This window comes from Mucilaginibacter flavidus, assembly GCF_024055575.1.
Lineage (GTDB): Bacteria > Bacteroidota > Bacteroidia > Sphingobacteriales > Sphingobacteriaceae > Mucilaginibacter > Mucilaginibacter flavidus.
The window spans coordinates 1-115,343 of record NZ_JAMXOE010000005.1 but is presented as its reverse complement, the minus strand read 5'-3'; the positions used below and the strand labels follow the sequence as shown (position 1 = coordinate 115,343).

The 115,343-nt window shown below is 43.8% G+C and carries 104 protein-coding genes and 1 pseudogene (1 of these 105 running past the window's edge); 49 read left to right on the top strand and 56 right to left on the bottom strand.

From position 1 onward, the window contains the following. The 6 genes from NAF19_RS10885 to NAF19_RS10860 all read right to left on the bottom strand — a co-directional run. On the bottom strand, nt 1–305 hold the 5' portion of the coding sequence (locus NAF19_RS10885) for a (2Fe-2S)-binding protein (RefSeq protein WP_252790072.1). 340 nt of this gene lie to the left of the window's left edge; only the first 305 of its 645 coding nucleotides appear in the window; the start codon lies at nt 303–305; its stop codon lies off the left edge, out of view. 389 nt (nt 306–694) lie between these two features. Continuing rightward, nucleotides 695–1,291, bottom strand: coding sequence for a hypothetical protein (locus NAF19_RS10880; protein WP_252790071.1), 597 nt, complete (start codon nt 1,289–1,291; stop codon nt 695–697). Between the two features lie 123 nt (nt 1,292–1,414). Further along, nucleotides 1,415–2,716, bottom strand: coding sequence for a M20/M25/M40 family metallo-hydrolase (locus NAF19_RS10875; RefSeq protein WP_252790070.1), 1,302 nt, complete (start codon nt 2,714–2,716; stop codon nt 1,415–1,417). Between the two features lie 30 nt (nt 2,717–2,746). After that, on the bottom strand, nt 2,747–4,618 hold the full coding sequence (locus NAF19_RS10870) for a M61 family metallopeptidase (RefSeq protein WP_252790069.1): 1,872 nt from the start codon (nt 4,616–4,618) through the stop codon (nt 2,747–2,749). A gap of 214 nt (nt 4,619–4,832) precedes the next feature. Continuing rightward, nucleotides 4,833–7,022, bottom strand: a complete 2,190-nt coding sequence (locus NAF19_RS10865; protein ID WP_252790068.1) for a right-handed parallel beta-helix repeat-containing protein — start codon at nt 7,020–7,022, stop codon at nt 4,833–4,835. A 323-nt stretch (nt 7,023–7,345) separates the two neighbouring features. Beyond that, nucleotides 7,346–8,464 carry a DUF4407 domain-containing protein gene (locus NAF19_RS10860; RefSeq protein WP_252790067.1) on the bottom strand — a complete coding sequence of 373 codons (1,119 nt, stop codon included), beginning with the start codon at nt 8,462–8,464 and terminating at the stop codon, nt 7,346–7,348. Between the two features lie 120 nt (nt 8,465–8,584). Between NAF19_RS10860 and NAF19_RS10855 the strand changes: the two genes are divergently transcribed. The 3 genes from NAF19_RS10855 to NAF19_RS10845 are packed head-to-tail and all read left to right on the top strand — an operon-like array spanning nt 8,585 to nt 10,008. Next, complete coding sequence (locus NAF19_RS10855) at nt 8,585–8,899, top strand: rhodanese-like domain-containing protein (protein ID WP_252790066.1); 315 nt, start codon at nt 8,585–8,587, stop codon at nt 8,897–8,899. A gap of 1 nt (nt 8,900) precedes the next feature. Continuing rightward, nucleotides 8,901–9,092, top strand: coding sequence for a DUF6358 family protein (locus NAF19_RS10850; RefSeq protein ID WP_252790065.1), 192 nt, complete (start codon nt 8,901–8,903; stop codon nt 9,090–9,092). 10 nt (nt 9,093–9,102) lie between these two features. Continuing rightward, nucleotides 9,103–10,008, top strand: coding sequence for a prohibitin family protein (locus NAF19_RS10845; RefSeq protein ID WP_252790064.1), 906 nt, complete (start codon nt 9,103–9,105; stop codon nt 10,006–10,008). Nucleotides 10,009–10,074: 66 nt separating this feature from the next. Here the strand turns inward: NAF19_RS10845 and NAF19_RS10840 are convergent, their stop codons facing one another. After that, on the bottom strand, nt 10,075–10,884 hold the full coding sequence (locus tag NAF19_RS10840; protein ID WP_252790063.1) for an SDR family oxidoreductase: 810 nt from the start codon (nt 10,882–10,884) through the stop codon (nt 10,075–10,077). 280 nt (nt 10,885–11,164) lie between these two features. Here NAF19_RS10840 and NAF19_RS10835 point away from each other — a divergent pair, with 280 nt between their 5' ends. Further along, the gene (locus tag NAF19_RS10835; protein ID WP_252790062.1) at nt 11,165–13,855 is read left to right on the top strand and encodes a PAS domain-containing protein; all 2,691 of its coding nucleotides are present in this window, start codon (nt 11,165–11,167) and stop codon (nt 13,853–13,855) included. A 14-nt stretch (nt 13,856–13,869) separates the two neighbouring features. Here NAF19_RS10835 and NAF19_RS10830 read toward each other — a convergent pair whose 3' ends face one another. Next, nucleotides 13,870–14,970 (bottom strand): mechanosensitive ion channel family protein, encoded by a 1,101-nt coding sequence (locus tag NAF19_RS10830; RefSeq protein ID WP_252790061.1) that lies wholly within the window; start codon nt 14,968–14,970, stop codon nt 13,870–13,872. Between the two features lie 216 nt (nt 14,971–15,186). Between NAF19_RS10830 and NAF19_RS10825 the strand changes: the two genes are divergently transcribed. Both NAF19_RS10825 and NAF19_RS10820 read left to right on the top strand, forming a co-directional pair. Further along, a complete protein-coding gene (locus tag NAF19_RS10825) occupies nt 15,187–16,020 on the top strand; it encodes a hypothetical protein (protein WP_252790060.1) in 834 nt (277 codons plus the stop codon). A 151-nt stretch (nt 16,021–16,171) separates the two neighbouring features. Beyond that, nucleotides 16,172–18,871, top strand: a complete 2,700-nt coding sequence (locus NAF19_RS10820; RefSeq protein ID WP_252790059.1) for a CHAT domain-containing protein — start codon at nt 16,172–16,174, stop codon at nt 18,869–18,871. 22 nt (nt 18,872–18,893) lie between these two features. Here NAF19_RS10820 and NAF19_RS10815 read toward each other — a convergent pair whose 3' ends face one another. The 4 genes from NAF19_RS10815 to NAF19_RS10800 form a co-directional block, all read right to left on the bottom strand. Beyond that, complete coding sequence (locus NAF19_RS10815) at nt 18,894–19,634, bottom strand: hypothetical protein (protein WP_252790058.1); 741 nt, start codon at nt 19,632–19,634, stop codon at nt 18,894–18,896. A gap of 307 nt (nt 19,635–19,941) precedes the next feature. After that, nucleotides 19,942–20,706 carry a PgaA family protein gene (locus NAF19_RS10810; RefSeq protein WP_252790057.1) on the bottom strand — a complete coding sequence of 255 codons (765 nt, stop codon included), beginning with the start codon at nt 20,704–20,706 and terminating at the stop codon, nt 19,942–19,944. Continuing rightward, complete coding sequence (locus NAF19_RS10805) at nt 20,696–21,358, bottom strand: RNA polymerase sigma factor (RefSeq protein ID WP_252790056.1); 663 nt, start codon at nt 21,356–21,358, stop codon at nt 20,696–20,698. The genes NAF19_RS10810 and NAF19_RS10805 overlap by 11 nt, the downstream gene beginning before the upstream one ends. A 600-nt stretch (nt 21,359–21,958) precedes the next feature. Then, on the bottom strand, nt 21,959–25,474 hold the full coding sequence (locus NAF19_RS10800) for a sensor histidine kinase (protein WP_252790055.1): 3,516 nt from the start codon (nt 25,472–25,474) through the stop codon (nt 21,959–21,961). A gap of 430 nt (nt 25,475–25,904) precedes the next feature. Between NAF19_RS10800 and NAF19_RS10795 the strand changes: the two genes are divergently transcribed. After that, the gene (locus NAF19_RS10795; protein ID WP_252790054.1) at nt 25,905–26,129 is read left to right on the top strand and encodes a hypothetical protein; all 225 of its coding nucleotides are present in this window, start codon (nt 25,905–25,907) and stop codon (nt 26,127–26,129) included. Between the two features lie 149 nt (nt 26,130–26,278). On the opposite strand, the gene NAF19_RS10790 is transcribed toward NAF19_RS10795, so the two are convergent. From NAF19_RS10790 to NAF19_RS10780, 3 genes are all read right to left on the bottom strand, one after another. Continuing rightward, the gene (locus tag NAF19_RS10790) at nt 26,279–26,935 is read right to left on the bottom strand and encodes a hypothetical protein (protein ID WP_252790053.1); all 657 of its coding nucleotides are present in this window, start codon (nt 26,933–26,935) and stop codon (nt 26,279–26,281) included. A 970-nt stretch (nt 26,936–27,905) separates the two neighbouring features. Continuing rightward, nucleotides 27,906–28,682 (bottom strand): GLPGLI family protein, encoded by a 777-nt coding sequence (locus tag NAF19_RS10785; RefSeq protein WP_252790052.1) that lies wholly within the window; start codon nt 28,680–28,682, stop codon nt 27,906–27,908. 7 nt (nt 28,683–28,689) lie between these two features. Further along, the gene (locus NAF19_RS10780; RefSeq protein ID WP_252790051.1) at nt 28,690–31,482 is read right to left on the bottom strand and encodes a TonB-dependent receptor; all 2,793 of its coding nucleotides are present in this window, start codon (nt 31,480–31,482) and stop codon (nt 28,690–28,692) included. A gap of 1,000 nt (nt 31,483–32,482) precedes the next feature. On the opposite strand from NAF19_RS10780, the gene ilvD reads away from it, so the two are divergent. The 10 genes from ilvD (at nt 32,483) to leuB (ending at nt 45,280) form a co-directional block, all read left to right on the top strand. Continuing rightward, on the top strand, nt 32,483–34,171 hold the full coding sequence (gene ilvD / locus NAF19_RS10775; protein ID WP_252790050.1) for a dihydroxy-acid dehydratase: 1,689 nt from the start codon (nt 32,483–32,485) through the stop codon (nt 34,169–34,171). Between the two features lie 119 nt (nt 34,172–34,290). Beyond that, nucleotides 34,291–36,027: a biosynthetic-type acetolactate synthase large subunit gene (ilvB, locus tag NAF19_RS10770; RefSeq protein ID WP_252790049.1), complete on the top strand. Its 1,737-nt coding sequence runs from the start codon at nt 34,291–34,293 to the stop codon at nt 36,025–36,027. Nucleotides 36,028–36,121: 94 nt separating this feature from the next. Beyond that, nucleotides 36,122–36,724, top strand: a complete 603-nt coding sequence (ilvN, locus tag NAF19_RS10765) for an acetolactate synthase small subunit (protein WP_252790048.1) — start codon at nt 36,122–36,124, stop codon at nt 36,722–36,724. An 89-nt stretch (nt 36,725–36,813) separates the two neighbouring features. Next, nucleotides 36,814–37,389: an O-methyltransferase gene (locus tag NAF19_RS10760; protein WP_252790047.1), complete on the top strand. Its 576-nt coding sequence runs from the start codon at nt 36,814–36,816 to the stop codon at nt 37,387–37,389. Nucleotides 37,390–37,515: 126 nt separating this feature from the next. Continuing rightward, on the top strand, nt 37,516–38,574 hold the full coding sequence (gene ilvC, locus NAF19_RS10755) for a ketol-acid reductoisomerase (RefSeq protein ID WP_252790046.1): 1,059 nt from the start codon (nt 37,516–37,518) through the stop codon (nt 38,572–38,574). A gap of 143 nt (nt 38,575–38,717) precedes the next feature. Then, nucleotides 38,718–39,887, top strand: coding sequence for a 2-isopropylmalate synthase (locus tag NAF19_RS10750; RefSeq protein ID WP_252790045.1), 1,170 nt, complete (start codon nt 38,718–38,720; stop codon nt 39,885–39,887). Nucleotides 39,888–40,023: 136 nt separating this feature from the next. Next, nucleotides 40,024–41,430 carry a 3-isopropylmalate dehydratase large subunit gene (gene leuC, locus NAF19_RS10745; RefSeq protein WP_252790044.1) on the top strand — a complete coding sequence of 469 codons (1,407 nt, stop codon included), beginning with the start codon at nt 40,024–40,026 and terminating at the stop codon, nt 41,428–41,430. Nucleotides 41,431–41,505: 75 nt separating this feature from the next. Then, entirely contained in the window at nt 41,506–42,102 is a 597-nt protein-coding gene (gene leuD, locus NAF19_RS10740; RefSeq protein ID WP_252790043.1) for a 3-isopropylmalate dehydratase small subunit, read from the top strand. A 128-nt stretch (nt 42,103–42,230) separates the two neighbouring features. Further along, complete coding sequence (locus tag NAF19_RS10735) at nt 42,231–43,748, top strand: hydroxymethylglutaryl-CoA lyase-like TIM-barrel protein (RefSeq protein ID WP_252790042.1); 1,518 nt, start codon at nt 42,231–42,233, stop codon at nt 43,746–43,748. A 473-nt stretch (nt 43,749–44,221) separates the two neighbouring features. Further along, the gene (leuB, locus tag NAF19_RS10730) at nt 44,222–45,280 is read left to right on the top strand and encodes a 3-isopropylmalate dehydrogenase (protein WP_252790041.1); all 1,059 of its coding nucleotides are present in this window, start codon (nt 44,222–44,224) and stop codon (nt 45,278–45,280) included. Between the two features lie 564 nt (nt 45,281–45,844). On the opposite strand, the gene NAF19_RS10725 is transcribed toward leuB, so the two are convergent. Then, nucleotides 45,845–46,819, bottom strand: coding sequence for an AraC family transcriptional regulator (locus tag NAF19_RS10725; protein WP_252790040.1), 975 nt, complete (start codon nt 46,817–46,819; stop codon nt 45,845–45,847). A gap of 111 nt (nt 46,820–46,930) precedes the next feature. Here NAF19_RS10725 and NAF19_RS10720 point away from each other — a divergent pair, with 111 nt between their 5' ends. Together NAF19_RS10720 and NAF19_RS10715 are read left to right on the top strand one after the other, a co-directional pair. After that, complete coding sequence (locus NAF19_RS10720; protein ID WP_305884789.1) at nt 46,931–48,433, top strand: aldehyde dehydrogenase family protein; 1,503 nt, start codon at nt 46,931–46,933, stop codon at nt 48,431–48,433. 137 nt (nt 48,434–48,570) lie between these two features. Continuing rightward, nucleotides 48,571–48,945, top strand: a complete 375-nt coding sequence (locus tag NAF19_RS10715) for a DUF779 domain-containing protein (RefSeq protein ID WP_252790039.1) — start codon at nt 48,571–48,573, stop codon at nt 48,943–48,945. Nucleotides 48,946–48,974: 29 nt separating this feature from the next. Here NAF19_RS10715 and NAF19_RS10710 read toward each other — a convergent pair whose 3' ends face one another. The 3 genes from NAF19_RS10710 to NAF19_RS10700 form a co-directional block, all read right to left on the bottom strand. Further along, entirely contained in the window at nt 48,975–49,514 is a 540-nt protein-coding gene (locus NAF19_RS10710) for a hypothetical protein (protein ID WP_252790038.1), read from the bottom strand. 61 nt (nt 49,515–49,575) lie between these two features. Continuing rightward, nucleotides 49,576–51,186, bottom strand: coding sequence for an FAD-dependent monooxygenase (locus NAF19_RS10705; protein ID WP_252790037.1), 1,611 nt, complete (start codon nt 51,184–51,186; stop codon nt 49,576–49,578). After that, nucleotides 51,187–51,897, bottom strand: a complete 711-nt coding sequence (locus NAF19_RS10700; RefSeq protein ID WP_252790036.1) for an SAM-dependent methyltransferase — start codon at nt 51,895–51,897, stop codon at nt 51,187–51,189. 56 nt (nt 51,898–51,953) lie between these two features. On the opposite strand from NAF19_RS10700, the gene NAF19_RS10695 reads away from it, so the two are divergent. Beyond that, on the top strand, nt 51,954–52,670 hold the full coding sequence (locus NAF19_RS10695; RefSeq protein ID WP_252790035.1) for a hypothetical protein: 717 nt from the start codon (nt 51,954–51,956) through the stop codon (nt 52,668–52,670). A gap of 87 nt (nt 52,671–52,757) precedes the next feature. On the opposite strand, the gene NAF19_RS10690 is transcribed toward NAF19_RS10695, so the two are convergent. Then, complete coding sequence (locus NAF19_RS10690; RefSeq protein ID WP_252790034.1) at nt 52,758–53,555, bottom strand: DJ-1/PfpI family protein; 798 nt, start codon at nt 53,553–53,555, stop codon at nt 52,758–52,760. A 120-nt stretch (nt 53,556–53,675) separates the two neighbouring features. Here NAF19_RS10690 and NAF19_RS10685 point away from each other — a divergent pair, with 120 nt between their 5' ends. After that, entirely contained in the window at nt 53,676–54,674 is a 999-nt protein-coding gene (locus tag NAF19_RS10685; protein WP_252790033.1) for an ABC transporter ATP-binding protein, read from the top strand. A 1-nt stretch (nt 54,675) separates the two neighbouring features. Here the strand turns inward: NAF19_RS10685 and NAF19_RS10680 are convergent, their stop codons facing one another. Both NAF19_RS10680 and NAF19_RS10675 read right to left on the bottom strand, forming a co-directional pair. Continuing rightward, a complete protein-coding gene (locus NAF19_RS10680) occupies nt 54,676–55,395 on the bottom strand; it encodes a LytR/AlgR family response regulator transcription factor (RefSeq protein ID WP_252790032.1) in 720 nt (239 codons plus the stop codon). Continuing rightward, a complete protein-coding gene (locus NAF19_RS10675; protein WP_252790031.1) occupies nt 55,392–56,450 on the bottom strand; it encodes a sensor histidine kinase in 1,059 nt (352 codons plus the stop codon). Before NAF19_RS10675 ends, NAF19_RS10680 begins: the two co-directional genes overlap by 4 nt. Before the next feature lie 159 nt (nt 56,451–56,609). Between NAF19_RS10675 and lepB (NAF19_RS10670) the strand changes: the two genes are divergently transcribed. After that, nucleotides 56,610–57,716 (top strand): signal peptidase I, encoded by a 1,107-nt coding sequence (lepB, locus tag NAF19_RS10670; RefSeq protein ID WP_252790030.1) that lies wholly within the window; start codon nt 56,610–56,612, stop codon nt 57,714–57,716. Between the two features lie 70 nt (nt 57,717–57,786). Here lepB (NAF19_RS10670) and NAF19_RS10665 read toward each other — a convergent pair whose 3' ends face one another. Further along, nucleotides 57,787–58,362: a DUF4142 domain-containing protein gene (locus NAF19_RS10665; protein ID WP_252790029.1), complete on the bottom strand. Its 576-nt coding sequence runs from the start codon at nt 58,360–58,362 to the stop codon at nt 57,787–57,789. A gap of 157 nt (nt 58,363–58,519) precedes the next feature. On the opposite strand from NAF19_RS10665, the gene gcvH reads away from it, so the two are divergent. From gcvH to feoB, 4 genes are all read left to right on the top strand, one after another. Next, on the top strand, nt 58,520–58,900 hold the full coding sequence (gene gcvH / locus NAF19_RS10660; RefSeq protein ID WP_252790028.1) for a glycine cleavage system protein GcvH: 381 nt from the start codon (nt 58,520–58,522) through the stop codon (nt 58,898–58,900). Then, complete coding sequence (locus NAF19_RS10655; RefSeq protein WP_252790027.1) at nt 58,900–59,295, top strand: VanZ family protein; 396 nt, start codon at nt 58,900–58,902, stop codon at nt 59,293–59,295. The genes gcvH and NAF19_RS10655 overlap by 1 nt, the downstream gene beginning before the upstream one ends. Nucleotides 59,296–59,678: 383 nt before the next feature. After that, nucleotides 59,679–59,894 (top strand): FeoA family protein, encoded by a 216-nt coding sequence (locus NAF19_RS10650; protein WP_252790026.1) that lies wholly within the window; start codon nt 59,679–59,681, stop codon nt 59,892–59,894. A gap of 11 nt (nt 59,895–59,905) precedes the next feature. Then, nucleotides 59,906–62,020: a ferrous iron transport protein B gene (gene feoB, locus NAF19_RS10645; protein ID WP_252790025.1), complete on the top strand. Its 2,115-nt coding sequence runs from the start codon at nt 59,906–59,908 to the stop codon at nt 62,018–62,020. Nucleotides 62,021–62,035: 15 nt separating this feature from the next. Here feoB and NAF19_RS10640 read toward each other — a convergent pair whose 3' ends face one another. Further along, complete coding sequence (locus NAF19_RS10640; RefSeq protein WP_252790024.1) at nt 62,036–63,307, bottom strand: outer membrane beta-barrel protein; 1,272 nt, start codon at nt 63,305–63,307, stop codon at nt 62,036–62,038. Between the two features lie 184 nt (nt 63,308–63,491). Then, a complete protein-coding gene (locus tag NAF19_RS10635) occupies nt 63,492–64,016 on the bottom strand; it encodes an NADPH-dependent FMN reductase (RefSeq protein ID WP_252790023.1) in 525 nt (174 codons plus the stop codon). A 379-nt stretch (nt 64,017–64,395) separates the two neighbouring features. On the opposite strand from NAF19_RS10635, the gene NAF19_RS10630 reads away from it, so the two are divergent. From NAF19_RS10630 to NAF19_RS30740, 9 genes and pseudogenes are all read left to right on the top strand, one after another. Further along, nucleotides 64,396–65,199: a ParA family protein gene (locus NAF19_RS10630; protein ID WP_252790022.1), complete on the top strand. Its 804-nt coding sequence runs from the start codon at nt 64,396–64,398 to the stop codon at nt 65,197–65,199. A gap of 8 nt (nt 65,200–65,207) precedes the next feature. Continuing rightward, a complete protein-coding gene (locus tag NAF19_RS10625) occupies nt 65,208–66,128 on the top strand; it encodes a ParB/RepB/Spo0J family partition protein (protein ID WP_252790021.1) in 921 nt (306 codons plus the stop codon). A gap of 39 nt (nt 66,129–66,167) precedes the next feature. Then, the gene (locus NAF19_RS10620; RefSeq protein WP_252790020.1) at nt 66,168–66,854 is read left to right on the top strand and encodes a DUF5683 domain-containing protein; all 687 of its coding nucleotides are present in this window, start codon (nt 66,168–66,170) and stop codon (nt 66,852–66,854) included. 113 nt (nt 66,855–66,967) lie between these two features. Continuing rightward, a complete protein-coding gene (gene dapB / locus NAF19_RS10615; RefSeq protein ID WP_252790019.1) occupies nt 66,968–67,717 on the top strand; it encodes a 4-hydroxy-tetrahydrodipicolinate reductase in 750 nt (249 codons plus the stop codon). A gap of 127 nt (nt 67,718–67,844) precedes the next feature. Next, nucleotides 67,845–68,996, top strand: coding sequence for a signal peptidase I (lepB, locus tag NAF19_RS10610; protein ID WP_252790018.1), 1,152 nt, complete (start codon nt 67,845–67,847; stop codon nt 68,994–68,996). An 8-nt stretch (nt 68,997–69,004) separates the two neighbouring features. Beyond that, nucleotides 69,005–70,495: a signal peptidase I gene (gene lepB / locus NAF19_RS10605; RefSeq protein WP_252790017.1), complete on the top strand. Its 1,491-nt coding sequence runs from the start codon at nt 69,005–69,007 to the stop codon at nt 70,493–70,495. A gap of 15 nt (nt 70,496–70,510) precedes the next feature. Further along, complete coding sequence (gene lepB / locus NAF19_RS10600; protein WP_256484268.1) at nt 70,511–71,944, top strand: signal peptidase I; 1,434 nt, start codon at nt 70,511–70,513, stop codon at nt 71,942–71,944. A gap of 36 nt (nt 71,945–71,980) precedes the next feature. Further along, on the top strand, nt 71,981–72,202 hold the full coding sequence (locus tag NAF19_RS10595; protein ID WP_252790015.1) for a DUF433 domain-containing protein: 222 nt from the start codon (nt 71,981–71,983) through the stop codon (nt 72,200–72,202). Between the two features lie 86 nt (nt 72,203–72,288). Then, nucleotides 72,289–72,537: pseudogene (locus NAF19_RS30740) on the top strand (DUF5615 family PIN-like protein); the annotation flags it as partial. A gap of 36 nt (nt 72,538–72,573) precedes the next feature. Here the strand turns inward: NAF19_RS30740 and NAF19_RS10590 are convergent. The 9 genes from NAF19_RS10590 to NAF19_RS10550 form a co-directional block, all read right to left on the bottom strand. Further along, complete coding sequence (locus tag NAF19_RS10590) at nt 72,574–73,653, bottom strand: Ldh family oxidoreductase (protein WP_252790014.1); 1,080 nt, start codon at nt 73,651–73,653, stop codon at nt 72,574–72,576. Between the two features lie 66 nt (nt 73,654–73,719). Next, nucleotides 73,720–74,259: an RBBP9/YdeN family alpha/beta hydrolase gene (locus NAF19_RS10585; RefSeq protein WP_252790013.1), complete on the bottom strand. Its 540-nt coding sequence runs from the start codon at nt 74,257–74,259 to the stop codon at nt 73,720–73,722. 19 nt (nt 74,260–74,278) lie between these two features. Then, on the bottom strand, nt 74,279–75,880 hold the full coding sequence (bshC, locus tag NAF19_RS10580) for a bacillithiol biosynthesis cysteine-adding enzyme BshC (protein WP_252790012.1): 1,602 nt from the start codon (nt 75,878–75,880) through the stop codon (nt 74,279–74,281). 112 nt (nt 75,881–75,992) lie between these two features. After that, nucleotides 75,993–77,327 (bottom strand): 30S ribosomal protein S12 methylthiotransferase RimO, encoded by a 1,335-nt coding sequence (rimO, locus tag NAF19_RS10575; protein ID WP_252790192.1) that lies wholly within the window; start codon nt 77,325–77,327, stop codon nt 75,993–75,995. A 112-nt stretch (nt 77,328–77,439) separates the two neighbouring features. Next, entirely contained in the window at nt 77,440–78,405 is a 966-nt protein-coding gene (gene ftsY / locus NAF19_RS10570) for a signal recognition particle-docking protein FtsY (RefSeq protein WP_252790011.1), read from the bottom strand. A gap of 147 nt (nt 78,406–78,552) precedes the next feature. Then, nucleotides 78,553–78,714: a DUF4295 domain-containing protein gene (locus NAF19_RS10565; protein WP_252790010.1), complete on the bottom strand. Its 162-nt coding sequence runs from the start codon at nt 78,712–78,714 to the stop codon at nt 78,553–78,555. A 63-nt stretch (nt 78,715–78,777) separates the two neighbouring features. Next, complete coding sequence (gene rpmG, locus NAF19_RS10560) at nt 78,778–78,960, bottom strand: 50S ribosomal protein L33 (RefSeq protein WP_067063463.1); 183 nt, start codon at nt 78,958–78,960, stop codon at nt 78,778–78,780. A 99-nt stretch (nt 78,961–79,059) separates the two neighbouring features. Continuing rightward, entirely contained in the window at nt 79,060–79,293 is a 234-nt protein-coding gene (gene rpmB / locus NAF19_RS10555) for a 50S ribosomal protein L28 (RefSeq protein WP_096355826.1), read from the bottom strand. Between the two features lie 186 nt (nt 79,294–79,479). Continuing rightward, nucleotides 79,480–80,115 carry a hypothetical protein gene (locus tag NAF19_RS10550; RefSeq protein WP_252790009.1) on the bottom strand — a complete coding sequence of 212 codons (636 nt, stop codon included), beginning with the start codon at nt 80,113–80,115 and terminating at the stop codon, nt 79,480–79,482. A 215-nt stretch (nt 80,116–80,330) separates the two neighbouring features. Here NAF19_RS10550 and acs point away from each other — a divergent pair, with 215 nt between their 5' ends. The 3 genes from acs (at nt 80,331) to NAF19_RS10535 (ending at nt 83,827) form a co-directional block, all read left to right on the top strand. Next, entirely contained in the window at nt 80,331–82,244 is a 1,914-nt protein-coding gene (acs, locus tag NAF19_RS10545; protein WP_252790008.1) for an acetate--CoA ligase, read from the top strand. A 150-nt stretch (nt 82,245–82,394) separates the two neighbouring features. Next, nucleotides 82,395–82,580 carry a CsbD family protein gene (locus NAF19_RS10540; RefSeq protein ID WP_252790007.1) on the top strand — a complete coding sequence of 62 codons (186 nt, stop codon included), beginning with the start codon at nt 82,395–82,397 and terminating at the stop codon, nt 82,578–82,580. Nucleotides 82,581–82,672: 92 nt separating this feature from the next. Further along, a complete protein-coding gene (locus NAF19_RS10535; RefSeq protein WP_252790006.1) occupies nt 82,673–83,827 on the top strand; it encodes an acyltransferase family protein in 1,155 nt (384 codons plus the stop codon). Between the two features lie 5 nt (nt 83,828–83,832). Here NAF19_RS10535 and NAF19_RS10530 read toward each other — a convergent pair whose 3' ends face one another. After that, nucleotides 83,833–84,384 (bottom strand): Uma2 family endonuclease, encoded by a 552-nt coding sequence (locus NAF19_RS10530; protein WP_252790005.1) that lies wholly within the window; start codon nt 84,382–84,384, stop codon nt 83,833–83,835. 28 nt (nt 84,385–84,412) lie between these two features. Here NAF19_RS10530 and surE point away from each other — a divergent pair, with 28 nt between their 5' ends. Genes surE through lpxB form a run of 3 tightly spaced genes read left to right on the top strand, consistent with a single transcriptional unit; the run spans nt 84,413 to nt 86,563 of the window. Continuing rightward, nucleotides 84,413–85,186 carry a 5'/3'-nucleotidase SurE gene (surE, locus tag NAF19_RS10525; RefSeq protein WP_252790004.1) on the top strand — a complete coding sequence of 258 codons (774 nt, stop codon included), beginning with the start codon at nt 84,413–84,415 and terminating at the stop codon, nt 85,184–85,186. Between the two features lie 4 nt (nt 85,187–85,190). Then, nucleotides 85,191–85,454: a hypothetical protein gene (locus NAF19_RS10520; protein WP_252790003.1), complete on the top strand. Its 264-nt coding sequence runs from the start codon at nt 85,191–85,193 to the stop codon at nt 85,452–85,454. Continuing rightward, on the top strand, nt 85,451–86,563 hold the full coding sequence (gene lpxB, locus NAF19_RS10515) for a lipid-A-disaccharide synthase (RefSeq protein WP_252790002.1): 1,113 nt from the start codon (nt 85,451–85,453) through the stop codon (nt 86,561–86,563). Before NAF19_RS10520 ends, lpxB begins: the two co-directional genes overlap by 4 nt. 260 nt (nt 86,564–86,823) lie before the next feature. Here lpxB and NAF19_RS10510 read toward each other — a convergent pair whose 3' ends face one another. The 3 genes from NAF19_RS10510 to NAF19_RS10500 all read right to left on the bottom strand — a co-directional run bounded on the left by NAF19_RS10510 (nt 86,824) and on the right by NAF19_RS10500 (nt 89,359). Continuing rightward, complete coding sequence (locus tag NAF19_RS10510) at nt 86,824–87,009, bottom strand: hypothetical protein (protein ID WP_252790001.1); 186 nt, start codon at nt 87,007–87,009, stop codon at nt 86,824–86,826. Between the two features lie 206 nt (nt 87,010–87,215). Further along, nucleotides 87,216–88,421: an MFS transporter gene (locus tag NAF19_RS10505; RefSeq protein WP_252790000.1), complete on the bottom strand. Its 1,206-nt coding sequence runs from the start codon at nt 88,419–88,421 to the stop codon at nt 87,216–87,218. A 650-nt stretch (nt 88,422–89,071) separates the two neighbouring features. After that, entirely contained in the window at nt 89,072–89,359 is a 288-nt protein-coding gene (locus NAF19_RS10500; protein ID WP_252789999.1) for a hypothetical protein, read from the bottom strand. A gap of 160 nt (nt 89,360–89,519) precedes the next feature. On the opposite strand from NAF19_RS10500, the gene NAF19_RS10495 reads away from it, so the two are divergent. Then, entirely contained in the window at nt 89,520–90,815 is a 1,296-nt protein-coding gene (locus tag NAF19_RS10495) for a DUF885 domain-containing protein (RefSeq protein WP_252789998.1), read from the top strand. A gap of 69 nt (nt 90,816–90,884) precedes the next feature. On the opposite strand, the gene polA is transcribed toward NAF19_RS10495, so the two are convergent. The 3 genes from polA to NAF19_RS10480 all read right to left on the bottom strand — a co-directional run bounded on the left by polA (nt 90,885) and on the right by NAF19_RS10480 (nt 94,905). Further along, nucleotides 90,885–93,695 carry a DNA polymerase I gene (gene polA / locus NAF19_RS10490; RefSeq protein ID WP_252789997.1) on the bottom strand — a complete coding sequence of 937 codons (2,811 nt, stop codon included), beginning with the start codon at nt 93,693–93,695 and terminating at the stop codon, nt 90,885–90,887. A gap of 176 nt (nt 93,696–93,871) precedes the next feature. Continuing rightward, on the bottom strand, nt 93,872–94,429 hold the full coding sequence (locus NAF19_RS10485; RefSeq protein ID WP_252789996.1) for a DNA-3-methyladenine glycosylase I: 558 nt from the start codon (nt 94,427–94,429) through the stop codon (nt 93,872–93,874). 128 nt (nt 94,430–94,557) lie between these two features. Next, entirely contained in the window at nt 94,558–94,905 is a 348-nt protein-coding gene (locus tag NAF19_RS10480; RefSeq protein WP_252789995.1) for a carboxymuconolactone decarboxylase family protein, read from the bottom strand. Nucleotides 94,906–95,105: 200 nt separating this feature from the next. Here NAF19_RS10480 and NAF19_RS10475 point away from each other — a divergent pair, with 200 nt between their 5' ends. The 3 genes from NAF19_RS10475 to NAF19_RS10465 all read left to right on the top strand — a co-directional run bounded on the left by NAF19_RS10475 (nt 95,106) and on the right by NAF19_RS10465 (nt 96,278). Beyond that, entirely contained in the window at nt 95,106–95,483 is a 378-nt protein-coding gene (locus NAF19_RS10475) for a VOC family protein (RefSeq protein ID WP_252789994.1), read from the top strand. Next, on the top strand, nt 95,483–95,845 hold the full coding sequence (locus NAF19_RS10470; protein ID WP_252789993.1) for a VOC family protein: 363 nt from the start codon (nt 95,483–95,485) through the stop codon (nt 95,843–95,845). Before NAF19_RS10475 ends, NAF19_RS10470 begins: the two co-directional genes overlap by 1 nt. Nucleotides 95,846–95,909: 64 nt before the next feature. Next, complete coding sequence (locus tag NAF19_RS10465; protein WP_252789992.1) at nt 95,910–96,278, top strand: hypothetical protein; 369 nt, start codon at nt 95,910–95,912, stop codon at nt 96,276–96,278. Nucleotides 96,279–96,388: 110 nt separating this feature from the next. On the opposite strand, the gene NAF19_RS10460 is transcribed toward NAF19_RS10465, so the two are convergent. The 10 genes from NAF19_RS10460 to NAF19_RS10415 form a co-directional block, all read right to left on the bottom strand. Continuing rightward, complete coding sequence (locus NAF19_RS10460; RefSeq protein WP_252789991.1) at nt 96,389–96,721, bottom strand: MGMT family protein; 333 nt, start codon at nt 96,719–96,721, stop codon at nt 96,389–96,391. A 306-nt stretch (nt 96,722–97,027) separates the two neighbouring features. Further along, the gene (locus NAF19_RS10455; protein ID WP_252789990.1) at nt 97,028–97,735 is read right to left on the bottom strand and encodes a peptidoglycan DD-metalloendopeptidase family protein; all 708 of its coding nucleotides are present in this window, start codon (nt 97,733–97,735) and stop codon (nt 97,028–97,030) included. Between the two features lie 5 nt (nt 97,736–97,740). Then, nucleotides 97,741–98,112, bottom strand: coding sequence for a 30S ribosome-binding factor RbfA (rbfA, locus tag NAF19_RS10450; protein ID WP_252789989.1), 372 nt, complete (start codon nt 98,110–98,112; stop codon nt 97,741–97,743). 88 nt (nt 98,113–98,200) lie between these two features. Then, nucleotides 98,201–98,566, bottom strand: a complete 366-nt coding sequence (locus tag NAF19_RS10445) for a hypothetical protein (RefSeq protein WP_252789988.1) — start codon at nt 98,564–98,566, stop codon at nt 98,201–98,203. A gap of 9 nt (nt 98,567–98,575) precedes the next feature. Further along, a complete protein-coding gene (locus tag NAF19_RS10440) occupies nt 98,576–99,802 on the bottom strand; it encodes an FtsX-like permease family protein (protein WP_252789987.1) in 1,227 nt (408 codons plus the stop codon). 80 nt (nt 99,803–99,882) lie between these two features. Then, nucleotides 99,883–100,050: a hypothetical protein gene (locus tag NAF19_RS10435; RefSeq protein ID WP_252789986.1), complete on the bottom strand. Its 168-nt coding sequence runs from the start codon at nt 100,048–100,050 to the stop codon at nt 99,883–99,885. After that, the gene (locus NAF19_RS10430; protein WP_252789985.1) at nt 100,019–100,603 is read right to left on the bottom strand and encodes a hypothetical protein; all 585 of its coding nucleotides are present in this window, start codon (nt 100,601–100,603) and stop codon (nt 100,019–100,021) included. Before NAF19_RS10430 ends, NAF19_RS10435 begins: the two co-directional genes overlap by 32 nt. Before the next feature lie 683 nt (nt 100,604–101,286). After that, a complete protein-coding gene (locus tag NAF19_RS10425) occupies nt 101,287–101,925 on the bottom strand; it encodes an MBL fold metallo-hydrolase (protein WP_252789984.1) in 639 nt (212 codons plus the stop codon). 105 nt (nt 101,926–102,030) lie between these two features. Then, on the bottom strand, nt 102,031–102,951 hold the full coding sequence (locus NAF19_RS10420; RefSeq protein ID WP_252789983.1) for a beta propeller repeat protein: 921 nt from the start codon (nt 102,949–102,951) through the stop codon (nt 102,031–102,033). Between the two features lie 108 nt (nt 102,952–103,059). Continuing rightward, complete coding sequence (locus NAF19_RS10415; protein ID WP_252789982.1) at nt 103,060–103,995, bottom strand: hydrogen peroxide-inducible genes activator; 936 nt, start codon at nt 103,993–103,995, stop codon at nt 103,060–103,062. Nucleotides 103,996–104,197: 202 nt separating this feature from the next. On the opposite strand from NAF19_RS10415, the gene NAF19_RS10410 reads away from it, so the two are divergent. After that, a complete protein-coding gene (locus NAF19_RS10410; RefSeq protein ID WP_252789981.1) occupies nt 104,198–105,697 on the top strand; it encodes a catalase in 1,500 nt (499 codons plus the stop codon). A 159-nt stretch (nt 105,698–105,856) separates the two neighbouring features. Here NAF19_RS10410 and glmS read toward each other — a convergent pair whose 3' ends face one another. The 3 genes from glmS to NAF19_RS10395 all read right to left on the bottom strand — a co-directional run bounded on the left by glmS (nt 105,857) and on the right by NAF19_RS10395 (nt 110,183). After that, nucleotides 105,857–107,692, bottom strand: coding sequence for a glutamine--fructose-6-phosphate transaminase (isomerizing) (glmS, locus tag NAF19_RS10405; protein WP_252789980.1), 1,836 nt, complete (start codon nt 107,690–107,692; stop codon nt 105,857–105,859). A 250-nt stretch (nt 107,693–107,942) separates the two neighbouring features. Beyond that, on the bottom strand, nt 107,943–109,343 hold the full coding sequence (locus NAF19_RS10400; RefSeq protein WP_252789979.1) for a DUF4270 family protein: 1,401 nt from the start codon (nt 109,341–109,343) through the stop codon (nt 107,943–107,945). 15 nt (nt 109,344–109,358) lie between these two features. After that, nucleotides 109,359–110,183 (bottom strand): glycogen/starch synthase, encoded by an 825-nt coding sequence (locus NAF19_RS10395; protein ID WP_252789978.1) that lies wholly within the window; start codon nt 110,181–110,183, stop codon nt 109,359–109,361. A 158-nt stretch (nt 110,184–110,341) separates the two neighbouring features. Between NAF19_RS10395 and panC the strand changes: the two genes are divergently transcribed. After that, complete coding sequence (gene panC / locus NAF19_RS10390) at nt 110,342–111,181, top strand: pantoate--beta-alanine ligase (protein WP_252789977.1); 840 nt, start codon at nt 110,342–110,344, stop codon at nt 111,179–111,181. Nucleotides 111,182–111,220: 39 nt separating this feature from the next. Here panC and NAF19_RS10385 read toward each other — a convergent pair whose 3' ends face one another. Then, nucleotides 111,221–112,156: a 2-hydroxyacid dehydrogenase gene (locus NAF19_RS10385; protein ID WP_252789976.1), complete on the bottom strand. Its 936-nt coding sequence runs from the start codon at nt 112,154–112,156 to the stop codon at nt 111,221–111,223. 163 nt (nt 112,157–112,319) lie between these two features. Here NAF19_RS10385 and NAF19_RS10380 point away from each other — a divergent pair, with 163 nt between their 5' ends. After that, entirely contained in the window at nt 112,320–112,871 is a 552-nt protein-coding gene (locus NAF19_RS10380; protein ID WP_252789975.1) for an EcsC family protein, read from the top strand. Nucleotides 112,872–112,875: 4 nt separating this feature from the next. Here NAF19_RS10380 and rsmA read toward each other — a convergent pair whose 3' ends face one another. Further along, nucleotides 112,876–113,655 carry a 16S rRNA (adenine(1518)-N(6)/adenine(1519)-N(6))-dimethyltransferase RsmA gene (rsmA, locus tag NAF19_RS10375; RefSeq protein WP_252789974.1) on the bottom strand — a complete coding sequence of 260 codons (780 nt, stop codon included), beginning with the start codon at nt 113,653–113,655 and terminating at the stop codon, nt 112,876–112,878. Nucleotides 113,656–113,857: 202 nt separating this feature from the next. Here rsmA and pdxA point away from each other — a divergent pair, with 202 nt between their 5' ends. After that, nucleotides 113,858–114,919 carry a 4-hydroxythreonine-4-phosphate dehydrogenase PdxA gene (gene pdxA, locus NAF19_RS10370; protein ID WP_252789973.1) on the top strand — a complete coding sequence of 354 codons (1,062 nt, stop codon included), beginning with the start codon at nt 113,858–113,860 and terminating at the stop codon, nt 114,917–114,919. The last annotated feature ends 424 nt before the right edge of the window (nt 114,920–115,343 follow it).

The following is a 115,343-nucleotide window of genomic DNA, read 5'->3' as shown; positions in this document are numbered from 1 at the left end:
TGGCCATGGTCGCAGCCTTTTTTGGTGCCAGTAAGGTCGAGCTGTTCGCGAAGGATATCAAGCAAGGTAGCGCGTGGCTCAACCGAAAGGCTATGGGCAACGCCATTCACTTCCAGCTTTATGGGCATCTTTTCAAATGCTTCCGCTATTTTCTCATCTAACCGCATATCCGCAGCCTTGATGGCGGTACCCGGTGTTAAGGCAACGGCAGTTAACAGGGTACTTTGCTTTAAAAAATTACGGCGGGAGTTATCCTTTGCCTCAGTGTCAAAACCGGGCAAAGCATAGTCTTTTTCGTCTTCCATAGATAATAGCTTTATGAAAGGACAAGTTAGGGACTTTTTTGTTTACCCCGGGTAGCAGGAACAAAGAATTTACAAAAAATGCGTTATGTTTTATTTTATATAATGCTTTTATATAGACAGTTAATAAACTAAGATTCTTTGGATTTATAGGATTTTAGGATTGCCTTTTTTGATGGAGAACCAATGTAGCTAATTCGGTTATGGTAGAATTTGGCTGAAGCCGGAATCGGAATTTTATTTATCCGTCGGCTAAAGCCGGACGGCAATGAAAAGATATGTAGAGCGAGAATTCATTGCCGTCACTTTCAAGTGACGGGGAACATGCTAGCGATGAATGGCTTTAGCCAAATTTAGCCGGCACGCACTAATTTGATTGTAGTTCGAAGATATTAGTAACTATCCAGCCTGTTCCCCTTATACATCATAAATAAACCGTAGCATGATGTGGCTACCGCCAATCCACCACCGGTAAATGCAGCCACCGCGGGTTGAGTCAATGTATGGTTTAAGCTAAAAACGATAGCCAAAACAGCTATGATGGTACTCCACGTTGCCAGGTAATAATCAAGGGTACGCTTAAATACTTTGGCCAGCGGGAAAAAATGCAGACCGACAACTAACGCAATTGCAGGTATTGTTAATTCCGGGTGACCAATATTGGTCACAATGTTTACCGCAATAAAGATAAGCAAACCCTCGGCGCCGAAAATAATACCGAACCATTTGCCCATTTTTTTGCCCTCGGCCTTATCTGCTTCTGATTCAATCGCCGGGTGCAGTTTTGCAATACCAAACAGTTTGATTCCTTTTATAATAAAGCTTACGGCCAAAAAAGGAAACACAATTAGGCCCCACGCTTGCACCATGCCATGCAATCCGCTAAAGGCGATGCCCGTCCATATCATGGTAAAGCCCGCCATCATCAGCAAGCCGGTTGCAATGCCTTTTACTGCTACAGCGGGTATTAATTGTGACTGGTCGTTCATGTTTGTTTAGGTTAATATCAGTTTAATATAAGTAGGGACGCCCCGATAGCTCGGGGCGTCTCGCTTGTGCCAATTAATATTTTCGTTTAAGAGACACAAGTATTGTGTCTCTACGTTTGTTCATTATTTTTTTTCCAGTTTAGGTACCCTTTTAGGCGTATCTGCACCGGATACTATGCCACGCGAACTCAAAGCTATTGCCCTGATGGTTGACGTTATATTTGCTACATCCAATGTGCTAAACTCGTCGCCAACGGTGTGGTAAAGCTTATCTATATCAATCTGGTCGGTTGATATAGTGTGTGCCGGTACGCCGACTGCTGCAAGGGAGGCATTGTCGCTACGGTAAAACAGGTTTTGCGCCGGGTAGGGATCCGGGTAAAACTTAAAGGCCGTGCCCTCCAGGTTTTTTTGCAGGATGGTGCCAAAATCCGACCGTTCAAAGCCGGTAATAAAAGCCGAATTTTCGCCGAATTTAGATGCCTTGCCAATCATCTCGATATTAAACATAGCGACCACTTTATCAGGGTCGACGGTTGTTGCAAAATACTGTGAGCCAAACTCACCAATTTCCTCGGCGGTAAATGCAGCAAAAATTAATGTACGTGCATTATTATTTAGCTTTTTGTAATACTTAGCGAGGGTGATCACAGCCGTGGTGCCCGATGCGTCATCGTCGGCACCGTTGGCAATGCTGTCGCCTTTTACGGGTTTAATAATCCCCAAATGGTCGTAATGACCCGAAAATACAACCGACTCATCAGGCTTTGTTTTGCCCGGGATCATTCCTACTATGTTAAATAGGGGCAGTTTTTCTGCTTTACCGGTATAGTTTACATCGAAAGATTTAATATCATCATGGCTGCCCAGCACAAATACCAACTGTTGCGCGTCGTTAGGCTGATTGTTGATACCGCCTTTCAGCGTCCGGTTTCTTAGGTTTTGAAAGATCGAAGTGAATTGCGGGTCAACCAAAATCAGCATTTTTTTGCCGCTTTGGGCATAGCCCATGTATTCGTTCCGAAAGTTTTTGTCGGCGCTCAGTTTAACTATCTGCACATCGCTGTTGTTGGTCCAGCTAAATGACGTCGCACTTGAACTTGTAAAAACACTATCCAGTGGTATCATTTTACCGTTGATATTTGCCAGGGTTTTAAGTGCGGTAACCCGCGTTTGGGTAAAATTTTGGCGGAAGCTTGTGTTACCTGTTAAAGGCACCAGGCCTGCCTGCTTGTACTGTCCTTCTATGTACTGTGCAGCTTTCTCAATCCCGGGGGTAAACGTTGCGCGGCCCTGCATGTCATCGGCCGATAAGGTTTTGATAACTTGTTCAACCTCGTTTTGGTTAATTAATTTATTTACGTCCTGGCCGTAGCTATAGAAGGATACTGCCAGTAGGGCTAATGCTGCCGTTACTTTTTTCATTGATGAGTGGTTAGTTTTAAGTTTAATTTTTTATTTGACCTTTGATGATAGCCAGTTGTTACGGAAAGTTTCCTGTTCTTTTGTTAATTCTTTTCCAGCCTTCTCGTTTGTAACCACTTCAAGGGTTGGGTTTTCTTCTAATATTATGGTTGTTTCGTGCTCGCCCGTGCGGTCTTTGTAATTAACCACCAGCTTATCGCCGATAATTTTTGTCGCCACAATATCGGTAAATGATTTTGCATCGGTTACGTCTTTGCCATCAGCCTTTAAAATGATATCGCCCGCATCAAGCCCTGCTTTGTAAACAGGTGTGCCCTGTACAGTACTCGCCTGTAGTGGCAGACCAACAGTTCCCGCTGTGCGTGCAACACCCGAGCGACCGCGATTTTGTGCTATAGACAACGGTCCCGCCCATGCTTTTCCGGCCTCCATTTTACGCAATACTAAACCTGCTTTGGCTAATAACCCTTCATAGTCGTTTTTATCAAGCCCGTTGATGTATTTGCCAAAAAAATCAGCGGCAAACTTTGGGTTCTTTGTTACCTGTGCCAGGTCGGCCTGTAAATCGGGGATGGTATAGGGTTTCATCACCTTGCCGCGGTTTAACCAAACGGTGCGCATATAATCATCCAGCGTCAGGTTAAAGTCGCTGCGTAAACGTAAATCCAGTGCTAATGCAATGGCCCCGCCGTAAACGTAGTAGCTGGTAAAAACGTTGTTATTGTTATTTGGGTCGATAGAAACACCAGCATCAGCAAAAACTGAATATCGGCTCATTTGCGCCGCAGTATACAATTTTGAAGCTGGTTTATTTAGTACGGCATTGACCAGCCCGGCAATAGTACCCGTGTACTGGTCAATTTTTTGGAATCCTGAACGCACCAGCAACAATTCGCCATAATATTGGGTGAAGCCTTCGGCGAACCAAAGCTCGCTGCTCATGTTGGCATGCTCAAAATTAAATGGTTCCAGCGATTTTGGCCGGATGCGTTTTACATTCCAGCTGTGGAAATACTCGTGCGAAAATGTGCCCAGCAGCGCAACTTCGTTACCCGCAAGCTTATCTGCTGGCTGTACTATACAAGTGGAGTTGCGGTGCTCCATCCCATCGCCTGATACAGTAGGGTGAATATCGTCTAAAAATGTGTACTCGCCATAGTCATAAGCGGGCAACTCGCCAAAAACGGCTTTCTCTTCAAGCACCATCTTCTGCACCATGGTAGCAAAATTGTCAACAACCGCCTGGCTATCATCTGCGTGGATAGTAAGGTTTATCTTCTCGGTTTTGCCATCCGTGTTTTTAACATCCCAGCTGTTTATTTTATAGTCGGACAGTTCTGTTGGGCTGTCCATCATGTATTGCATATCAGGGGCGCTGTATACATTGGCGTTTTCGTGTTTTAGCTGCGTGGCCACTTTCCAGTTGTATTTATCCAAATCGTTAAACTGGAACTGGATGGGGCGTTTCTCCTGGCCGGGTATCCACATAAAAGCCGCTGGCATATTCAGGTGTGCGTGGCTTGGGTCGATGCCGGCGTAGGTGCCATCGGTATGGTTTGCAAAAAGGGTGTAGGTAATCTTTACAGTTTCGGGATGGGAGCCAATCTCGTAAACATCGCCCTCAATTTGTTTTATCGGCAGTTCCTTGCCTTTGCCGTCGGTGGCCTTAACATTGTAAACGTTTTTGCCAAACTCGTGCGTGGCATAACGCCCGGCAGATGAGCGGCTCATCCTCACATTAAACCTGCCATCGGGAGCCTGTGGTACAAACATCACAATCTCTGCCTCATGGTGGGCCGCGTTAGGAAACGATACGGAATAAAATATAGGCCGGACAGGTTGCTGGGCCATAGCTTCGGCTGCCATAAAGCCGGCAGCCAGTATTAAAAACAGTTTTTTCATACAGTCAGTTAAAGCGATGAAATTACTATTTATATGGGAAAAAGTTATGTAATAAAGTTGAGAGAAGTGAGGAAGTCCGAAAGTCGGGAAAGTCAGTAAAGTCCGAAAGACGGAAATCAATATCGTAGGGGCTTATTGCATAAGCCCTCGCCAATATGCAGACAGGAATTGTTCGTTACGGCTTATGCAATAAGCCCTAACAGCGAAAAACGAATCACATCTTCTCCAATCTGAAATTCAACATCCCATAATCGCTGTATTGCGCCTGCTCAACACGGATGGTGTGTTTGCCGCTTAATTTAATAATGGCGTCTTTATGATTATCCTCGTCGTTCTTTAATTTGGCCGGGTCCCAGTTTTTAATAACCAGTTTGCCGTCAACGTATAATTTAACCAATTCTGATGCGCTTATGCCTAACCGGTAACTTGCGGCGGGTACATTAATTTCGGTTGTTGAAACGGTTGCTATTTTTTGCCTGGCGATGTTTTTGCCGAAGTTTTTACCAAATACGTCGGCCAGTAGCTTACCTGTCGATGTCTTTACCGAGTTGCCTACAATCAGCTTTTTAAATTCAGCTTCGTGTTTTAGGGGTTCGTTGCTATCATCAAACGCAAACCACTGCATTTGCCATTGGGTGGACGCGTTAAACTCGCGATAATGGAAAGTATATGGGTAACCCGGTGGATATTTTAATCCGAAAGGAGAGGTTACGGCGCTGCCTATATATGTAAATTCAATGTCGATATCAGTCGTTGCCGAAGTGTCCTTTTTAACGGCGAAATTGTCCGAAAATTTACCTGCCATTTTTGATGGCTGCGACACGCCTTTCATTTTTACTATTTCCCAATCTCCCTGCGGCCCCATCATGTCAAAGTGCATCACGCCGGTGCTGTCTGTTTTTTGCCACCAGGCTATGGGGTAGCTGAAGTTGTATGGGCCCCAGTCGTTCATCATGATGTATTTGCGGCCACGGGGATAACTTTCGGGCAATTGCTTTGGCGACTTTATCTGATCAATATGCCTATCATAATCAATATGTTTTGGCTCCGTGCTACCTGTGTTTTTTTCAAGCGTGATATGGGTAACGGTTGAGTCAAGCTTTTCAGGTATATTACTTTCTGATAATTTATTGTTGACTATTGCTAAGCTATCTGTATGATGAATATTTAAAACCTTTTTGACATTGGTAAATGTGTTATCGCTCACCAGGTAATTCACGCTCCTTGTATCCCGTTTTTGAACATATCCGTAGCTTTTTGCCATTTTAGGGTTCGACCATAATTCAATCGCGACTTTATCATCTTTAAAATGATTTTGAGCGATAGTATCCTTCATTCCATGTTCAATGGCAATGGCCGACATATTACCTGCAAAGCTGTTATCTGCAATAATTGAATTATAACTGAAGCCGCCCCACACTCCATGCCAGCAATCATGAATAATGTTCTTTATTACACGGTTACGGCTAAATGTAAGTTCAACTCCGTTTGTGGGGGCATAGGAGAAATCATTTTCATACAAAACATTATCATTGCAGCCGCCCAAGCCAGTATCCATAGTTGATTGCCCGGCCCAAAGAAAAAAGCCATCACCCGAGTGGGTTACTGTATTTCTGATGATTAAATTGTTGTTGCACTGTTCAAAAACAAGGATACCGGCCGAATCTTGTCCGCGGTAATAAACGCCATCGCTATAGCCGCGTACGTTCCAGTCGATATTATTTTGGTTTATCAAATTCCGGCTGCTGCGGTACATTCCTATGCCCAGGCCAGAGTTGAACGAAAGATTATTCTCTAAAATCACACCATCATTGCAGCTCGTTAGCATTAACCCGCACTGCCCATTGGTGATTTTTGAATATCTAAGATCAAAATGATTGCAATCGCGCAGATAGATCCCCGCGCCGTAACGCAGCCATTCGTCATCTTCGTTGTGATGGTAGCTCTGCCAGTCGGCCAGGTCTTCGCGGTCGCGGGTACTATTAAGGTGTTGGCGGTAATTATAACTGAAGTCGCTGACTTTGATATGCAAATAATTTATCCCTTTCGCCATTAAACCAACCTTATAGCCTTTTACAATCAGGTTTTTTATAGTGATGTTTTTGCCGCTTTTTATAATGATACCGGTTCCTTTAAATTTATCCGGGGTTTCAATATCAGTACTGCCCTCTACAATGGCCCCGTTAAAATCAATAATTATATTATTACCCTCGATAATAATTGGTGCCACCGATAAAGAATCAGCGCCTTCAAAATGATAAAGTTGTTTTTTAATAGTTACGGAATGTTTAATAACAATTCCTTTATAAAGCGCGATGGCTTTGGTTTGTGCGTACGCCTGTTGGATTGTGGAAACGCAAATCAACAAAAAAAGAAAAAAAAGGATATTTTTAAAGGGCTTCATGGCGAAAAAATATCCTGCAATTTAAGGTTATCTATCTAATAAACATATTGAGTAAATATCATCTTACGCCTTTTGACCGCAGGCCTGCGACCTGCGCTGATGAATTGCGGCCGGTTGGGCCTCGGAGATTTTCCTGAATTTAACGTGAGTCCGATATAAGGACTGGCTGCTTAATTTTCGGCCACTTAGTTTTTTCTAAATTTATTCAAAAAATGAAACATCTGATAATCAACATGTTTCATTGCGTTCCATGTGTTCCGCGTATAAAAATGGAACGCTTTGTGTAAGCACAGCCCTAACAATTACAACTCTTACAACCTAAATCAATCGTAACTATGCCGCTCAACATCATAGTCAGACTGTGCCGAAATAATCTTTTTCTCCTTATCAACATCCCGCTCCAAACGGTGGTCATAAACTTCGTCTATCACCCGTATATGTCGTTCTTTGTCCCTTTCGGCATAATACTCGTCCGCCTCATTGATTTTTGAAACAGCCACATCATAAGCTCCGCGCGGCGACATCAGCTTCACAAACACCGGCAAACATTCAAACAAAATAAACAACCAGCTAATGAATGATTCGGCCAAATAAGTGTCTAAATCCCTTGTCCCGTTTTCGTTGTATGATAGTTGGCCCAATGCCCAGTTGCGGTCGCTAAAGCCAGCCACATTCGAAAGGCTGTCCAGCTGATGCTCGTTAAACAGGCGGGTGTCGTTTACCCCTTCATAATCTTTGCGCCGGCTCAGGTAATCTTCCATTTTTCCCTGGTTTTCCATCACCGTTTTCAGGCGATCTTCCTTTTCCTGCAATACGGCTTGTTTGCCTTTGGCATAGGTGCCATAGCCAACGATGCCAGATGTCTGGTCATTTTTCTCACCGAAAACTTCCTGGTTAAGCTGCTGGCGGGATTGGGTGATATCGCTTTCAAGGGAATCCTTTTCCCTTTTCAGTTCGTTGTTTTTACGCATTTCCATGGCATACTTGTCATTGTAGGTTTTGGTAAGCGTATCTATTTTACGGTGCTGGCCTTTAAGGTAAGCCGTTTTTAATTTCTGGCGGATTTCCTTGTCGAATATTTTCAGTTCAAGCGGCCGCGATATTACAATTCCTATCATTATTGCCAATAAAATACGGGGCGATGCCTGCAATATCTGCTGGTTAGTGGTACCTGTTTTATCGATACTGGATACAATGTACCTGTCGAGATTAAAAATAGCAGTACCCCATATCAGGCCAAATAAAATAGCGAAAATCCAGGCGGCCGGGTTGCCGGCGAAAACAAAATACATGGCATATCCGCCTGATAGAGAGGCAAATAATGCGGTAAAAAATATAGTGGCGCCTATGCCTACGTATTTATTATGCTCGAGGGGGTATTTTTTTAATGTGCCTATATGTGCTCCGGAACAAAACCAGAAAAAACGCGTAACTTTCTTCATCAATAGTATTATCTGTTTGCAAACATATATGAAACGCCGTAACACCTTGAATGTTACAAATTGCAGACCTAAATATTTGAAGTATAACAATTACCTTTGGCCATTACAATTATCAAAAACATGAAAGAAATTAGCGTACAGGAACTAAAAGACAAAAAAGATAAAGGCGAAGATTTTCAACTGATTGATGTGCGGGAAGATTTTGAATACGAAATGAGCAACCTCGGCGGATTGTCGATTCCATTGGGCGGCGTTTTAATCGAGAGTGAAAAAATCGCTAAAGATAAACCCGTAGTAGTAATGTGCCGCAGCGGTAAACGCAGTGCAGCTGCCATTATGCAGCTGGAGCAGCAGGGTTTTACTAACCTTTATAACCTGCAGGGCGGCATTTTAGCCTGGGCCGACCAAATTGACCCTACTATCAACGTATACTAACATGGCAGGCAAGTTATTTTTAAATACGCTGTACAACGTGTGCATATTTATATGCTTAATTGCCGGCTATAACTATGGTATATCCGACAAGCACTACATTTATTTATTACCCGCAGCAGCAATTATTGCTATCTTTATAGTGCTTAAGGTTCGGCTTTTAAAAGAAGTAAAAAAGGCTCAAAAAAACCCATAGCTCCTCAATTATGCTTATTGCAATTCTAGGTGTCATTATGCTCGTTGTGGGCATAGTGCTTAAACGCGGCCCTGAACCAGGCAACCGCTTTGCCGGTACTATTAATAAAGTGGCGGTTTTGGTTATTTTAATTGGAATTCTTTTATCGTCGGTTAAAATAATCGATCCCGGCAAAGTTGGCGTACAAACGCTGTTTGGCAAGGTGCAGGATGGCATTTTAGAAAGCGGCCTGCACGTTATTAACCCATTTGTTGATGTTACAACGTTCAGCATCCAGACTGAAAATTATACCATGAGCGCCAAAACCGGCGAAGGCGCTATCCAGGGCGATGATGCCATCCGGGTTTTATCGTCCGACGGTTTGGAAGTTACCATCGACCTTTCTGTTTTGTACAAAGTTATTCCTTCGAAAGCGCCGTACATTTATCAAAATATCGGCGTTAATTACGAGGATAAGATTGTTCGCCCGGTTACCCGAACTTCTATACGTGATAACGCGGTAAATTATGTAGCTGTGGATCTTTACTCAACCAAGCGCGAAGAGTTCCAGTTTAAAATCAACAAATCCATCACCGACAATTTTGCCAAAAACGGCTTATCGATTCAGCAAATATTGGTGCGTAACATTACGCTGCCTGCAACTGTTAGGGCAAGTATCGAGTCAAAAATACAAGCTGAACAGGAAGCCCAGAAAATGCAGTTTGTGCTACAAAAGGAGCGCCAGGAAGCCGACCGTAAACGCGTGGAAGCACAAGGTATAGCTGATTACCAAAAAATATTGGCAACGGGATTAACCGACAAACAACTTCAATATCAATCTATTTTAGCGCAAAGGGATATTGCATTGTCGCCAAATACCAAGATCATTTTTATAGGTGGTAAAGGTGGTAACCCGATAATGTTGAGTGATAAATAGTGAAGCAGGAATTGATTAAAGCAGATTTGACAACTTTTTGAAAGTTGTCAAATCTTACTCCATATTTTACTTTATACCGTAATGGTCGTTCATCAACTTCTCGAACAAACCACCTGGCAATATGCTTTTCAACGTCGGGGCGATGGTCTGACCAAATGCACCTACCAGGTAACGGTGAGCCGGGCTTGATGAATCAACTATCTGGCAAAGCTTTTTGCCGATAACTTCGGGGTTAGCGCCGATGCTCTCATCTTTCTCCATTGCAGCAACGGCAGTATTATATTCCTTTTCCAGCATTTCGTTTTTTATCGGGAAAGGCACTTTTTCGCGGTTTTGGGTAAAGTCGGATTTAAAATCACCGGGGTTAATTAGCGTTACTTTAACGCCTGTATTGCGTAATTCCATCCGCAGGCTTTGCGAGTAACCCTCGATAGCATATTTTGATGCGCTGTACATGCTCTGGTATGGCAAGCCGAATAAGCCGGCTAATGAACTGATGTTTACAATCAAGCCACTTTTTATAGCAATCATATGTGGTAATACCGCACTGCTCACGCGCACTACACCAAAAAAGTTAACTTCAAACTGTTTTTTTGCGCTGTCAACAGGCATGGCGTAGGCCGGACCGGTAACGCCGTTGCCTGCGTTATTTACCAACACGTCAATATGGCCTTCGGCCTTAATGATTTTATCGATGGCGGCGTTTACCGATGCGTCATCGGTAACATCAAGCTCAATGGGTTTAAATGAGACTGATTTCATGCGTTTTAAATCGCGCGATGAACCATAAACTGTATGTCCCTTTGCCTGTAAAGCAGTTGCACAAGCCAAACCTATGCCGGACGAAGCGCCGGTTACCAAAATTACTTTACCCATTTTATTATTACTTGATGTGTTGATTTTTAGTTTAACATCCGGGAAACGCACCGGGAGGCGTAAAAATGCAAATTAATAAGGAAGTAGAAAAATTGTTTTTTAAAATGACTTGCCCGCGTGTATTGGTCAAAATATAACTTTTTAAAATATACCTCCGGAGATATTATCAATCAACTAATTATGTGTATTTTTAGTAACCCTATTTTAACTTAGCTGATGCCGATATGAATAGTTTAAGATTGATTGTTTTACCCCGCTGTTGCCTGAACCTGATAGATGTATGATAAATGAAAAATATCTGAAAGAAATATTTAAATCCTTGCCATCCCCGGTAATGATATTGCTTCCGGATGCCCCTCAATTTTCAATAGTTGATGTAAACGATGCCTATCTGAAATTAAAAGAGTTTACACGCGAAGAGTGCATAGGCAAAGGGTTTTTCGAGGTTTTTTACAGCAACAGGTATTATGAGATACCCGGATGGACGGAGTCGCTTGAAAAAGTAATAGCCCTGAATAAACCTGATAAAATTCCGCTCCGGAAATATGAGATACCCGGTAATGATGGCCGGGATAGGGAGACAAGGTATTGGGAGATAGATCATATCCCTATTGTAAACGACAATAACAAAGTAATATTTATTGTTCGCTCCATTACCGATTTAACTCACGACATTAACGCACGCAAAAAGTCAGAGCAATCCTTAACGGAGTCGCGCAACCAATTTTATTCGCTGCTGCAAACTATTGAAGGGATAGTTTGGGAGGCGGATGCCGAGACGTTGCTATTTACCTTTGTAAGCGACCATGCAAAACAAATCCTTGGTTTTTCGCCTGAGGAATGGCTGGTGCAGCCCCGCTTTTGGGAAAACCATATTCACCCCGGCGACAGTGAAGAAGTGTTAAATTATTACAACATAAAGTCGCGCGCAACAAAAAGCTATTCGTTTGAATACCGGATGATGAAAGCGGATGGCGGCACCGTTTGGATAAAAGACATTGTTTCGGTAATAAAAGAAGGCACTAAACAAAAATGGCTGCGGGGATTGATGCTGGACATAACCGCAAGCAAGCGCCTCAGCAGTCTCGAAAATTTAGAGAAAAACGTTTTGGAGCTGAATTCAAAAAACACAGCACCCATACAGGAGATATTGGCGTACTACCTTAGGGGAATTGAAGCACTGTTCCCGCAGATGCTTTGTTCGATACTGCAAGTAAAAAACAACCGGTTGCATAATTGGGCATCGCCATCGTTGCCGGCACCATATATCGAAGCGATAGAGAATCTTCCTATAAATGAAAATGTAGGCTCATGCGGCACTGCGGCTTACCTGGGAAAAAAAGTAATAGTAAGTGATATTGCAAACGACCCGCGCTGGGTGGACTACCAGGAACTGGCCCTTGCCCATGATTTGCGGGCCTGCTGGTCGTATCCAATTATTAATTCGGAGCGTAAAGTTATGGCAACATTAGGCATGTATTATAACGAGCCCAAAAAGCCGAATGAGGAAGAACTGAAGGTTATTGAACGGGTTACTGCTATCCTGAAAATTATACTGGAGAACAGGGAAAAAGCCGGAATAATAGCCGAAACCAGTTTGTTGATGAAGCAGAGCCAGGAACTGGCGCATTTCGGCAATTGGCACTGGGATGTTCAGAATAACGTGGTAAGCTGGTCAGACAGCCTGTATGCCATTTACGGTTTAAACAAAACCAATTTTAAAGCAACGTTTGAGGGATACCAGGAAATGCTTCATCCTGATGACAGGCAACGGGTATATGATACCATTGCTAGTGTGCTCCAAACCAAAAACGACGTTGAATTTGAAGAACGTATAATACGGCCAAACGGCGAGATGCGCCACTTAAAATCGTGGGGTAAATTAAAGTGCGACGATAACGGCGTGCCGCTTGAAATGATAGGCGCCTGCCTTGACATTACGGAAAGTAAAACTACCCGCGAAGAACTGCAGGCCAGCGAAGAACGCCTAAGAACTCTTGCCGATTCGCAAACCAATTATGTTATCCGTATTGCGCTGGATGGAAAGTACACTTATTTTAATAAAAAGTACATTGAGGATTTTGACTGGATTTTAAAAGATAAAAAACTTACCGATACCGATGCCATTTTGACCGTGCAGCCTTATCACCACCACTTGGTGAGGGACATTATGGATAAATGCATTAAAAACCCAAACAGGGTATACCAGGTAGAAATTGACAAACTACAGCAAGACGGAGGGATAAAACCAACGCTTTGGCACTTTATTGGCCTCACCAATTCAAAAGGAGAAACTGTTGAGGTGCAATGTATCGGGCTGGATATTACCGATCTTAAAAATGCACAAAAAGCCTTGAAAATAAGTAATGAGCGTTTTGAGTATGTAAACAAAGCAACCAATGATGCAATTTTCGACTGGAACATTCTTACCGGCACAGTAAAATGGGGCAATGGCTTTTTCAGGCTTTTTGGCTTCGATAGCAGGGAACACTACACCTACGATAACTGGTTGCAGCAAGTGCACCCCGACGATAAAATTGAAACGCAGAAAAGTTTACAGGACACTTTGCAAGATGCTACGCAAGGCAATTGGAGCGTCGAATATCGCTTTATGAAAGCGGATGGCGAGTATGCGTACGTTGAGGGCACCGGCTATATTATACGGGATGCCAGGGGTAGCGGCATCAGGATGATTGGGGTAATAAGGGATATAACTGAGCGGTTGAATTACATCACCGCCGTTGAAAAACAAAACGAAAAGCTACGGGAGATAGCTTGGATGCAATCGCACGTGGTAAGGGCTCCGCTCACAAAAATTATAGGCCTTGCCGATTTGATAAAGGATTTCCCTCATCACGATGAGGAGGAAAACCAGCTTTTAGAACACCTGTTAACCTGTGCGTATGAGTTGGACGATATTATAAGGGACATATCGAAAAAAACCGAACATATTGATTTGAAGGCGGAGTAATAATAGCAAAGGCGTTAGGTATTTGCAGGAGGTATTGCTGTTTGTCTTAACCCATCGTCATTCATTACCAAGCGGTTAAGCGGCAGGCTTTCGGGGTGATTGTCCTTTATGAATTTAATTAACTGCTCGCGAATATAGCAGCGCAAATCAAAAGCGTTAGACGAGTTGTGAGCGCTTACCAAAACCCTTAGCTCAATACAGTTAACTTTCGCATCGGTTACCTGTATGCCGTGCACGCGCTTGTCCCATAATTCGGTGGTGGCTAACAGGCGTTCAAACTCTACACGCAGGGCATCAACAGGCGTGTTATAATCCAGGTACAAAAAAACAGTCCCCAATATTTCTGACGAAGTGCGGGTCCAGTTTTGGAAGGGTTTTTCGATAAAATAGTTGATGGGTAAAATCAAACGGCGCTGATCCCAAATCTTAAGCACCACGTAAGTAAGGGTGATATCCTCAACCCGGCCCCACTCGCCCTCAACAACCAAAACATCATCAATGCGGATGGGCTGTGTAAAGGCAATCTGGAAACCGGCCAGCAAATTGCCCAGCGACTTTTGTGCTGCAAAGCCGATAATAATGCCGCCGATACCTACGCCGGTAAGCAAGCCGGCGCCAATTTTGCGTACGTTATCAAAACTGAGCAGTATAATGGCGATGGTTATAAATACGATGAGCGTGCCCAGCACCTTGCGGATAAACTGTATCTGGGTGCGAATTTTTCGCTCTTTAAGGTTGTCTTCTTTGTTTAAATCGAAGGTATGATAAATATAGTCCTCAAAAACATTCATTGCGCTCATCAGCACAACAGCGAACGAGACAATAAGTGCCATTTCCACGGTACGGGTTAAAATAAGGTCGTACCGGGGCGATAAAATCATCAGCGGCTCCATCAAATTCAGCATAAAAAGCGGCACAAAGTGGTTCATGGGCCTGCTGAAATTTTTAACGGCACTCAAAAAAAGCGAGTAGTCGGTATGCTTTTTATTGTAATTGAGGATGGCCTTAATGATAAACTTCACCACGAGGCCAATCACCACTGCCGATATCACAATAATTAAATTCCAGGCCCATGGGTTAAACCGGCCCGACCAATCTTCAACAAAATTTTTCATAAATAAAGCCACCTTAGCACACAACACAACGTATCTAAATTTGTTGGCTTGTAAACCTGTTTATGTTAGCCGGCGTAAATTAAGGTATTTTTAAAAAAATTATAATTAAGGTTACATTATATGTTTGTACGGCTACTAAGTATAAAAAGCACGGTTTTTGGGGTGATTTAAATCATTTTGTAATTAAACGATGTTCGGTACCTTGCGGAGTTAAATATGTGGGAGATTAAAATGCGGCAGCGGTTATTGTTTTTATTGTTTTGCCTGTTGATAGGCATTGGGTTTTCCTGCAAAAAGGATAAATCAAATCCGCCTGTAAAGGTGGTTCCGGTTAATAAACCTAAGTTATATGCCGACACAGTATTATTCGTACAGGTATCGGGTATAGTGGCTCACCCCGTTAATACGGCTGCCGGCAGTTATACCAGCACACCCGATGGTTTGCAAATAGATGCTATTACCGGCGATATTGACGTGAACAATAGCGAAACCGGCCTTAAATATAAAGTCACCTTTACCCCGGCCGATGGCAGCGCGGTTAAAAATTCGTTTATAACTATCTCAGGGATAAATTACCTCGATAAAATATACAACCTTGCCGCTGGCGACAGCATTGCCACCCCGGTTTACAATGCCGATAACACGCTTGCCATCCCCGATGCAGGGAACGGAACTGCATTCGACGAAAATGGGGGCTGCGGAAAAGCGGGTATCGTGGTCGACGCCGGTAACGCAAAAATAAACCTCGCAAAATCTGTACGTAACCAGGGCATTGATACCGGGGCAACACAGGAGGTTAAACTGGTATACCACATAAACGACGGCAGTAACAAAGCTCCTAATGGCTTGGATGTGAAGATTTATTTTTACCGCACCGCAGCCGAAATTCCGCAGTATTTAACCGATTTGCTGAACGCCCGCAAAGGCATGGTTTATGGCGATGCACTTGCGCCAATGACATCGCTGGCTCTTTCTGCCTCACCGGTGGCGTTTGCAAAGGCTAAACCTACCCGCACCAGGCCGCCTTGCATAATTGTGGTAAGCAGGTAAAGTTATTTCGCACAGATACGCAGCATGGGTTAAATGTGGCACAACGCTATCCGTTTTTTGAATATATTTATCCATGCGTTTTGGGTATCATTTGATCTGCATTTTTTTCGGCCTGTTATTTTGCCTGCAACCATGCATCGCCCAAAAACAAATGCCTGCTTATAAGCAGCTTTATAACGATGCCGACAAACTCTCCAACACTGCCCACCCATCCGATAAAACAGATGCCGAGGCATTAGGGAACTTTTTTAAAGTCATCGCTATTTTAGAAAAATCGGGAGCCGATAATGCCTTCCTTCTAAAAACCTATGTTACTACCGGCGTTTACCTGCAGGTTTTAAGCAGGGATAAAGAAGCCATTATCACATTTAAAAAAGCGTTAAATCTAAAAAGCAAACTACCAGCATTAAAGGACTCTGTTTTATTTGAACCATTGGTGTATTGCGGGAACAGCAATTACCGTTTTGACAAGCTGGACAGCGCCGAATATTTTTATAGGAAAGCCGAGGTTATTGCCGAAAAATATCCCGCAGTAAACCAGGTTGAACGACTTTATAACACACTCGGTGTAATAGCCTATGCTACCGGCAACTACAACAAAAGCATTACCTACTACGAAAAGGCGGCGTCAACCCTGCAAGGGCATGCCACTCCCGACAAGTTGTTGCTGGTAACTTATAAAAACAACCTTGCCCTGGCCTATAGAAGGTTGAAGCGATACCCAGAAGCGCTGGCTATTTACAAAACATTGCTCCCTTACAATATCGAAAAGGACAAGCTGCTACATAATATAGGCTCGGTTTACCTGGCCATGGGGCAAAGCGGGCTAGCCATCGGCTATTTAAAGCAGGTGCATTACCAAAACGTAAAACTTTATAACGACCTCGGCCGGTCCTCCTACATGCAAAACGATTATGGCCAGGCGCTAAACTACCTAATGCAAGCGGCCGCGTTAAATACAAAAACAAGCGGCAACCATAAAAGAACAGACTATAGCATCACCCTAAAATACACCGGCGATATTTGGCTGCAAAAACAGGAACCCGGCAAAGCGCTAACTTTTTACCAGCAGGCATTTGAAAATTTATTGTTTGATTTTAATACGCCGGATATTTATACCAACCCTGCCGACTTTAACAGCGCATTTAATACTGTTGAGCTAATGGACGCCCTGCTTGCAAAGGCGGCGGCATTTAATATGCTTTACGAAAAAAGTGCCAGCGTCAAAAACCTGGACGCAGCGTTGCAAACCTACACAGCCTTCTACAAGCTGGCCGACCACGTTGCCCGCTTTTACGAAACCGACGAGGCCCGGCTGGTGATAAGCGATAAAAAATACGCCTCGCATCTGCAGCCAATCGATATTTGTTTGCAACTGTATGGCCTCACCAAAGACAGAAAATATATGGAGCAGGCTTTTGTTTTCGACGAGGAAAACAAAGCCAACACACTATCTATTTACCTCGAGGAATCGAAACTAAAAGCTCACAGCGGGGTGCCGGCTGCTTTATTAACCCAGGAAAGCCGCCTCAAGGAAAATATTACCCGCACATCGTTAAAAGCAGCGGGGATGACGGACAGTGTTAGTCTAATCAAACTCAAAACCAGCATTAACGACGATGCCATCCGCCTGATTAAAGTTCAGCAAAAAATTGAGGCACAAACTGGTTTAAGCAGCAATAAGTTTAGCAGGCAAATCATCAGCATACAGGCGTTGCAGCAAGTGATCCCGAAAAATAGTGCCGTGCTTTCCTACCACACAAGCGACAAATCCATCCTTTGTTTTGTGGTAACCGCCAACAGCTTTGATTTTTTTTTGACGCCCATTACCAGGGATTTCCCAGCCTCGATAACAGCCATTTACCAGCAAGCCCAACTGCGCGATGGCGGCAACAACCGGCATTTAAAAACCACTGCGCAATATTTATACAGGCAATTGCTGCAACCCGCGACGGTCTATCTTGATGGCGTTAAACAACTGGTCATCATTCCCGATGACCAGCTGAACTACCTGCCGTTTGAAATATTAACGAACGATAAGGGCGAAAACCTGCTTAATAATTATAGCATCGCCTATAACTATTCGTGCGCAATACTAAAAAACGGCAGCGGTAATATAACGACTACGTCTGGCAGTAGGCTTGGCATGGCACCTTTTGATGTAAAAGCTAATGCTGAATGGGCGCAATTGCCGGCATCGGCACAGGAAATAAAAGCGCTTGGTGGCACAGAGTTATTTGGAACGAAGGCAACCAAGCAGGCTTTTGTAACAGACGCACATAATTATGGATTAGTACACCTGGCTACCCATGCTTATGCCAACGACAGGAAGCCCGATAGTTCTTTCATTGTATTTTACCCCGGCACTCAATCGGCTATTAACTACAAGCTTTACCAGCCCGAAATTTATAATTTAAAACTTGATAAAACGCGATTGGTGGTGCTAAGCGCCTGCGAAAGCGGCGTGGGCGAACTGGTAAAGGGCGAGGGCCTGATGAGCCTGTCGCGGGCCTTCTCTTATGCAGGTTGCGACAATATCATCACCTCGATGTGGAAGGCGGATGACTTGTCGACTGCTTATATCTCGGGCAGGCTGCACAGTTATTTGCAAAATGGATATACTATAACAGAAGCCCTGCGACAGGCACGATTGGATTATTTGGATGATGATGCCATATCGCCGGCAAAAAAAACACCCGGCTACTGGGCTCACCTGCGGCTGATTGGGGGCTTTGAAAAACCTGCACAAAGCTACGCCTGGCTTATATGGTTGCTGGCTATTTTTAGCGCCGGGATTATAATTGCCATAACAATAAAAAACCGGGACCGTATAAGGCGGCCCCGGTCATAACATGAATAGAACACCCTAATCCCTATCCGTCATTCTCATTACCGCCGTGGCCGCCACCATGCTCATGCTCACCCTCAAATTCGTTTTCGCCTGCGCTGGCAACATTGGCTTTAATTTTATTAAATATGGCGCTGTTTGATGTGCTGCTGATAATAATTTTACCAGATGTTTGGGTGGCAGTTCCTAAATCAGCAACGCTTATACCGGCCAGTACCTTATCAAGGTGAAGCTTGATTATCGATTTAAGGTCGGTTGTTTTGTCAACAAATACATTGTTGGCCTCGGCTTTTAATTCGAAACTTTCGTTTACATCAATCTCAACCGGAACCACCGTGCCGTCTGCAGCAGTAAAACTTCCCTGTACAGATAGCGGCAGCGACGAGCCAGATTTTACAAACTCAAGCTTAACTTCGATTTGTTTGTAAGTACCGGTATCAATAACAGTACCGACAAGGGCAGGGTTAAGAGCAAATAAATCAACATTGGTAAGGCCTCGTGCGGAAATTTCGGTTTTTACCCCACCTTTAACGGCTTCAAATTTAAACTGGCTGATGTTGGCGACGCCGGCTGTCCATGTGATTGCTGCAGCCGCTGTGCCCGGTGTGGCACTGGCAAACGATTTATCTGCAGATACGCCAAATGAAATTTTTGCGCCCGAAGTAGTTGAGGGGGCAAGGCCGTCTTTTTTGCAGCTATATAAGCCAACTACGGCAGCTAACGCTAATGTTAGTGTGATGCTGTTTTTGATTTTTGTAATTTTCATGATTTCTATGTTTTTATCTTTAGTAGCCGCGGGTAAAAACATTGTAACCACTGATGTGAAATTTTATTTAATATTTTTTTGATCGAGGATTTTTTGGGTAAATAGCATCTGAGTGAAAGGTTGGCGAACAAGTAACCCGCACAGGAAATGAATGGTCTGTAATTGTTGTTTTTAGACTAATAGATATGTTTCCCCAGGCGGCAGCTGGAAAACTTGTCCATACGATGTGGACTGCGGAGAGGCATAGAGTATACCTGTTAATAGCAAAGACCCATACCGAATTGCTTGGTTAAAGCAGTCAAAATTACTAATTCCCCGATTTGAAAATCAAGATATCAACTTTAACTAAAGTCCAGCGGGTTACTTTGCTGTGGTACAAATGGTCGGTATCGTTATGTATTTTCACCAGCAACGGCTTTGCTTTGGAGGGCTGGCCATTTTGGATGTAAGCGTCTGCCAAATAATATTCAGCATCATCCTTATATGCGGCTCCCTGGTTGGCTAACACAGCAATAAACGCTTTGATTGCCTTTGCCGGCTGGTGATTGCCCAAATAAGCCTGTGCTGCTAAAAACTGTTCTTTCACAGTCGGGGTTGTTGTTTTTTCGAAAGCGGCAATTGTGCCTTTATAATCATTATTGATGTACGCAGTTTCCACCGTCGATTTTGATGTTTCACCGCGTTCGGCACTAATCGTGTAGGGCTGGTAATTATCCTTTGCAAAACCAGCAGGGGTAGTAGTGGTATATTGGTAAGCGCCATACAACAGCCCGCCAATAAACAATGCGGCAGCTATTTTTAATACAGTGCGGAAAAGCGGAACTACCTTGCCCCGGCCCTGTGTTGCAGATTCATTGCGCAACTCGGCCATCATAGTTTGGTGTACGGCGGCGACCTGCTGTTTTAACCCGTAATGCATTACAGCGGTATGGGCCAGTCCGAGGTTATCAAGTTCGGCCTGCAGCGCCGGGTTGACGGCAAGTTCACTTTCGAAATTGCGCAGTTCCTGCCCGGTCATTTCGCCGTCAAGGTACTGTACAATTTTTTCTCCGGGTTGTTCGCTATTGTCCATATGCCAATGCACTTTTAAATCGTTGGGCCAATGCGGGGTCTGCGGCCAGCATTTGTTCCAGGGTTTTTATACACTTATATTTTTTGTTCCGCAGCACTTGTTCATTCTCGTAATTAACCAACAGTAATATTTCTTTCATTGGTAAATCATTATAATAATAGGCAACCAGTATTTTTTTGCAGATGTCGCCAAGCTTATCCATCATCGCCATTACCATCCCTTTCGCTTCGCGCTCAACCAGCAAATGGCTCACGTCCTTTTCATCAGCATCGCTTTCATTATCATACTTCTCTTCGCGGGCGCTTGCCCTGCTTCGCCTCTTTAGTTCATTTAGCCAGGTAAAGCGGTTAAGACTAAACAGGAATGTTTTCACACCCGCTTCGCCCCGGAACTTATCCTTCTTCACTATTTCGATAAAGGCTACAACAACCTCCTGGAAAATGTCTTCAGCATCCTGTTCTGAACCTTGGTTTTGCCTTATGTAATTGCTCAGCAAGCCATAATAGCCCCGGTACAAAAACCGGATAACCTCGTCGTTTGCATGTTTATTTCTAAGCGTTTCGATTAACTCCGCATCGGAGAAATTCACAACGGCTTTCTTCATATGGCTGTTACGGTTATTAGTAAATGCCGAACCGGCAATTGTAACCAATGTAGGTTTTTTTGTTCGAATATCATAAAAACCCGGCCAGGGCGGAGAATGCTCATTAAAACCCGGCGGCTTAATATTTGCAATTTATTTAAAGGCCAGCCCCCCATCGGCCTCCAAAGCGTGCCATTTTCCCACGCGGAACACCCGGAACGCTGTGAAACATGCTCATTATCAGGGATTCCAATTTTAGTCGAAATGAAACTAGTGTTATGTTTCTCGAAAATTGACGGTTAGCCTTTAGTCGAAAGTCTTGAGTCCTAAGTCAGAAAAGACAAGGATTCAACTTAAAACTTCCTGCTAAAGGCCTCCAAAACGTTCCATTTTCCCACGCGGAACACCCGGAACGCTGTGAAACATGCTCATTATCAGGGCTTCCAATTTTTGATAAATTTATATCGATGGACGGAACAGCGCAATAAAATATTTTTTTGTTCCCGCAGGGTCTGTCAGCGACGACCCTGCGCCGCCTTTGTGGGAACCGAAAACCCTCCAAAGCGTTCCATTTTCCCACGCGGAACACCCGGAACGCTGTGAAACATTCTCATTATCAGAAAATTATATTTTTGACAATATGCAAGTAGCTGATAATTTGAATATAAATTATCCAACCAGCAACGTCACCACAAGCGCCGCTCCTTCGCCCGCTGTACTAATTACCCCGATATTCCCCCCATGGCCCTTTACCACTATATCATAACTTAACGACAGGCCCAAGCCGGTACCATCTCCCGTTGGCTTGGTGGTAAAAAAGGGCTGCATTATTTTGTTTTTAATGGCATCGGGTATGCCGTTACCGTTGTCGCGTACAGTTATAGTTACTGCTTCAGTTACCCCTTTAGGGGTTTGGGGGGCCGTAATTATCTCAACTTTTGGCTTGTAACCCGGGCCGGCTGTTAGCTGCTTTTGCTGTACAGCATAAAATGCATTGTTATATAAGTTCAGCAAAACACGGCCAATATCCTGCCCAATGATGTTTACCTCGGGCAGATCGGGTGCAAAATTCGTTACCAGGTCGGCATTAAACGTTTTGTCTTTGGCGCGGAGGCCGTGATAGGCCAGGCGCAAGTATTCGTCTGCAAGCGAATTGACGTTGGTAGGTCTTCGTTCGCCGCTGTTGTTGCGAGAGTGCTGCAACATGTTTTTCACAATCGCATCGGCGCGTTTGCCGTGGTGGCCTATTTTCTCCAGGTTCTGCCTGATGTCGGCCGCTATGCTGATGGCATCTTCCTGGTCGCCGTTTTTCAGGTCGGCTTCCATTTCTTCCAACAACTCTATGCTTACCTCCGAAAAATTATTGACGAAGTTCAGCGGGTTCTGTATCTCGTGCGCTATGCCGGCCGTAAGCTCGCCCAACGAGGCCATTTTCTCCGATTGGATGAGCTGTGTTTGTGTGCTCTGCAACTTGTTTACGGTTTCCACCAGTTGGTCACGTTGCGAAGTAATTTCCTCCTGCTTTGCCTGCAGCTCTTCGTTAGCTTCGCTAAGCTGCCCGGTACGTTTAGCTATCCTTTGCTCCAATATTTTATTTTCGGCTATCAGCCTCCGCGATCTGTAGGCTATAAACCCGGATATTGCCGCTGCAGTAATAATCGCGTAACCCAGCCATGCCCACCAGCGTAGCCACCAGGCTGTTTCAATTATTATAGTGTAGCTGGCCCCGGTATTGTTCCACACGCCATCGCTGTTGGCTGCTTTTACCCGGAAGGTATAGGTGCCGGGCCCCAGGTTATTGTAAGTTACCCAGCGCTGCGTCCGCGCCTCAATCCAGTTGTTATCGATGCCGTCAAGCCTGTAGGCGTATTTATTTTTCGCCGGATTTACAAAATGCAGCGCCACGTAGTTAAAAGTAACCTGGTTATTGTTGTAGGCAAGGGTGGTAGTATCAGCCGCAAATGCATTTATCAGGTGTTCGCTTTTTTCCTTTTTAGGGTTACTGTAAACTACACTTTCAATCTGCACCAGCGGCGGCACGGTGTTGATCTTAATATCGTCGGGGTTGAAGGTAAGCAGGCTGTTGAACATCAAAAAGATAAACCTGCCGCCGGGCTCAGTGGCCAGCTTTACCGGCACTTCCAGCGGGATATTATCAGCAACGGTATAACCCTTCAACCGGCCGGTTTTGTAGTTGAATTTGATAAGCCCCCTTTGGCTGCCTATCCATAAGTTGCCGCTTCTGTCTTCTGCAACAGACCTTATTTGATTCTCCAGTATACCCTGTTCGTCTTTTATTTGTTTTACCAGCTTTTGCAAGCGCCTGTCAAAAAGCCAAAAACCGTTGTCGAGCGTTCCCAGCCAAAAATTTCCGGCCTTATCCTCATACATTTTGTTAACGTCGCTAAACACCCGGCCCTGCAGTGCCGGCGAAACTAGCACCTGCCTTTTAGCCACGTTAACCGGGCCCAGGCCAAATTTTGAATTAGACAGCCATACCGTGCCTGCCCCATCCTGGTAAATCTCCGAAGAATTGATAAACGAAAGGCTGTCAGGCTTTATTTTTTTTCCCGACAGGCTTACATACGCGTACTGTTCAAACTTAGTGGTGATAATATCAAAACGGTTAAAATTCCCTTTGTCGGTTATCATCCATATGTTCGATTGCCGGTCTTTATAAATCGCTCTCGTGCCCGCGTTACCGGGGTTAGCAATAGTTTTAATTTTGCCATTTGGAGAGTACATATTCCATCCCTTTTCGTCTATGTAGCAAAGTGTTCCGTCTGCCAAAACTATAGTATTGCTGGTAGCTGCATCTTTGTTTTTACCAGGTGGCGTAATCTTTGTAAAATGGTTTTTGATGCCATCCCATTCAAAAAGACCGTCCTGACTGGCTATCCAATATCCGCCGCCCGCCTTAGCTGCTATGTCTGTAGCATTTTCGGGGTAGCTGTTTGGCTGGTCCGGATTGTTCTTCATGCCCGAAAAGGCCACGTGCAGCGTCTCAATCCTGTCCACACCGTATTCATCCATGCCCACCCACTTTACCCCTGCCCTGTCTATAAAAACCTTTAAAACATGTTTATGGCCCAGTGCATAGGGGTCGCTTTGGTTGGCCGTGTAGCGGTGGTACAAACCGGTAGCCGGGTCAAGGCTAAGTAGTCCCGCACTGGTAGCAATCCAAAAAACATTATCGCTGTCAACAGTTAAATCTCTTATTCCCTGGTCCTTTACAAGCGCATCATTAGCCGGATAGGGGTAGTCTGTTTTTTGGTGGGATGTTTTGTCGTATAAAAACAGCCCTTTATCAGTCATTAGTACAAGCCGTCCTTTTTTATCCAGGGGTACCGGTAAACTGCCGTTCACTACTGCGCCAGGCAAAGTAGCATAGGGTTTTAAGGCCCCGGTTTGCATATTATACCCGTAAAGGGTAACTGTTGTATCTTTCTTGGTTTTTGCTAAAAACCACGTCACCATGTCGCCCTGCTGCTCACGGAACACCTGCTGCACAACTAACTGTTTAAGGGAGTCTTTTTGGACCAGGTGCCCGGCAAACCTGTTTTCACGATAGTCGTAAGTGTACAACCCGTTTTTTGTACCCAGTATAAAGTCACCTCCAGGCAATCGGTAGAAACATTGAAGCCCTGTTGGTAACAAATGATTTTTGTCCTGTTTCGGATCAAATTTCCTGGTCTTGCCGGTCAAAGGGTCATATCGTTCTGCCGCAAGTATGCCCCCATTTTCAACATAATATATCCACAGGTTAGCATATTTGTCGCTAAAGGTTAGGGGGGCGTATACTCCCTTTGCAGTTTGGTTCTTTCCTGTTCTAACAAGTACCATCGAATCCAGCTTTGCATTATACCGGAAAATGTTTCCGCCATAAGTGCCTGTAACAAGCCGTTTTTTGCCATCCAGGAACATTGCGCTGGGTACGTTGTCGAACGAGTTTTTGTCGCTGGTTGTTTTTAACTGGTATATTTTTGCGCGAAAGCCATCGAAACGGGTCAGTCCATTTTGTGTACTTAACCAAATGTATCCCTTATCATCCTGTAATATGTCCCCTACAGCCTCCGATGGCAGGCCGTTGCGCATATTCAAATGCTCGAAACCGATCTTTTGCGATTGGGCGAATGATATCACCCCGGAAAATAGCAGCACAATTAACAGTGAAAATGTTTTCATTTAAATTGGTTAACATGAAAATATATTATAGATATTATTATTGCCGGATGCGCACAAATAAACTTTTCAGCGATGTATGCCTTATTTATACTGCATTATTAGGGTTCAAATGCGGTATGTATTATATTATAGTTTATTTTATGAAAGATATTAAATAAATTGGGAAATGGCAATATGGGATAAGGCTGATAAATAAAAGCGTGGCGTGCAACTTTTCTTTTTTGCTCCAGGGGCCGCCAACGCGTTCGATTTTTCCGCGCGGAACACTTGGAATGCAGGGAAACATGCTCATTATCAATGCTTTTAATTTTGACGAAATGTAAGTCGGACGCGTGAACTAGCGGGTTGACTTTCGTTTAAATTCAGGAGCGAATCTACGTTTGCATTTACTCATTAAAAAAGTTTTCTTTGTATAAGAAGCTTTACATCGATGACAACATCAACTATCCGGAAAAAATTAATAACGTATCTCGCCGATGCAGATGATAGTAAAGTAAAAGCTATCTACACACTTTTAGAAGACGACATTCGCCGGGATGAAATAAGCTTTACTGATGAGTTAGAGCGGGAACGCGAGTTGCACCTTAGTGGCCAAACAAAATCATACAGCCGGACAGAAGCTATTGAAATTATAAAAGGTCAGCACAGTTTTTAATGCACTTATTAGTTGTTAAGCCCGGGCCATTGAAATGGCGGGGTAATTGTCGCTTTATTACCTGTCTGCGGGCCATAAGACGTGAGCCTCGCGGCAGCGAAGGAAGGGCTTGCGAAATCGGGGAATTTGATGCAAATACCAGGTGGTTATTAATTTTTTATCCGGAGCAATCTTATGCCGGTTAATATTGTCCAAATTGGGAGTGGTAATACGCCTATAAATGTGCCGATATAAATAAATTGATGCAGGACGATATTCGCAGTGGTTTCGGTGGGGATTTTATTCATTTCGGCATCAGATGGTGCTGGTATATGAAGAATTACACTATCCACAAAAATTGCGTACCCAATGGGAAATATACCGACAAGCGCCAATCCAACACCAACGATTATACCAAACCACCGGAACCATTGCGGAATTATTCGCTGCAGGCGCCAGCATGCTATGATAAGCCAAATACCAAAAATACCCTGTGGAAACATATATAAGGTATCAGCCATAATTTTAGGGAAAATCAGCAGCAGAAAAAGTATTGTAAAACAAAGCGCACCAACCCCTGCATTAAGCATCGCACGGGACAGATCTGAAGAACGCGCCTGGATAAGCTTAAACAATGCAATTACAACCGGGATTAAAAATAGAAATTGCAAAATAACGCAGGAATCATGAACCCTGATCGGTAAAGTGCCGTTTTGTCCATCCTGACTGCGAATTAAGAGATACGCAATTAAAAAAACATACGCTATAATGCCGATGGCTCCGCTTGCAATTGCTGCACGTGCTGCATAACGATAAGGTGGATTCATATAAATTAGTAATGGAGTTTATTAATTTGTAATACGAAGTTAATTATTGCAAAAGAACTCTTAAATATACGGACCTTATGGCAAAAAATCTAACGTTTTACTAAGGCCGCTCGTAATTAAATATGTACCCCACCTCTATCGGCCTGTGCGCTGCATACGCGCGAGAAAGGGGGTTATACCCCCGCTGGGGCTGACCCAAAAGCCAGAAGTTTTTTGATCGGTCTTTTTGATGATTGTTCAAATGGCTTGAATGTATTTTGAATTTTAGTACTGTTTTTTATCGGCTGTTGTGAAAAAGGAGGCATAAGGGCCTTTTTAAACGCTTTTTAGTTGCAACTTTCTCAAGTTATGTGCGATTGCAACCCCGCTGTCCGTAGTTTAGAAACTACGGACTACTATGCCTGGAGACTCTGTCTCCAGTAAGTTTTTACCCATATTGGCGAGATGCTATAGCCAAAAGCGCAAAAACGACTGTGACCTAAAGCAAAAGCCCATGGTTACCAATCAGCCAGCTAAAAAGTAACCCTCATCATTACGATAAGTTGATTGTCCTTCGCAGAGATTGCTTCGTTCCTCGCAACGACGGGTTCGAGAGAGGACAGTTTAGGAATCGCTATTTTCAAGGGATTGTTTATTTATGGGTTTCCCGTCAGCAGATAAGCTTCGGGCGAAATCCGACAACGATGCCGGCCTGTGCGCGGGGCAGGGCATAGGAAATTTTTGCATTGCAGGGTCTGCATCAGAAAGGGTCATCCGGCAAAAAGATTCCAGCCCGCAGCGTTTTCGGATTTGTGCGTTGGAGGCCTTGCGCGCCAAGAAGCATTTCTGGTGACTTGACTTTTTGGTTACTTTTGTATCAAGACAAAAGTAACAGCCCCCGCGGCAATTGAGCGGGGTGAACATTAGGTGCAATCTTGAAATAAATTTCCGGAGCTACCCGTACGTCATTAGGCATTCAAAATCCCATCTCCTATAACAACAACGCCTTCTTTTGCGCATTTGCCCACGGCCCCCAGTTTTTCATCAGCTGTTTAAGCGTTTCTGTTAGCTCTTTCCCGGTAACCACCTTGCCTTTTTTGGGCATCACCATGGCTTTTGGCTCGGGGAGCATCTCGGTCACTTTGGTTGCAAACCAGCTAACGTTTTCGTGCGGAAGGGCTACACCGAGTATCATGCCCGGCAGGCCGCTAAATGATTCCGGCCCGCCCGAAACGGGAATCTTTATGGCATAAAAAGCCACCACGTAAATACTGTCGAGCACCAGCGCATTTGCCCGGCGACAGGTGAAGCCCGCAATTTCACGCGTTTCATCGGTGATTTTCCAGCTAATTTTACGGGCGGTGTCTCTCACCATAAAAAGCTCCTCGTAAACCGTTTTCTGGGTGGCGGTGGTTTTGGTATCCAGGTCGGTATAAATAATATTTGGTTGTCCCGACATCGCCATGTCACTAAAAAACATATCGTTGGTTTCAGTAGGTACGATGGGCCGATACAGCGTCTTATTGTCGGTAAAGCTGAGCGTGCTTTTTACCTTTTTAAACTGCGGCTGTGTTTTTTTGTACGACTCCAGTATGGGCGTAAAAAATGCTTCATTCTCGGGCGTTATTTGCTTTTGTATCATGGCGAACATGTTGATGTTCTTTTCAAACTCAATGGTGCCATGTACGGTAAAGTGCTCGTTTTGCGCAAAAAGCATGCTGCTGCACAATACAAGGAAGGCTATAGTTGTGATGATCTTGGTTTTCATGTCTGCTTTATTTTTTTACGGCGGCTCCGCCCATGCTGCTAAAATCCCAGGTTACGGTAAACATAAAATACCGTTTTATGGTAGTATAAGTGGTTTGGTTTATAAAGTTGCCCTGTACGTTACGGTCAAAGCCTTTGTTTTGGTTCAGCAGGTCGTTAACCGATAACGACAGCTTTAAATTATCTTCTTTAAAAAACGTTTTGTTTAAAGATGCATTTACCAGGGTGCGGTTAAAGTCGGTGGCAAATGTTTGTGTTTTTGCCCTGAACTGGTAGTCGGCATCCGAACTCACCTGGAATTTGGCCGGCAGATAAACGGTAAACCCACCGTTGGCATTAAATCCCCTTCCATTGTTGTTTACATCCGGCTGTAACGACGAACCGCTGAAGGTATAGTTTGGCCCAAAGCTAAAGTTGAAGTCGAACTTTTTCTGTATGTATTCATTGGCCCGCAAGCTTACGCCAACAGTGTTTGATTTGGTATGATTAAGGGCGCCGTTCGACAGGTTGTAGCCCTCGTTGCCATTAACATTGCCGCTGAAGCCAAGGTAAAAATCACTGTTCCCCATTTTACGGCTCACGTTGGCATCCAAATAGAAATTCGACGGCGATTTTGTATTAAGGTTTACATATTGAATAGTGCTTTTGCCCACAGCGTCGGTTACCTGGTTGCTAACGATAGGGTTAGTGGTGAAGGAATAATAACCATACATAAAAAACGACATCCCGCTTAAAACTTTGTACGAATTAAAATCGGCAGAGATGTTGTGGTTAAAATATGGCTTAAGCCCCTGGTTACCGATAATGATAAGCAGCGGGTTGGTATTCACCGCTACCGGCTGTATCTGGTCGATAGTAGGCTGGGTAGGGCTGCCGCGGTAGCTAAAGCTAAAATATTTTTGCTGCGATGGCCTGTATTGAAACCTGAATTGCGGGTCCCAGTTTACAAAATGCCGTTTAAACTCGTTGCCGGTAACCTGGTCAACCTGGTTAAAGCTTACATCAGTTACCTTGCTGCCGAAATTAACGGTGATCTTGCCTTTTTTGAAATTATAAAAAGCCCCCACCTGGTTCGATAGCTGTTTCAGCTTAAAGTTGTTGCTCAATGAATCCACAAGCAGGTTGTAATTCCCCGGAGCCGAGGCGTTGTACGATTCCCTGTCTGATGTACCGTTATCAACGCCCAGCCCATAGTTAACAATTAACGAGGATGCCTTCGATAACGGCTCGGTATAGGTAAAGTTTGCGTTTAATATGCTGCTTTTTATTTTATTGGTTTTATATTGATCGATGTGCTGCAGGCTGTCAAGAGCCCCCTGCGCGTTAAAGAAATGAGCATCGGATTTTAAAAAGCCTTTCGAATCGGCATTGCTGTACGCTTCGTTTACCAGCGCCGAAATGGTGCGGCCTTTCTTTTTAAACTTTTTGGTGTAAAGCGCGCTGGCATTAAACAGCTGGGTGTGGGCGTTGTTGCTGGTATTGCTGTAATTATCGTTCAGTGCCGAACCGTCTTCGCGGGTAGTTTTCGTGATACCGTTATTGTCGGTTTTATTGTTTTTTAATGTACCGTCGACCATTATTTTTAAGTTGGATGTGGTATCCAGCTTTACCTGGTAAGTGCCATCCAGCTTTTGCCGGAAAATAAAGTTATCATATGCCTGGTTCGCATCGGTGTTTTGAATACCTGTAGTAAGGCTGTTTTGCTGCAGGCTATTGTTGGTGCCTTTTACCTCTAACGAGCCGGCTTTGTAATTGAGGTTTATAGTTGCTTTATCTTTATCAAATTTGCTGTCATAATGCAGGCCGCCCGTTCGTGCCAGCGGGATACCCTGGCCGTTGTACTGGCCGTTCCAGCCGCCAATTTCATCTTCGCCGCCGCCGGTAAACATCAGGCCGCCATCGTCCATCACTTCCAGGTTCGAGTTGCCGTATTTTTGGCTATCGCGCCACCCCAGTCCGGTTTTACCGGTATTCGAAACTATGGCATACGCCGAGATCTTCTCTTTAGCCTTAAATTTATTAAATAAAGCCTGGCCCGAGTAATAGCCTTCGGTTCCTACGCCACCTTCCACTTTACCAAAATATCCGTTTTTCTTGTCTGCCTTTAACTGTATGTTCAGGGTCTTTGTTTTCTTGCCGTCGTCAATGCCGGTAAATGCGGCCTGGTCGCTTGTTTTATCAAACAGCTGTACCTTGTCAACCATATCGGCCCTAAGGTTTTTTGTTACCAGGGTGGGGTCGTCGCCAAAAAACTCTTCGCCATCAACAAGTACCTTACTAACAGTTTGCCCCTGGGCAGTAATTTTACCATCCTTGTCCACCGTTATGCCCGGGAACTGTTTTAACAGGTCCTCGACCTTCGCGTTCGGCTGCACCTTAAAGGCCTTTGCATCAAATTCGGTAGTGTCGCCCTTCATTTTCATGGCAGAACGGCTGGCTTTGATGATCACGTCCTGCAGCAGTTTTGCCTTAAGCACCATACTAATGTGCCCGAAGTTGTGCGTGGTTTTTGCAGAATCGAGGCTAAACTGTTCGACGTAATCGGCATAGCCGGGGTAGCTTACAAGCAAGATCAGCTTACCCTTTTTGAAGCCGGTGAGTGAAAAAGCGCCGGCGGCATCTGCCCGGGTATAATTAACAAGTGTTGAATCTTTGGCGTTTAAAACACTTATGGAAGTGTTTACCAATTTGGAGTTCGACGACGTGTCAGAAACCGATCCTTTAACGGAATAAGGGTTTTGCGCAAGGGCCGAAAATGTCGATAAAAAACAGGCAGTTAATAGTAAAATTGTGAGTTTCATGTGTCAGGCTTACAGCACTAAAATACAACTAAAGTTTTAGTACTGAAAGAAATTAACATTAATTAACATTAATTATTGTGCCGCCAATGCAATTAAATTGCAATTTACTTATTGTCAGTGGATTAATTATTGCCTGACATTTTGGACTACTATTAGTTTACCGCATATTTTTTGGGTTTCCCGTCAGCAGATAAGCTTCGGGCGAAATCCGGAAACGCTGCCGGCCTGTGCGTCGGGCAGGGCATAGGAAATTTTTGCATACAGGGTCTGCTTAAGAAAGGGGCATCCGGGAAAACGCGAAGCATCTTGAGCGCCAATAAAAAACAATATAAATTGCGAAAAACGATTCCAGCCCGCAGCGTTTTCGGATTTGTGCGTGAAAGGCCTTGTGCGCAAAGAAGCCTTTCTGCTGACTTGATTTTTTTTGGTCCTTTTTTGTATCAACAAAAAAGGACTAGCCCCCGCGGCAATTGAGCGGGGTAAACATTGAGTTAATCCAATAAACTGCATTGCGAAGCCCCCCGGCATGCGTGACGCTTACCCGGGATGCGGCTTTAAGTTCCCATCAACATTAAGGTCCTTTGATTGTCCTGTATAGAGATTGCTTCGTTCCTCGCAAAGACGGGTTTTAAAGAGCCCATCCGCACATCAAAAACGCGAAGCTTCAACGCAGTTAATCCACACATCTGCACATCCTTCACCCCATTTTACGCCGAAAACCGACCCCCATACTATGCATGCATAAAAAACATACCGTATACCGTTTTGAACTTTGGTATAAATTGTAAAATATATTGTATCTTTAATTTGAATTAATACAATTTATTATATTGTAAAACACATGATATCCAAAATTAAATACTAATTGAAATTTTTCCTTTAATCGCTTGCTATTCCTTTGGGCTATATCTACCTTACAAATATCAAATTGTGTTACCAGCACAAACCTTAATTACGATAACATTTTTTATAAAATTTAACCGGCAACGGCGTTTAAAATATGAGTGCGACAGAACTAAACAAGTATAGCAAAACCTTTACCCAGGATCCTACCCAACCGGCAGCACAGGCCATGCTTTACGGCATTGGCTTAACCGACGAGGACATGCAAAAAGCGCAGGTAGGCGTGGCCAGTATGGGTTACGATGGCAATACCTGTAATATGCACCTGAACGATCTTGCCAAAATTGTTAAACAAGGCATCTGGGCCGAAGATTTGGTGGGCCTTATATTCCACACCATTGGCGTAAGCGACGGCATGAGCAACGGCACTGAAGGTATGCGCTACTCGCTGGTAAGCCGCGATGTAATTGCCGACTCGATTGAAGCCGTAACCGGCGCACAATATTACGACGGGCTGATCACCTTGCCGGGCTGCGACAAAAACATGCCGGGCTCCATTATGGCTATGGGCAGGTTAAACCGCCCGTCGATAATGGTATATGGCGGTACCATAAAACCCGGTCATTGGAAAGGTGAGGACCTGAACATTGTTTCTGCGTTTGAGGCTTTGGGTCAAAAAATGGCCGGCACCATCAGTCCTGAGGATTTTATGGGTGTTATAAAAAATGCTTGTCCCAGCGCAGGCGCCTGCGGTGGTATCTATACCGCCAACACTATGGCTGCCGCTATTGAGGCATTGGGCATGAGCCTGCCTTACTCGTCATCCAACCCTGCGTTAAGCGACGAGAAAAAAGCGGAATGCCTGGCAGCAGGCAAAGCCATTAAAATATTACTGGAAAAAGATATCAAGCCAAGCGATATCATGACCCGCGAAGCATTTGAAAATGCCATGGTGGTAATTATGGTATTGGGCGGTAGCACCAACGCCGTTTTGCACATGATAGCAATGGCCAAAAGCGTTGGCGTTAGAGTTACGCAGGACGATTTCCAGGCGGTAAGCAACCGCATACCCGTACTGGCCGACATGAAGCCAAGCGGCAAATACATGATGGAGGACCTGCATAACATCGGCGGTGTGCCTGCGGTAATGAAATATTGCCTGAAACAAGGCTGGCTGCACGGCGATTGCCTAACCGTTACCGGTAAAACCATTGCCGAAAACATGGCCGATGTACCTGAAATTGAATTTGAAACTCAAAAAATAATATGGCCGGTTGAAAAGCCGATAAAGGCTACCGGGCACTTGCAGATACTTTACGGCAATATTGCCGAAGGTGGCAGCGTAGCCAAGATAAGCGGTAAAGAGGGCACCCATTTTGAAGGCCCGGCCCGCGTTTTCGACGGTGAATTTGAATTGATAGCCGGCATACAAAGCGGTCGAGTCAAAAAAGGTGATGTGGTGGTTATCCGCAACGTAGGCCCTAAAGGCGCACCCGGTATGCCCGAAATGCTTAAGCCAACATCAGCCATTTTCGGCGCAGGTTTAGGCAGCTCGGTAGCACTGATTACCGACGGTCGTTTTAGCGGCGGAACACACGGTTTTGTGGTAGGCCACATCACCCCCGAAGCTTTTGATGGCGGTGCCATAGCCTTAATAAAAGACGAGGATAAAATTATTATTGATGCGACTACAAACAAGATCAATGTAATTCTATCAGACGAAGAAATGGCAGCCCGCAAGGCCGCCTGGGTTCAGCCAAAGTTAAAAGTTACCAAAGGCTTGCTATACAGGTACGCCAAAACCGTCACCACAGCCGCCGAAGGTTGTGTTACGGATGAGATGTAGCCCCCAGCCCCTAAAGGGGAGCAGGAGGTGAATAGCAGAGAGTAGAAAAAAATATTAAATAACAATGACTTCCGTAAGGAGGTCTTAAAAACTCCCCCTTTAGGGGGTTGGGGGGCACTATGGAAGTTGCACAGGAAACATTAACCGCACCGGAACAAAAGGCAGCCATTGAGCTAACGGGTTCGCAGGCTTTGCTTGATGCTTTGATTATTGAAGGTGTGGATACTATATTTGGCTATCCGGGTGGCGCAATTATGCCCATCTATGATGCTTTATACGATTATAGCGATAAATTAAACCACATATTGGTGCGCCACGAGCAGGGCGGTATTCATGCCGGCCAGGGCTATGCGCGCACATCGGGCAAGGTGGGCGTGGTGTTTGCTACCAGCGGTCCCGGCGCTACAAACCTGGTTACCGGTTTGGCCGATGCACAGATTGACAGCACACCTTTAGTATGCATTACCGGCCAGGTGTTTGCGCACTTGCTGGGTACCGATGCTTTCCAGGAAACGGATGTGATTAACATTACCACCCCCGTTACCAAGTGGAACTACCAGGTAACTGATGCAAACGAAATCCCCGAAGCTATTGCCAAGGCCTTTTATATTGCCAGGACCGGCAGGCCGGGCCCGGTATTGATCGACATTACAAAAAACGCGCAGATACAAAAATTTGAGTACAAAGGCTATACCCCCTGCGATCATATCCGCAGCTATCGCCCCAAACCAATCGTTAGGCCGCAATACATCAAAGAGGCGGCCGAACTGATCAACAGCGCTAAAAAACCATTTATTATATGGGGACAGGGCGTAATATTAGGCAGCGCCGAGCAGGAGTTTAAGGCATTTGTGGAGAAAAGCGGTATCCCCGCGGCATGGACAATCCTTGGTGCAGGCGCTATACCAACAGGCCACCCGTTAAACGTGGGAATGCTGGGTATGCATGGCAATTATGGCCCGAATGTATTAACCAACGAGTGCGATGTATTAATTGCTATAGGCATGCGTTTTGATGACCGCGTAACCGGTCGCCTTGATAAATATGCCAAACAGGCAAAGGTTGTCCACCTGGATATTGATCCTGCCGAAATCGACAAAAACGTAAAATCGACCGTGCCCGTTTGGGGCGATTGCAAGGAAACCCTGCCAATGCTTACCGCTTTGGTTAACCACAACGACCATACCGAATGGGTGAAACTTTTTAACGAATACACCCAAAAAGAGTACGACGCGGTTATCCATACAGAACTAAACCCAACATCGCCGCAAATGACGATGGGCGAAGTAATTAAGCAACTAAACGTGCTGACCAACGGTGACGCAGTTATAGTAACCGACGTGGGCCAGCACCAGATGGTGGCCTGCCGTTATGCAACGCTGAACAAAACCCGCAGCAATATTACCAGCGGCGGCCTTGGCACCATGGGTTTTGCATTGCCTGCAGCTATCGGCGCCAAGTTTGGGGCACAGGAGCGCGATGTTATTGCCATCATCGGCGATGGAGGCTTCCAGATGACTTTGCAGGAACTGGGCACCATTATGCAAACCGGCGTTGATGTAAAGATCATCATCCTTAACAACAAATTCCTGGGCATGGTGCGCCAGTGGCAGGAACTGTTTAACTCAAAACGCTACTCGTTTGTAGATATCCAGAGCCCCGATTTTGTGGCAGTAGCCGCAGCATACGGCATTGCCGGCAAAATGATCGACGACCGCAAGGATCTGCCATCGGCATTAAAACAAATGATGGAAAACAAAGGCTCGTTCCTGTTGGAAGTAATGGTAACCAAGGAGAACAACGTGTTCCCGATGGTGCCTCAGGGCTGTAGTGTTGCGGAAATAAGGTTGAAATAAAAATCCCCCCGGCCCCCTAAAGGGGGAGCAAAAACGTAGGGACACAAAATTTTGTGTCCCTACGCCGCACAAGGGGAAACAAAACAAAAACAAAATGGAAAACCAAATAAACAGGCAGGAATATAACATCACGGTTTATACTGAAAACCAGATTGGTCTTTTAAACCGGATAGCAATAATATTTACCCGCCGCAAAATAAATATCGACAGCTTGAATACCTCTCCGTCGGAAATTGAGAGCATTCACCGATTTAATATAGTGATCACAGAGTCGGAAGATGTGGTGCGCAAGCTTTGCCGCCAGATTGAAAAACAGGTGGAAGTATTGAAGGTGTACTACCACACCAACGAGGATGTGATCTGGCAGGAACTGGCGCTGTACAAGGTATCGACCGATGTAATTGCCGAAAAGGTAAGCGTTGAACGTTTGCTGCGCGAAAACGGCGCCCGCGTGGTAACCCTGCGCAAAGATTACACCGTGTTTGAAACCACAGGCCACCGCGAAGAAACAGACAACCTGATCAGCATTTTGCAGCCTTACGGCCTGATTGAGTTTGTACGCAGCGCCCGCGTAGCCATTATCAAAGACAGCGAAGGCTTCAACGCCAAAATCCGCGAGTTTGAGCGGCTGGAACCAGGTGAAGAAGTGATAGAGAACGAATATTTAAATAAAGGGGAAAAAGTGTTTACGATGTAAAGGCGAAGCCCCCCAGCCCCCTAAAGGGGGAGCGAAGGTGGAATAAATAATTAACTAAAATAAAAAAGCCCCTTTAGGGGTTTGGGGCTATGGAAGAGATCAGACAAAAATACCCATCGGCTTACAACGCTATAAAAGTTGCTACGGAAGCAAGTGGTTTTACCATGCCATCAGAAGTATTGACTTGCTCATTGCTTAAAACACTGGCGGCATCAAAACCGGGTGGCAAGTTTTTGGAATTGGGTACAGGTACAGGATTGTCAACAACATGGATCCTGGACGGAATGGACAGCAAATCAACATTGATATCTATCGATAACGATGAAACGTTGCTCAGCATCGCCAAAGAAAACCTTGGGGTTGACAAAAGGCTGCAACTGATCTGCACCGATGGTGGCGACTGGATAAAACAAAATGCAGGGCAAAAGTTCAGCTTTGTTTTTGCCGATACCTGGCCGGGCAAATATTTATTGCTGGACGAAGTGCTTTACATGGTTGAAACGGGCGGCTTTTACATTATTGACGATATGCTGCCCCAGGCAAACTGGCCTACCGGCCACGCCGAAAAAGCAACAGACTTAATAACTTATTTAGATAGCCGCGAGGATATCATCCTAACAAAAATGGGCTGGGCAACAGGGATAGTGATCATTACAAAAAAATAAACGACGTAGAGACGCAATACTTTGCGTCTCGGAACGAGGAATAAAAAATTATAAACTAAAATATAAAACAACCAAGGCATCGGTGCAATCAATCAAAAAATCGGTGTAATCATTAAATCAAATACGATGGCAAAATTAAATTTCGGCGGTACTGAAGAAAACGTAGTTACCCGCGAAGAGTTCCCTTTATCAAAGGCACAGGAAGTATTAAAAGACGAAGTTGTAGCGGTAATAGGCTATGGCGTTCAAGGTCCTGGCCAGGCGCTTAACCAAAAAGACAATGGCATAAACGTTATTGTTGGTCAGCGTAAAGGCACAAAAACATGGGATAAAGCTGTAAGCGATGGCTTTGTACCCGGCGAAACACTTTTTGAAATTGAAGAAGCCCTTGAAAAAGGTACAATTATTTGTTACCTGTTGAGCGATGCTGCCCAGATTGCAGTATGGCCGACCGTTAAAAAACACTTAACTCCCGGTAAAGCCCTGTATTTTTCACACGGTTTTGGCATCACTTTTAAAGAGCAAACCGGCATCGTTCCCCCTGCTGATGTGGACGTATTTTTGGTTGCCCCTAAAGGCTCGGGTACCTCATTGCGCCGCATGTTTTTACAGGGCCGCGGCTTAAACTCAAGCTACGCCATTTTCCAGGATGCAACCGGTAAAGCAAAAGACCGCGTAATTGCATTGGGTATTGCTGTAGGCAGCGGTTACCTTTTTGAAACCGACTTTAAGAAAGAAGTATTTAGCGACTTAACCGGCGAACGCGGTACCCTAATGGGTTGTGTGCAGGGCATTTTCGCAGCACAATACGAAGTGTTACGCAAAAACGGTCACTCACCATCTGAAGCGTTTAACGAAACTGTTGAAGAATTGACCCAATCGTTAATGCCACTGGTTGCTGAAAACGGTATGGACTGGATGTACGCCAACTGCTCGACCACTGCACAGCGTGGCGCGTTGGATTGGTGGAAGAAATTCCGTGACGCTACCCAGCCGGTATTTGAAGAATTATACAAAAGCGTGGCAACAGGTGTTGAGTCGCAAAAATCAATCGACAGCAACAGCAAACCTGACTACCGCGAGAAACTGGATGCCGAACTGAAAGAACTGCGCGAAAGCGAAATGTGGCAGGCTGGCAAAACTGTACGCAGCTTACGCCCTGAAAACCAGGTTGTAGAAGCGTAAGCCCCCTAACCCCCTGAAGGGGGAATAGAAAAAATAAAACATAGCGATGGGTTTAAAACCCATCGCTATTGAAATAGATAAGCATTAACCGATGACAGTAAAGGGTTTTTCAATCCGGAGCTGCCATCTCAAATTAAGATACTATGTTACACGATCCAAACCGCGTTTATGTTTTTGATACCACGCTTCGCGATGGCGAGCAGGTACCGGGCTGCCAGTTGACGACCCCCGAAAAAATAGAGATAGCCAGGGAACTGGAGGCATTGGGTGTTGATATAATTGAAGCCGGCTTCCCTGTATCGAGCCCGGGGGATTTCCAGAGCGTGGTAGAAATATCAAAAGCTGTGAACAATCCTACGGTTTGTGCCCTTACGCGCGCAAATAAAGGCGATATTGATGTGGCGGTTGAGTCGCTTAAATATGCTAAGCATCCGCGTATCCATACCGGTATAGGCTCGTCAGACATGCATATAAAAACCAAGTTTAACAGCACCCGCGAAGAAATATTGGTTCGCGCTGTTGACGCCGTTAAATATGCGAAGCGTTTTGTTGAGGACATAGAGTTTTACGCTGAAGATGCGGGTCGTGCAGATATACATTATTTAGCGCAAATGGTTGAGGCGGTCATCGCGGCAGGCGCAACCGTGGTCAATATTCCTGACACTAACGGTTATTGCCTGCCTAACCAATACGGTGATAAAATACGTTTCCTTAAAGAAAACGTGCAAAATATCGACAAGGCAATTATTTCGGTGCATTGCCATAACGATTTAGGACTGGCCACTGCAAACTCCATAGCAGGTCTTCAAAATGGCGCCCGCCAGATAGAAGGCACCATAAACGGAATCGGCGAACGCGCCGGCAACACCTCGATTGAAGAGGTGGTGATGATACTGAAAACCCACGAGTCCATTAATCTGCACACCAACATAAATACCCGTAATTTTTACGAGATTAGCCAACTGGTACGCACGCAAATGCGCATGCCGGTACAGGCAAATAAGGCCATTGTCGGCAGCAATGCGTTTGCCCACAGCAGCGGCATACACCAGGATGGCTTTTTAAAGAATCGCGAAAACTACGAAATTATAAGGCCGGAGGATGTAGGTTTCCCAAGCGCAACCATTGTGCTTACCGCACGCAGCGGCAGGCATGCCCTTAAGTTCCATTTGGAGCGCCTGGGTCAGCAATTGGATAAGTCAGGACTGGACGAAGCATACAAGAATTTTTTAACGCTTGCCGATGGCAAGCTGGATATAACCGACGAAGACCTTTTAACGCTGGCTAACAACGTAGGCGTTTTACAGAAATAAAAGCCTCACCTAAATCCTCTCCAAAGGAGAGGACTTAAACTTCACGGCTTTTAGAACCCTCTCCTTTGGAGAGGGCAGGGTGAGGCGAGAACATAACATTGGGATAAGAAAAAGAGATTAAATTATTAAACATAAAATGAGCAAGACATTATTTGACAAGGTTTGGGACACACACGTAGTGCGCCAGATACAGGATGGGCCTGATGTGCTTTTTATCGACCGTCATTTGATTCACGAAGTTACCAGCCCGGTAGCCTTTTTGGGCCTAAAAAGCAGGGGCATAAGGGTTTTATACCCCGAGCGCACCTTTGCTACTGCCGACCATAACACACCAACCATTAATCAGCACCTCCCGGTTGCCGACCCGCTTTCGGCCAATCAGCTTGATGCGTTGGAGTCAAATTCAAACGAATATGGCATCAGTTACTGGGGCCTTGGTCATCAAAAAAATGGTATCGTTCACGTAGTTGGTCCGGAGTATGGCATTACCCAGCCCGGCGCAACTATTGTTTGCGGCGATTCGCATACTTCAACCCACGGCGCTTTTGGTGCCATTGCGTTTGGTATCGGTACGTCGGAAGTTGAAATGGTGCTGGCTACTCAGTGCATTATGCAGCCTAAGCCTAAAAAAATGCGCATTAATATTAATGGCAAATTAGGGTTTGGTGTTACGCCGAAAGACGTGGCACTTTATATAATTTCGAAGCTTAGCACCTCGGGTGCTACCGGCTATTTTGTTGAATATGCAGGTGATGTTTTCGAAAATATGACGATGGAAGGCCGCATGACGGTTTGTAACCTGAGTATCGAGATGGGTGCGCGCGGTGGCATGATTGCCCCCGACGAAACCACTATCGAGTACGTTAAAGGCCGAGAGTTTACTCCAAAGGGAGAAGCCTGGGACAGGGCATTAGCCTACTATAAAACTTTGAAAACCGATGCCGATGCTATTTTTGATAAGGAACTAACCTTTAGTGCATCAGATATTGAGCCGATGATAACCTACGGTACCAACCCGGGCATGGGTATGGGCATATCACACGATATACCTGATGCTGCACAAGTTGAAGGCGGCGTAGCAACGTACGAAAAATCGTTAAACTACATGGGCTTTCACGAAGGCGACTCCATGATTGGTAAACCGGTTGATTTTGTATTCGTAGGCAGCTGTACCAATGGCCGTATTGAAGATTTCAGGGCGTTTACCTCGCTGGTAAAAGGCAAACACAAAGCCGAAAACGTTACTGCATGGCTGGTTCCCGGCTCGCACATTGTTGAAGCGCAGATTAAAGAAGAAGGCTTGCTGGATATTTTAACCGAAGCTGGTTTTACTTTACGTCAGCCCGGCTGCTCTGCATGTTTGGCCATGAACGATGATAAAGTTCCTGCCGGTAAATATGCAGTAAGCACCTCGAACAGAAACTTTGAAGGACGCCAGGGCCCGGGTGCGCGCACCATGCTGGCCAGTCCGCTGGTTGCCGCTGCTGCCGCCGTTACAGGCGTAGTTACCGACCCAAGGACGTTAATTGAAGAACTGGTTTAATTTGTAAAAAGCGAGTAGAGGGTGAATGACGAAGCGTCAATGACCTGATGACTCAATGACTAATGACTAAATACAATGGCTTACGATAAATTCAATATAATAACAAGCACTGCGGTTCCACTTCCGATAGAGAATGTGGATACCGACCAACTGATACCGGCCCGCTTTTTAAAAGCTACGGAACGCGTTGGCTTCGGCGACAACCTTTTCCGCGATTGGCGCTACAATGCCGACAATACCCCCAAAGCGGACTTTGTACTAAACAACCCTGTTTACAGTGGCAAAATTTTGGTTGGCGGTAAAAACTTTGGCTCCGGCTCGTCAAGAGAGCATGCTGCCTGGGCGGTTTATGACTATGGGTTCCGTTGCGTGGTATCCAGCTTCTTTGCGGATATCTTTAGGAATAACTGTCTTAATGTTGGCGTATTGCCCGTACAGGTTAGCGCTGAATTTGCCGAGAAGATTTTCACGGCTGTTATTGGCGATCCCAAAACAGAAATTGAGGTTAATTTGCCCGCTCAAAGCATTACGATCCTTTCAACAGGAGACACTGAAAAATTCGACATCAGTCCCTACAAAAAGGATAACATGATTAACGGGTTTGATGATATTGATTACCTGCAAAGCATCAAAGGCGAGATTGAGGAATTTGCAGCCAACCTACCGCTTTAAAAAATAGAATCAAGAACCAAGAGTCAAGAATCAAGAATCGAAAGTCAGCAACCGAAAACGGGGCGATAAACCCAAACGTTTTTTGTTGACTCTTGATTCCTGACTCTTTACGCTACACAATCCATATAATGGAACGAAGGAAAATAGAGATAATGGATACCACCCTCCGCGATGGGGAACAAACATCGGGGGTGTCGTTTTCTATCTCAGAAAAGTTAACTATTACCCAGCTGTTGTTGGAAGAATTAAACGTCGACAGGGTTGAAATAGCTTCTGCACGCGTATCCGAAGGCGAGTTCCAGGCAGTTAAGAGCATCTTAACCTGGGCCGAAGAAAACGGTTACACCGACCGTATTGAAGTGCTGTCATTTGTTGATGATGGTGTCTCTATCGACTGGATGGTAAAATCGGGCGTGAAGGTTCAAAACCTGCTAACCAAAGGCTCGCTGAACCATCTAACCCATCAGCTTAAAAAAACGCCCGAACAGCATTTTGCCGAAATAAAAAATGTGATCGATCTTGCCCACAGCAATGGTATTGAAACCAACGTTTACCTGGAAGACTGGAGCAACGGCATGCGAAATTCGCCTGAATATGTTTACCAGTACCTTGAGTTTATTACCAAACAACCTGTAAAAAGGATTTTATTGCCCGATACCCTGGGTGTATTAACACCTGTAGAAACCGCAAAGTTTTTAAAGGAACTGATTGCCAAATACCCAAACACCCATTTCGATTTTCATGCACATAATGACTATGATTTGGGTACCGCCAATGTTCTGGAAGCGGTAAAGGCCGGCGTAAGCGGTCTGCACTTAACCGTAAACGGCATGGGCGAACGGGCGGGTAATGCGGCCATGGCCAGCGCAGTAGCCGTAATAAATGATTTTGTGCCAGAGGTAAAAATCGGCATCAAAGAATCAGCTATTTACACGGTAAGCAAGCTTGTTGAAACGTTTTCGGGCGTAAGGATACCATCTAATAAACCAATTGTTGGCGACAACGTGTTTACCCAAACCGCAGGTATCCATGCCGACGGCGACAACAAAAACAACCTGTATTTTAACGACCTGTTGCCCGAACGTTTTGGCCGCAAACGCGAATATGCTTTGGGCAAAACATCCGGTAAAGCCAATATCGAAAAAAACCTGCAGGAACTGGGCCTGAAGCTTAATGATGCCGATCTTAAGAAAGTTACCCAGCGTGTTATTGAGTTGGGCGACAAAAAAGAAACGGTAACTAAAGAGGACCTGCCCTATATTATTTCGGACGTGCTCGACAGCAACCTTTACGAAGAAAAAGTTGTTGTAGAATCGTACGTGTTGGTGCATTCGATGGGATTGCGCCCATCCGCTACCATAGCGGTTAAAATAGACGGCGAAAAGTTTGAAGAAAATGCACAGGGCGATGGCCAGTTTGATGCCTTTATGAATGCGCTCACCAAGGTGTACGTTAAAAAACAACGCCGCCTGCCAAAGCTGATTGACTATGCCGTGCGTATAGCTCCCGGCAGCAGTTCAGATGCGCTTTGCGAAACCATTATTACCTGGAAGGATGACAAGAAAAAGTTTGTTACCAGGGGCCTTGATTCCGACCAAACTGTTTGCGCAATTAAGGCTACGCAGAAGATGTTGAATATAATTTGAGAGATTAGAGGCTGGTGATTTGAGATTGGTTTTACAAATTAATCAAAGTGGCAGCACGTTATAAACAACTAATTATATATTAGATTATTACGCAGATTACTATGGGTGTCCGTCAGCAGATAAGCTTCGGGCGAAAGACAAAAAAGCGGCCGGCCTGTGTGCTGGGTAGGGCATAGGAACTTTTTGCATATAGGGTAGTGAAGCGACAGGGTAGCGCGGCAAAAAGATTCCAGCCCGCAGCATTTTTGGATTTGTGCGTAAAAGGCCTTGTGCGCTAAGGAGCATTTCTGCTGACTTGATTTTTTGGTTACTTTTGTATCAAGACAAAAGTAACAGCCCCCGCGGCAATTGAGCGGGGTGACATTAAGTTCTAAGAAGAAATTTTGCTTCGAAGCCACCCATAAATCACCTCGTATTTTATAGGGATTGACCCGGTGACGACTCAGATTGACAAAATAACAATAATAATATAAATGAAACTAAACATCGCACTCCTTGCCGGAGATGGAATAGGCCCCGAGGTTATTGCCCAGGCTGTAAAAGTATCTGACGCCGTTGCAAAAAAATTCGGTCACGAAATAAACTGGACACCCGCTTTAACCGGCGCTGCCGCAATTGATGCCGTTGGCGAACCTTACCCTGACTCAACCCACGAAGTTTGTATGGCTGCTGATGCCGTGTTGTTTGGCGCTATCGGTCACCCACGTTTTGATAACGACCCGAAAGCCACTGTACGCCCCGAGCAGGGACTACTAAAGATGCGTAAAAAACTGGGACTGTTTGCAAATGTGCGCCCTACGTTTACATTCCCGTCGTTAATTGATAGCTCGCCTTTAAAACGCGAACGCATTGAAGGGACTGATATGATCATCCTGCGCGAACTTACCGGCGGTATTTATTTTGGCGAACGCGGACGCTTGGATAATGGCAATACTGCTTTTGATACCTGTACTTACACCCGCGCCGAAATTCAGCGCCTGGCAAAACTTGGTTTCGAAATGGCAATGACCCGCAGTAAACGCCTCTGCTGTGTTGACAAAGCCAACGTACTTGAAACCTCACGCCTGTGGCGCGAAACCGTGCAGGACATGGAAAAAGATTATCCCGAAGTAAAAGTAACCTACGAATTTGTTGATGCTGTTGCCATGCGTTTGGTACAATGGCCAAACACGTACGACGTAATGATAACTGAAAACCTTTTCGGCGATATACTAACTGATGAAGCTTCTGTAATATCAGGCTCTATGGGCTTAATGCCATCAGCGTCGATAGGCGTACACACCTCGCTGTTTGAGCCTATACACGGTTCATACCCGCAGGCTGCAGGTAAGGACATTGCAAACCCGTTGGCAACCGTGCTTTCCGCAGCTATGATGTTTGAAGATGCATTTAAGTTAAAAGAAGAAGCTGAAGCAATACGTGCTGTTGTAAACAAATCATTAGCCGAAGGAATTGTTACCGAAGATTTAGTCGGTAAAAACAAAGCTTACAAAACCACAGAGGTTGGCGATTGGCTGGCTGCTAACGTTTAATAAGCAAAGAAGAACTAAAAACCTTTGTCATTCTGAGCAGAGTGAAGAATCTTTTACATTTGATAGGGATGCGTCATACCATCGCGCATAGAAGATTCTTCGCTCGCGCTTATAATGACGTATTTATAAGCGTCTGATTATCATTCTCATTTTTAGGTTTGGGTATCTTGTGCTTTGGGTTTCCCGTCAGCAGATAAACTTCGGACGAAAGCCGAAAAAACTGCCGGCCTGTGCGTCGGGCAGGGCATAGGGAATTTTTGCATACAGGGTCTACACTGGATGGGGTAGTCCGGCAAAAAGATTCCAGCCCGCAGTTTTTTCGGCTTTGTGCGTAAAAGGCCTGCAGCGCAAAGAAGCATTTCTGCTGACTTGATTTTTTGGTTACTTTTGTATCAAGACAAAAGTAACAGCCTCCGCGGCAATTGAGCGGGGTGAGCTATAGGTTCTAAGAAGAAATATGACTTCGAAGCTATCCATTACGTCATCACAATGTTTTTTACGGAAATCCAAATGGACACTCAGAACGACAAAAAGGAATTTTGGTGTCTTGAGTGAGTAATCGCTTCAGGCATTTCTTATTCCCGACTTATACAAACTCGGCGTTATCCCTTCAATCTTCTTAAACGCCCTGCTAAAGTAATTCAGGTTATTAAAACCAGCTTTAAAGCATGCTTCGGATATGCTGTTATATGGATTATTCATCAACTGCTTGGCAAACTGTATCCTTTCCTTAATAATATAATCAACCGGCGATATCCCCAGCTCATGCTTAAACGCCCGGAAAAAGCTGGGCTTGCTCATAAATGCCATCTGGCTAAGCGCATCGATATTCAGTTTTTCAGTAAGATGAATCCGGATATACTCAACGACATAAGCAAACCTGCTGCTTTGCGACAACTCGTGCATGTTGGTGTTTACCTCGTGCAGGTTTTGCATCTGCATAATGCGTATCAGCAGTTCCTTTAGGGTAAGATTGGCTAACACATCTTTAGTCAAAGCATCCCCGGTGCTGATGCGGATTAGCTTATTGATGAGTTGGGCTAGCTCGTAATTATTAAAAAAATGGAACTGGTTATAGTTCAGTTTCCACGTGCGGTTGTCTTCGCGGGGATAATTTTCGTTTAAAAAATCCAACGTGCTCATTATTTCCTGCTGGTTTATGGCCAGCGCCGTGCATTGCGAGGGCTGGTTGGCCGTTGCCTCCGGGAAATCAATCTTCATCGTGATGTTTGGCGGCACTATCACCGTTTCGCCGGGCAGGTAATCAAATCCCGGCTGATCAAACAAATGCATTACCTTTTTGCCGCGCAGCATGCTGGTAATTACCAGGTCGCTAAAAGTGAGCGGCACCAGCTCGCTGCGCTGGTAGGTTTCAAAAATATTAAGCTCGCACTGGTTCAAAGTATAGGCCTTCCTGTTTTCAACAAGCGTACTTATTTCCTTGCGGTTTGAAAGCGCCAGGGGCAATACCAGGCTTTTATTGGTCATAATAATTGGTTGCGGGCTACCCGAGTACAAATTAGGTATACTATTGTTCATTTACAATAACTTATAAAAATTGATACCATTGTGCTACCATTTGATACCATCGTGCAAATGCCCCGTTTGTGGTAAACCTAAATTAGTGCCACCAATTAAAACTTAAAAAACATGAGCATTCCTGCAAAACCAGCTTTTAAAGAAAAGTACGGCAATTTTATTGGCGGCAAATTTGTGCCGCCGGTTAAAGGCGAATACTTTGAAAACATTTCGCCTATTGATGGTAAGGCGTTTACACTCGCGGCCCGTTCGAGCAAGGAAGATATTGAACTTGCTTTGGATGCCGCCCACGCCGCATTTGCAACCTGGGGTAAATCGTCAGCGGCATACCGGGCATCGCTGCTTAATAAAATTGCTGATGTTATTGAAGCTAATCTCGAATACCTGGCAATTGTTGAGTGTATTGACAATGGCAAGGCCATCCGCGAAACAAGGGCTGCCGATTTACCTTTGGTGATAGACCACTTCCGCTACTTTGCCGGGGTAATCCGTGCCGAAGAAGGCGGTATATCCGAGCATGACGAATACACCGTAAGCATTTGCCTGCACGAGCCTATTGGCGTGGTTGGCCAGATTATCCCGTGGAACTTCCCCTTACTGATGGCTACCTGGAAAATTGCTCCCGCCCTTGCCGCCGGCAACTGCTGCGTGGTAAAACCCGCCGAGCAAACGCCAACATCAATAATGGTGCTGATGGAGCTGATACAGGATATATTGCCTCCGGGCGTATTAAATATTGTTACTGGTTTCGGCCCTGAGGCAGGAAAGCCGCTGGCATCGTCGCCGCGCATTGCCAAGGTCTCGTTTACGGGCGAAACAACAACCGGTCGTTTAATTATGCAGTACGCCTCAGAAAACCTGATACCCGTAACCATGGAACTTGGCGGCAAATCGCCAAATATTTTCCTTGAATCGGTAGGTGCCGCCGATGATGAATTTTTCGACAAGGCCATTGAGGGTGCCGTTTTGTTTGCCTTAAACCAGGGCGAAGTTTGCACCTGCCCGTCGCGTATTCTGGTGCACGAAAACATTTACGATAAGTTTATGTCGCGGGTAATTGAGCGTACAAACGCCATAAAAATGGGCAATCCGCTTGACGGCGATACCATGATGGGCGCCCAGGCATCGAACGATCAGTACGAAAAAATACAATCGTACCTTAAAATTGGCCGCGAAGAAGGGGCGGAAGTATTGTGTGGCGGCGAGGTAAAAAAATTGGACGGCGAACTTGGCGGCGGCTATTATATTCAGCCAACCCTGTTTAAGGGTCATAACAAAATGCGCATTTTCCAGGAAGAAATTTTTGGTCCTGTTGCCTGCGTTACCACCTTTAAAACTACCGAAGAAGCCATTGCCATTGCCAACGATACCTTATACGGACTTGGAGCCGGCGTGTGGACCCGGGACGCACACGAAATTTACCAGGTACCGCGTGCCATACAAGCCGGTAGGGTTTGGGTAAACAACTATCATGCTTATCCTGCCCACGCACCATTTGGCGGTTACAAAAAATCAGGCTTTGGCCGCGAAAACCACAAAATGATGCTGGGCCACTATCGCCAAACAAAAAACATGCTGATATCATACAATAAAAACAAGCTGGGCTTTTTTTAGCATCTTATTGTTTTAATAAGGGGATGTCACCCTGAGCCTGTCGAAGGGCGACGCGCGCAGAGGCTTTTGCCCGCATGTCGTGGTTCGACAGGCTCACCATGACATCTCCCTTTTTGTATCTTGCACAAAACCACCCCATGACAAAAAGAGTATTAGTTGATGCCGAAGCTTCCAATCTTATAAAAGAACTTAAAGCCCGCTTCGGCGACCTGATGTTTCACCAGAGCGGCGGCTGTTGCGATGGCTCATCGCCTATGTGTTTCGAAAAAGGCGAGTTTAAGCTTGGTGGCAGCGATGTTAAGCTTGGCACTATTGACGGGTGCGAATTTTGGATGAGCAAAGATCAGTTTGAATACTGGCAGCATACTCAGCTAACCATCGGCATCACCAAAGGCCGTGGTTCCAGCTTTTCAATCGAAATACCTACCGGTTATCGTTTTATGATCCACTCCCGCCTGTTTACTGATGAGGAAATGAAGGATTTGGAGCCGGTGGAGTTTATAGAGGATTAAATGCTCCCGGTTAGAAATAAAGGAATGCTTTATTCTTGTTTTTTTATTCCCGGAAACATCTTTTGAATATCGTCATCCAATTCCGTTTTATATGGAACATAATTAACAGGCCTCTGCATGTAGTTAACTTCGAAATTAGGAGGTTGCGCAAACGCTGCATCTTTTTTAACTGTGATCGTCGTTCTGGCATCGTTTTGCGAAGTCCACAAAGCGGTGTTTTTCTTCCTTATCAAACCCGAATTAGGGTTATCTAAATTATTAACTATAAACAATAACGATTTATAATTTGAATACCTATACAAATAATGAATGCAGTTGCCCTCGGGCGAAAAGAAAAACGTTGCCTGAAAAAGCCCGCTTTTCTCTACTTCGGGCGTTGGAAACCCGAATATCAGCACATCTCCGTGGGTATTAGTAGCTATATCGTGTGTATACCTTTTAAGTATGAGTTTACCATTTTGCCCTGTCACATATTTAATTATATAACTTTCTTGAGTATTTAACAGTTCCTGGCATTTAGTTTCGGAGCTCAGAACCAAAATAAACGAAAGAATAATGATGATTTTCATTGCCCTAAAATATGTTTTTTTGCCTTCTGATTCAAATTAGCATCCCGTTTTGCCATCGTTACTATGAACCGTCAACTATGAACCCGACAACGTTCTTTAAATAGTTCTCCATCAGCACCATATCGATCTTATCGTTCATAAAGCCGATGTACATATCAGGCCGCACGATTATTGATTTACCCACTTTGATATTTACCTCAAATGCATCAAATATATGGTGGTTTTTTGTCGATTGCGGCAGGTAGAAAAAGTTAAGCATACCGGGATATTTTACGGTTATCCATTTGGCGATGGCAAACAGGTCGCCTTCTGCCAATTTGCCTAATACAATAAGCGTAAAGCCTGGTTTAGTACACCATTCGTGCAGGTCGGTTTCCAGTTGTTTCTTTTCGTCGAATACTTTTAAGTACGGCAGCCTGTCGCCGGCCTTTATTTGGGTTGATTGGGCCACATGCAGGTTGATACTGCTATCGCGATAGCTGATGGCAATTTGCGATACCTGTTTAAAAAATGTTGCCCGTAGTTTTTCATTACCCCAAGCCAGCTTAAGTAATGGGGGTATTATCCAGCGTTTAAAAACCCGGTTAATCCAGTTGCGCGATATTATGATGTTGAACACCTTATCGGTGGTGCTTAGTAACCTTTTGGCTACCGGCATCCGTTCAGCGGCATAACTGTCTAATATTTTCTCATCAAATCGCCCGTTAACAACTCCGGCCAATTTCCAGGCCAGGTTATAGGCATCCTGCAAGCCGGTGTTCATACCCTGTCCGCCAACCGGCGAATGGATATGCGCTGCATCGCCCACCAAAAAACAGCGCTGCACCCTGAAGCTATCGGCCATACGGTGGTGCAGGTGGTAGCTGGTAAACCAGTAAGTTTTTTTTATTTCTATTGGTTTACCAGTGTTTTTTTCGAGTCCGGGCAGGATGTCTTCTATTGTTAAATCTTCTTTTTTCACCATCTCATCCGGCAGGTTGCCCAACACACGAAAACGCCTGGCCTCCGGCATCGGGAAAAAAGCCGAGAATCCATTTTTAGCCAGGAACAGGTTCACCTTATCGTTATCAAAATGATTACCTCCCAGCTCCACATCAGCCAGGTAAAAATTATGGCTGTAAGTGTCTCCTGCAAACGGGATGTTCAATTGTTTGCGCACCGTACTATGTGCACCATCAGATCCAACTACCCAGTCACAATTAATGAAAGTAATGTCTTCGCCATTGTGCAATTCTACTTCAACCTGCCTATTAGTCTGTTTTAACGATTTAAGGGTAGTCGCCCAATAAACCGGGCAACAGTTAAGGGTTAAATAATCAAGCAGCAGACGCTCGTTTTTGCTTTGCGGGTAAAGCAGGATGTAAGGGAAGCGCGTTTGTCCTTCGCCTACATTTTCCATAGCCAGACTGGCTACTTGCTTACCATCCTCGTTAAAAATTACACCTCTAGCCTGTTTGCCGTTTTCAATCACACGGTCAATAGCACCCATCTGCCGGTAAATCTCCAGCGAGCGTGCTTGTACCGCAAGCGCTTTCGACTCGTCGGTGGGGCCTTGTTTAATATCTATAATTATAGGGATGATGCCATATCTTAGTAACTGTGCAGCCATCATCAGGCCGGATGGGCCGGCGCCAACTATCAGTACTTTGGTATGTGTTGCTGTAATGAGCAATTATCTGTGGTATATTAAAAATATAGCGGGCCTTTTATGCAATTCGGGTACTTTCTTTTGCCAGTCGGCGATGGTTTTTGTTTGGATAAATTCTGTTGCCGCGGTTATATCGCAGGCTATACATAAACGCGTTTTGGGGTGCGCGGTTTTCAAAATCTCCTCCAGCATAGGGTTGTTGCGGAATGGTGTTTCGATAAACAACTGCGTTTGATCGTTTTTTTCAGAAAGCATTTCCAGCTCCTTTATCTTTTTACTGCGTGCTGCCTTGTCAATAGGTAAATAACCATGAAACGTAAAACTCTGCCCGCTAAAGCCTGAAGCCATTAGCGCCATCAAAATAGAGCTTGGGCCAACCAGCGGCACAACTTTTATACCCATGCGGTGCGCTTTTTCAACCAGTTCGGCGCCAGGGTCGGCAACGCCGGGGCAGCCCGCCTCGCTCATCAGGCCAACATCGCTACCCGCTTGCAGTCCTTTAAAAAATTCCGCAGTGCCATCTGCACGGTTGTGTTTGCCGTAGTCGTGTATTAGCAATTCGCTTTGCGGTGTTTTTAACCCGGCCTCTTTTAAAAACCTGCGGGCCGTTTTTTCATTCTCCACAATGTATTCTTTGATATTGTTTATGGTATCAACCAAATATGGGGTGAATGACTTTGCAGCGGCATCGTCGGCAAGGGGTACGGGTATTAAATAAAGTGTTCCTAAAGGCATATTGCAAAATTGCTGTTTTTTACTTAATTTAAGCTACCTAAAGCGCAGTGAAAAATATGAAATCATTAGGCATTAACTGGTTTATTGAAGGTTCAATCGATTTTGAGTATAAAAAGTATATCCTGCTCGATTATTTGCAGGAAATAAATCGCTATTTCGACAAGAGTAAGCTGTACCCCAATCTTACCGATTTAATATTTCATTACAATAACCTGGTGTATTTTAAGAAGAACAAAAGCATGTTACAGCAGGCCTTTCCGCAGCGTTTAACCCAGGCCGACATTGCCGCTGTCAAACTCACGTATCAAAAAATTGTAGACGACGACAGTTCGATGCGCGAAATTGAACAGATAATAGCCTACGCCCTGCAAAAAATGGATCCGGCCATACAAACCGGCAAAGAGATCTACGATTTTGTAGAAAGCCAGCTAAATATCGACCCGGTGGGGATTGTTCCGCTGTTACCGTTCAATGGTTATTTTTCGCTCCGAAACGGCCGCGAACGCACCAACTTTATTTACGAGTATAACATAACCATATTTGAAAACAAGGACGATAAGTACCGAGGCATCAACATTAATTTTATTGACACCTACGAGGAAAGTATTTTTAATACACCAGAGGCCTTAAAACTCAAGCTTATCCGCCGCAACCAATACATGCCCAATCCGGCAGTTTATTATGTGCAAAGCGATATCACCTTCCCGCTTGAGCAAACCCTGCTGCCGGTGGCAAAAAGGAGTTTGGTGAAATATATTTCGAAGGCTGCCTGAACACGATTTGCATGATTTTTGAGATTGCAGGATTTTAAACCCCCTTTCACAGAATCTTATAATCCAACCAATCCAATAAATCTTAGTTTATTTTGCAACTATCAGCCCATTCTCCGGCACCCATTTATCATATTCAATGGTTTTTGCAACGCCTTCGGCATAAGCCCTGCCGCGTAGTTTTTCAACCAGGTGCAGTGCGCCGTCAATACCGGCCGAAATGCCCGCAGTGGTAATTACATTGCCATTATCTACAAATCGCGTATTAGCCAATACTTTGGTTTTTGGGAATGCTTTAGCAAGATTATCAATTTGCAAATGATAGGTGGTAGCGGTCAAATTATCAAGCAAGCCGGCTTTGCCCAGTATAAAAGCGCCGGTACAAACCGAGAAATATGATTTTACCTTTTGCTTTTTAATCCAGGTCATAACTGAATCGTCGGCGGTTGTCGGACTGGTATTGCCGCCAAAAACAGCTAAAATATCTGCGGGTGGGGCGTCGTTGATGGTGTAGTCGGGTATTACAAATAAAATGGTTTGCGAGTGTAGCGGCTTGTAGTTTTTTGATACGGTGAACACATTAAACCCCGCAGCAATAAATACTTCCATCGGGCCGGCAAAGTCCAATACCTCGACGCCATCCTGCAGATAAAATGCAATGGTTGGCTTATCGGCAGCCAGTCGCTTTTTGAAATCGCTTAGTTTTATTTTTACCAATTCCATACCACAATGCGGGCATTTTCCCGGCTTGTCAAATTGTAGTTTGTCGCAATCGCCATTACAAGGGCCGCAAACATAAATCATAGAATCAGCCGACGCAGCAGGTTGGGCTTTTAACAGGCTGATGCTAAATATTGAAAAAAGCAGGATAAAGTATATCTTTTTCATGTGATGTTGATAGTTAAGTACTTATCAGATTGAAAATGGGGGTGGTTGTTACAAAGCCAGTTCAAAACCTTACAACATTTCAACTTTACAACCTTACAACTTCTCGTATCTTTACCGCCGATGGCAAATACACCCTTTTTGCAAGCGGTTTCGGTAAGCAAGGTATACCCCGGTGCACAAAACTCGGGAATTAATAAAACAGATTTAACCATAAATCAAGGGCTTATAACCGCCATTATCGGCGAAAGCGGTAGCGGCAAAAGCACATTATTAAAACTATTGTACGGATTATTGTCGCCGGATAACGGCACGGTAAAATTTAAAGGTGAGCGCATTTGGGGCCCCGAAGAAAAGCTGATACCCGGCCACGATGCCATGAAAATGGTCACCCAGCAATCCGACGACCTGAACCTTTTTGCCAAAGTGCGCGATAACGTAGCCATTATGCTGCCCAGCACCGACCTTAAAGCCAAACAGCAAAAAACTGACCAAATGCTTACCCAGCTAAAAATGACCCGCATTGCCGACAAACGGGTAGCAGACCTTAGCGGGGGAGAAAGGCAGCGGGTAGCCATAGCCCGGGCACTGATAACCAGTCCGGATGTGCTTTTGCTTGATGAGCCATTTAACCAGGTTGATACCTCGTTCCGCGAGGGCTTGCAGCAGGATATCAGGCGCATTGTTAAAGAAACCGGCCTTACCGTAATCATTGTATCGCACGACCCGGCCGAAGTGCTTTCGATGGCTGATGAATTGATCGTGCTGAAAGACGGTAACATCCTTGAGTTAGGAAATCCTAAAGAAATGTACCAGGCCCCGAAAAACCTGTATACTGCCCGGCTACTAACAAACTGTACGGTATTAACCGCTGCCGAAGCGAAAATTTGCGGACTGAAAACAAAATCCGACCACGTAGTGATCTACCCTGAATGGATTGAAACCATTAAGACCTGGACAAATAACGACTGGGAAGTAACTCAGGTACTATTTAAGGGCTGTTATGAGGATTTAATACTTGAGTACAACGGCGTAACCATTCGCGTACTTAACGACCAGTTCGGCAAATACGCAGAAGGCAACAAGGTTAATTTGAAGCTGAACAAGTGGCTGGAGTATTAATTTACCCCTTATCTATCAACTTATAAAACCCTTCCCTGTAGCTATCCCCAACCGGGATAATAGTATCGCCAATAAATATCCGGCTGCGTTCAACCGAACTGATATGCCTTAGCGATACAATATAGGACTTATGCACCCGAACAAATTCTGCACCCGGTAGTTGTTCTTCAATTTTCTTTAAAGGCTGCAAACTCATTACACGGCCGCCGGTGGTATTCAGCGACACGTAATTTTGCAGCGCCTCGACGTATAAAATATCGGCCAGGTTTATTTTTTGGATGCGGTGTTCCGTTTTTACAAACAAGTACTCCGGTGGCGGTTGATGGTGGGCAAACGGGCTTTCGTTGCCTGGCGTTGGTTTGTGTAAGGATAAATTTAATGCCTTTTCGGCTGCCCGGTAAAATCGCTCAAAGGCAATAGGTTTTAGCAGGTAATCAACCACATCGTGCTCGTAACCATCGAGTGCGTAGTCTGCATAGGCGGTGGTCAGCACTATTTTGCACTGTTTGCCGGCTATTTTAATAAACTGCATCCCGTTAAGTTCCGGCATCTGTATATCTAAAAAAACAAGGTCGATGTTTTGCTCCCGTACAATATTTAACCCTTCAATAGGGTTGGTTATGGTGGCAACAAGCTCTAAAAACGGAACTTTGCCGGTGTAATCGGCCAGCACATCAATGGCCAAAGGCTTGTCGTCAACTACCAGGCATCTTAGTTTCATATTACCTGCAGGGTTAAATTAACGGTATAAAATCCGGCATCTTCAGTAATTAGCAGACTGTGTTTTCCGGGGTAAATTAATGCAAGCCGCCGGCGCACATTGTTTAAGCCGATGCCCGGTGTTTTATCTTTTTGATGGTCATTCTTTTTATTGCGCACGTAAAAGTCAATTTTGTCATTGGTGGCCAAAAGGCTAATGTCAACAGGGTTTTGTACATCAGTCAATACACCATGTTTAAAAGCGTTTTCAACAAAAGCAACTAAAAGCAGGGTGGCTATTTCCTGGGAGCCGATGTAGCCTTCAATGTTAAAATTAATACGGGCCGTCCCCTTGGTACTGATGCGCTGCAGTTCAATTACATTTTCAAGGTATTTAACCTCGCTTTGCAGCGGCATGGTATCCTGCCCGCCTTCGCGCAGCATATAACGCAATATGTCCGACAGTTTTAGCAAAGCAGCCGGTGCCTGGTCCGACTGCTGGTAAATGAGCGAGTAAATATCATTAATGCTGTTAAACAAAAAGTGGGGGTTTAACTGCGACCGCAAAAAGGTTAGTTCAGCAGCGGCTTTTTCCTTTTCAAGTTCCTGCTGCCGGTGCCGGTTTTTGTACCAGTCGGTTATAAAAAAATACATCAGCCCGTATATAAAGTAACTGGGGAAATAAAAAAGCAGGATATTGGTTATGTACCTGCCGGCAGGCCAGGCGTTGCCGTTGTAATTATCAAAACCAAGTACCGGCAAAAAGAAATAATATTCCAGCGCGTACCTGTAAACGATGATAAATAGCGCTGTTAGCAGGGTGAACATAGCTGCTTTGCCATAGCTTTTTTTAACGGTTATTTGCAGGGCCACCAATAAACAGGCGGCGTAAAAACAAGCTAAGGTTATAATTATATACCCTGTTTCCACAATCAGGTATTTAGTAAACAGGGAGAAGCTAAGGGGAGCGCTTTTATGCCCGGTAAGTATCGCTCTCGAAATGGAGCTCGAAACGTTATTTGCCAGGTATAAAACCCAGAAAACCACATGCAATAAAACTACATACTTCCGTTTCATTGCCTAAATATATAACAGGTTTGCATGTATCGCCCATTTAAATACACCAAACGCCAATTTTTAATGACGAAATCGCCTGTCTATAAATTGTTTTTAAACTGTTGAACTTGTAACAAACCGGAAGCCCATGCGTCAAACCATTTACAAAAACCTTTTGCTATGAAATGGAAGCTGCCTTTTACTAAAAAAGCCACCGGCATTAAGCCCAAAAAAACAAAAACACGCGAGTGGGTTGATGCGATACTATTTGCATTAATTGCTTCTACAATTATCCGCGGTTTGTTGTTTTCGGCCTATGCAATTCCGTCCGACTCGATGAAAGGTACCCTGCTTACCGGCGATTACCTTTTTGTAAGTAAAATAAGCTACGGCCCAAGGATGCCGTTTACGCCGGTTTCAGTTCCGTTTTTAGAATCGACAATTACAAAGGATAGTATTAAAACCTATTGGGATGGTATTAAACTTCCTTACCTCCGCCTACCGGGTTTAACTGAAATAAAAAAAGGCGACGTCGTGGTTTTTAATAAACCAGAAGAAGCGGATCCAAGTTATAAAAGACCGGTCGACGCACGTACCAACCTTATAAAACGTTGCCAGGCTACACCGGGCGATATACTGACCATTGTAAACGGGCAGGTTTATATTAATGGAAAGGCTGCGCCAAACGCCGAAAAATCGCAAACATCGTACGAGGTCGTTACCAACGGTACCGATATTAACCCCCAGGGACTTAAAGATTTGAATATAGAAGTATTGGGACAAAACGCCAGCACTTATGCGATGACGGTTCCCAAATCGAGCCTTGCGACGTTGAAGGGGTTTAGCAATATAAAAAGCGTAACCCCCGTTGTACAGACACCCGGCGACTATGATGCCACCGTTTTTCCTCATAACGAAAAATTTAAATGGAACCAGGACAACTTCGGCCCCCTGGTGATGCCAAAACGCGGCTGGACAGTTCCGCTAAACGACTCGACCATGGTCTTATACCGCAGGGCAATTGAGCTTTATGAAAATAATAAGGTAGATGTGAAAGGGAACGATGTCTTAATAAACGGCAAAGTGGCCAAATCCTACACTTTCAAAATGAACTACTACTGGATGATGGGCGATAACCGTCATAACTCGCTCGACTCACGCTTTTGGGGCTATGTGCCGGAAGACCACGTGGTAGGAAAAGCCATGATAACCTGGATGAGCATTGATTCGGCCGGTACGTTTTTCGACAAAATAAGGTGGAACCGGATCTTCAGGACTATTAATTAAGCTGCGATTCCCTCGTTATCTTTATTCCCGGCCCACTTTATTCTTGGCTCTTGATTCTTGCTTCTTAACCCTATTCCATGCTGTCTTTTATCGCGTTGATTGCGTCAAGGTGCTCCTGTAAAACAGGCAATGTTTTCACTGCAAACGACTTTACATCGGGATCGAGGCATTTTTTGGCAGCTGTTTCAAATAATTTGATATCGGCTTTGTGGTCGTCAATCATGCTATTAATGTAGGCTTTATCAAACGCTTTCCCCGATTTTCCGGCGAGTTTACTGATAGCCTTTTGCTCACGGGCGCCGGGTGCTTTTGGAATGGATATATTTTTGGTGACAGCAAGGGCCTTTATAAAGTCGTTAATTTTTGAGTGGTCTGTTACCATCATTGCGCCGAAGTTTTTAACCTGCTTGCTTACTCCCTTTTGCTGCGCCAATTTGCCAAGTTCCACTTCGGTCATGCTGCCGCTGGCTGCTTTAACAGTAAATTCGGCATCAACCCGCTCAACAGCTATGCTTAAACTTTTGGTTGTGTCTTTTACTTTATTAAGGCTATCGGCTTTTGACACGCTGTCGTGCTTGTTGTTTTTACACGCGTTAACGGATAGGGCAATGATTATGACCGAAACCCACAGGCTTAGCTTTTTCATAAATTTTGGTGTTGTTAAGGATATTATAAACAATGCAGGCTTCGTTTAGTTTCTGTTAAAAATACAGGGTGATATGTCGGTAATTTATTTAATAAATTGTTCGCTATTGCGATAGCTTAAAGTTTTATTATTTTTGACCCATTAAATCAAAAAAATCATGGAATTTCCGGCAGGATTAAAGTACACCAAAGACCACGAGTGGATAAGAGTTGAAGGCGATGTTGCATACATAGGCATTACCGAATTTGCACAGCGCGAACTTGGTGACATAGTTTATATCGATATTAATTCGTTAGGTAAGGAAGTTGCCAAAGATGAAGTTTTTGGCACTGTTGAGGCGGTTAAAACCGTATCTGACCTTTTTATGCCGGTTGCCGGTACAATTAATGAGGTTAACCCAGCGCTGGATAAACAGCCCGAACTGGTAAACTCCGATCCGTACGGCGAAGGCTGGATGGTTAAAATCACTGTTTCAGACGCTGCTTCGGTTGATGCCTTATTATCTGCCGATAGCTACCAATCGCTTGTTGGGGCTTAATGAAAGTTACTTTAAAATATTACTGGCCCGCAATTTTGTGGGCCTTGTTTATTTTAATACTTTGCAGTATTAAGCTGGGCGAAGTTTCCGCATCGCCTTTGTTTTTCCCGGGCTTTGATAAACTGGTGCATTGCGGGTTGTTTTTTGTGATGATGGTTTTTATTACAGCTAATTATACCAGGAGCAATAGCCCCCCCGTTTTATCGGTTAAGACAATAGCGATACTAACTGTTATTACTGTTATTTACGGTGGAACGATTGAAATACTGCAAAAATATATCTTTACCTGGCGAAGCGGCGAGTGGAACGATTTTTTCGCCGATATTATAGGGGTTTTAATGGCGGCATTTAGTATCTTTATAATGCTTAAAGCAACAAGCTATGAAAAAAAATAAACTCATCTTTTTAGCGCTCTTTGGGTTACTGGCTCTTTCCTCATGCGGTATATTCCATAAGGGTTGCGGTTGCCCCACCTTCGGGAAAGTAAACCATACGGTTCCTCCAAAGACAGCAAGGGTTTAATTGGCTAATTGTCAGCCTCTAAAACGAAATTTCACTCCCCAACTACTCCCTGCTCGTTTTAGGGGTCCTTTTACCGCAAAAGCTGAAGCACCCACCAAAACAACCCCTGGTGTAATTATTATTAAGTAAAAACGGGTACTGAAAACTATTTCAGGCACATTTTCGTAAAACTAACAGCATGATGTAAATTTTGCCATTCCTTATTTGGATTTAATTTAAATAAGCTTTACATTTGACCTAAGTTTTAAATAAAGATATGACGCTTTCAGAACTTGTACCCGGTGAAATTGGAATTGTAAAAGAGTTTACTGACCTTGAAATGTCGGTTAAATTAATGGAAATGGGTTGCTTGCCCGGCGAGTCAGTTACCGTATCGCGCGTTGCGCCCCTTGGCGACCCAATTGCTATCAACGTGTCGGGTTATCAGCTCAGCCTCCGCAAATTTGAAGCGTCGACTATTATTTTGCAGTAGCACTTTAACCATTGAAGGCCGATATAAGAGTTGCGCTAGTAGGAAACCCCAACACCGGTAAGTCAACTCTTTTTAATACACTAACCGGTTTAAATCAAAAAATTGGAAATTTTCCAGGGGTTACGGTTGATAAAAAAACCGGCGTTTGCACCCTGCCTGATGGCCGCACCGCCGAAATAATTGATCTTCCGGGCACTTATAGTCTTTATCCGAAAAGCCAGGACGAATCTATTGTATTTTCTGTATTGGCCGATAAGGCAAATACCCACACACCCGATTTGGTTGTTGTAATTATTGATGCAACTAACCTCAAACGTAATTTACTGCTCTACAGCCAGGTGGCCGACCTTAAAATACCGGTTATCGTTGCGTTAAATATGATAGACCTGTCGAAAAAGGCAGGGATAACTATCGATATTGATTTATTTGCAAAGAAGCTCGGTGTGCCTGTGATCCCCATTTCGGCGCGCAAGGTGGAAGGCATCGACAAACTAAAAGCAGCAATCGGCTTTGCCAATAAAATTGCATTGCAGGAACCGTCGATTGATGTAGAAGCTATTGCGCCGCAGTTAATAGCTCAAATAAGCGAAGAGTTAAAACTTGATAATCCGTACTTCGCCCTGCAACTTGCCCATCAGCACGAAACCGTAAAGTTTTTAACGCCACAGCAAAGCGACCGGATTGAGGAGCTTGAAAAGGAATTTTCGTTCCACTCGCAAAAAGCGCAGGGTGCAGAAACCATTGCCCGTTACAGCTTTATTAATGACCTGTTGTACGACACGGTTAAAATACCGGAAACCGCAAAGGACGAAACCGTAAGTAATAAAATTGACAAGGTGCTTACCCACCGGGTATTCGGCTTGTTTATTTTCCTGGGGATATTATTATTTATGTTCCAGTCTATTTTTTCATGGTCGGCCTACCCGATGGAAAAAATTGGCGACCTGTTTGCCTGGGCCCAAAACTCCCTGCACCAGGTTTTACCGGCCGGCCCTTTAACAGGATTGGTTGTCGATGGTGTGCTGGGCGGCTTGAGCGGGGTAATGGTATTTATCCCCCAAATAGCTATCCTATTTGCTTTTATATCCATACTTGAAGATACGGGGTACATGTCACGCGTTACGTTTATGATGGATAAGCTGATGCGTAAGGTTGGCCTAAACGGCAAATCGGTAGTGCCGCTTATTGGTGGCTTTGCCTGTGCCGTGCCCTCAATCATGAGCACCCGTACAATCGAGAACTGGAAGGACAGGATGATAACTATTATGGTTACCCCGTTGGTTACCTGTTCGGCACGGTTGCCTATTTATGTACTGCTTATTGGGTTAGTAGTACCTAACCGCAATTTTTGGTGGGTATTTAATCTGCAGGGATTAGCATTAACTGGCATGTATATATTCAGCCTCATATCCGCAGTAGTGGTAGCGTTTGCCTTTAAGCTGATATTAAAAGGGCGGGAACGCGGCTATTTTATTATGGAACTGCCGGTGTACCGCATGCCCCGCTGGAACAATGTTGCCTACAGCATGTATGACCGATCGAAAGCTTTCGTATTGCAAGCCGGTAAAGTAATTATCGCTGTGTCTGTCATTCTTTGGGTGCTGGCATCTTACGGTCCGGGCGACCGCTTTGCAAAAATCGAACAAAAGTATAAACAGCCACAATACGCTCAAAAACTAAAACCTGATGATCTTACCCGGGCTATTAACTCCGAAAAGCTGGAAAACTCTTATGCCGGGGCATTGGGACATTTTATAGAACCAGCTATCAGGCCATTGGGGTTTGATTGGAAAATTGGTATAGCACTTATAACCTCATTTGCCGCCCGCGAGGTATTTGTAGGCACCATGGCCACCATTTACAGCGTTGACGGCAATGCTGAAAAAATAGAATCGGTACAAAAAAAGATGGGCTCAGCTAAAAATCCGGAGACAGGCAAACCGGTGTTTTCTCTGGCGGTGGCTTTCTCGTTAATGATGTTTTACGCGTTTGCCATGCAGTGTGCCAGCACCGTGGCCGTAGTTTACCGCGAAACTAAAAATTGGCGCTGGCCGGCTATACAATTTGCTTATATGACAGTTCTGGCTTATGCAGCGAGTTTGCTGGCGTATAATCTGCTCAAATAGGGAACCACGAATCCCCTACTTAAATTTATAATTAAATCCCATCTGCACCGAACTTGTGTTTAACCGAAATACATAATCGTCAGACACTGGCCCGGCGAGTAAGTAGTCTGCATAAATCTCAATTTTCTTGTTTATTGATACCCCTGCTTTAAGCATCACTGGCAAACTGAAGCTATTTTGACTGAACGGGTTAGCTGATGTTGGCACTTGGCTGCCATCTTTATTGTTTTTATACTCCCGGCTAAAATAAGTGTACTTTGATATTTCAATACCGCCACCCGCAAATATCTTAACATTGTCGCCATTATAGAAGTTGTATATAATCTGTGGCGAGATCGCGATAGCTAAGTTGGTGTAGCCATAAGTGATGTTCACATATGGCGAAAACTTATTGTCGTAGGTTGAAGTATATTTTATCAGCGCGGCCGACAACTCAAAACGGAACGAAAGCCGTTCGCTGTTGGGGCTTGCAAAAACGTTTATGCCAAATTTAACCGCAGGTAAAATAGAAGTATACGGTCTGCCGCCAGCTTCCTTATAAGTGCCGCCTTCCGAGGGAGTAGTAGTGGCAATGGTTAAGCCAACTCCCCCATAAAAATAATCATTGCCCTTGTCGTCGTATTTGGCCTTAAACTCTTGCTGCGTAATGTTATTTATTTTGCTTACAATAACCATCAGCGCCGGTTTTTGATAATCGGCCTTTTGTAGTGTAGAAGCCAGGTCATCATTTAAAGCACCATATTTTATGGCCAGGGTATTTAACTGCTTCAGGTAAGTTTCATCAGTAAAGGTTTTTCCGTTGCCGTTGGCATCGTTAGCTTCATAAATACGGTATACCAATTCCTTTGGCGCAAAACCGGGGCCGTCACCTATAAAATAACGAGCCTTCAAATCATCAGTATAGCTATAAAGCGCCACATTTTTACCTTTTTGTAATATCCTCAAAAATACATCGGTTATTTTAATGCTTGTGTCCTTTCCGGTGGTTAAATGGTCGGTGTTTACAACGTCTATGCTTACTGGCCCTTTATACTTTTGATAGGCATCTATGTTATTTATAGTAAAAAAAGCGATATCGGCCGGGGTGTATTTTGTGCTTTTTGCATCGTTTAACGCCGGTTTAAATGATATTGTTTTCGGGTTACTACTCCATTCGCGGTAATCAATAAATCCGCGCAATGTATCTCCTTTCAGATTAACAACAAATCCGGGTTTATAATTACTTTGTGCCAACGAAAAAAATGGCAAAAGAAATGCTAGCGAAAAAAACTTGTAGAAAATCTTCATGTGATTTGGTTTAAATTAAATTTTAAGGGTGAATTTTTGAAAGGTTAAGATAGTTGCATAAATAAGCAAACAAGGTATAAAATTTCCCTTAATAATTAATGCGTTTATATATTAACACGCCACCGGGCGAAACCACTGAATAAAAATCGGTGCAATCATTTCTCCAATCGGTGAAATCTTAAAACTAAAATAAAATAAACTTATCCATCTGCTCTTCGGTAAACTGCACGGTGTCTTTCTGGAACAGGTTATTATCCGCGTCGAATTCCTTATTTATACTGCCGATATGAATTTTAAGCTGCATAACCTGAAGGTGCATATAATGGCAAACGCCTGTAAAATGGTCGATGCCACGGATGTTGCCATATTTGCCCGACGACAAACCTACCAGGGCCGCTTTTTTATCATAAAAGCTTTCGGGAAAGTTACAGGCATCCATAAATACTTTTAAAACCCCTGGGAAACTGCCATTATACTCAGGTATGATGAATAAAAATTTATCCGTTTGGCTAACTATGTCCTGTATGGGTTTAAAGGCCTCGCTTCGTTTATTATAAAGATCGCTTTCGATGATATTTTCGGGTAGTTGTGTTAATGACAGAATGCCGGCGTCCACCCCTTTTTCGCGCAATCGCTTTTGATAATATTGCGATAGCTTGTAGGTTGAACTATTGGACCTGTTAGTGGATGATATGATAGTAGTAGTCATTGATTTAATTAGCGAGTTAGTGAATTAGCGATTTGGCAAACTCACGGAAGAACAAAGTAATAAAATAATTAGTGAATTAGCGAGTTAGTGAATTAGCGATTGGGAAATTGACAATGTAGTGATTGGGGTTTGCCCCTGCATATCCCGCGCACGAAGCGTATTTGCGCCGCCGCTAAAGTTAAGGCGGCACGCGGTCGGACTCCTGGACTTTTCCGGCTTTCCGGGCTCAAACTGTTTGTAAATAGGCAAAACCTGTGGATTTCGGAATTATATAAATACGTATCTTTAGCCCGCATTAAAACTTATGGGACAGGTATATTAACCGTTCCTGTATTTCGTTGTTACTAAAAACCCATTTATAAATTTTTTAACGTATAAAATGAGTAAAATTATTGCTTTGGCCAATCAAAAAGGTGGCGTTGGTAAAACCACATCATCTATAAACCTGGCCGCAAGTTTGGCCGTGTTGGAGTTTAGAACATTATTGGTTGATGCCGATCCGCAAGCTAACTCAACGTCGGGTATTGGGTTTGACCCCCGTAACATAAAAAACAGTATTTACGAGTGTATAATCAACCAGGTTGACCCGCGTGAGGCTATACAAAAAACCGAAACACCCAATCTCGACCTGTTGCCGGCTCACATCGACCTGGTAGGTGCCGAGATCGAGATGATAAATCTTACCGACCGCGAGTATAAAATGAAAGCGGTACTTAACAGTGTTCGCGACGACTATGATTTCATCATCATCGACTGCTCGCCTTCGCTGGGTTTAATAACCATAAACGCGCTAACTGCCGCCGACTCGGTAATTATTCCGGTACAGTGCGAATATTTCGCGTTGGAGGGTTTGGGCAAGCTGTTAAACACCATTAAGATTGTACAATCGAGGTTAAACCCTACACTCGAAATTGAAGGCATATTGTTAACCATGTACGACGTAAGGCTTCGCCTTTCGAACCAGGTAGTTGAAGAAGTGCGGAGCCATTTTGAGGATATGGTGTTTGATACCATTATACAGCGTAATACCCGTTTAAGTGAGGCCCCGAGCTTTGGTATATCAGTAATTATGCACGATGCTACCAGCAAGGGCGCAATAAACTACCTTAACCTGGCCCGCGAAATTTTACGCAAAAACGGCCTGGTTAAAGAAGAGGCCGACACTAATACAGCAATAGTTTAATTATAAAGATGACCGGAGAAAAAAGAAACGCTTTAGGCAGAGGGTTAAGTGCATTGCTGAAAGATTCGGAAAGCGTTAACCACAATCAAAACAACAATACCGATAAAAACAATGCTTCATCAAGCGCCGAGGTAAACAACCTGGGTTCGATAAACGAAATTAAGCTGTCTGAAATTGAGGTAAATCCTTTTCAGCCCCGTACCGATTTCGACCAGGATGCTTTGCATGAACTGGCAGATTCAATTAAGCTGCAGGGCCTGATACAGCCAATCACCGTGCGTCGTTTAAACGCCCACAGCTACCAGCTGATATCGGGTGAGCGGCGTTTCCGCGCTTCAAAAATTGCCGGTTTAACACAAATACCCGCATACGTACGCGCTGCTAACGACCAGCAAATGCTGGAGATGGCACTTATCGAAAACATTCAGCGTGAAAACCTGAACGCCATAGAGGTAGCCATAAGTTTACAGCGAATGATTGAGGAATGTAACCTTAAACAGGATGAACTGGGTGAGCGTGTGAGTAAAAATCGTTCGACGGTATCTAACTATTTGCGGTTGTTGAAACTGCCGCCGGTTGTACAAGCATCCATCCGCGAAGGCGAAATCACCATGGGCCATGCTAAAGCACTGATTACTATCGACGACCCTACCAAACAAATATTTATTCATCAGCATATTATTAAGGAAGGTTTATCCGTTCGTAAAACTGAAGAACTGGTTCGCGATATGCAAACGGCGCCAATAAAAAAAGAAGGCAAACAGCCCGAGCCTATATCGTTCCAGATTCAAAAAATACAGGATGATCTGGCTTCGAAATTCAGCTCAAGGGTTAAGCTGAAAATAGGTGGCCAGGGGCGCGGTACTATCGAGATTCCTTTTTTATCCGAAAGCGACCTTACCCGCATCCTGGAGATTATGGATTGGTAAACAGCATCCCCGAAATACCCGGGGATTTTTAACTAACAGATGTATAAATACTTGCTTGTAATTTGCCTGCTTGCCGGGTTTGCGCTTACTGCCAGGGCCCAAAATCCCGACACAACATCGTCAACCATTTTGAAAAATAAAATGGATACGCTAAAAGCATCGCGGGCCGATACCGACTTTATGCAATCACGCAAGCCCAAAGTGCGTAAAGAAAAAGTTTATCATCCCGATACTACACACAGCCCGCACCGGGCGGTTATGCGTTCGCTTATTGTTCCGGGCTGGGGGCAGGTTTATAACCATAAGATTTGGAAGGTGCCGCTTGTTTATGGCGGATTGATTGGGTTTGGATGGGCTTACGTTTATAATGCAAAAAATTACCGGTTGTTCCTGGCGCTCTCAAAATATCGAAATCATTTAATAACGCCGGGGCCCAAGGATCCTTACTATTTCGAGTTTAACCAGTATTCGCAATTCGGCGACCAGGCAATTTATAACGCGAAGGACGGTTTTCGCCGCGACCGCGATTTGTGCATATTAGGTTTTGTGGCTTTTTGGGGTATAAATACTATTGATGCCTACATCGACGCCAAATTTATACACAGCTACACCCTTGATAACAACTTTACGATGCGCATAGCCCCCAACTTTATCAATCAACCGGTGTACGCTCAGAATTCACCAATTTCATATATCCCGGGGATAAAAATTACCTTTACGCTTTGAGAAAACACGAATTGCACGAATTAAGATGAATTTTCACCAATCTGCTTCTACATTCGATTTTAAATTCGTGAAATTCGCCTTAATTCGTGAAATTAGTGCCTTTTAATACAGATATGAAGATTGTACTATTAGGATACGGCAAAATGGGCAAAATAATTGAAAAGATAGCCCACGACCGCAAACACGAAATTATATTAAAAATTGACCAGGACAACCAGCACGAGCTTACCGCCGAAAACCTGCAACTGGCTGATGTTGCTATTGAGTTTAGTACCCCGCATACCGTATTAGCTAATATCGAAGAGTGTTTAAATGCCGGCGTACCGGTTGTGGTAGGCACTACAGGCTGGTACAGCAACCTGCCCGCTTTAAAAGAAAAGTTTGAAAACAGTAATACGGCTATGGTTTATGCTTCAAACTTTAGTGTTGGCGTAAATATTTTCTTCCACGTAAACAAGGTGCTGGCCAAATTGATGAATAACTACCCGTATTACGATATACAGGTTGAAGAAATTCACCATACCCAAAAGCTCGATTCTCCAAGTGGTACGGCCATAACCATAGCCGAGGGGATAATTGAAAATCTTGATGCCAAAAAAGAATGGGTTAATGCATTAAGCGCCGATGGCGCTGAAGATGGCGATGATAATGTTAAAAGCGATCAACTGCTCATCGAATCGTTCCGTATTGACAGCGTGCCGGGTACACATACTGTTATTTACGATTCGGAGGTCGATTCTATCGAATTTAAACATACCGCCCATAACCGTAACGGCTTTGCATTGGGTGCGGTACTGGCCGCCGAATGGGTACAGGGTAAACAAGGTTTTTATTCGGTACAGGATATGTTTGACTTTAAATGAGAGACAAGAGTCAAGAAATCACGAATCAAGATAAAAAAATAGAAGCGTAATTTCTGCTTACTATCTTGATTCTTGATTTCTTGACTCTTGATTCTATATTTCTAAAATAAATCACCAATATTGTAAGATGAACTGGAAATTCTGGAGTAAAAAAAATAAAACTACCCCTAAAAAAAAGAAAAGCGCTTTGCGCGAGTGGACCGACGCCATTGTATTTGCGGTAATAGCAGCAACTTTAATACGGACATTTTTTATCGAAGCCTACGTAATACCTACTCCATCAATGGAGCGGAGTTTGCTTGTTGGCGACTTTTTATTTGTTAGCAAAGTAAACTATGGCGCGCGTACACCTATAACACCGATAGCATTCCCGTTTGCGCATCATACCATGCCCTTAATAGGCACAAAGGCTTATTGGGACGGTATAAAATTACCTTACTACCGGCTGCCCGGTTTAAGCAATGTAAAGCGCGGTGACGTAGTAGTTTTTAACTACCCCATGGATGCCGACTCGCCGTTATATCGGCCGGTCGACAAACGCGAAAACTTTATAAAGCGTTGCCAGGGCATCCCCGGCGATACCTTAAGTGTGGTTGATGCTCAGGTATGGGTTAATGGTAAAGCGGCTCCGACTCCGCCAGGCTCGCAAATGGAATACTCGTACACTACGACAGGTGTGGAACTTAACCCACAAATTTTAAGTGATTTAAATGTAACCCAATATCCCCAGCGTGATTACCCTGCCATGACAAAAGCGTCGGCGGACGTATTAAAGGGATATTCGAATGTAAAAGACTTTAGGCCGGTAATTTCACATGAGGGCCCGGGCATAAATAACGAGCCAGTTTATCCAACCAATCTTGGTCACGCGGTTGGCCCTCCGAATTTAATGCTTAACGGCAAACAGCCAAACTATCACTGGAGTGTTGATAATTACGGCCCTATAATCATACCCAAAAAAGGCTGGACGGTAAAACTGGATAGTATCAGTTATCCAAAGTACGAGCGTTGCATCAGCATTTATGAAAACAATAAGCTGGAAGTTAAGGGCAGCGATATTTATATCAATGGCAAAAAAACAGACAGCTATACCTTTAGGCTTAACTATTACTGGATGATGGGCGATAACCGCCACGATTCGGACGATTCGCGCTTTTGGGGTTTTGTGCCCGAGGACCATATTGTTGGTAAAGCCCTGTTCATATGGATGAGCTGGGATGAAAACGCATCGTTCTTCAGTAAAATACGCTGGAGCAGGTTATTTAACGGGATACACTAATAGCCGGTATGGGAATAGCATTTTATATAGGGGTTTGCATAATTGCTGCCCCTTTTTTGTTGTTAACCCTGCCCGGTTACTGGAAATTATTTAAAAAAGCCGGCTGGCAAGGCTGGGAGGCACTAATTCCCTTTTACGCCACCTATGTAATGCTTAAAATAAGCGGTCGTCCCGCATGGTGGCTCATCTGGATGTTTGTGCCAACAATAAACTTAATAGTTGGACTGGGCATTTACATTGATTTTATCAAGTCTTATGGAAAGTTTACCATTCGCGAGCAAGTCGCTGCCTCTTTATTGCCTTTTTTTTATTTGCCCAAATTGGGATTTGATAACACTGAATATCTTGGTCAGTCGGCAACCCCCGAATTTATGCAGCAATTTGGTAAGGCGGCTAGGCGACCAATGATTATTGCCTGGGGTATTCCGTTTACAAGCGCTGTTTGCATTGCGGTTATCATACGAATGTTTTTTATTGAATCATACGTTATGCCAACGTCTTCGATGGAAAGGACTTTGCTCACGGGTGATTATTTTTTTGTTAATAAGCTAAGTTACGGTGCACGGATGCCTATGCGGCCAATATCGGTTCCATTTACAAAAAGCACTATTTCGGCCACCAATATCAAAACTTATTGGGATGGGCTAAAGCTCCCTTACTTCCGTTTGCCGGGTTTTGGCAATGTAAAGAGGGGAGATGTAGTAGTATTTAACTATCCAATGGATGCCGATTCGCCGCTATACCGGCCGGTTGATAAACGCGAAAACTTTATCAAGCGTTGCCAGGGCATTCCGGGCGATACCTTAAGTGTAGTTGATGCCCAGGTGTATGTTAACGGTAAGGCCGCGCCAACTCCGCCGGGCTCGGAAATGGAGTACACCTTTACTACAAATGGGGGCGAGCTTAATCCGCAGGTTTTGAGCGATTTGAACGTAACGCAATACCCGGGGCGCGATTACCAAACTATGACCAAGGCATCGGCTGATGCGCTAAAAGGGTATTCGAATGTAAAAGATTTTAAGCCGGTAATATCTAAAAAAGGTATTACTGACCCGCAAAGCCCAGTTTACCCAACAAATCCGGGTCACCCGGTTGGCCCGTCTAACTTAATGCTTAATGGCAAACAGCCCGACTATCAATGGAGCGTAGATAACTACGGCCCGATAATTATACCTAAAAAAGGATGGACGGTAAAACTTGACAGTTTAACGTACCCTATTTACGAGCGTTGCATTAACACTTATGAAAACAACAAGCTTGAAGTTAAAGGCAGCGGTATTTATATCAACGGCAAAAAAACCGATAGCTATACTTTTAAATTAAACTACTACTGGATGATGGGCGATAACCGTCACGACTCCGACGATTCTCGTTTTTGGGGTTTTGTGCCCGAGGATCATATTGTCGGCAAGGCCGTATTAATTTGGATGAGTGAGGATAACGAAGACTCGTTATTTGGCAAAATACGATGGGGCAGGTTATTTAAAGGAATAAATTAAGTGGATTCAAGTCTCATGTCCCCCTATATTGTGTTAGCCGCTTTAATTATCCTTTGTCTGGCAGGTTTGTGGCTGCTGTTTAAAAAAGCAGGCTGTCGTGGATGGGAAGCTTTAATTCCCGTTTATTCTGCATACATAATGTTAAAAATTAGCGGCAGGCCTGTTTGGTGGTTGCTCTGGTTTTTCGTTCCTGTCATCAATGCAATTGCCGCCGTTGTTATTTATACCGATTTTGTTAAATCGTATGGCAAATTTACCATACGACAGCAGGCAGCGGCCATCCTGCTGCCATTTGTATTTCTCCCAAAATGGGGGTTCGAAAAACGTACGCAATATTTGGGTCCATCTGCATCTTCGGAATTTGCACAGGCCAGGCATCAGCAACTAAAGAAATCACCGGCGCGCGAATGGACCGAAGTTATCCTGTTTGCCTTGCTGGCCACCACGCTTATCCGCACGTTTTTTATCGAGGCCTACTTGATCCCCAGCCCGTCAATGGAGAGCTCACTGCTAACCGGCGATTATTTACTGGTGAGCAAGGTAAATTATGGTGCCAGGTTCCCGATAACCCCCATTTCGTTCCCATTTGCACACAATAACCTGCCGCTTATTTACACCAAGTCTTATTGGGATGGCATACAGTTACCATATTATCGTTTTCCCGGCTTAAGCGAGATTAAAAGAGGTGATGTGATAGTTTTTAATTACCCGATGGACGCGGACTCACCTTACTATCGGCCGGTTGATAAACGCGAAAACTTTATCAAGCGCTGCGTGGCAGTAGCCGGCGACACAGTGAGGGTAATAAACGCCCAGCTTTATGTTAACGGCAAAAAATCGCCGGAGCCGGCTGATGGTCAGCAAGCCTACATTGTTCACACCAAGGGTAATCCTATCGATTCGCTGTTTATCCGCAGTTTGCATATTGATGTAAAACTTAAATACAGCAGGACAGACTACGAAATGCTGATGACACGCGAGGCAGCAAAGCAATTACAAAAGCATCCCGGAATTAATAATGTGATTGAATATTACCAGTCGGTATCAGGATATAACCCCAGTATTTTCCCGCACGACGGGCATTTTAACTGGACGCTGGATAACCTTGGCCCCATAATTATCCCTAAAAAAGGATGGACAGTTAAACTTGACGAATTAACCATCCCTATGTATAAACGGGCCATCGGGATTTACGAAGCTAACAAGGTTAAAATAGCAGGCAACACAATTTTTATCAATGGAAAAAAAGCTACAGAATATACCTTTAAACAGGATTATTACTGGATGATGGGCGATAACCGCCACAACTCCGAAGACTCCCGTTTCTGGGGCTTTGTACCCGAAGATCATATTGTAGGCAAGGCTCTCTTTATTTGGATGAGTACCGATGAAAACGAAAGCTTTTTACACCAAACAAGGTGGGCGCGGATATTTAAGGGGATTCGTTGATTTTAGAGTTTAAGAGAATATTGCTAACTTTAACGTATGAATTACGCCGAATATATTGAAATTAACCCCGGAAAAAGGTTTGGTAAGCCAATTATTATCGGTACAAGAATCTCTGTTTATGATGTTTTGAGTTGGCTTTCGGAGGGAATGTCTACAGCCGATATTATTGCCGATTTTCCTGAACTAACAGAGGAGGCTATAAAGGCTTGCCTTTCGTACGCTGCAGATAAGGAACATAAATTAAGAGTTGTTTCGTGAAAATTTTGCTCGACCAAAATATTTCTTTCAGAGTTGTTCCCCTGTTGATTAACACATTTAAGAAAGTCGATTAGGTAAGAGCGTTAGGTTTAGAAGACGCCTCTGATAGCGAAATATGGAGTTACGCATTAGAAAACAAATATACAATTGTAACTTTCGATAGCGATTTTATTGACCTTGCAACACTAAAGGGGGCGCCGCCTAAAATAATTTGGTTACGTTTCGGAAATTCCTCTAATTTAAAAATAGCCAACAAGTTAATATATAACGCCGAATCAATATTGAATTTTATCGACCCAGCACAGGCAGATATTGCATTTCTAGAGATAACCTAAATAATTCAATACAAAATTCCGTTAAAAGTTCCCCCTTTAGGGGGCTAGGGGGCCTATCCCGAACTTCTCCGCCAACCCATTCAAGTCATCCACCACCGCATCAACCAGCGGTATACCATTCACTTTCCTGTGTGCTTTTGCTTCCAGTTCTGGCTCACCGGGAATAATGACTTTTTGGTCGGGGTCAACCGTTTTTGCCGATTTAAAGCGGTTTATCCAGTTATCCATATGTGATTTAAATTCGTCAATTGGACGAAAGCCGTCAACCCGCATAGCGCCAACAAAATGCCCAATGCCCAGGCCCACCGGGTCGGCGGGCGGCTGCAGGAAGGAAACAAATGGCGGCACCCAGGGGCCATAGTTAGCGCCGGATAGTACAGCCGAAAGGATATCGACAGTTGCACTTAAACCAAACCCTTTATGGCTGCCATGGTCTTTATCACCGCCTAAGGGTAAAAGCGATCCGCCTGATTTTAACGCGTGCGGGTCGGTGGTGTAATTGCCTTCGGCGTCCTGTATCCATCCATCCGGAACAGGCTTGCCTGCACGTTGTGCTATCTCAAGCTTGCCATTCGCCGCTGCCGAAGTAGCCATATCAACCACTACTGGCGGGTATTTGCCTGCCGGAAAAGCGTAACACATCGGATTTGTACCTAATAGCCGCTCGCTTGAATGAGTTGGCGCCACCAGCGGACTGGCATTGGTCATGGCAAAGCCGATCATGTTTCTTTCAACGGCCATTAAAGCGTGATAACCTGCTATACCAAAATGGTTGCTGTTGCGCACCGAAATCCAACCTGAACCGTATTGCTCCGCTTTTTCAATAGCCAATTGCATCGCAAAGGGAGCAACTATTAAACCCAGACCTGCATCGCCGTCAACGGTGGCCGTGGTGGGCGTTTGGTGCACTATCGTGATGTTGGGGCTGGTATTAATGCGTTTGCTCTCCCAAAGCCTTACGTAGCCAATCAGTCGGGCCACGCCGTGTGAATCAATGCCGCGTAAATCGGCCTGCAATAAAACATCGGCAGCCAGCTTGGCATGTTCGGCACTGCAGCCCATGGCGAGAAATATGTTTTCGGTGAAAGCGCGAAGGGCTGATTGGGAGATAAGCATGCGGCAAATATAAACAGTCTGTAAGATTTACGAAGTTTTATAAACTTCGTAAATCTGATACCCATTTTATAGTGAGTCCAATCGCTTCAATAATTCCAATCCATCATTCCACTCCCCGTACCCCGATGATACATTGATATGCCCTGCATCGCCAACATTAACCAGCTCACTGCCCCAGCTATCGGCAAAAAGTTTGGCGCGTTCGTAGGTTACAAAAAAGTCATTGGTGCTGGCGGCAACTATAGTTTTAAATGGCAGGTTAAATAACGGGACGGGTCTAAAGCCGGTTGTTCCCTGCGGGTAACTATCAGCCTCGGTATCGCTCGGCCCAACTAACAAAGCGGCTTTGATTTTAACATCAAATTTTAAGGCCCAGTATGCTATAGTTGAGCAAGCCAGGCTATGGCCAACCAAAATAACATTGGCTGGATTATGCTTTTTAACTTCGTTATTGATGTTTTCAATCCAGTCGGTGCAAAACGGGGCATCCCATTCTTTTTGCTCAACGCGCTTAAAATTAAATTTGTGCTCCCAAAGCGACTGCCAGTGCTGCGGACCTGAATTACCAAGACCGGGAATGATGAGGATGGTTGATTGAAAGGTCATTTGTGAAATATAAAATGGTTTATTTCTCCGTCAGCACCGTAAACTTAAAGTCAAGCGGCTCAAAAACGCGAACAAGTTTATCAATAAAACCCTGTCCCCATTTTACATAAAACAAACCGAAATTTTCGGTGCGTTCCTGCAGGCTGTCTTTCGGAAAAATGTCAGTTTTAATATGTTCCACCTGTTCCAGCCGGGTGTGATAATTGCGTTTTTCTGCTTTTATTAATTTCTTCTCTAAGTTGTCAATAGCATGTTTTAACCTTGCCTGCACGGCTTCTGTTGACGGGGCCAGTGTGTTGTCTATTTTGTACGCACGCAGCTTTAGTTTTTCAAAAACTGCGGTCAGCTCGCGCCACTCATCAGCCAGGGATAAAGTATGTTCGCTGTGCTTTTTTATCCAGTCGTTTTTTATCGCATCACTGCTTTTAAACAGGTCGGCTGGCTGCAAATCCATTTTGGCGATTTTTGATGCGGTTTCCTTTCCGATAACCAAACCCGAATTACGCAGTATAAGAATAGGGAAATCAACCTTATAATGGTCAAAGTTGGATTTAAGCTCCAGCCAGTAAACTACTTCCGCGCCGCCGCCAATGTAAGCAATGTTTGGTAAAATGCACTCCTGGTATAGTGGGCGCATAACCACGTTGGGGCTAAACCGTTCGGGGTATTGGGCAATCTCGGCTTTCAGTTCAGCCTCTGTAAAGCTAATTTCGGTATTCAATACTTTATAAGCGCCGTCCTCGAAAGTTATACGCTCACGCAGACCATCAAGCAGGTAAAAAAAGTTTATCTCGCGCGGGTTAACCTGTATGTGTACACCTAAATCATGCAGTTGTTTATTGGTAGCCTCAATATTCTTAAAGCTGTTTTGTTCGATGATGTCCTGCTCAATTATTGGTGCAAATGATTGTTTAAAGCGATGGTCATCTGCATCAATAATTACCAAGCCGTATTGGCCGAACAGGGCGTTTACCAGGTATCGGGTCGCATCGGCCAGTTTGTCGAATTTGGTGTATGCGGTTTCAACAATTTCAGCAAGTTCATCGGCGTGATGGTCGATACCAAGTGCACCCTTATACTGGTTGATTGCCTGCCGCATAGTATCCGGATTGATGCGACCGGTTGCACCTGAGGCTTCGTACCACCAATGCACTTTTTTGCCGCCAATGTTGGTGTAATTTATCTCCGCAAAATCATGGTCCTCGCTCGCCATCCAGTAAACAGGCACAAAATCTTTATCCGGGAAATGCTTTTTTAGCTGTTGTGCCAATTTAATGGCAGTTACAATTTTATAGATAAAATAGAGCGGGCCGGCAAATATGTTAAGCTGATGGCCAGTAGTAACAGTATAAGTATTGTTATTCGCGAGCCCCCTAACCCCCTGAAGGGGGAACTCTATGCTGCCGCTAAACTCGCTTAATTTGGCGTATTGATCTAGTAATACTTCAACCAAAATTTTCCGGTCAGCAACAACTTTTTTGCTTTTTAGGAGTTCGGCAAAGCCGTTAAAATCGGGGCGGCAACCATAAAAAGGGCGAAGCGCCGGGGCATCTTCAAGGTAATCGATAACGGTGGGGGAGAAGGCCCCTGTGTCTTTATAGTTTATACAGGCTGAGTCCATTGAATTTCGGATGTCGGATTTTCGATGTCGGATTTAACAGCGGCATCAAACAAAACCAAGCCGAATTTAGATTTTAAATTTCTAAAATCAAGAAGGCTAGCCTAAAACCTGTTTATTTTACAATATGTCCATAAAGGTCGAAGTCCTCGGCGGTATCAATTTGCACGTTTACAAAGCTGCCAATGGTGGCATAATCAACGGCTGCATTTATTAAAACCTCGTTATCCACCTCGGGCGAATCATATTCAGTACGACCGACAAAATATCCGCCGTCTTTCTTATCCACCAGTACTTTGTATGTATTACCTATCTTTTCCTGGTTTTTATCAAAGCTGATTCCCTGCTGAATTTCCATTATCGCATCAGCGCGTTGTTGTTTTACTTCATCAGGTACGTCATCCACCAACGAAAAGGCGTGAGTTTTTTCTTCATGCGAGTAAGTAAAACAACCTAACCGGTCGAACTTGGTTTCTTCAACCCATTGCTGCATTTCTTCAAAATCCTGCTCAGTTTCGCCGGGGTAACCGGTTATCAGCGTGGTACGCATGGCAATGCCGGGCATCTTATCACGGATTTCGTTAACCACATCAATGGTTTTTTGCTTGGTAATACCACGGCGCATTGATTTCAGCATATTATCACTGATGTGCTGCAATGGCATATCCATGTATTTGCAAATATTGTCGCGCTCGTTCATCACATCCAGGATCTCCATCGGGAACCCTGAAGGGTAGGCGTATTGCAGGCGTATCCATTCGATGCCGTTAACATCCGACAGGCGGCGAAGCAGATCGTCCAGGTTACGTTTGCCGTAAAGGTCTAGTCCGTAGTAGGTTAAATCCTGGGCAATCAATATCAGTTCTTTGGTGCCGTTTTTGGCAAGGGCCTGAGCATCTTTAACTAACTGATCAATCGGCTGGCTCAAATGTTTGCCGCGCATCAAGGGGATGGCACAAAACGAGCAGGGGCGGTTACAGCCCTCGGCTATTTTAAAGTAAGCGAAATGTTTTGGGGTAGTTAACAGGCGCTCGCCAATCAGTTCGTGTTTATAATTTGCGCCTACCGAACTTAACAGATTTTGCAAATCATTAGTCCCAAACCACGAATCGACATTCGTAATTTCGGCTTCCAACTCGGGTTTGTAGCGTTCAGAAAGGCAGCCGGTAACAATTACTTTCCCAACCTTGCCCTGTTCTTTAAGCTCGCTGTATTGCAGTATAGTATCTATCGATTCCTGCTTGGCATTATCGATAAAGCCGCAGGTGTTAATTACAATAATATCATTGCTGTTAACCTTTTCGGCTTCGTGCACCACATCGAATTGATTGCCTTTCAACTGGCCCATCAATATTTCTGAATCGTATATGTTTTTTGAGCAGCCAAGGGTAACCACGTTTACACGGGGTTTGCTTATAATTTCCGGCTTACTTATCGACTTTGTCCTCATTGCTTTCTCTACCATACGTCATTGCGAGGAACGAAGCAACCTCTAAACTATGCAGAGCGGCTCTGCACATCGGGGATTGCTTCGTTCCTCGCAATGACGGTATTATTTAATTTTATTGTTTAAACAGGCTGTTCACAAACCCTTGCCTGTCAAACAGCTGCAAATCATTCATGGCTTCACCCACGCCTATATATTTTACTGGTATCTTAAATTGATCCGAAATTCCTATTACCACACCACCTTTTGCAGTACCATCAAGCTTGGTTAAAGCCAGGGCATTTACATCGGTTGCTTCGGTAAATTGCTTGCATTGCTCAATGGCATTTTGCCCTGTCGATGCATCCAGCACCAGCAAAATCTCGTGCGGGGCGCCAGGCACCACCTTTTGCATTACATTTTTAATCTTGGTAAGCTCATTCATCAGGCCTACTTTATTGTGCAAACGGCCCGCAGTATCAATAATAGCTACGTCATCACCATTGGCCACTGCTGAGCGCAGGGTATCGTAAGCTACTGATGCAGGGTCGGACCCCATAGCCTGGGCCACAACTTTTACGCCAACACGTTCGCCCCAAAGCTGTATCTGGCTAACCGCAGCTGCACGGAATGTGTCTGCTGCACCTAATACTACTTTGTTACCGGCCAGTTTTAATTTATGGGCCAACTTACCAATGGTTGTGGTTTTGCCAACGCCGTTTACGCCAACCACCATTATTACATAGGGTTTTTGGGTGCCATATTCAAAACTGGTAAAATCGTTGCTGTTGTTTTCGGCGAGAAGTTTTTGTATTTCGTCCTTTAGCAGGCTGTTAAGCTCAGAAGTACTTACATATTTGTCGCGGGCAACGCGGGCTTGTATACGCTCGATGATCTTCAGGGTGGTTTTAACGCCAACGTCTGATGTAACCAGCACTTCCTCAAGGTCATCCAGCACATCATCATTAACAGATGACTTACCCGCAACTACCTTGGTTATTTTTGAAAAAAAGTTATCCTTGGTTTTTTCCAACCCGGTATCCAGCGCCTCTTGCTCCTGTGGCGTGCTTTCCTTTTTCTTGAAAAAATCGAATAATCCCATGTTTTTGAGTCTTAAGTCGATAGTCTAAAGTCCTAAGCCGCATATCCGATTTTCTGACTCCGGACTTAAGACTTCAGACTCAAGACTAACAAAAAAAGCCTTCCCGTGTAAACAAGATGGCTTTAATATCGTGGTCAAAAATTATCCTTATAATTTTCCGGCTATCGCATCCTTAACGAAATCGTTAGCTACGATTTGTGTTTTGAATGAGTAAGCACCTGTACGCGGCGACTTAGCCATTGTTATAACTTTTGAATATTCTTTGCCTTTACCTGCTACTTTCAGTGTTGCAACTACTTTCTTTGCCATGTTTTTTTAATTTTGAATTAGTGAGTTGGTGAATTAGTGATTTAACGTCGACTAATCAACAAATTACTTAATTTCTTTGTGAACAGTTACTTTCCTTAAAACCGGGTTGAATTTTTTCATTTCCAGTCTTTCTGTTGTGTTTTTCTTGTTCTTGGTAGTAATGTAACGAGACATACCAGGCATGCCGCTTGTTTTATGCTCGGTGCATTCTAAAATTACCTGAACCCTATTGCCTTTCTTAGCCATTTTCTTCTATTTATTGATTTAGCGAATGAGTAAATTAGTGATTTTGGACTTGCAGCTAAACTTAATCAACCACTCACCTAATCAACCAACAACCATCTACTAAATGTATCCTTTTTTTACAAATTTATTGATACACGCAGTGATACCATTTTTGCTGATAGTTTTAACAGCCGAAGTAGATACCTTTAAGGTAATCCATTTATCCTCTTCAGGAATATAAAACTTCTTAAGTTTTAAGTTTGGATGGAACCTGCGTTTTGTTTTAACGTTTGAGTTTGAAACGTTATTACCAACTAAAGATGCCTTTCCTGTTAAATCACAAATTCTTGACATGACGAAATCTTTTTAATTCTCCCTTTTTGTAAAGAGTTTGCAAATATCAGGATTTTAAGTGAAATAGGCAATACTGATTTAAATTATTTTTTCAAATTATTTTAAGGGGATAGTTTTGAACATTGCGAAAGTTATTAAGGCGCGAGTTTTACTCTATAAGTCGCCTGTTGAACCTGCCGTCATCTCTCAATAATATTCAATCTGCCGAACTATTGTTACATCTTCTGGTTTCCCGTTTGGTGATTTTCTGTGTCCTATACGTCTCGTCCAGTTGCCAATTTTATCAACGCCAGAATAATCAAAGTCCGTATGAAAGAGTAGGTTTCCGCTTTGCGCCCATATATCAAGTGAAATTAGCCTGTCGTTGCCGTCATATTTGTAAGTTCGTTTTTGTGTTAATATATTGCTCTTATCAAAACTGATGTATTCCACCATATTATTTTTATCATCATATTTATAGGTGCTCCTGAAATTCAAACTCCCGTTTTTAAAGTGGCTGCTATATTCAGCTAAAATCCCATTTTCATTAAATTTAGTGCTTAGTACCTGGTCACGCTCGCTACCAATGATTTCCATTTTTTTGCCATGTGCATCACTACTATTAATATACCTCTCTTTAAAGAGTGTTCCGCGCATTGTTTTTCGGTGATTTTCTGTAGTATTTCCATTTTCGTCGTACCACGTAGTGTCTGTTACCTCAACAATCGTTGTTCCGGGGATATAGTTTAATGCTATAACCTGTTTCACTTTTCCGTATAATACATCGTCATAAAACAGTGTCCTGATTTTTTGACAGTAACCGGTGTGTGCAAGAAGCAACATAACACTAATTGATAAATAAGTTACCTTTTTCATATGGTTCCGCTGATTATGTTAAAAGTATAAATTAAAAGGATACTATTTCCTGTTTGTAGATGAAATGCCAATAAGATCGAAAAAGGGCCTAAATAAAACTTCCTAAAATAATTTAAAAAGCCTTTATTTATTACCTCTTTTCTCGAAAAATGAGTAATTTTCACCCACCAAATTAGTAGACAATGAGAACTCCCTTACAGGTTACGTCTTTCGACGATTATAAGCAAGTTTATAAGCAAAGCGTTGAGCACCCCGAAGAATTTTGGGCCGGTATTGCCGAAAATTTTCAGTGGCGCAAAAAGTGGGATAAAGTGCTGGAGTGGAACTTTAAAGAGCCAAAAATTAAATGGTTCCAGGGTGCTAAGCTTAATATTACTGAAAACTGTCTCGACCGCCACCTGGAAACCCTTGGCGACAAACCTGCCCTGATATGGGAACCAAACGATCCGCATGAAGACCACCGCGTACTCACCTATAAACAACTGCACGATAAAGTTTGCCAGTTTGCCAACGTCCTAAAAAACAATGGCGCTAAAAAAGGCGACCGCATTTGTATCTACATGCCTATGATACCCGAGCTGGCCATAGCAGTGTTAGGCTGCGCACGTATTGGCGCCATCCATTCTGTGGTTTTTGGGGGCTTCTCGGCACAATCAATTGCCGACCGGATAAATGATGCCGAATGCAGTATTGTGATAACAGCCGATGGCAGCTTCAGGGGCAATAAAGAAATACAGCTGAAAGGCGTGATTGATGATGCGCTGGTTCAGTGCAAATCGATAAAGAAAGTAATTGTGGTGACACGTAGTCGTACGCCGGTATCGATGATAAAAGGCCGCGATGTTTGGTGGGAAGATGAAATTAAGAAAGTTGAGACTCAAGGTACCGTTGCCTGTCCGGCCGAAGAAATGGATGCCGAAGATATGCTGTTTATATTATATACCTCCGGCTCAACCGGCAAACCCAAGGGCGTGGTACATACCTGCGGCGGTTATATGGTATATGCAGGCTATACTTTCAGCAACGTGTTTCAATACCAGCCCGGCGAAGTGTATTTCTGTACGGCCGATGTAGGCTGGATAACCGGGCACTCCTATATTTTATACGGACCGTTATCACAGGGAGCCACAACTTTGATGTTCGAAGGGATACCAACCTTTCCGGATGCCGGTCGTTTCTGGGATATTGTAGATAAACACAAGGTAAATATATTGTACACAGCTCCTACGGCTATTCGCTCGCTAATGAGTTTCGGGCTTGATTTTGTAAAAAATAAAGACCTTGGCTCACTCAAAAAATTAGGCTCGGTAGGCGAACCGATTAACGAGGAGGCCTGGCACTGGTATGATGACAACATCGGCAAAAACAAATGCCCGATAGTTGATACCTGGTGGCAAACCGAAAACGGAGGTATCATGATATCGCCCATTGCAGGCGTAACCCCAACCAAGCCGGGCTATGCCACACTGCCACTGCCGGGCATTCAACCTGTTTTGGTGGATGAAAACGGAAATGTGATTGAAGGCAACGACGTAAGCGGCAACCTTTGTATCAAGTTCCCATGGCCGGGCATGCTGCGCACCACCTACGGCGACCATGAGCGCTGCCGTACCACCTATTTTGCCACCTATGAAAATATGTATTTTACCGGCGACGGCTGTCTGCGCGACGAGGACGGCTATTACCGTATAACAGGTCGCGTGGACGATGTGCTGAATGTATCCGGTCACCGCATTGGCACCGCCGAGGTGGAGAATGCCATTAATATGCACAGCAGCGTGGTTGAATCAGCCGTGGTAGGTTATCCGCACGACATTAAAGGACAAGGGGTGTACGCCTTCGTGATAAGCCCCGGTAACCACGGGGATGATGAACTGGCCCGTAAAGATATCATGATGACCGTACAGCGTATTATAGGTGCAATAGCCAAACCGGATAAAATCCAGTTTGTAACAGGCCTGCCCAAAACACGCTCCGGCAAAATTATGCGCCGTATTTTAAGAAAGATAGCTGAGGGCGATACCAGTAACCTGGGAGATACCTCGACGCTGCTTGACCCGGGTGTGGTGGAGGATATAAAGAAGGGGGCTTTGTAGGAAGAGAGTCAAGACGGCAAGAGTCAGGAATCAAGATAAAAAAACCGATAATGTTCCCTCTTGGCTCCTGACTCTTGATTTCTTGTCTCTTTCCCCTCAAACCTTATGGTGTTTTGGATGTTACTTAAATACATCTAAAATAAAAACATCATGAGCGATTTAAAAATAAGAGGCACCTGGAACGAGCTGAAGGGTAAAATAAAACAAGCCTACGGCGACCTTACCGACGACGATTTGGTGCGCGAAGAAGGCAAGGACGATGAACTGTTGGGTAAAATGCAAAAAAAGACCGGCAAAGGCCGCGATGAGCTGGTAAAATGGCTTAACGAATTATAGAAATACTAAGGGGCGAAAGGCCCCTTTTTTATTGTATTGGGTGCAGCTATCTAAATAATTTTGCGTCTGTTTGTATAGTTAATTAATGAACTATGCCTGTCAAAAGCCCGTCAGTAGCGCTTGTACCCGAGCAGCCTAAAAAAATTCAATACATCGATACGCTGAAAGTTCTGCTTACTATTTTAGTAGTGCTGCACCATTGCTTTATCACGTATGGCGCTCCCGGTGGGTGGTACTATAGCGAAAATGCTAAGAATGCGATTGCCATTGTGCCCATGACCATTTTTGTGAGCGTCAACCAGGCGTTTTTTATGGGCTTTTTCTTCTTCCTGTCGGCTTATTTTATAAAACCGTCGTATGACAGGAAGGGTGCAGCTAAGTTTATAACCGACCGGTTGTTGAGACTGGGTGTACCATTGGTTTTCTATTCGTTCATACTTTCCCCGCTGTTAAGTTACCTTGTTTATTACTTTGGATACGGGCAGCATGTTACTTACCTGGAATACCTCGGCGGTTTCCATCCGTGGATTGATTTTGGTGTGCTTTGGTTTGTCGCTGCATTGTTGTTGTTTACTTTGGTCTATGTGGCTGTACGAGCCTGCACTAAGAATTGGGTGCCAAAGCCGCTCGCAGCGCCTTCAGCAGGTGCAATTATGTTATTTGCGGCGGCAGTTGGCATAGCCAGCTTTTTTGTGCGCACCCGGCTACCGGTGGGCTGGGTGTTAAAGCCTTTAGGGTTTCAGCCCGCACACTTCTCGCAATACATTACGCTTTTTATTTTAGGGCTGGTGGGGTATAAAAATAACTGGCTAAATACACTCACATTTAAAACAGGGAAAAAACTTTTTTTCTTCTTTCTTTTTTTATTAATGTTTTTCCCGGTGTTTTATATCATCCAGACAAAATTCCATATGCCCGGCGAATGGTATTCTGGCGGATTTCACTTCCAGGCAATTTTATATGCTGTATGGGAGCAGCTTATCGGCTTTTCAATTATTACTGCGCTGTTGGTTTTTGGCAGAGAATTGTGGAACAGGTCATCACCTTTATTGGCAAAATTGTCCCGGTATACTTTCGCTGTTTATATTTTTCATCCGCTGGTAGTAATTTCAGCTTCACTTGCGGTGCATAACTGGAATATTGACCCTGTGCTGAAACTTTTGGTGGTTGCACCGGTTGCTGTTGTTGGCAGCTTTTTACTGGCCGGGCTGGTGGTATTGATGCCGGGGGTGAAGAAGGTGATATAGTGTAATTATCGGAATATCTTATTCAAATCAAAAGTAAACCCGGCCAATACCAGGGAATCAAGATGCTCCGGTTTTTTTGCTTTTTTATGTAAATAATATTTTCCGTCCATTAAAGCATATAATTCTATTGTTTGAACAATAGGGTCGATAATTACATATTCTCTTACGCCATATTTTTCGTAAACATCTTTTTTTTGTCGAAGGTCGTAGTAGGCATTGGATGGCGAAAGTATTTCTATGGTCAAATCGGGCGCACCTTCAATTTTGTTTTTAACGATATCTGCCTCACGCTCTGGCGTAATATATAGAAAGTCCGGCTGAAGTACATTTCCTTCATCAAAAACCACATCAACTGTACCGGCAGTGTAGCCTCCTATATTTTTAAGTTCTAAAAAATTAAGTATTAATTGCGACAGGCGCGCAACAATCGCTTGGTGAACAGGGTTCGCAGCTGGTGACATAACTAAATCATAATTAATTAATTGAAAAGGCGCACCTTCCTCCAGCAGCATATAATCAGCAACGGTGTATTTCTTTTTCTTTTCAACGGCAAGCATAAATCAAATATAACTAATTTTGTGCCAAATGACAAAAGCCAAACCCACTATACTTGTAGTAAACGACGATGGCATAACTGCCCCTGGTATTAAAGCCTTACTGGAAACCATGGCCGAAATTGGTCGTGTGGTAGTAGTTGCGCCGGATAGTCCGCAATCAGGCATGGGACATGCCATAACCATAGGTAAACCTTTACGACTTGATCCGGTTGATATTTACGAAGGTATTGAGATGTACCGCTGCTCAGGCACCCCGGTTGACTGCGTTAAGCTGGCAGTAAACAAGATATTTAAAGGTAAAAAGCCCGATTTATGTGTTTCGGGTATAAATCATGGGTTAAACAACTCCATTAATATATTATACTCCGGCACCATGTCGGCAGCGGTTGAAGGGGCTATTGAAAGCATCCCGTCAATAGGTTTCTCGCTTGATGATTATACCATGGATGCCGATTTTAGCCATTGCTTAAAATTTGTTAAGGAAATTGCACTGCAGGTTTTACAAAATGGTTTGCCTACCGCTACTTTACTTAATGTAAACTTCCCCGCAGGGCCACATATTAAAGGGATAAAAATTTGCCGACAGGCTAGCGCAAAATGGGCCGAAGAATTCGATGAGCGTACCGACCCGCACAAGCGCCCTTATTACTGGCTAACGGGCGTGTTTCAAACCAGCGACAATGGCGAAGATACCGACGTTTGGGCGCTCGAGCATAATTATGCATCGGTAGTGCCTGTGCAGTTTGATATGACAGCTCACCATGCCATCCCGGTTTTAAATAGCTGGGAATTTAACGTATAAGTAAATGCAATACAAAAATACCATGCTCATGGGCGTTCTGCTCGCCCTTCCGTTTCCGGCCATTGCGTGGTTGGTAGCATCTTTATTAAAAAACAATGTTGATCTCATCAACAAACCGGCGCTGCCATATGTTATAGCTATTGCTTTGAATTTATTGATGTTGCGTTTTACCGTTAAAAAGGATTTGGACAAAACTACAAGGGGGGTAATGCTGGCCACATTTGCTATTATGTTGGTATTGTTTATGTTTAAAGTACGCGCACGATGAAATATTACCTGGTAGCCGGCGAGGCATCGGGCGATTTGCATGGCGCAAGCCTGATGAAGGCCCTGAAAGAGTACGATAGCCAGGCTGGGTTCCGCTATTTTGGCGGCGACCTGATGCGGGCTGAAGGCGGTACACTGGTAAAACATTATGCCGACATGGCTTTTATGGGTTTCATTGAGGTGGTACTTAACCTGAATGCTATTTTACAAAACCTTAAAGCCTGTAAGCATGATATTACGACATGGCAGCCGGACGTATTGATATTGATTGACTTCCCCGGCTTTAACCTGAAAATTGCTGAGTTTGCCAAAGCGAACAACATTCTGGTTTGCTATTATATCTCACCTAAGGTGTGGGCCTGGAACCAAAAACGGGTTTTAAAAATAAAACGGATTGTCGATCACCTGTTTTGCATCTTGCCTTTTGAGGTTGATTTTTATAAGGGTTGGGGAATGGAGGTTGATTATGTAGGCAACCCGCTGCTTGATGCTGTGGCGGCATTTAAGCCGGATGAAAGCTTCGCGGGTAACCATCGTCTTCCTGCAAAAAAAATAATTGCATTGCTACCCGGCAGCCGCCGGCAGGAAATTAGTAGGCTATTGCCGGAAATGATTGCCGTTATCGAAAAGTTTCCAAATCATCAGTTTGTTATAGCTGGCGCCCCTTCGTTTACTGTCGATTATTATACACAATTTATTCGCAGCGAAAATATACCGGTTGTTTTTAATGCCACCTATGATTTACTCAACAACGCCGAAGCTGCTATTGTAGCATCGGGCACTGCCAATTTGGAGACTGCATTATTTAACGTTCCGCAGGTGGTGGTGTATAAAGGGCACCCTATATCTATAGGTATAGCCCGCATGGTGGTTAAAATAAAGTTTATATCGCTGGTTAATTTAATAATGAACCGCGAAGTAGTTAATGAATTGATACAGGCCGATTGCTCGGCCGAGAAAATTAGCGCGGAACTTGATGCGATAGTAAACAATACAGCATATCGCAAAAAAATGCTTGCAGACTATGACGAGCTTGACGTAAAAATGGGCAAACCCGGAGCCTCAGCTAAAACCGCAGAATTTATCATAAAATACGCCACAAAAAAATAGAGCCCTGCATATTGCAAAGCTCTATCGTCTTCATAGGTGATGTTGTTTACTGTTTTTCGGTAGATAGAATAGATATATGATGGTCAGGCCACAAACAAAGTGTTTTGCGTCATAGCCTGTTTCTTGCGCATTAAAAATGGGTTGCGGCCATAAATTCTTTTAAATCGTTAGCCAGCAAATTCTTAAGTTCATTATCAAACTTTGCCAGTATTTTGGTTGGGGCGGGTTTATTGTAAGTTTTCATGGTTAATGTCTTTAGTCTATTTGTTAGTTTTCCCGGTCTTATCGTCTTCACTTTCGGTTAAATTATCTTTTCGGCGTTTAGCTTCTTTATATTGCCGCAACAGTTGTTCCTTATCCCGCTCGTCCGAAGTGTTTGCCGGCTCAACAGGGTTCTCCCATTCTTTCTCTCCGCTTTCGCGATGTTTCCTGATATCGAGTGCCATCCTGTATTGCATTTGATATGTACTGTTCCAAATCAGTGCCAGAAAAATTAATGTAGCCGAAGTTATACATCAACATACAAACATGTTTTTTACAACTCGCTGAAAATCAACGTAAAATAAACAAACCGGTGTCGGAGTGAATTACATCGACCAAACCTTTCAGTGTTAAAATTTTAGTACAGTTGTTGTAAACAGTAGTCAAAAAATTAAGCGGTTGCGGGTTTTCCGGAAGTTCTGGTGTGGTTTGCAAAATGGATGATGAGCGTAATGATGGATAATGTTGCACCGGTAATACATACCCCTGTCCACTGGTAGTTTTTCCAGAGCTGTGTGGCAAACGAGGTGCCGATGGAACCACCAATAAAATAAGTAACCATGTAAATGGTATTGATGCGGTTGCGCGCTTCGGGCTTTAAGGCAAATATTATGGATTGATTTGAAATGTGGGTTGCCTGCACACCCATATCTAAAATAATTACGCCTATAACTAATCCAACAATACTATAGGCTGAGAAGTAAAAGATGATAAACGAGACCAGTATCAGCAATAAAGTAAAGCCCGATAATTTATACGCATCCATTTTATCACTCAACCTGCCCATTAAGCCGGCAGCCAATGCACCGAAAGCGCCAACAAGGCCAAATTCGCCTGCTACGCCGCTGCCCATGTTAAAGTTTTGTTTTAGCAGGAACACGATGGTTGTCCAGAAGGCACTGAAGCAGGCAAAACACAGTGCTCCACGCAAAGCAGCAAGACGCAATTTCGGTTCGTTCTTCACCAAATCTATAAGCGAAATCATCAGCTTTTTGTAGGTGCCTTTATATTCAGGCTCAACTTCTGGCAAAAACAGACCGATCATTAGCCACATCAGCAGCATTATCCCGGCGGCTATGTAGTACACAGCCCGCCATCCAAAATAGTCGCCAATGTATCCGCTAAACGTGCGCGACAATAATATACCTATTAACAGTCCGCTCATTATAACGCCAATTTTTTTACCGCGTTCGCTGGGCTTTGCAAGGTGCGCCGCCATAGGCACCAATAGCTGCGGAATCATGGATGCGGCCCCCAGGAAAAAGCTTGCCGCTACAAGTATATTAATTGACGGAGATAGCGCAGTTATTATAAGGGATAAAACAATAAAGGCGAAAACCACCATCATCAGGCGCTTGCGTTTTACCATATCGGCCAATGGTGCCAAAAAGAACATGCCGGTTGCATAACCAATTTGAGTAAGCATAGAAACCTGCCCGACTTTAGCCCTGGTAGTATGAAAAGTATTGGCCATGTCATCGAGTAATGGCTGGTTGTAGTACAGGTTTGCCACAATAAGGCCAGTGGCCACAGTCATTATCCATAAAGTTAGCGGTGTAAGTTCCGGGTGGTTTTTTGGATTGTGGCTGTTTTGCATTGCTTTATTTATCAATTATGCGCAAAAATGGCGAAGCATTTTTATTTTGATGTTTGGTTTGTGCAATATTTTATGACGGGGATGAACAATTATACACGTTTAACTCACCAAACGTATATGTAAATTGAAAGAATGACAGCTTTCTTGCTTGCTTGAGTGAATTTTTCACTTACGAACAGAGAAATAATCTTAAAAATCGAAAAAATATAAATTTCGCTTCCGTTTTTTGGTGATTAATTCGATATTTTGTTGAATTATGCTGTGTTTAATTCAACAAATATCTTGGTTTATGAATTAACATTAAGGTAATATTGCTTAAAATGCGCTATTTCGCGAGTTATATAGTGGAATTTTGTCCATTTTTTAGATAAAAAACGCCAGCGATCTGAAATTGATTAGATAAATTTGAAAAAAAACGAAAAATTATTATATTATTAATAAAATGTTTGTATTTTTGTAATGTGAATAAGGCGTAATTGATTTAACACGAAAAAATTACAATTTAATTACGATAATATAAAAAGATAGTGTTACTTTTACACCATCAAAATATTAAAAAAGTCTTCTCATAATTTAGGTTTATAATTGGTTAGAACGCGCCCCTGCCCATCAGGGGCGCTTCTTGTTTCGAACAATTTTATTTGCCGATTTTATAAGCCAAAACTATGTGCAACACGCAAACTAACAGTGCCGTAATTGTTTTTTTCACCGGCAAATGTCTTTGAGCTCGAGAAATTTTCATAGCGCAACCCAAAATCCCACGACTTAACCGTGTAACCCACACCCGGAGACCATATAAGTTTGGTGCTTTTAGGGATGCCAAACTCGCCATTTTTAAATGCGCCAAAATCGCTCAGTTCAAACCCTGCACCAGCTTCGCCGCTAAAATAGAAGTGCTGGCCCAAAAAGTACTTAAATCCAGCTTTTACCGGAATCATACCCATGGATGCGTATGTGCTTCGCGCTAAAAATTCGTAATAGCCGTAAAATTGACTTTAAATATCCCACTTAACGGGTGATGATAACGCGTAATTTTAAAAGTAAGTTTGCGATACATTAATGTAAATTGGGTCCGCATTAATTAAAACCAAGGTACTTATGAAAATTAAATCAGCTTATTTAGTTGTGTGCTTGCTTTGTCTGTCAGGATTTAAAAATCAGCCGGACTTTAACCAGTTTGCTGCCAAATTTGTAAAAGGCTACACTGCACTTAAAATTCCGCAACTGGAGCTCAGCTACGTTAATATGCTGAAACAAATCAAACCGGCCGACGAAATCAAAAAGCAAACAGATTTTTTTGAAGCGATAAAATCAGAACAGAAAAATATCAGCACAGCAGGCCTGACCGCCAGCCAAATGCAGGATTATGAATTGATTGCCTACGAAACCGATTTGAACCTTGAGCGACTGGCATTAGAAAAACAATGGACTGCCAATAAGCCCAAAGAAATTTCAGCTGCGGGTTTGCATTCTATACCTAATGGCAAGGCTTGGTACACATATTTTTTAAAAAACTGGCTAAGCGCAAACGTTACGCCGGACAATATTTACAAGTTTGGCCTTAGTGAGGTTGAAAGGGTAAAAGGACATATTGAAGCCATTCAAAAACAAAGCGGACTAAGCGAAGCTGCCTTTTACAAACACCTTAATGACAAAGAGTTTTTTATTGCCAACCCAAAGGAAGTACAAAAGCAGTTTGAGCACACTAAAGATATTGTTTACAACCACCTGGGCAATGTATTTAGTCCGCATAAAATACCGGCATTAAAAATTGAGCAGGGCGCCAACGCCGTAATGGCACAAACGCCGGGCTATTATGACAACAATGTGTTTTACTACAACCTGTTTGGCAAACCGTATAATAAACGCCAGTTCGACTGGCTCTTTTTGCATGAAGCGGTGCCGGGGCATCATTATAAGTCGTCAATTAATTCCGACGTTAAGCAATCAGGCGTGCACCAGCTTTTTTACTTTTTAGGCCTCGAAGAAGGCTGGGGGGCGTATGTGGAAGAACTGGGCAAAGATGTAGGCGTTTATAAAACACCGTACGATGAGCTCGGTAAATGGGAGTGGGATATTGTACGTTCGGTACGTGTACCTATGGATATCGGCCTTAACTATTACGGGTGGACAGACGAACAGGCGCTTGCCTTTTGGAAAAAGAACATTAAAAACCAGGACGACATAGCCCTGCGCGAAATTGCCCGTGTAAAACGCTGGCCGGCACAATGTATTACTTATAAATACGGCGCCGGCCAGATAATGCAATGGAAACAAACCTTACAAAAGCGGGAGGGCACAAAATTCAATATCAAAAGCTTTCACGACAGGATACTAAACCTTGGTTCACTCCCGGTATTTATGGTTGGCGAAAATGTTTTAAGAGCGAATTGATCTGATCGATCATTAATCTATTGCCGAAAAAAATTCACTAATTCACCAACTCACCCATTCACCAATTAATTAGTGTGCCTCTAACCAGTTTACACCCGTTCCAATCTCTACCATAATCGGTACAGTGGTTTTTATGGCGTTTTTCATGTTCTCCATAATAATGGGTTTCACTATTTCCACCTCGTGGTGGGGTACGTCAAACACCAACTCGTCATGTACCTGCATGGTCATGCGGGCATCCAGTTTTCGCAGGCAAAACTCGCCGTGGATGTTGATCATCGCTATTTTAATCATATCCGCTGCTGAACCTTGAATGGGAGCGTTAATGGCATTTCGTTCGGCAAAACCACGTACGGTTTGGTTAGCGCTGTTAATGTCGCGCAGATAGCGGCGGCGGCCCATCAGCGTACACACATACCCATGCTCACGGGCAAAGTTCATGGTATCGCTCATGTAGTTTTTTATGCCCGGGTATTGCGCAAAGTAGTTTTCAATAATCTCGGCTGCTTCTTTACGTGGTATGCCCAGGCTTTGCGATAATCCAAATGCCGACTGCCCGTAAATAATCCCAAAGTTTACCGCCTTTGCGTTCCGTCGCTGTTCGCTGCTTACTTCGTCAAGCCCGATGCCATACACTTTGGCAGCAGTTGCGGTGTGAATATCCAGGTTGTTTACAAACGCATCCATCATATTGGCATCTTTGCTTATTTCGGCAATAATGCGCAGCTCTATTTGCGAATAATCCGCAGATACGATGGTATGCCCGCTATCCCGTGGGATAAATGCCTTCCGCACCTCGCGGCCGCGTTCGGTTTTTATGGGGATGTTTTGCAGGTTAGGGTTGGTTGAGCTTAAACGCCCGGTTGCTGCTACCGCCTGGTTGTATGACGTGTGCACCCGGCCGGTTTTGGGGTTAACCATGGTTGGCAAGGCATCCACATAGGTCGATTTTAGTTTTTGCAGCTGGCGGTAATCTAAAATATCGCGTACGATATCGCTTTTTGCAGCCAGCGACAGCAGCACATCCTCCCCGGTTTGGTATTGGCCGGTTTTGGTCTTTTTGGCCTTCGGGTCAAGCATCAGTTTTTCAAAAAGCACCTCTCCCAGTTGTTTTGGCGATGCTATGTTGAAACGTACGCCAGCCTTTTCATAAACTATTTTCTCTAGTTTGGCTATGTCTGTTTCTAGTTCTTTCGAGAACTCACGGAGGGTGTCATGGTCTATTTTTACACCTTCGTATTCAATATCAGCCAATACGTAAATCAGCGGGTGTTCAATCTCGTGTATTAGTTTTTCGGCCTCGGCTTCTTTTAGTTTGGGCTCAAAAACGGTGCGCAGCTGCAGGGTGATATCCGCATCTTCAGCTGCATATTCCTTTATCTTTTCAATCTCCACATCGCGCATGCTGCCCTGGTTTTTGCCCTTGGCGCCAATCAGTTCGGTTATGGAAACCGGTTTGTAACTTAAATAATTTTCGCTCAGGATATCCATGTTATGGCGGGTATCCGGGTCGATAATGTAATGCGCCATCATGGTATCAAACAGGTCGCCTTTTACCTCAACATCATACCATTTCAGCATCAATATGTCGAACTTCAGGTTCTGCCCTGTTTTGCCGATTGATGTATCTTCCAGTACAGGCTTAAATTCGGCGACAATCTTCCTGATCCCTTCATCATCAACTGGTACGGGCACATACCATGCCTCGCTTGCTTTTACGGCAAACGAAAGGCCCACCAATTCGCAATTATTGGCGTCTGTACCCGTAGTTTCAGTATCAAAACAGAAATCTTTTTGCTGTTTCAGCAGGTTGATTAACTCTGCACGCTTTTCGAAAGTATCAGCTAAATGGTATTCGTGTGGTACGGTGTTGATGTTTTTGATATCAACCGGAACAGGTGGCTCGTAAATATCCTGCACATCGACCGACATGGTGGTGCGGCCTTCGGCAACTGCATTCCCAAATAGGTCGGTTTGGATGGATACTGCCTTTGTTTCGGTAATACTGAAATCGTCGCCAAAAACACGCCTGCCCAGCGTGCGGAACTCCAGTTCAGCAAACAATGGCTCCAGTAAATCTTTGCTTGGGGCGCACATTTCCAATCCCGCCTCATCCAGTTCAACAGGCACATTCAGGTTTATGGTAGCCAGCTTTTTCGACATCAGGCCCTGGGCAGCAAAGTTTTCAACGTTTTCGCGCTGCTTGCCTTTTAATTCGTGGCTATGGGCGATGATTTCCTCCATTGAGCCATATTGTTTTATAAGCAGCTTAGCCGTTTTTTCGCCAATGCCCGGGATACCGGGGATATTGTCAACTGCATCGCCCCAAAGCCCCAAAATATCTATCACCTGCTCTACGCGTTCAATTTCCCATTTCTCCAGCACTTCCTTTACGCCTAATATCTCCATATCGTTACCCATGCGGGCGGGCTTGTAAATAAATATGTTCGGCGATACCAGTTGCGCGAAATCCTTATCAGGAGTCATACAGTAAACCTGGTAACCTTTTGCTTCGGCTTTTTTGGCAAGGGTGCCTATAATATCATCGGCCTCGAAACCATCAGAAGTTATAAGCGGGATATTGAAGCCCAGTACCACTTTAAATATGTAGGGGAGGGCCTTGCTCAAATCTTCGGGCATGGCTTCACGGTGGCCTTTATAGTCTGCGAAGTCGGTATGGCGTTCGGTTGGGGCATCGGTATCAAATACCACCGCCATGTGGGTGGGTTTCTCTTTTCGTAAAACCTCGAGCAGTGTATTGGTAAAGCCCATAACCGCCGATGTATTAAACCCGTTTGATGTAAACCGCGGAGTTTTACTCAAGGCAAAATGCGCCCGGTAAATAAGCGCCATGCCATCCAAAAGAAATAGTTTTTTCATTGTATTTAAATGATTTCACCGATTGTTTTGATTACACAGATTTGCTACGCTTTAGCTAACCCGTTAACCATTTGAGTGAATTCAAAAATACAATTATGTTGTCGAGTAATTCAACAGTAATGCGGTTTTTTAAAATCAATGGTAATCAGTGTAATCAAAACAATCGGTGTAATCCTCTATTTAAAACTACATTGCGGCACATGATCATTAACCATTCCTGTAGCCTGCATGTGGGCGTAGCAAATGGTGGTGCCGAAAAATTTGAAGCCGCGCTTTTTCATGTCCTTGCTAATGGCATCGGATATGGGTGTACTGGCCGGAGTAAGCCCCGAATGATTATTGATTGACTTTCCATCGGGCATAAAGCTGTACAGATATTTATCGAACGAGCCAAATTTCTTTTGCACCTCAATAAACAGTTTCGCATTATTAATGGCCGCGAGTATTTTTAAACGGTTGCGGATAATGCCCGCGTCGTTCATCAAGCGTTCCACATCGGCATCGGTAAATTCGGCGACCTTCGTTACATCAAAATTTGCGAAGGCTTTTCTATAACCTTCCCGGCGGCGCAGTATGGTTATCCAGCTTAAGCCGGCCTGGGCCGATTCGAGAATAAGGAACTCAAATAAAGTATGGTCGTCGTGGACTTCCTTACCCCATTCTTCGTCGTGATATTTTATGTAGAGCTCGTCTGTTCCGGCCCAGCGGCAGCGGTGTATTTCTTTAGTTTCCATATCGTTATTTACGGTAATAATTTATAAAAATTGTCATTGCGAGCGAGGAACGAGCGCGGCAACCGCGAACTTTGCAGATCGGACTTGCATAGTTCGCGATTGCTTCGTTCCTAGCAATGACAACAATGTTAGTTCGCTTCGTTCAACTCATCCCAATATTCCACCGCTCTTCTATAATGCGGAATCACAATTGAGCCACCTACCAAATTAGCAATCATAAATACCTCATTCATTTCATCATGATTTACGCCTGCTTCGTGGCATTTGCCCAGGTGGTATTTAATACAATCATCACAGCGCAGCACCATCGATGCTACCAGGCCCAGCATTTCTTTCGTTTTTACATTAAGCGCACCGTCGGCATAAGTAGTGGTATCCAGCGCGAAAAAACGTTTGATATTAGTGTTCGACGACTCCATTATCCGGTCGTTCATTTTGGTGCGGTAGCTTTCAAAGTCGTCAATCAGCTTTCCCATAGGTGTTTATTTAGTGAATTAGCAAATTAGTGAATTAGTGAGTGGGTGAATTAGTGATTTATTTGGATTCGGATCTCATCGTTCAATTTCAGCGCCTAATTAATCCGGAATTTTAAGCGCAAGTTACAATATAGATTAAATTCATTTTTGTAATTTTCCTCTTTCAATTGTAAAGAAATAATCCATCTAAAATCAAACTTATGGAAAGCATTTCCCCCAACATTTTCACCCACAACATGCGCGAAACCGTTGCGTTTTATGACGCCTTAGGCTTTCAAATAGTAATGAACATGCCCGAAACCGGCGACAGATTCGACTGGGTGATGATGGTTAATGGCAGCGTTACTATGATGTTCCAGTCGTTCAGCAGCTTGGGCGAAGAACTGCCCGAGATAAGCCGGCAAAATGGCGCCTCACAATTGCTTTACATTAAAATAAAAAAGATACGGGAGTACTTTGAGAAGATAAAATACCAGGTAACTGTATTAAAGGGGTTGGAGATCACTTTTTACGGCGCCACCGAGTTTTCGATACTGGATAATAACAACTATGTGCTCACCTTTGCCGAAGACGAATAATGATTGAATTTACCCGCACTGACCACGTTAATATTTGTGTACCACCCGAAAAACTTGAAGAAGCAAGGCTCTTTTACCGGGATGTAATCGGCCTGCCCGAAAAATATCGCCCCGACGTTTTTGGCGCACCCGGTTACTGGTTCCAGGTGGCTGATATCGAGTTACATATTGGTATCGAACCACCGAAACCGCAATCGATACGACATATTGCATTCGAGGTGAAAAATCTTGATGCGGCGGCGAAACATTTGGAAAAACACAACGTACAAGTATTGCAGGAGGCGGTAATTCCGGGCCGCAACAGGTTTTCGTTCCACGATCCTTTTGGCAACCGGGTGGAATTGCTGCAATACATTGATTAATAGTGTTGTATATTAAATATAAAATTGTAGATTAGTTACCCGCAAACAAATAAAACGTACAGTTATGAAATTCATGTCGCCCAAAGTTCACGGAATAATAGATATACTGGTTTGTGTATTTTTACTGGCATCGCCAATAATTTTTGGCTTTACAGGCACCCTGGCAACTTTTACTTATGCATTGGGCGCGGCACACCTGGCGCTTACTTTATTAACCGACTCAACCATGGGACTGGTAAAAATTATCCCTGTAAGCATTCATGAACTGATCGAATTTGTTGTTGCCGTAGCCGTAATTATTTTGGCCTACACATTGTTCGATGGTAATGCCAACGGCAAGTTGTTTTACGTAATATTTGGCAATTGCCTGCTGCTGACCTGGCTGGTTACCGATTACCGCGGCGACAGTGTGCATAGCATGGCAAAATTATAATCGGATTTTTTTTGTAGAGACGCAATACTTGTGTCTCTGATAAATAAATAGTTTTTCTTTTCACAATGCGGGTTCCGAGACACAAGTATTGTGTCTCTACAGGTTTGACGCTATAGCGCCAACTCTATTGATGGGTCCCAGAAAACATTTTTAAAGTCCTGCACCTGGTCGTCAACAACTTTTACGCCCTCATTTTCAAGTAAAGTTTCCATCAAATTGCCGCCGAAATGAAATTTGGCTGTCAGCAAGCCCTGCCTGTTTACCACCCTGTGTGCCGGCACAGGCGGCTGTACCCTGCCTGCTGCCTGCATAGCGTATCCAACCATGCGCGACGAGCCCTTGGTGCCCAAATAAGCAGCAATGGCACCGTATGACGTTACCCGGCCTTTGGGTATCAGTCTGGCTACTTCGTAAACGCTATCGTAAAAATTCGGTTCAGCCATAATTGGTTAGATGCTTAACGCAAATATAAATAGTTCCCGGCAATTCGCCGGGTTCGAAGCGCAGGTCAGAACAGCGCTTTAATGATTCAATACCTACTCATTTTCCGATCAGATCACATCCCACAATTTGAGTAAAGCCGGATGTTGCTCTTGTTTTTGATCCGTCGGCTAAAGCCAGACGGCAATGAATGAAATATGATTGTTTGATCATTGCCGTTCCTTTTAAGGAACGGACCTCGAAAGGTGTGATGATGGCTTTACCCAAAAGTGTAAGAGCGATAATTTAGATTACAATTAGCCCGGTTGTTAGAGGGAGTTAACAGCCTTCGGAAACTTCAAGATCAATTGCGGATCAGGAATGTTTTTTTGGTAGATAACCTTTTCAGAAAAGCGGCAAACCCCGGGATAGTCGCCCTTTTTGCCTTCCATATCAAGCATAAGCTGAAAATGTAAGTGCGGCGGCCAATGGCCATTTTCATTCATCATGCCAAAGCTGCCTATCCTTTCATTTTTGCTGATAGGTTTGCCAATATACAATCCATCCAAACTTTCGGTATTTAAATGACCGTATAGGCTATAAAGCTTTAAGCCATCGAGCTGATGTTCCAGGATGATAGTTGGCCCGTAATCGCCAAAGTTATTGTTGTTTTGAAAGCTGTGGACAATTCCATCCAAAGGTGAATAAACCGCTGTACCAGCCTGTGCCCAAATATCAACACCCAAATGCAGGCGGCGTGGTTCGTCATCTGTATCAAAGTGTGCGCTGCGGGCATAAATAGTGCGGTGCTCCATGTAGCCGCCTACGCCATACCGGCACTTGTTATCACTAAGTTGTTGGTTTACCCAGGCGCTAAATTTAACGGTGTCCGAAAATGTAGCTTCGTCCAGTTCGGTGTTCGATGCCGTAAAATTGAAATGATAGAGCCTGTCTGACACAGCATCAAAATCCACCACTTTGCCGGTGGAATCTAAATGCGAACCAATATAAGCAGCTAACCGTTGGGTAGCGTCCATCTAAATTATTCGGTTTCGGGTTGCCGGTCTTCTTTGCTTATCTTATCAAAAATCTTATCCATGCGCTCCACGTATTCGCCGGTATCATCCACAAAAAACTCAAGTTGTGGTATTATGCGTACCTGGTCTTTTATACGTGCGCCCAGCTTGTACCTTATTTCGGATGCATGCGATTTGATGGTATGCAGCGCCAGCTGTGCGTTGTCATTCTTAAAAAAGCTTAAAAATACCCTTGCAATAGCCAAATCAGGCGTTACCCTTACCTTGGTTATGGTGATAAGCGTGTTTGGTAAATAGCTCATGCCCTCGCGCTGAAATATGGCGGCAAGGTCCTCTTGTATTACTCCTGCAAATTTTTGCTGACGTTTTGATTCCATGTTATTTTGTTGAGCAGAAAGCCCTAAGCAATCGTTATTTTATTTTTTCCCGCGTTTAACTAGTCTCTATTCTCCAATCGCTAATTAACTACTTACACATATCATCCGGGATTTCCTTCGTTATCTTTATTAGTTTTTTTACAACCACAGTGCTGTCGTATTCCAGGCTCAGGCCCTCTTTGTTGGAGTGTATCTTTGCACCCTCTACTTCAACATAAACCGGCTCATAAGGTTTTTCAAATTTTAGCTGCGAGTACTTTAGCTCCATTTGCTTGGTGCTGTCGGTAACCCAAAACTCACGGCCGCTGTCGCAATCTTTAAACGAATTAACGCCCGGGCCAAAGCTGTATAAGCCTTTAAAAACCACATGTGGAGTTTTATCGGCACCGCCGTTGCATGAGCATATCGCAATTATCACCAGCCCCGCCAAAATTTTAATCCGCTTTAAATGCATTCCCTAAATTTACAAGTCCTGTTTAATATCATTAAGTCCTTTAATGCTTAAGCGCGCGCTTATGCCTGCAGCAATAACCGCAATGATGCCCACCGTTAAAAAAACAAGGATAAAATCGCCGGCCATTAGGGTAACCGGGTAAGCATCTATCATTGATTTTGTGGAGCCCATTTTTACCAAACCAAAACGCTGCTGCAATATACAAAATACAAGTCCGAAAAAAATACCTGCCAAACAGCCAATTATCGATATCATCATCCCCTCGAAAAAGAAGATGCCCTGTATAAGCTGCTTATTTGCGCCAAGGCTGGTTAAAATGGCTATGTCTTTACGTTTATCCATAACCAGCATGGTTAACGAACCTATGATATTAAATATTGCAATAATTAATACAAATACCAATATCATAAAAATAAACCAGCGCTCATAGTTCAGCGTTTTGTACAATTCGGTATCCTGTTGGGCGCGGTTCCTGATGGTAAAGTCCTTGCCGATTTTATCCTGTATGGCCTCCTGCACGTCGGCAATCTTAGTCCCTTTGTTAAAATTCAGCTCAAGCGAGGTCACGTTTACCGGTTGGTTCAGCAAATCGCGGGCAAAATCAATAGGGGTTATTACCAGGTCGTCAAACTGCTGGCCCAGCGTAAAAACGCCGGATGCGTTGATGGGCCGCACAGTAAACGCATCTAACGGGTTGGCACCAATACCTGCGCTGCGGTTTGGCGAGAATATTTCCATCGGGGTAAACTGGTCGCGTACGCTAATGCCCAGGCTATTTTGCACCATTGAACCTATCACTGCGTAGTTAGTCCCATCTTTTTTAAGCGTAAACGAGCCTGTTTGCACAATGCTGTCCAGTTTGCCTTTTTTCATAAACTGTGCGCTCACGCCTTTTAGGGTGCCGATAAATGGGCGGCCATCATACTTTACCAATACCTTTTCCTGTAATACCTCGATATAGGAGAAAACCTTCTTGTCGTTTTTTAGCGAGTTAAAATACGCAGTATTAGGATTGAATGATTTACCAAGTTTGGGCTCAATCTTCAATTCAGGCGTAAAGTTGTTGTAAAACGATAGGATAACTGTTTCGAAACCATTAAACACCGACAGGATAATAATCAGGGCGGCACTGCCAATAAATACCCCAATCATTGATATGCCCGAAATGATATTGATGGCGTGCATTTTTTTGCGCGAGAATAAATACCTTTTGGCTATGTAGATGGACGTGTTCAATAATGGTGAATTAGTGATTTATTGAATTAATGATTGAGGTAGCACAATCACGCCCTAAAGGTATCGCTTTTTGGCAATATTTATGCAACGGTTGGCTGGCGGGTAAAGTTTGTATCGCCTGTATCGGTGTACTGGTCACTTTGGTGATACAGTGATACATTAGTTGTATTTAATAGCTTATGCCCCATGTTGTTACTGCAGCATTTCAGCATGAATTTATTTTCTATTCCACTCAATATTTCTTTCATCAACATATTTAACAATACCAAATCTAACATCAAATGTGAAATTTTTAATTGCTTTTCCTTGTTCTTCATCCATACCAACATATGTCGCCTTACTGCTGTCGAAATAGTACTCATTCTTATTTTCTTGTCGTATATTATTAAGTTCTTTTCCGTTAAATATGGTTCCGAGGAATGTTATCTCCAACGTTTTAGTTCCATCCGAAGTTTTCGATATATTAAGAATATCCTGCGAATAACGAGTTTTCCTATCGCTCATTAAGGCAAACTGATGATAACTTCCTTTGGTTAGCGTATAAGTGACAGTTAAGTAATTTGTATTATAATATCCTCGCTCAAGGCTTCTAACTGTGTCACTGGAGGCAACTTTTTTCAAAAAGACCACAGTATCAATTTCCCCTTTATTTGATATGAAAACAACCGTATCAGTTTTATTATAGGGGATGAACCATTTTAACTCATCGTTTGTAAAACCTTTAACTTTTATACAACTGCTTATTAAAAAGGATGTAATGAATGTAATTATTGAAAAGCGTAAAATATTCTTTTTTGCCATTTTATTTAATTAACACCATTTATTAGCTGGCTTAAATCTATGAATAAATTGTTTAGAATTAATTCCGAATACACGCTTCCTAAAAGGAATTGTGTTCTACGATAAATGTGTCAATTGTAAAGTTTTACTGTTTTAAGCTGATAGATTTTGTATCACTTGTATCGGTGTAGTAGTCCCTGTGGTGATACAGTAATACACAGGTATTAATATTTTATATTTCAATATATTCTATTTAAAGTTGTTTTGAGAATACTATACCGCTATCAAAGCCAATTAACTTTATAGATATAAATACTTAATCAATTTGCTACTGTTCTGTATCACTATATTACTCAATACACCGATACAGGCGATACAATAACTTAATTTCAGACATACTTTACACGTGTTCTGTATCACTGCCTTACTCAATACACCGATACAAGCGATACAACAATTCTCATTTTTATATTATTGCAAATGGTAAGGGTTGTCTATGTGTTGTCTGTATTGCTTTACTGACTAATACAACGATCCAATAACTTATTTCAGATTGTTTTGCAAGTGTTCTGTATCACCACCTTGCTCAATACACCGATACAAGCGATACAGGAGTTCTCATTTTTATATTATCGAAAAGATAGGAGTTAGCCTTGTATCGTCCGTATTACTCTACTGACCAATACAGCGATACAGTCTATTGCTTAATTCAAAAAAGGGTTGGTCATCTTTTCATATTCTATGGTAGTTTCCGGGCCATGACCAGGATAAACGGTGCAGTCGCCCGGTAAACGGAATAATTTCTGTTCGATATTATCAATCAGCTGGCTAAAGTTGCCACCGGGTAAATCGCTGCGGCCTATGCTGCCCCTGAATAGCACATCGCCGCCTATCAGCAGGTTACCAACCTCGTCATAAAAACATAAATGCGCAGGTGAATGACCCGGGGCAAATATTAAATGCAGCGTAGTGTTGCCAAAGCTTATGCTACCTGTTTCGGGCAAAAACTCGTCCGGCACAGGTGAAAGTTCATATCGTATGCCCATTGTCGGCGCATAGGCTGATACAGCTTCCAGCAGAGGCAATTCACCCTCATGAAATTTTGGTTTTAAGCCATATTGGTCGAAGATAAATTTATTGCCCAGCACATGGTCTATGTGACAATGGGTGTTCAACAGCAAAACAGGCTTCAGGTTATTTTTGCGGATAAAATTTACCACAGCGTTTTGCTCGGATGCAGTTTCCATACCGGGGTCTATAATAGCACACTCGCCGGTTTCATCAAACAAAATATAGGTATTTTCCTGGTAGGGGTTATTTACAAAAGATTGAACATTAGCCATAGGGCAAAGGTAAGGGATTTCAAATGTGCGAATGTGCGGATGTGCGGATTTTTTTGAATGGGGAGGCGGCGAACGTTTGAGAGTTTGTTAGCTGGATTGGGCAGTCTATTTAAAAATATGAATTAGTTTGTCATTTTTTAACAGGTACGCCCCGGTAGTGGCTGTCAAAAATACATGGTTAAATTGCGTTTTTGAAATGTTTAAATCTACTCCCGGAATAACATACTCCTTTACGACGCGCTCATTCTTAATGATAGCAAAATAAGATGAATCAGCATAATTTACCGCCGGACCTGCTACATAAATTATATCCTTTATTTTTTCAATACTATAAATGGCGCCCGCTTTTTTGAAATCTATCAAAGTATCAGTTTTCCCGCTTTTTCGTTTAACGTATAGCTTATTATCATCGCTTAGATGTTTGTCTATAAAGTAATTTTCCACCGAGTCGTCAGCCATTCCATCATCTTTTGGTAATTGTTTAATATACTTCCAATGATGCCGCGGGTCGTTTCCTAAAAGTGAATATACTTTGTTGTCCCAATAATTTGTTACTGTTAGCTGCTGATTTGGTTTTGAATATATGTGATACGGAAAAAATAGCAGAGGACTAAAAATATAACCTTCCCACGTTTTTCCAAAATCCACCGACTTATACATTCTGCAATAACTTGGTTCGTGAATACCCTTCCAACGTTCCATCGCCCACCACGTCCCTTTATCATCAACAGAAATTTCATTAATTCCCCCCATTTCTTTTCCCAACCACGACCATGTCTTACCTTGATTCTCACTAAATTCGAAACCGACCGAACGTCTAAGTAATACAATCGTGTTCTTTGAAGGCTCAAAAGCGGCATAAATTTCATGGTCCTTTTCAGCTTGTTTTAGCCATTGTTCGTACGAGAATTTAACCGGGGGCTTGCGGTTTACAGTGTCGCTATTTGAATTTTTACCGGACGGCTTATTCCTTTGACAGGCGCAAACCGTAAATAATAGGAATAATGACAATAAACAAACTTTCATATTGTATTATTAAATGGGCGCTGTCCGATACTTATCTATTTGAAATGCTTTAAATTGATACTCCAACTTTACTGACTTTACGGTCTTTCCCGACTTTCGGACTCCCACTCATATCTCCATCACCTCTTTCTTCTTTTTGCTCTTCATGCGTTTCGGTAAAAATTCCAATATCTCGTTTTTTAGTGCCTCTATCATACGGCGCTTCAAAAAATTACGCTGTATAACTATGCTCACTTCTCGGGCTGGTTCGGGGGCTTTAAAGTAGCGTACCTTGTCCAGTTGCTTATCGGTAAGGTCGGCCAGGGCCAGTTCAGGTAAAATGGTGGCGCCATTGTTTTGGTCGACCATGCGCTTTAGCGTTTCAACACTGCCGGTGTTGTATTCAAAATGTTTAAAGCCCTGGGTAGCCTTACGGCGCTGGCAAATGTTTAAAACCTGCTCGCGCATGCAATGGCCCTCGTTCAGTATCCAAATCTCCTCCATATCAATATCGTCGGGCACAATGTTTTTCTTTTTCGATAGCTTGCTGTTTTTCGATACATAAGCCACAAAATTTTCATAAAAAACAGGCACTTCCGTAAGCGTGCTCTCGTGCAACGGGGTTGATAGTATGCCGCAATCAATTACGCCCAGCTTTAACTGCGCTATTATCTGCTCGGTGGTTTGCTCCCAGACTATCAGTTTTACCTGGGGGTATTTTTCTATAAAGCCGTGCAGTATTTTAGGCAGGATGTAAGGCGCAATGGTAGGTATAATGCCAACCTTTAGCTCACCCGATAGTTCCTTTTGCCGGTCGGTGATAATTTCCTTTATCTTTTCGCTTTCCGACAGCATAATACGGGCCTGTGTTATAATTTCGATGCCGATCTCGGTAGGCGTTACCGGTTGCTTGCTCCGGTCGAATATCTTAACGCCAAGTGTGTCTTCCAGTTTTTGTACCTGCATGCTAAGCGTAGGCTGGGTAACAAAGCATTTATCTGCAGCTGCAACAAAACTCCGGTAAGTATCAACAGCTACTATGTATTCAAGTTGGGTTATGGTCATGAATTTGCTTGTTTGTGAGGAGAACCAAGAGTCAAGAACCAGGAATCAAGAGGAAAATTCCTTGAATATTCCTTCTGTCTTGGCTTTTGTCTCTTGATTCTTGGCTCTAAACTATAGATTTTCTCTATTCAAATATAGTAATTATTGATTTTTTCTATTGAATTATTATGATGAAGTTTGATTGTTATAAAACTAAACTACTATGGAAACTAACAAGAAGAAACTCACCACGGCATCCGGCATACCCTACTACGAGAACGAGAATTCGCAGACTGTTGGCCCAAGAGGCCCTATATTATTACAGGACTTTATCCTGCACGAAAAAATGGCGCACTTTAACCGCGAGCGTATTCCTGAACGGGTAGTGCATGCAAAAGGTTCGGGTGCGTACGGTACTTTTACAGTGACTCACGATATTTCAAAATACACCCGCGCCAAACTTTTTAACTTCATTGGCAAGGAAACAAAGACTTTCCTGCGTTTCAGCACCGTTGGAGGTGAGAAGGGTTCGGCCGATACTGAACGGGACCCACGTGGCTTTGCCTTGAAATTTTATACCGAAGAAGGCAACTGGGATTTGGTTGGCAACAATACCCCTGTATTCTTTGTAAAGGACCCTAAAAAGTTCGGCGATTTTATCCATACCCAAAAACGCGACCCATATACCAATTGTAAAAGCGCAACCATGATGTGGGATTTTTGGTCGTTGAACCCGGAGAGCCTGCACCAGGTAACTATTTTGATGAGCGATAGGGGTACGCCCTATGGTTACCGCCACATGGATGGCTTTGGTAGTCACACCTTCTCCATGATAAACGCCAACAACCAAAGGCATTGGGTGAAATTCCACTTTAAAACTAAACAGGGAATCAAAAACTTTACCGATGCGGAAGCGGGAGAAATGCGCGGCAAAAACCCAGACTTTGCCCAGCACGACCTGTTGACTAATATAGATGCCGGCAATTTTCCGCAGTGGGATATGAAGATACAGGTTATGACCGAAGAGCAGGCCAAAACCTACCAATGGAACCCTTTCGACCTTACCAAGGTGTGGCCGCATGGCGATTTTCCACTAATTGATGTCGGCGTACTTGAGCTGAACAAAAACCCGGATAATTACTTTGCACATGTGGAGCAATCTGCATTTGCACCGGCTCATGTGGTTGATGGCATTGGCTACTCACCCGATAAAATGCTGCAGGGCCGCCTGCTTTCCTATCCTGATGCCCACAGGCATCGTTTGGGTGGTAATTATGAACAGATACCCGTAAACCGTTGTCCGTTTGCCGTGAACAACTACGAACGCGACGGCCAGATGCGTGTTGATGGCAACCAAGGCTCGGCGCCAAACTATTTCCCTAACAGCTTTGACGACATTGTTGCTGATGAAGCGTACAAAGAGCCATCATGGGACTTAGGCACAGGCGTAGCCGATTGGTACGACCGCAACGGCGAAGGCGAAAACGACCACTATACGCAACCGGGCAATCTATACCGCCTGATGGACGATGCTGCCAAACACGATTTAATACACAACATAGTTAACTCCATGGGAGGCATTGGCGGGCCTAAAAAGGATTTGATAGTAAACCGCCAGCTTTGCCACTGGTTCAGGGCTGATATTGGCCTCGGAATGGCCATAGCCAAAGGCCTGCAGCTTGACATGGACGCTGCAATGAGTTCGATGGCAGCGCACATGTAATCAGTTGGCAGCAGGCAGGGAGCAGTAATTGCGTACTTTACAAATAAAAAGGTTGGCAATTTGCAGTATTTAATACTTGCACATTACCAACCTTTATTTTTTAATCCTAAGCTAGCGACCTCTTTTGCCTGCCAACTGCTCACTGCCTACTTTAAAGTCTTATTCTACCGTTACCGATTTTGCCAGATTCCTTGGCTGGTCGACGTTGCAGCCGCGCATTACAGCTATGTGGTAGGCCAGTAATTGTAGCGGTATTGTTGCCAACAGCGGTACAAATGCTTCGCCGGTTTGCGGTATCTCAATCACGTAATCGGCCATGCTCTTTACTTCGGTATCACCTTCGGTTACAATGGCAATAACGTGGCCTTTGCGGGCTTTTACTTCCTGTATATTGCTCACCACCTTGCCGTAAGATGAATCTTTAGTGGCGATAAACACCACCGGCATATCGTTGTCAATTAAGGCAATCGGTCCATGTTTCATTTCTGCAGCAGGGTAGCCTTCGGCGTGTATGTAAGATATTTCCTTTAGCTTAAGGGCACCTTCAAGCGCTACCGGGAACGAACTGCCACGGCCTAAAAACAGGCAGTTGGTAGAGTCTTTAAACTCCCAGGCAATGTCCTTTATATGGTCGTTTAGTTTTAAGCATTGCTCAACCAGTTCAGGTATCTCATCCAGTTCAGTAAGGTATTCAACCAACTTGCTTTCTTTAATAGCACCGCGCTGCTGGGCAATGTAAAAAGCCATCAGCGTTAAAACGGTTACCTGCGCAGTGAATGCTTTGGTTGATGCTACACCAATTTCAGGTCCGGCATGCGTATAAACACCTGCATGTGTAGTTCGCGGAATAGACGCCCCAACCACGTTGCAGATACCAAAGATGGTTGCACCTTTTTCTTTTGCCAGTTCGATAGCCGCCATGGTGTCGGCTGTTTCACCAGATTGCGAAATAGCTATTACCAAATCCTTTTCGGTAATAATCGGGTTACGGTACCTGAATTCCGAAGCGTACTCAACCTCAACCGGTACACGGGCATATTCTTCAATCAAATACTCACCCACCAAACCGGCATGCCATGATGTGCCGCATGCTACGATGATAATACGGTCGATATTTTTTAGCTTTTCGGTATATTCCTTTAGCCCGCCCAGCTTAACCAGGCCTTTTTCAGGATAGATACGGCCGCGCATACAATCGCGTATTGAACGGGGCTGCTCGTATATCTCTTTGAGCATAAAGTGATCAAAGCCGCCTTTCTCAAGCGCGTCCAGTTTTAAGTCAAGCTCCTGTATGTAAGGTGTTTGAACAGTATTGTCAATATTCTTTATAAGCAGGTCCTCACGGCGCAGGTAGGCAATTTCGTTGTCGTTAAGGTAAATTACGTTTTTAGTGTATTCAACAATAGGTGTAGCATCTGATGCTACAAAATACTCGCCTTTGCCAACGCCAATTACCAGCGGACTGCCTTTGCGGGCTGCTATCAGCAGGTCCGGGTCGTCTTCGCTCATTATTACAATTGCATAGGCGCCGACAACCCTGTTTAAGGCAACCCTTACAGATTCCTGCAAGTCTAAGCCTGTTACGTCCTGTATTTCTTCAATTAAGTGTATCAGTACCTCGGTATCCGTATCGCTGGTGAACACATGGCCTTTGCTCAGCAATGTTTCCTTAATGTTACCATAGTTTTCGATGATGCCATTGTGGATGATGGTGAGCTTGCGATTCCCCGACGCATGTGGGTGCGAGTTCCGGTCGCTTGGTACGCCGTGCGTAGCCCAACGGGTATGGCCCATGCCAATTGTGCCGCCAAGGTCAACATCTTTTACAAAATCTTCCAGGTCGCTAACTTTGCCGGCCTTTTTATATACTTTTAATTCTTTATCAAATAGAGATACCCCGGCACTGTCATATCCGCGGTATTCAAGCCTGTGAAGCCCTTTTATAACAATAGGGTAAGCATCCCTGAAGCCTATGTAACCTACAATTCCACACATAAATAGATAGTTCTTTTAATAATGTTTTCCGCGCAAAAATAACAACATTGATGATTATTTGTTGGATTATAACGGATATGGTTAATATTAAATTATTTTAAAAAGTGCCGGCACTTTCCGAATATCACTTAGTGAAGATTCGGATCGGAAAAATATTTAAGGCATTTGAAGAAAAAGGGGAGATAAACAAGCTTGTTTATCTCCCCTTTTTGTAATGCTTAATTTATCGCCAATACATGGTCATAAGCGCTTACCGCTTTATCTTGGTGTAGATAATGTTAAGCTTTATTTTGTAAGGCGATGTTTTGTCTGAACCAACAGCAACACTCCTAGCCGCAATTGAAGGGGTAGCTGTATAATCAACACTGCTTTTGTTAAGTGTATCAACCGGGGCTATAAAAGTGCCATAGTCGGATGTTTTTTTCAGTAACAGATCTTGTAAATATGCAGTAATTATAAAATGATACTGGTTTGTTTTAGAGTTGTAGAAGCCGCCGAAGGCACCTACACCTTGTCCGCGGGGGTCGCTTGTGCCTGGGGCAGCGTCCTCCAATAAAACACGCTGGTGTGCAATATCCAATCTGTACATGGTGATTTTTGGCAGCGGCCGGAATTGGGTATAGGATCCCGGTGCCGGACTAATAACCAATTCGGCGCGGTTTAACACAATATCTTCACCGTTTTTCAACAGGTCGTTCCGTAAGTTGGCCAATAAATTAGGAAAGCTAATTTTCGTACGCAAGCCGGCAAGTCCCTGCAGGTAAAATACATTGCCGGAGGTGGTTGTGTTAGCAAGCTCGGCATTAATAGTTGTTGAATAGGTATGGGTAATTGACGCGGCAAACTGGCTTATCGGCAACTTTATTATTGTCGTGTCAATAACCCCGTTATTGGTTATTTTGCAATAAACGTTAACCGAGTCGGTATTTGATAGCATAAGCGTACCGCCTGCACCTGTTGACAAAGTTTTATCAATGGTTAAATATAAGCCCTTAACAGAATTTTGGAAAACACTGTTTGAAGCAAGCGTTGCACTGCTGGCATTAAAAAAATTGGTGATTATGAAATTATTATCAATAGGCACCCTGATCTGCGATTTTACTTTTATCAGCGAGTCGGGTTTTCCTTTTATAATGTTGTTAATCTTAATCGAGTCGTGCGGGCGGGCCTTAAATGTAATTGAACCCAACAAGGCGGGGTTAACTTTCCATACTTTGTTGCCGTAATATCCGGTGTTCGTGCTGTATGCCTCTTGTAACTGGTAAAGATTCAACTTATAGCTTGAAGCTACCGAGTCGCCATAAAAACCGTCAGAATAGCGTAGTACTAATCTTGTTGAATCGATAGATATTGTGCCTGAAGGAAGTGCGTATGCTGTGGCCCCTGGCAGGCTAAGGCTAGCGGCCAGGTTTGATTCCGTGGTGCCGAAAATTGGATCCTGGAAATAACCAAGGGGTAACTTGGTAAGCCCCGATGTTACTACCGAATCTTCCTTAACTGTATTAACAACTATTGTTGAAGTATCAATCAAGGTGCCATTAACCTGGGTTTGTGAATTAACACCCAAGCCAATAGTATCCTGGTTTTTACAACTATTCAAAATAAAAAGACTTATCAACAACGTCAATAAGTCTAAGCGGAAAAATTTCATATATGATCTCAAAGCTTATACAACATGTGCCAGTTCCTCGTTGGCAATTTCGTCGTAAAAATTGTAATAATTTTCGAAATCTGCGGTCGATTCGAATTCTAAAACCGATTTATTGCTGTTTTTAACATTATTTAACACATCCTCATCGATATTCTCATCACCCAGCACAATCCCGTCACTGTATTGTATAGCCCCGGCATATAATGCCGAATTGCTTCCTGGTTTGTAAACCTCGGTATGTTTTTCGCTCATATCGCCCATAACGGCTTTTTGCGAAAAATCAGCATCCAGTTCCCCGGCAAAGTCGTTTTTGTAAATAGAGTAAACAACCTTCGAGTTTTTAAACGTCGGGTCGTCTTTGTAAGTAGTTTTTAAATAAGCAGGCACTAATGCGCTCATCCAGCCATGGCAATGGATAACATCCGGCGCCCAGCCTAGTTTTTTTACAGTTTCCAAAGCGCCCTTGCAGAAAAATATCATGCGCTCATCGTTGTCAGCATAAAATTTACCGTCTTTATCGGCAAATACATGTTTACGCTGAAAGTACTCTTCATTATCCAGGAAATAAACCTGCATACGTGCAGCAGGGATAGACGCAACTTTAATGATCAACGGATTGTCATTATCATTAATGATAATGTTCATTCCGGATAAGCGAATCACCTCGTGTAACCTGTTCCTGCGCTCATTAATATTCCCGAAACGCGGCATAAGGATACGGATTTCGTAACCTTTTTCCTGCATAGCCTGCGGAAGCTGGCGTGTAATTTCAGCAATTTTTGAGATTTCAAGAAAAGGAGACATTTCGTGAGTTATAAACAGAAGCTTAGATTTACCCATCACTATATCAGTTATTAAATTTATTAAAGAAGTCAGTCAAAAATTTGAGTCTGCAAATATAAGCATTATTATATGAACTGGCAACCAATTATGCAAGTAACTTTTGGTAAATATTAATCAATTGCACAACTTTACCGCGTTTTTTAAATTCTGTTGTATTGAAAATATTTACTACCAAAGCAGCTGTAAGCCAGTATTTATCACCAATAAAGGCGTCAGGCAAAACTGTTGGCTTTGTGCCAACGATGGGGGCGCTGCACCAGGGGCACTTGTCGTTAATCGAGCTGGCGCAACAACATAACGATGTTATTATTTGCAGCGTATTTGTAAATCCAAGCCAGTTTAACGATCCAAAAGACCTGGAAAAATACCCACGTACCATTGAAGCCGATATTAAGCTACTAGAACAGGTTAATTGCGACATTTTGTTCAATCCGGGTGTAAATGAGATGTATGATGACAATGAACAATGGCATTTAAACATAGGCGAAACTGAGCATTTACTTGAAGGCGAGTTTCGCCCGGGGCATTACCAGGGCGTCACTCAAGTAGTATACAAGCTTTTTAATATTGTTAAACCGGATGCGGCTTACTTCGGGCAAAAAGACTACCAGCAGTTTTTGATCATCAGCAAAATGGTTGATATGCTGAACATGCCGGTTAAGATGGTAATGTGTCCTATAAAACGCGAGACTGACGGCCTCGCAATGAGTTCTAGAAATATTCATCTTTCTGTAGATGACAGGCTTCATGCACTAGTGCTGTCAAAAACCCTGGATTTTATTAAAGATAAATTTGACAGTCATGACATTTCTGCTTTAAAGGAGGAAGCAGCCCAATTGATAAACGCCGAACCGGGTGTTGAACTGGATTATTTTGAAATTGCCGATGGCGAAACACTGCATACAGCAACCCCGGATTCTGAAAAGATTGTCGCCCTTGTAGCCGCAAAGGTTGGAAAGACGAGATTGATAGATAACGTGATGTTGAAGTCCTGAGTCTTAAGTCTATAGTCTGAAGTCAAAAAGACTAACGACTTAAGACTTTGGACTATAGACTTGCAGCTTCCCGCCCATCACCTCGCTGATTTTACGGTACGATTCAAACGTCCAGCCGGCAACGTGGGGGGTAAGTATCACTTTACCGCTTTGCTTCAGCTCATCAAACCATTCCTGTTCGGCAAGCGCCGGGAATTTTTCTACCTCCAGCACATCAAGACCAGCGCCTAAAATTTTACCCTGTTTTATGGCATTCAGTACCGGCCTTATTTGGGCGGTTTTGCCACGTGACGTGTTGATAAAGAAAATAGGCTTTTTAAAATGGAACAAATATTCTTCATTTATCAATCCCTCCGTTTCCGCGGTTAGCGGAACATGCAAGCTAAGCACATCGCTATGCTTCACAATTTCTTCCATGCTTACTTCGCGGGCGTATTTATCGCTGAACCCGGTTTTATATTTATCGTAAGCAATAACATTCACGTCAAAACCCGATAGCTTCTTCGCAAAGCTTTTGCCCATAAAGCCATAGCCAATTATGCCTACGGTCCGTCCTTTTAACTCGTAGCCACGGTTAGCTTCGCGCAGCCAACTGCCTGAACGTATTTGTTCGTCGGCAACGTTAAAGTTGTTCATGAGGGCTAGTAGCAGGCCTACGGCATGTTCTCCAACTGCATCCATGTTTCCTTCCGGAGCATTTATTAATTGTATGTTTTTTTCTGCAGCATATGGCTCGTCTATATTATCCATGCCGGCACCGGCCCGGCAAACAAAGCGCAGGTTTTTGGCGATATCGATCACTTTTCTGTCTACTCTAAATTTGGAACGTATTACCAGTCCTGCGTAAGCGCCAATTATTTCCAGCGCTTCAGCAGCGGTAATTTTAGGTTGATAATTGCATTCATAGCCTTTTGCTTCGGCCATTTCAATAAATACCGGGTGGATATCGTCAACAATAAGGATATTATTTTTCAAGAGCGTTTTGAATTATTTAAGGATGTAAAATTAGAAAATGCCAGGTAATTAACACTGACGCAACCATTTATTAATAAAATATGACATTTTGCTCCTTTTTTAAAACTGGCACGCTTATCGCCTGTTGATATTGTGCTGGGTTAAATCCCGTAAAATAGAACCAATGAGATTTAAAAAATTAGGGGCCGATATGAAAATTCAGGCCGGCAGGCTTTCAGAAAAAGGCTTCAGACAGATATTCGACCGCATCAACCAGCTCAATATAAAAGCCGGGGTTGATAAAATGGGCCTTGATAAGTTTATTGAGCAATGCGCCTATATGGCCGCTGGGTCAGGCGTTATTTCGGGCACCGGTGGCATGTTAACCATGGTTGTTGGTGTTCCGCTTGACTTTGTTAACCTGATAACCCAGCAATTTCGTGTTACCATGGCAATTATGTATAATGTTAGGGGCAACTACCAGGTAGGCTTCGATGAATTTATGCAATTCATAGCTACATCGTTAAAAGTTGAGGCCGGCGTTACCCTTACCAAAACAATGATGGAAGGCATTGCCGAAAAATTGCTGATGATATTAGGCACCCGCACTGCCGAAAGACTAGTGCCAATTGTAGGCGCTGTAATTGGCGGCACAGCAAACTATTTGTTTATTAAACGGATGGCGCATTCGGTAAAAAAATTACATGGTGAGCCGGTTGTGATCATTATAGAATAACTGTTTACCTGTTAGCGGTTATCTGGTTAGTTAGCTTCACAAAATCATCTACACTCAATCGTTCGGCCCGTAAATCAAGCATTGCTTCAGCGGTCATTTTCTCTTTATTTATTAGTGATGACAATGCATTGCGCAAGGTTTTACGGCGCTGGTTAAATCCGGCCTTTACTACCTGCCAAAACAATTTTTCGTCGCAGCCTAGCTGTTCTGTCTTATTACGGGTCAACCTGATAACCGCCGACAATACTTTTGGAGGTGGGTTAAATACCCCGGCTTTTACGGTAAACAAATATTCCAGTTTGTAGTAGGCCTGCAAAAACACGCTCAGGATGCCATATTCCTTGCTGCCGGGTTTGGAGTTGCAGCGCTCTGCAACTTCTTTTTGAAACATACCTACCACTTCCACAACCTGCTGCCGGTTATCAAGCACCTTAAAAAGTATTTGCGACGATATATTGTACGGAAAATTGCCAATAATACCGAGTGGCCCGTTAAAGTACGCTGCGAAATCCATCTCCAAAAAATCGGCGTTGATTAGCCGCTTGCCTAAAGCCGGATATTTTTTTTGAAGGTATTCATATGATTCAGTGTCAATATCAATTAACGAAACCTCCAGTTCGGGTTTCTGTAGCAAAAAATCGGATAATATACCCATCCCGGGGCCCACCTCAAGTACCTGGCTGTAACAATTTGCGGGGCGAAGGCTGTCTACTATTTTTGCAGCGATATTTTTATCAGTAAGAAAATGCTGACCTAAATGCTTTTTTGCTCTTACCAATGTCATTATTAATCAAATATTTGAGCAAATTAAGGCATATTTGTGCTTTAATAGGTTAAAATCTTTTTATTTGTGGTGGCGAAAGCTGAAAGCGCAACATAAAAAGCCGAAAGCCGCCAAATAAACCAGGTACCATAATCGCCGTAAAATCAATCAGATCACCTTAGTCGGTGAAATCGAATTTAAATCGGTGTAATCATAAAATAGCATGAGCGAAAAAATAAAAATTGGGATCAGCATAGGCGACGTAAACGGGATAGGTCTCGAAATTATTATCAAAGCATTGGCCGACAGCCGTATCTATGATTATTGCATTCCCATAGTATATGGGCATACCAAGGTAGCATCGTTTTACCGTCGCACCACGCAGGTGGAAGACCTCAACTTTTTTGTGATTAACCAGGCGCAGGACGCCAGGCGCGATCATAAAAAGCCACATATGATTAACTGCTGGGAAGAAGACGTTAAGATTGATCCTGGCGTCACCAATAGCGAAGTTGGTAAATATGGCTTCCTGTCGTTAGAGCGTGCCACCAGCGACTTAATTCACGGCCATATCGATGCGTTGGTTACCGCCCCTATAAACAAGGATACCATACAAAGCGAGCAATTTAATTTCCCCGGCCATACCGAATATTTGCAGGAAAAGGACGGCGCTGCCGAGTCGTTAATGTTTTTGGTGAGCGACACCCTTCGCGTTGGCGTAGTGACAGGCCATATTCCCCTGGCAAAAGTTGCTGAAAGTATTACTATTGCCAAAATAGTATCCAAGCTTAAGCTAATGGACGCCAGCCTCCGTAACGATTTTTGGATACGCAAGCCCAGGATTGCCGTATTGGGCCTAAATCCCCATGCAAGCGATAATGGCCTTATTGGTACTGAGGAACAAAATGTGATTACTCCGGCAATAGAAGAAGCCCGTAACAATAATATATTGGCCTTCGGTCCGTACGCTGCCGATGGCTTTTTTGCAAACGGAACTTATTTACAGTTTGATGCTGTGCTGGCCATGTACCACGACCAGGGCCTTATACCATTTAAACAAATCGCATTTGAATCGGGCGTTAACTTTACGGCCGGATTGAACTTTGTACGCACCTCGCCCGACCATGGTACAGCTTATGACATCGCCGGTAAAAACCAGGCGTCAGAAATTTCTTTCCGCGAAGCAATGTTTACGGCAATGCACATTGTTAAACATCGCCGTGAGACCCTTGAGCTTCAGGAAAATCCGCTGGTGTTCACTAAGCTGAGCAGGGATAGGGATTAGAGATTATAGATTACCCAGGATTTAAAGAGATCAGAGATTAAACGGGATTGTTTCCCTTGGTCTGAGATCTCTTTTTTATTGCCCTATTGCACGGGGCGCTTCCAATCCTATGGTGGTTGGATGTAGAAGAAGGGAGCGATTGGGTTTTCCTAAGGGCTGCTGATTAAACTTCGATGACCTATGATGCACTGGGCTATTTGCCAAAAACGTCACAGGGCGCAAGTTCATTACCGTTAACGACTAAAAATAAAAAAGCCCTGCCCGGTTTTTAAACTGGGCAAGGCTTCTATTCAAATTCGTCTTTCAGACTTTTCTAGTACTTCAGTACAATAAAGCCGGTTTTGTGTTTAGTTTCATTTCCGTCTTTATATTCCAAAGAGTAGAAATAAGTACCGGGCTGTTGTAATTTACCGTTGGTGCTGGA

Bases quoted from the DNA above. Each gene is read 5' to 3' on its own strand.
- NAF19_RS10540 (WP_252790007.1), top strand. From the start codon at position 82,395: ATGAGCGATTTAAAAATAAGAGGCACCTGGAACGAGCTGAAGGGTAAA.
- NAF19_RS10465 (WP_252789992.1), top strand. From the start codon at position 95,910: ATGAAATTCATGTCGCCCAAAGTTCACGGAATAATAGATATACTGGTT.
- rimO (WP_252790192.1), bottom strand. From the start codon at position 77,327: ATGAGGACAAAGTCGATAAGTAAGCCGGAAATTATAAGCAAACCCCGT.
- NAF19_RS10715 (WP_252790039.1), top strand. From the start codon at position 48,571: ATGACAAAAAGAGTATTAGTTGATGCCGAAGCTTCCAATCTTATAAAA.
- lepB (WP_256484268.1), top strand. From the start codon at position 70,511: ATGTCCCCCTATATTGTGTTAGCCGCTTTAATTATCCTTTGTCTGGCA.
- NAF19_RS10820 (WP_252790059.1), top strand. From the start codon at position 16,172: ATGCCTGCTTATAAGCAGCTTTATAACGATGCCGACAAACTCTCCAAC.
- NAF19_RS10840 (WP_252790063.1), bottom strand. From the start codon at position 10,884: ATGGGTAAAGTAATTTTGGTAACCGGCGCTTCGTCCGGCATAGGTTTG.
- NAF19_RS10825 (WP_252790060.1), top strand. From the start codon at position 15,187: ATGTGGGAGATTAAAATGCGGCAGCGGTTATTGTTTTTATTGTTTTGC.
- NAF19_RS10595 (WP_252790015.1), top strand. From the start codon at position 71,981: ATGAATTACGCCGAATATATTGAAATTAACCCCGGAAAAAGGTTTGGT.
- NAF19_RS10725 (WP_252790040.1), bottom strand. From the start codon at position 46,819: ATGAACAATAGTATACCTAATTTGTACTCGGGTAGCCCGCAACCAATT.
- ftsY (WP_252790011.1), bottom strand. From the start codon at position 78,405: ATGGGATTATTCGATTTTTTCAAGAAAAAGGAAAGCACGCCACAGGAG.
- NAF19_RS10630 (WP_252790022.1), top strand. From the start codon at position 64,396: ATGAGTAAAATTATTGCTTTGGCCAATCAAAAAGGTGGCGTTGGTAAA.
- NAF19_RS10710 (WP_252790038.1), bottom strand. From the start codon at position 49,514: ATGAAAATCATCATTATTCTTTCGTTTATTTTGGTTCTGAGCTCCGAA.
- NAF19_RS10485 (WP_252789996.1), bottom strand. From the start codon at position 94,429: ATGGAAACTAAAGAAATACACCGCTGCCGCTGGGCCGGAACAGACGAG.
- lepB (WP_252790030.1), top strand. From the start codon at position 56,610: ATGAAATGGAAGCTGCCTTTTACTAAAAAAGCCACCGGCATTAAGCCC.
- NAF19_RS10865 (WP_252790068.1), bottom strand. From the start codon at position 7,022: ATGAAGCCCTTTAAAAATATCCTTTTTTTTCTTTTTTTGTTGATTTGC.
- NAF19_RS10420 (WP_252789983.1), bottom strand. From the start codon at position 102,951: ATGAAAGTTTGTTTATTGTCATTATTCCTATTATTTACGGTTTGCGCC.
- NAF19_RS10875 (WP_252790070.1), bottom strand. From the start codon at position 2,716: ATGAAAAAAGTAACGGCAGCATTAGCCCTACTGGCAGTATCCTTCTAT.
- bshC (WP_252790012.1), bottom strand. From the start codon at position 75,880: ATGGACTCAGCCTGTATAAACTATAAAGACACAGGGGCCTTCTCCCCC.
- NAF19_RS10635 (WP_252790023.1), bottom strand. From the start codon at position 64,016: ATGACTACTACTATCATATCATCCACTAACAGGTCCAATAGTTCAACC.
- NAF19_RS10410 (WP_252789981.1), top strand. From the start codon at position 104,198: ATGGAAACTAACAAGAAGAAACTCACCACGGCATCCGGCATACCCTAC.
- NAF19_RS10870 (WP_252790069.1), bottom strand. From the start codon at position 4,618: ATGAAAAAACTGTTTTTAATACTGGCTGCCGGCTTTATGGCAGCCGAA.
- ilvD (WP_252790050.1), top strand. From the start codon at position 32,483: ATGAGTGCGACAGAACTAAACAAGTATAGCAAAACCTTTACCCAGGAT.
- NAF19_RS10495 (WP_252789998.1), top strand. From the start codon at position 89,520: ATGAAAATTAAATCAGCTTATTTAGTTGTGTGCTTGCTTTGTCTGTCA.
- NAF19_RS10760 (WP_252790047.1), top strand. From the start codon at position 36,814: ATGGAAGAGATCAGACAAAAATACCCATCGGCTTACAACGCTATAAAA.
- NAF19_RS10535 (WP_252790006.1), top strand. From the start codon at position 82,673: ATGCCTGTCAAAAGCCCGTCAGTAGCGCTTGTACCCGAGCAGCCTAAA.
- NAF19_RS10565 (WP_252790010.1), bottom strand. From the start codon at position 78,714: ATGGCAAAGAAAGTAGTTGCAACACTGAAAGTAGCAGGTAAAGGCAAA.
- NAF19_RS10675 (WP_252790031.1), bottom strand. From the start codon at position 56,450: ATGAAACGGAAGTATGTAGTTTTATTGCATGTGGTTTTCTGGGTTTTA.
- NAF19_RS10785 (WP_252790052.1), bottom strand. From the start codon at position 28,682: ATGAAAACCAAGATCATCACAACTATAGCCTTCCTTGTATTGTGCAGC.
- NAF19_RS10625 (WP_252790021.1), top strand. From the start codon at position 65,208: ATGACCGGAGAAAAAAGAAACGCTTTAGGCAGAGGGTTAAGTGCATTG.
- NAF19_RS10530 (WP_252790005.1), bottom strand. From the start codon at position 84,384: ATGCTTGCCGTTGAAAAGAAAAAGAAATACACCGTTGCTGATTATATG.
- NAF19_RS10475 (WP_252789994.1), top strand. From the start codon at position 95,106: ATGGAAAGCATTTCCCCCAACATTTTCACCCACAACATGCGCGAAACC.
- NAF19_RS10430 (WP_252789985.1), bottom strand. From the start codon at position 100,603: ATGGCAAAAAAGAATATTTTACGCTTTTCAATAATTACATTCATTACA.
- NAF19_RS10380 (WP_252789975.1), top strand. From the start codon at position 112,320: ATGAGATTTAAAAAATTAGGGGCCGATATGAAAATTCAGGCCGGCAGG.
- NAF19_RS10855 (WP_252790066.1), top strand. From the start codon at position 8,585: ATGAAAGAAATTAGCGTACAGGAACTAAAAGACAAAAAAGATAAAGGC.
- NAF19_RS10640 (WP_252790024.1), bottom strand. From the start codon at position 63,307: ATGAAGATTTTCTACAAGTTTTTTTCGCTAGCATTTCTTTTGCCATTT.
- NAF19_RS10845 (WP_252790064.1), top strand. From the start codon at position 9,103: ATGCTTATTGCAATTCTAGGTGTCATTATGCTCGTTGTGGGCATAGTG.
- NAF19_RS10590 (WP_252790014.1), bottom strand. From the start codon at position 73,653: ATGCTTATCTCCCAATCAGCCCTTCGCGCTTTCACCGAAAACATATTT.
- NAF19_RS10455 (WP_252789990.1), bottom strand. From the start codon at position 97,735: ATGGACGCTACCCAACGGTTAGCTGCTTATATTGGTTCGCATTTAGAT.
- NAF19_RS10435 (WP_252789986.1), bottom strand. From the start codon at position 100,050: ATGAAAGAAATATTGAGTGGAATAGAAAATAAATTCATGCTGAAATGC.
- leuC (WP_252790044.1), top strand. From the start codon at position 40,024: ATGAGCAAGACATTATTTGACAAGGTTTGGGACACACACGTAGTGCGC.
- NAF19_RS10655 (WP_252790027.1), top strand. From the start codon at position 58,900: ATGAAAGTTACTTTAAAATATTACTGGCCCGCAATTTTGTGGGCCTTG.
- NAF19_RS10810 (WP_252790057.1), bottom strand. From the start codon at position 20,706: ATGGACAATAGCGAACAACCCGGAGAAAAAATTGTACAGTACCTTGAC.
- NAF19_RS10550 (WP_252790009.1), bottom strand. From the start codon at position 80,115: ATGTTGCTTCTTGCACACACCGGTTACTGTCAAAAAATCAGGACACTG.
- NAF19_RS10815 (WP_252790058.1), bottom strand. From the start codon at position 19,634: ATGAAAATTACAAAAATCAAAAACAGCATCACACTAACATTAGCGTTA.
- ilvB (WP_252790049.1), top strand. From the start codon at position 34,291: ATGGAAGTTGCACAGGAAACATTAACCGCACCGGAACAAAAGGCAGCC.
- NAF19_RS10720 (WP_305884789.1), top strand. From the start codon at position 46,931: ATGAGCATTCCTGCAAAACCAGCTTTTAAAGAAAAGTACGGCAATTTT.
- gcvH (WP_252790028.1), top strand. From the start codon at position 58,520: ATGGAATTTCCGGCAGGATTAAAGTACACCAAAGACCACGAGTGGATA.
- polA (WP_252789997.1), bottom strand. From the start codon at position 93,695: ATGAAAAAACTATTTCTTTTGGATGGCATGGCGCTTATTTACCGGGCG.
- NAF19_RS10780 (WP_252790051.1), bottom strand. From the start codon at position 31,482: ATGAAACTCACAATTTTACTATTAACTGCCTGTTTTTTATCGACATTT.
- ilvN (WP_252790048.1), top strand. From the start codon at position 36,122: ATGGAAAACCAAATAAACAGGCAGGAATATAACATCACGGTTTATACT.
- surE (WP_252790004.1), top strand. From the start codon at position 84,413: ATGACAAAAGCCAAACCCACTATACTTGTAGTAAACGACGATGGCATA.
- NAF19_RS10790 (WP_252790053.1), bottom strand. From the start codon at position 26,935: ATGAATCCACCTTATCGTTATGCAGCACGTGCAGCAATTGCAAGCGGA.
- NAF19_RS10665 (WP_252790029.1), bottom strand. From the start codon at position 58,362: ATGAAAAAGCTAAGCCTGTGGGTTTCGGTCATAATCATTGCCCTATCC.
- NAF19_RS10860 (WP_252790067.1), bottom strand. From the start codon at position 8,464: ATGAAGAAAGTTACGCGTTTTTTCTGGTTTTGTTCCGGAGCACATATA.
- NAF19_RS10425 (WP_252789984.1), bottom strand. From the start codon at position 101,925: ATGGCTAATGTTCAATCTTTTGTAAATAACCCCTACCAGGAAAATACC.
- NAF19_RS10395 (WP_252789978.1), bottom strand. From the start codon at position 110,183: ATGGGTAAATCTAAGCTTCTGTTTATAACTCACGAAATGTCTCCTTTT.
- NAF19_RS10505 (WP_252790000.1), bottom strand. From the start codon at position 88,421: ATGCAAAACAGCCACAATCCAAAAAACCACCCGGAACTTACACCGCTA.
- NAF19_RS10695 (WP_252790035.1), top strand. From the start codon at position 51,954: ATGAAATCATTAGGCATTAACTGGTTTATTGAAGGTTCAATCGATTTT.
- lpxB (WP_252790002.1), top strand. From the start codon at position 85,451: ATGAAATATTACCTGGTAGCCGGCGAGGCATCGGGCGATTTGCATGGC.
- rpmB (WP_096355826.1), bottom strand. From the start codon at position 79,293: ATGTCAAGAATTTGTGATTTAACAGGAAAGGCATCTTTAGTTGGTAAT.
- NAF19_RS10400 (WP_252789979.1), bottom strand. From the start codon at position 109,343: ATGAAATTTTTCCGCTTAGACTTATTGACGTTGTTGATAAGTCTTTTT.
- NAF19_RS10415 (WP_252789982.1), bottom strand. From the start codon at position 103,995: ATGACCATAACCCAACTTGAATACATAGTAGCTGTTGATACTTACCGG.
- NAF19_RS10795 (WP_252790054.1), top strand. From the start codon at position 25,905: ATGACAACATCAACTATCCGGAAAAAATTAATAACGTATCTCGCCGAT.
- NAF19_RS10650 (WP_252790026.1), top strand. From the start codon at position 59,679: ATGACGCTTTCAGAACTTGTACCCGGTGAAATTGGAATTGTAAAAGAG.
- NAF19_RS10620 (WP_252790020.1), top strand. From the start codon at position 66,168: ATGTATAAATACTTGCTTGTAATTTGCCTGCTTGCCGGGTTTGCGCTT.
- lepB (WP_252790017.1), top strand. From the start codon at position 69,005: ATGGGAATAGCATTTTATATAGGGGTTTGCATAATTGCTGCCCCTTTT.
- NAF19_RS10690 (WP_252790034.1), bottom strand. From the start codon at position 53,555: ATGAAAAAGATATACTTTATCCTGCTTTTTTCAATATTTAGCATCAGC.
- NAF19_RS10445 (WP_252789988.1), bottom strand. From the start codon at position 98,566: ATGCATTTAAAGCGGATTAAAATTTTGGCGGGGCTGGTGATAATTGCG.
- NAF19_RS10510 (WP_252790001.1), bottom strand. From the start codon at position 87,009: ATGGCACTCGATATCAGGAAACATCGCGAAAGCGGAGAGAAAGAATGG.
- leuB (WP_252790041.1), top strand. From the start codon at position 44,222: ATGAAACTAAACATCGCACTCCTTGCCGGAGATGGAATAGGCCCCGAG.
- NAF19_RS10880 (WP_252790071.1), bottom strand. From the start codon at position 1,291: ATGAACGACCAGTCACAATTAATACCCGCTGTAGCAGTAAAAGGCATT.
- ilvC (WP_252790046.1), top strand. From the start codon at position 37,516: ATGGCAAAATTAAATTTCGGCGGTACTGAAGAAAACGTAGTTACCCGC.
- NAF19_RS10585 (WP_252790013.1), bottom strand. From the start codon at position 74,259: ATGACCTTTCAATCAACCATCCTCATCATTCCCGGTCTTGGTAATTCA.
- NAF19_RS10520 (WP_252790003.1), top strand. From the start codon at position 85,191: ATGCAATACAAAAATACCATGCTCATGGGCGTTCTGCTCGCCCTTCCG.
- dapB (WP_252790019.1), top strand. From the start codon at position 66,968: ATGAAGATTGTACTATTAGGATACGGCAAAATGGGCAAAATAATTGAA.
- rsmA (WP_252789974.1), bottom strand. From the start codon at position 113,655: ATGACATTGGTAAGAGCAAAAAAGCATTTAGGTCAGCATTTTCTTACT.
- NAF19_RS10850 (WP_252790065.1), top strand. From the start codon at position 8,901: ATGGCAGGCAAGTTATTTTTAAATACGCTGTACAACGTGTGCATATTT.
- NAF19_RS10835 (WP_252790062.1), top strand. From the start codon at position 11,165: ATGATAAATGAAAAATATCTGAAAGAAATATTTAAATCCTTGCCATCC.
- leuD (WP_252790043.1), top strand. From the start codon at position 41,506: ATGGCTTACGATAAATTCAATATAATAACAAGCACTGCGGTTCCACTT.
- NAF19_RS10830 (WP_252790061.1), bottom strand. From the start codon at position 14,970: ATGAAAAATTTTGTTGAAGATTGGTCGGGCCGGTTTAACCCATGGGCC.
- NAF19_RS10685 (WP_252790033.1), top strand. From the start codon at position 53,676: ATGGCAAATACACCCTTTTTGCAAGCGGTTTCGGTAAGCAAGGTATAC.
- rpmG (WP_067063463.1), bottom strand. From the start codon at position 78,960: ATGGCTAAGAAAGGCAATAGGGTTCAGGTAATTTTAGAATGCACCGAG.
- NAF19_RS10750 (WP_252790045.1), top strand. From the start codon at position 38,718: ATGTTACACGATCCAAACCGCGTTTATGTTTTTGATACCACGCTTCGC.
- glmS (WP_252789980.1), bottom strand. From the start codon at position 107,692: ATGTGTGGAATTGTAGGTTACATAGGCTTCAGGGATGCTTACCCTATT.
- acs (WP_252790008.1), top strand. From the start codon at position 80,331: ATGAGAACTCCCTTACAGGTTACGTCTTTCGACGATTATAAGCAAGTT.
- NAF19_RS10735 (WP_252790042.1), top strand. From the start codon at position 42,231: ATGGAACGAAGGAAAATAGAGATAATGGATACCACCCTCCGCGATGGG.
- NAF19_RS10480 (WP_252789995.1), bottom strand. From the start codon at position 94,905: ATGGGAAAGCTGATTGACGACTTTGAAAGCTACCGCACCAAAATGAAC.
- lepB (WP_252790018.1), top strand. From the start codon at position 67,845: ATGAACTGGAAATTCTGGAGTAAAAAAAATAAAACTACCCCTAAAAAA.
- NAF19_RS10700 (WP_252790036.1), bottom strand. From the start codon at position 51,897: ATGCCTTTAGGAACACTTTATTTAATACCCGTACCCCTTGCCGACGAT.
- NAF19_RS10460 (WP_252789991.1), bottom strand. From the start codon at position 96,721: ATGGCTGAACCGAATTTTTACGATAGCGTTTACGAAGTAGCCAGACTG.
- NAF19_RS10500 (WP_252789999.1), bottom strand. From the start codon at position 89,359: ATGATTCCGGTAAAAGCTGGATTTAAGTACTTTTTGGGCCAGCACTTC.
- NAF19_RS10470 (WP_252789993.1), top strand. From the start codon at position 95,483: ATGATTGAATTTACCCGCACTGACCACGTTAATATTTGTGTACCACCC.
- NAF19_RS10680 (WP_252790032.1), bottom strand. From the start codon at position 55,395: ATGAAACTAAGATGCCTGGTAGTTGACGACAAGCCTTTGGCCATTGAT.
- pdxA (WP_252789973.1), top strand. From the start codon at position 113,858: ATGAGCGAAAAAATAAAAATTGGGATCAGCATAGGCGACGTAAACGGG.
- NAF19_RS10800 (WP_252790055.1), bottom strand. From the start codon at position 25,474: ATGAAAACATTTTCACTGTTAATTGTGCTGCTATTTTCCGGGGTGATA.
- rbfA (WP_252789989.1), bottom strand. From the start codon at position 98,112: ATGGAATCAAAACGTCAGCAAAAATTTGCAGGAGTAATACAAGAGGAC.